This window comes from Photobacterium sp. 2_MG-2023 (genome assembly GCF_030547675.1).
GTDB classification, from domain to species: domain Bacteria; phylum Pseudomonadota; class Gammaproteobacteria; order Enterobacterales; family Vibrionaceae; genus Photobacterium; species Photobacterium arenosum.
Genome location: NZ_JAUOQQ010000007.1, coordinates 1 through 115,343 on the forward strand (window position 1 = coordinate 1; position 115,343 = coordinate 115,343).

The 115,343-nt window shown below is 49.8% G+C and carries 103 protein-coding genes and 1 tRNA gene (1 of these 104 running past the window's edge); 68 read left to right on the plus strand and 36 right to left on the minus strand.

Annotated elements, in window-relative coordinates:
* The first annotated feature begins 137 nt into the window (after positions 1 to 137).
* On the plus strand, positions 138 to 878 hold the full coding sequence (locus Q4491_RS07510; RefSeq protein WP_303456110.1) for a DUF2971 domain-containing protein: 741 nt from the start codon (positions 138 to 140) through the stop codon (positions 876 to 878).
* A 109-nt stretch (positions 879 to 987) separates the two neighbouring features.
* The gene (locus Q4491_RS07515) at positions 988 to 1,722 is read left to right on the plus strand and encodes a hypothetical protein (RefSeq protein WP_303456112.1); all 735 of its coding nucleotides are present in this window, start codon (positions 988 to 990) and stop codon (positions 1,720 to 1,722) included.
* 655 nt (positions 1,723 to 2,377) lie between these two features.
* On the opposite strand, the gene fdhD is transcribed toward Q4491_RS07515, so the two are convergent.
* Positions 2,378 to 3,223 carry a formate dehydrogenase accessory sulfurtransferase FdhD gene (gene fdhD, locus Q4491_RS07520; protein ID WP_303456114.1) on the minus strand — a complete coding sequence of 282 codons (846 nt, stop codon included), beginning with the start codon at positions 3,221 to 3,223 and terminating at the stop codon, positions 2,378 to 2,380.
* Positions 3,224 to 3,432: 209 nt separating this feature from the next.
* Positions 3,433 to 4,023: a molybdenum cofactor guanylyltransferase MobA gene (mobA, locus tag Q4491_RS07525; RefSeq protein WP_218384017.1), complete on the minus strand. Its 591-nt coding sequence runs from the start codon at positions 4,021 to 4,023 to the stop codon at positions 3,433 to 3,435.
* A 623-nt stretch (positions 4,024 to 4,646) separates the two neighbouring features.
* Here mobA and Q4491_RS07530 point away from each other — a divergent pair.
* Positions 4,647 to 5,399, plus strand: a complete 753-nt coding sequence (locus tag Q4491_RS07530) for a hypothetical protein (RefSeq protein WP_218384006.1) — start codon at positions 4,647 to 4,649, stop codon at positions 5,397 to 5,399.
* Between the two features lie 77 nt (positions 5,400 to 5,476).
* On the opposite strand, the gene Q4491_RS07535 is transcribed toward Q4491_RS07530, so the two are convergent.
* The 3 genes from Q4491_RS07535 to Q4491_RS07545 all read right to left on the minus strand — a co-directional run bounded on the left by Q4491_RS07535 (position 5,477) and on the right by Q4491_RS07545 (position 9,911).
* Positions 5,477 to 5,689: a hypothetical protein gene (locus tag Q4491_RS07535; RefSeq protein WP_192014932.1), complete on the minus strand. Its 213-nt coding sequence runs from the start codon at positions 5,687 to 5,689 to the stop codon at positions 5,477 to 5,479.
* A 306-nt stretch (positions 5,690 to 5,995) separates the two neighbouring features.
* The gene (gene katG, locus Q4491_RS07540) at positions 5,996 to 8,206 is read right to left on the minus strand and encodes a catalase/peroxidase HPI (RefSeq protein ID WP_303456119.1); all 2,211 of its coding nucleotides are present in this window, start codon (positions 8,204 to 8,206) and stop codon (positions 5,996 to 5,998) included.
* A gap of 289 nt (positions 8,207 to 8,495) precedes the next feature.
* Positions 8,496 to 9,911, minus strand: coding sequence for a PLP-dependent aminotransferase family protein (locus tag Q4491_RS07545; RefSeq protein WP_192014934.1), 1,416 nt, complete (start codon positions 9,909 to 9,911; stop codon positions 8,496 to 8,498).
* A gap of 150 nt (positions 9,912 to 10,061) precedes the next feature.
* Here Q4491_RS07545 and Q4491_RS07550 point away from each other — a divergent pair, with 150 nt between their 5' ends.
* The 3 genes from Q4491_RS07550 to Q4491_RS07560 are packed head-to-tail and all read left to right on the plus strand — an operon-like array spanning position 10,062 to position 12,620.
* Positions 10,062 to 11,429: a cytochrome ubiquinol oxidase subunit I gene (locus tag Q4491_RS07550; protein WP_303456120.1), complete on the plus strand. Its 1,368-nt coding sequence runs from the start codon at positions 10,062 to 10,064 to the stop codon at positions 11,427 to 11,429.
* A 39-nt stretch (positions 11,430 to 11,468) separates the two neighbouring features.
* On the plus strand, positions 11,469 to 12,476 hold the full coding sequence (gene cydB, locus Q4491_RS07555; protein ID WP_303456121.1) for a cytochrome d ubiquinol oxidase subunit II: 1,008 nt from the start codon (positions 11,469 to 11,471) through the stop codon (positions 12,474 to 12,476).
* Positions 12,477 to 12,488: 12 nt separating this feature from the next.
* Complete coding sequence (locus Q4491_RS07560) at positions 12,489 to 12,620, plus strand: DUF2474 domain-containing protein (RefSeq protein ID WP_218383989.1); 132 nt, start codon at positions 12,489 to 12,491, stop codon at positions 12,618 to 12,620.
* Positions 12,621 to 12,923: 303 nt separating this feature from the next.
* Here Q4491_RS07560 and Q4491_RS07565 read toward each other — a convergent pair whose 3' ends face one another.
* Positions 12,924 to 13,100, minus strand: coding sequence for a hypothetical protein (locus Q4491_RS07565; RefSeq protein ID WP_192014938.1), 177 nt, complete (start codon positions 13,098 to 13,100; stop codon positions 12,924 to 12,926).
* A 161-nt stretch (positions 13,101 to 13,261) separates the two neighbouring features.
* Between Q4491_RS07565 and Q4491_RS07570 the strand changes: the two genes are divergently transcribed.
* The 6 genes from Q4491_RS07570 to Q4491_RS07595 all read left to right on the plus strand — a co-directional run bounded on the left by Q4491_RS07570 (position 13,262) and on the right by Q4491_RS07595 (position 17,031).
* Complete coding sequence (locus tag Q4491_RS07570; protein WP_303456123.1) at positions 13,262 to 13,429, plus strand: hypothetical protein; 168 nt, start codon at positions 13,262 to 13,264, stop codon at positions 13,427 to 13,429.
* 49 nt (positions 13,430 to 13,478) lie between these two features.
* Positions 13,479 to 13,802 carry a hypothetical protein gene (locus Q4491_RS07575; RefSeq protein ID WP_303456124.1) on the plus strand — a complete coding sequence of 108 codons (324 nt, stop codon included), beginning with the start codon at positions 13,479 to 13,481 and terminating at the stop codon, positions 13,800 to 13,802.
* Between the two features lie 317 nt (positions 13,803 to 14,119).
* A complete protein-coding gene (locus Q4491_RS07580) occupies positions 14,120 to 14,377 on the plus strand; it encodes a DUF333 domain-containing protein (RefSeq protein WP_192014941.1) in 258 nt (85 codons plus the stop codon).
* 161 nt (positions 14,378 to 14,538) lie between these two features.
* The gene (locus tag Q4491_RS07585) at positions 14,539 to 15,069 is read left to right on the plus strand and encodes a cytochrome b (protein ID WP_303456126.1); all 531 of its coding nucleotides are present in this window, start codon (positions 14,539 to 14,541) and stop codon (positions 15,067 to 15,069) included.
* Positions 15,070 to 15,376: 307 nt separating this feature from the next.
* Positions 15,377 to 16,075, plus strand: a complete 699-nt coding sequence (gene aqpZ / locus Q4491_RS07590) for an aquaporin Z (RefSeq protein WP_218383975.1) — start codon at positions 15,377 to 15,379, stop codon at positions 16,073 to 16,075.
* 194 nt (positions 16,076 to 16,269) lie between these two features.
* The gene (locus tag Q4491_RS07595; RefSeq protein WP_237794226.1) at positions 16,270 to 17,031 is read left to right on the plus strand and encodes a metallophosphoesterase; all 762 of its coding nucleotides are present in this window, start codon (positions 16,270 to 16,272) and stop codon (positions 17,029 to 17,031) included.
* Between the two features lie 20 nt (positions 17,032 to 17,051).
* Here Q4491_RS07595 and Q4491_RS07600 read toward each other — a convergent pair whose 3' ends face one another.
* Complete coding sequence (locus tag Q4491_RS07600) at positions 17,052 to 18,383, minus strand: DUF2252 family protein (protein ID WP_303456130.1); 1,332 nt, start codon at positions 18,381 to 18,383, stop codon at positions 17,052 to 17,054.
* A gap of 236 nt (positions 18,384 to 18,619) precedes the next feature.
* On the minus strand, positions 18,620 to 19,555 hold the full coding sequence (locus Q4491_RS07605) for a DMT family transporter (protein ID WP_255557886.1): 936 nt from the start codon (positions 19,553 to 19,555) through the stop codon (positions 18,620 to 18,622).
* A gap of 468 nt (positions 19,556 to 20,023) precedes the next feature.
* Here Q4491_RS07605 and adhP point away from each other — a divergent pair, with 468 nt between their 5' ends.
* From adhP to Q4491_RS07665, 12 genes are all read left to right on the plus strand, one after another.
* The gene (adhP, locus tag Q4491_RS07610) at positions 20,024 to 21,037 is read left to right on the plus strand and encodes an alcohol dehydrogenase AdhP (RefSeq protein ID WP_303456134.1); all 1,014 of its coding nucleotides are present in this window, start codon (positions 20,024 to 20,026) and stop codon (positions 21,035 to 21,037) included.
* A 160-nt stretch (positions 21,038 to 21,197) separates the two neighbouring features.
* Entirely contained in the window at positions 21,198 to 21,770 is a 573-nt protein-coding gene (yeiP, locus tag Q4491_RS07615; RefSeq protein WP_192014948.1) for an elongation factor P-like protein YeiP, read from the plus strand.
* Positions 21,771 to 21,956: 186 nt separating this feature from the next.
* Complete coding sequence (locus tag Q4491_RS07620; protein ID WP_192014949.1) at positions 21,957 to 22,454, plus strand: hypothetical protein; 498 nt, start codon at positions 21,957 to 21,959, stop codon at positions 22,452 to 22,454.
* A gap of 346 nt (positions 22,455 to 22,800) precedes the next feature.
* A complete protein-coding gene (locus tag Q4491_RS07625) occupies positions 22,801 to 23,598 on the plus strand; it encodes a transporter substrate-binding domain-containing protein (protein WP_303456137.1) in 798 nt (265 codons plus the stop codon).
* 79 nt (positions 23,599 to 23,677) lie between these two features.
* Positions 23,678 to 24,625 (plus strand): amino acid ABC transporter permease, encoded by a 948-nt coding sequence (locus Q4491_RS07630; RefSeq protein WP_192014951.1) that lies wholly within the window; start codon positions 23,678 to 23,680, stop codon positions 24,623 to 24,625.
* Positions 24,626 to 24,644: 19 nt separating this feature from the next.
* Positions 24,645 to 25,370, plus strand: a complete 726-nt coding sequence (locus Q4491_RS07635) for an amino acid ABC transporter ATP-binding protein (RefSeq protein WP_192015060.1) — start codon at positions 24,645 to 24,647, stop codon at positions 25,368 to 25,370.
* Between the two features lie 271 nt (positions 25,371 to 25,641).
* Positions 25,642 to 27,828, plus strand: a complete 2,187-nt coding sequence (locus tag Q4491_RS07640; RefSeq protein WP_303456139.1) for a methyl-accepting chemotaxis protein — start codon at positions 25,642 to 25,644, stop codon at positions 27,826 to 27,828.
* Between the two features lie 77 nt (positions 27,829 to 27,905).
* Positions 27,906 to 28,646, plus strand: coding sequence for a 5-oxoprolinase subunit PxpA (locus Q4491_RS07645; protein ID WP_192014953.1), 741 nt, complete (start codon positions 27,906 to 27,908; stop codon positions 28,644 to 28,646).
* Positions 28,643 to 29,341, plus strand: coding sequence for a 5-oxoprolinase subunit PxpB (pxpB, locus tag Q4491_RS07650; protein WP_303456141.1), 699 nt, complete (start codon positions 28,643 to 28,645; stop codon positions 29,339 to 29,341). The genes Q4491_RS07645 and pxpB overlap by 4 nt, the downstream gene beginning before the upstream one ends.
* Positions 29,323 to 30,249: a biotin-dependent carboxyltransferase family protein gene (locus Q4491_RS07655; RefSeq protein WP_303456143.1), complete on the plus strand. Its 927-nt coding sequence runs from the start codon at positions 29,323 to 29,325 to the stop codon at positions 30,247 to 30,249. Before pxpB ends, Q4491_RS07655 begins: the two co-directional genes overlap by 19 nt.
* A gap of 52 nt (positions 30,250 to 30,301) precedes the next feature.
* Positions 30,302 to 30,862 carry a gamma-glutamylcyclotransferase family protein gene (locus tag Q4491_RS07660; RefSeq protein WP_192014956.1) on the plus strand — a complete coding sequence of 187 codons (561 nt, stop codon included), beginning with the start codon at positions 30,302 to 30,304 and terminating at the stop codon, positions 30,860 to 30,862.
* Complete coding sequence (locus Q4491_RS07665) at positions 30,855 to 31,106, plus strand: hypothetical protein (protein ID WP_192014957.1); 252 nt, start codon at positions 30,855 to 30,857, stop codon at positions 31,104 to 31,106. The genes Q4491_RS07660 and Q4491_RS07665 overlap by 8 nt, the downstream gene beginning before the upstream one ends.
* 14 nt (positions 31,107 to 31,120) lie before the next feature.
* Here the strand turns inward: Q4491_RS07665 and Q4491_RS07670 are convergent, their stop codons facing one another.
* Entirely contained in the window at positions 31,121 to 31,903 is a 783-nt protein-coding gene (locus Q4491_RS07670) for a DUF3108 domain-containing protein (protein ID WP_237794217.1), read from the minus strand.
* 476 nt (positions 31,904 to 32,379) lie between these two features.
* On the opposite strand from Q4491_RS07670, the gene Q4491_RS07675 reads away from it, so the two are divergent.
* Positions 32,380 to 32,598, plus strand: a complete 219-nt coding sequence (locus Q4491_RS07675; RefSeq protein ID WP_218383953.1) for a hypothetical protein — start codon at positions 32,380 to 32,382, stop codon at positions 32,596 to 32,598.
* A gap of 173 nt (positions 32,599 to 32,771) precedes the next feature.
* Entirely contained in the window at positions 32,772 to 33,248 is a 477-nt protein-coding gene (locus Q4491_RS07680) for a DUF2947 domain-containing protein (protein WP_192014959.1), read from the plus strand.
* A gap of 100 nt (positions 33,249 to 33,348) precedes the next feature.
* Here the strand turns inward: Q4491_RS07680 and Q4491_RS07685 are convergent, their stop codons facing one another.
* Positions 33,349 to 34,140, minus strand: coding sequence for a pirin family protein (locus Q4491_RS07685; RefSeq protein ID WP_218383951.1), 792 nt, complete (start codon positions 34,138 to 34,140; stop codon positions 33,349 to 33,351).
* A gap of 176 nt (positions 34,141 to 34,316) precedes the next feature.
* Positions 34,317 to 35,975: a VRR-NUC domain-containing protein gene (locus Q4491_RS07690; RefSeq protein ID WP_303456150.1), complete on the minus strand. Its 1,659-nt coding sequence runs from the start codon at positions 35,973 to 35,975 to the stop codon at positions 34,317 to 34,319.
* Between the two features lie 183 nt (positions 35,976 to 36,158).
* On the opposite strand from Q4491_RS07690, the gene Q4491_RS07695 reads away from it, so the two are divergent.
* Together Q4491_RS07695 and Q4491_RS07700 are read left to right on the plus strand one after the other, a co-directional pair.
* Entirely contained in the window at positions 36,159 to 37,673 is a 1,515-nt protein-coding gene (locus Q4491_RS07695) for a bifunctional NUDIX hydrolase/phosphatase PAP2 family protein (protein ID WP_303456152.1), read from the plus strand.
* A 187-nt stretch (positions 37,674 to 37,860) separates the two neighbouring features.
* Positions 37,861 to 40,920 carry an FAD-binding and (Fe-S)-binding domain-containing protein gene (locus tag Q4491_RS07700; protein WP_303456154.1) on the plus strand — a complete coding sequence of 1,020 codons (3,060 nt, stop codon included), beginning with the start codon at positions 37,861 to 37,863 and terminating at the stop codon, positions 40,918 to 40,920.
* Between the two features lie 59 nt (positions 40,921 to 40,979).
* Here Q4491_RS07700 and Q4491_RS07705 read toward each other — a convergent pair whose 3' ends face one another.
* Entirely contained in the window at positions 40,980 to 41,828 is an 849-nt protein-coding gene (locus tag Q4491_RS07705; RefSeq protein WP_303456156.1) for a UDP-2,3-diacylglucosamine diphosphatase, read from the minus strand.
* A 225-nt stretch (positions 41,829 to 42,053) separates the two neighbouring features.
* On the opposite strand from Q4491_RS07705, the gene Q4491_RS07710 reads away from it, so the two are divergent.
* The 6 genes from Q4491_RS07710 (at position 42,054) to Q4491_RS07735 (ending at position 48,316) form a co-directional block, all read left to right on the plus strand.
* Entirely contained in the window at positions 42,054 to 43,910 is a 1,857-nt protein-coding gene (locus Q4491_RS07710) for a diguanylate cyclase (RefSeq protein WP_303456158.1), read from the plus strand.
* Positions 43,911 to 44,013: 103 nt separating this feature from the next.
* Positions 44,014 to 44,169 carry a hypothetical protein gene (locus Q4491_RS07715; protein WP_237794206.1) on the plus strand — a complete coding sequence of 52 codons (156 nt, stop codon included), beginning with the start codon at positions 44,014 to 44,016 and terminating at the stop codon, positions 44,167 to 44,169.
* Between the two features lie 343 nt (positions 44,170 to 44,512).
* Entirely contained in the window at positions 44,513 to 45,049 is a 537-nt protein-coding gene (gene ectA / locus Q4491_RS07720; protein WP_192014967.1) for a diaminobutyrate acetyltransferase, read from the plus strand.
* 23 nt (positions 45,050 to 45,072) lie between these two features.
* Positions 45,073 to 46,338 carry a diaminobutyrate--2-oxoglutarate transaminase gene (gene ectB, locus Q4491_RS07725; RefSeq protein ID WP_218383931.1) on the plus strand — a complete coding sequence of 422 codons (1,266 nt, stop codon included), beginning with the start codon at positions 45,073 to 45,075 and terminating at the stop codon, positions 46,336 to 46,338.
* 11 nt (positions 46,339 to 46,349) lie between these two features.
* Entirely contained in the window at positions 46,350 to 46,745 is a 396-nt protein-coding gene (locus tag Q4491_RS07730) for an ectoine synthase (RefSeq protein ID WP_027252509.1), read from the plus strand.
* 137 nt (positions 46,746 to 46,882) lie between these two features.
* Positions 46,883 to 48,316 (plus strand): aspartate kinase, encoded by a 1,434-nt coding sequence (locus Q4491_RS07735; protein ID WP_192014969.1) that lies wholly within the window; start codon positions 46,883 to 46,885, stop codon positions 48,314 to 48,316.
* Positions 48,317 to 48,408: 92 nt separating this feature from the next.
* Here the strand turns inward: Q4491_RS07735 and Q4491_RS07740 are convergent, their stop codons facing one another.
* On the minus strand, positions 48,409 to 50,691 hold the full coding sequence (locus Q4491_RS07740; protein WP_218383929.1) for a YgiQ family radical SAM protein: 2,283 nt from the start codon (positions 50,689 to 50,691) through the stop codon (positions 48,409 to 48,411).
* Positions 50,692 to 50,997: 306 nt separating this feature from the next.
* Here Q4491_RS07740 and Q4491_RS07745 point away from each other — a divergent pair, with 306 nt between their 5' ends.
* Positions 50,998 to 51,585, plus strand: a complete 588-nt coding sequence (locus tag Q4491_RS07745; RefSeq protein ID WP_303456163.1) for a LemA family protein — start codon at positions 50,998 to 51,000, stop codon at positions 51,583 to 51,585.
* A complete protein-coding gene (locus Q4491_RS07750; protein ID WP_303456165.1) occupies positions 51,582 to 52,550 on the plus strand; it encodes a DUF3137 domain-containing protein in 969 nt (322 codons plus the stop codon). Before Q4491_RS07745 ends, Q4491_RS07750 begins: the two co-directional genes overlap by 4 nt.
* Before the next feature lie 246 nt (positions 52,551 to 52,796).
* Here the strand turns inward: Q4491_RS07750 and Q4491_RS07755 are convergent, their stop codons facing one another.
* The 6 genes from Q4491_RS07755 to queE all read right to left on the minus strand — a co-directional run bounded on the left by Q4491_RS07755 (position 52,797) and on the right by queE (position 61,750).
* On the minus strand, positions 52,797 to 53,408 hold the full coding sequence (locus Q4491_RS07755) for a LysE family translocator (protein WP_303456167.1): 612 nt from the start codon (positions 53,406 to 53,408) through the stop codon (positions 52,797 to 52,799).
* 22 nt (positions 53,409 to 53,430) lie between these two features.
* The gene (locus Q4491_RS07760; protein ID WP_192014973.1) at positions 53,431 to 54,258 is read right to left on the minus strand and encodes an AraC family transcriptional regulator; all 828 of its coding nucleotides are present in this window, start codon (positions 54,256 to 54,258) and stop codon (positions 53,431 to 53,433) included.
* A 166-nt stretch (positions 54,259 to 54,424) separates the two neighbouring features.
* On the minus strand, positions 54,425 to 55,969 hold the full coding sequence (locus tag Q4491_RS07765; protein ID WP_218383925.1) for a PAS domain-containing methyl-accepting chemotaxis protein: 1,545 nt from the start codon (positions 55,967 to 55,969) through the stop codon (positions 54,425 to 54,427).
* A 436-nt stretch (positions 55,970 to 56,405) separates the two neighbouring features.
* Positions 56,406 to 57,806: an asparagine--tRNA ligase gene (gene asnS, locus Q4491_RS07770; RefSeq protein WP_303456170.1), complete on the minus strand. Its 1,401-nt coding sequence runs from the start codon at positions 57,804 to 57,806 to the stop codon at positions 56,406 to 56,408.
* 207 nt (positions 57,807 to 58,013) lie between these two features.
* Positions 58,014 to 60,875 (minus strand): hypothetical protein, encoded by a 2,862-nt coding sequence (locus tag Q4491_RS07775; RefSeq protein ID WP_303456172.1) that lies wholly within the window; start codon positions 60,873 to 60,875, stop codon positions 58,014 to 58,016.
* 206 nt (positions 60,876 to 61,081) lie between these two features.
* Positions 61,082 to 61,750, minus strand: a complete 669-nt coding sequence (gene queE / locus Q4491_RS07780; protein WP_218383922.1) for a 7-carboxy-7-deazaguanine synthase QueE — start codon at positions 61,748 to 61,750, stop codon at positions 61,082 to 61,084.
* Positions 61,751 to 62,032: 282 nt separating this feature from the next.
* Here queE and Q4491_RS07785 point away from each other — a divergent pair, with 282 nt between their 5' ends.
* Together Q4491_RS07785 and Q4491_RS07790 are read left to right on the plus strand one after the other, a co-directional pair.
* On the plus strand, positions 62,033 to 63,250 hold the full coding sequence (locus Q4491_RS07785) for an ROK family protein (RefSeq protein WP_237794195.1): 1,218 nt from the start codon (positions 62,033 to 62,035) through the stop codon (positions 63,248 to 63,250).
* A gap of 119 nt (positions 63,251 to 63,369) precedes the next feature.
* Positions 63,370 to 63,735: a thiol-disulfide oxidoreductase DCC family protein gene (locus tag Q4491_RS07790; RefSeq protein WP_237794194.1), complete on the plus strand. Its 366-nt coding sequence runs from the start codon at positions 63,370 to 63,372 to the stop codon at positions 63,733 to 63,735.
* Positions 63,736 to 63,744: 9 nt separating this feature from the next.
* Here the strand turns inward: Q4491_RS07790 and Q4491_RS07795 are convergent, their stop codons facing one another.
* Together Q4491_RS07795 and bioA are read right to left on the minus strand one after the other, a co-directional pair.
* Positions 63,745 to 64,314, minus strand: a complete 570-nt coding sequence (locus Q4491_RS07795) for an LON peptidase substrate-binding domain-containing protein (protein ID WP_192015062.1) — start codon at positions 64,312 to 64,314, stop codon at positions 63,745 to 63,747.
* 127 nt (positions 64,315 to 64,441) lie between these two features.
* Complete coding sequence (bioA, locus tag Q4491_RS07800; RefSeq protein WP_303456341.1) at positions 64,442 to 65,701, minus strand: adenosylmethionine--8-amino-7-oxononanoate transaminase; 1,260 nt, start codon at positions 65,699 to 65,701, stop codon at positions 64,442 to 64,444.
* A 191-nt stretch (positions 65,702 to 65,892) separates the two neighbouring features.
* On the opposite strand from bioA, the gene bioB reads away from it, so the two are divergent.
* The 4 genes from bioB to bioD are packed head-to-tail and all read left to right on the plus strand — an operon-like array spanning position 65,893 to position 69,597.
* Positions 65,893 to 66,945, plus strand: a complete 1,053-nt coding sequence (gene bioB / locus Q4491_RS07805) for a biotin synthase BioB (protein WP_218383918.1) — start codon at positions 65,893 to 65,895, stop codon at positions 66,943 to 66,945.
* Complete coding sequence (gene bioF, locus Q4491_RS07810; RefSeq protein WP_303456174.1) at positions 66,932 to 68,131, plus strand: 8-amino-7-oxononanoate synthase; 1,200 nt, start codon at positions 66,932 to 66,934, stop codon at positions 68,129 to 68,131. The genes bioB and bioF overlap by 14 nt, the downstream gene beginning before the upstream one ends.
* Positions 68,132 to 68,147: 16 nt before the next feature.
* Positions 68,148 to 68,927, plus strand: coding sequence for a malonyl-ACP O-methyltransferase BioC (gene bioC / locus Q4491_RS07815; RefSeq protein ID WP_225445053.1), 780 nt, complete (start codon positions 68,148 to 68,150; stop codon positions 68,925 to 68,927).
* Positions 68,920 to 69,597 carry a dethiobiotin synthase gene (gene bioD / locus Q4491_RS07820; protein WP_192014983.1) on the plus strand — a complete coding sequence of 226 codons (678 nt, stop codon included), beginning with the start codon at positions 68,920 to 68,922 and terminating at the stop codon, positions 69,595 to 69,597. The genes bioC and bioD overlap by 8 nt, the downstream gene beginning before the upstream one ends.
* A gap of 79 nt (positions 69,598 to 69,676) precedes the next feature.
* On the opposite strand, the gene Q4491_RS07825 is transcribed toward bioD, so the two are convergent.
* Entirely contained in the window at positions 69,677 to 70,339 is a 663-nt protein-coding gene (locus Q4491_RS07825; protein WP_218383912.1) for a hypothetical protein, read from the minus strand.
* A gap of 146 nt (positions 70,340 to 70,485) precedes the next feature.
* Entirely contained in the window at positions 70,486 to 70,641 is a 156-nt protein-coding gene (locus Q4491_RS07830) for a hypothetical protein (protein WP_192014985.1), read from the minus strand.
* 278 nt (positions 70,642 to 70,919) lie between these two features.
* Between Q4491_RS07830 and htpX the strand changes: the two genes are divergently transcribed.
* Positions 70,920 to 71,798: a protease HtpX gene (gene htpX / locus Q4491_RS07835; RefSeq protein ID WP_192014986.1), complete on the plus strand. Its 879-nt coding sequence runs from the start codon at positions 70,920 to 70,922 to the stop codon at positions 71,796 to 71,798.
* Positions 71,799 to 71,842: 44 nt separating this feature from the next.
* On the opposite strand, the gene Q4491_RS07840 is transcribed toward htpX, so the two are convergent.
* Together Q4491_RS07840 and Q4491_RS07845 are read right to left on the minus strand one after the other, a co-directional pair.
* Positions 71,843 to 72,973, minus strand: a complete 1,131-nt coding sequence (locus Q4491_RS07840) for a PQQ-dependent sugar dehydrogenase (RefSeq protein WP_303456175.1) — start codon at positions 72,971 to 72,973, stop codon at positions 71,843 to 71,845.
* Between the two features lie 47 nt (positions 72,974 to 73,020).
* On the minus strand, positions 73,021 to 74,484 hold the full coding sequence (locus Q4491_RS07845; RefSeq protein ID WP_303456176.1) for a PLP-dependent aminotransferase family protein: 1,464 nt from the start codon (positions 74,482 to 74,484) through the stop codon (positions 73,021 to 73,023).
* A gap of 127 nt (positions 74,485 to 74,611) precedes the next feature.
* Here Q4491_RS07845 and Q4491_RS07850 point away from each other — a divergent pair, with 127 nt between their 5' ends.
* Both Q4491_RS07850 and Q4491_RS07855 read left to right on the plus strand, forming a co-directional pair.
* Complete coding sequence (locus Q4491_RS07850; RefSeq protein WP_303456344.1) at positions 74,612 to 75,490, plus strand: DMT family transporter; 879 nt, start codon at positions 74,612 to 74,614, stop codon at positions 75,488 to 75,490.
* A 138-nt stretch (positions 75,491 to 75,628) separates the two neighbouring features.
* Positions 75,629 to 75,719, plus strand: a tRNA-Ser gene (locus Q4491_RS07855).
* 23 nt (positions 75,720 to 75,742) lie between these two features.
* Here Q4491_RS07855 and Q4491_RS07860 read toward each other — a convergent pair.
* The gene (locus Q4491_RS07860) at positions 75,743 to 76,690 is read right to left on the minus strand and encodes a LysR family transcriptional regulator (protein WP_303456177.1); all 948 of its coding nucleotides are present in this window, start codon (positions 76,688 to 76,690) and stop codon (positions 75,743 to 75,745) included.
* A gap of 150 nt (positions 76,691 to 76,840) precedes the next feature.
* On the opposite strand from Q4491_RS07860, the gene hutH reads away from it, so the two are divergent.
* The 7 genes from hutH to Q4491_RS07895 all read left to right on the plus strand — a co-directional run bounded on the left by hutH (position 76,841) and on the right by Q4491_RS07895 (position 87,196).
* Positions 76,841 to 78,331 carry a histidine ammonia-lyase gene (hutH, locus tag Q4491_RS07865; protein WP_192014990.1) on the plus strand — a complete coding sequence of 497 codons (1,491 nt, stop codon included), beginning with the start codon at positions 76,841 to 76,843 and terminating at the stop codon, positions 78,329 to 78,331.
* A 15-nt stretch (positions 78,332 to 78,346) separates the two neighbouring features.
* Complete coding sequence (locus Q4491_RS07870) at positions 78,347 to 80,359, plus strand: urocanate hydratase (protein ID WP_303456178.1); 2,013 nt, start codon at positions 78,347 to 78,349, stop codon at positions 80,357 to 80,359.
* A gap of 826 nt (positions 80,360 to 81,185) precedes the next feature.
* Positions 81,186 to 82,541: a hypothetical protein gene (locus Q4491_RS07875; protein WP_303456179.1), complete on the plus strand. Its 1,356-nt coding sequence runs from the start codon at positions 81,186 to 81,188 to the stop codon at positions 82,539 to 82,541.
* A gap of 223 nt (positions 82,542 to 82,764) precedes the next feature.
* Positions 82,765 to 83,247, plus strand: a complete 483-nt coding sequence (gene slyA / locus Q4491_RS07880) for a transcriptional regulator SlyA (RefSeq protein ID WP_192014993.1) — start codon at positions 82,765 to 82,767, stop codon at positions 83,245 to 83,247.
* 6 nt (positions 83,248 to 83,253) lie between these two features.
* On the plus strand, positions 83,254 to 84,312 hold the full coding sequence (locus tag Q4491_RS07885) for an HlyD family secretion protein (RefSeq protein WP_303456184.1): 1,059 nt from the start codon (positions 83,254 to 83,256) through the stop codon (positions 84,310 to 84,312).
* A gap of 12 nt (positions 84,313 to 84,324) precedes the next feature.
* Positions 84,325 to 85,365, plus strand: a complete 1,041-nt coding sequence (locus tag Q4491_RS07890; protein ID WP_303456187.1) for a DUF2955 domain-containing protein — start codon at positions 84,325 to 84,327, stop codon at positions 85,363 to 85,365.
* A gap of 214 nt (positions 85,366 to 85,579) precedes the next feature.
* Positions 85,580 to 87,196: a methyl-accepting chemotaxis protein gene (locus Q4491_RS07895; protein WP_303456189.1), complete on the plus strand. Its 1,617-nt coding sequence runs from the start codon at positions 85,580 to 85,582 to the stop codon at positions 87,194 to 87,196.
* 51 nt (positions 87,197 to 87,247) lie between these two features.
* Here the strand turns inward: Q4491_RS07895 and Q4491_RS07900 are convergent, their stop codons facing one another.
* A complete protein-coding gene (locus Q4491_RS07900; protein ID WP_303456191.1) occupies positions 87,248 to 88,837 on the minus strand; it encodes a cyclic diguanylate phosphodiesterase in 1,590 nt (529 codons plus the stop codon).
* 213 nt (positions 88,838 to 89,050) lie between these two features.
* Positions 89,051 to 90,508, minus strand: coding sequence for a diguanylate cyclase (locus Q4491_RS07905; protein WP_303456194.1), 1,458 nt, complete (start codon positions 90,506 to 90,508; stop codon positions 89,051 to 89,053).
* 371 nt (positions 90,509 to 90,879) lie between these two features.
* Here Q4491_RS07905 and Q4491_RS07910 point away from each other — a divergent pair, with 371 nt between their 5' ends.
* The 4 genes from Q4491_RS07910 (at position 90,880) to Q4491_RS07925 (ending at position 94,708) form a co-directional block, all read left to right on the plus strand.
* Entirely contained in the window at positions 90,880 to 91,398 is a 519-nt protein-coding gene (locus Q4491_RS07910) for a GNAT family N-acetyltransferase (protein WP_303456196.1), read from the plus strand.
* A 43-nt stretch (positions 91,399 to 91,441) separates the two neighbouring features.
* On the plus strand, positions 91,442 to 92,032 hold the full coding sequence (locus Q4491_RS07915; protein ID WP_303456198.1) for a GNAT family N-acetyltransferase: 591 nt from the start codon (positions 91,442 to 91,444) through the stop codon (positions 92,030 to 92,032).
* A 172-nt stretch (positions 92,033 to 92,204) separates the two neighbouring features.
* The gene (locus Q4491_RS07920; RefSeq protein WP_303456200.1) at positions 92,205 to 94,544 is read left to right on the plus strand and encodes a membrane-bound PQQ-dependent dehydrogenase, glucose/quinate/shikimate family; all 2,340 of its coding nucleotides are present in this window, start codon (positions 92,205 to 92,207) and stop codon (positions 94,542 to 94,544) included.
* 8 nt (positions 94,545 to 94,552) lie between these two features.
* Positions 94,553 to 94,708, plus strand: coding sequence for a hypothetical protein (locus Q4491_RS07925; RefSeq protein WP_192015002.1), 156 nt, complete (start codon positions 94,553 to 94,555; stop codon positions 94,706 to 94,708).
* Here the strand turns inward: Q4491_RS07925 and Q4491_RS07930 are convergent.
* The gene (locus Q4491_RS07930; protein ID WP_303456202.1) at positions 94,705 to 95,388 is read right to left on the minus strand and encodes a hypothetical protein; all 684 of its coding nucleotides are present in this window, start codon (positions 95,386 to 95,388) and stop codon (positions 94,705 to 94,707) included. The genes Q4491_RS07925 and Q4491_RS07930 overlap by 4 nt on opposite strands.
* 384 nt (positions 95,389 to 95,772) lie before the next feature.
* On the opposite strand from Q4491_RS07930, the gene Q4491_RS07935 reads away from it, so the two are divergent.
* The 5 genes from Q4491_RS07935 (at position 95,773) to Q4491_RS07955 (ending at position 100,034) form a co-directional block, all read left to right on the plus strand.
* Positions 95,773 to 96,291, plus strand: a complete 519-nt coding sequence (locus tag Q4491_RS07935; protein ID WP_303456204.1) for a GAF domain-containing protein — start codon at positions 95,773 to 95,775, stop codon at positions 96,289 to 96,291.
* A gap of 19 nt (positions 96,292 to 96,310) precedes the next feature.
* The gene (locus Q4491_RS07940; RefSeq protein ID WP_303456206.1) at positions 96,311 to 97,258 is read left to right on the plus strand and encodes an alpha/beta hydrolase; all 948 of its coding nucleotides are present in this window, start codon (positions 96,311 to 96,313) and stop codon (positions 97,256 to 97,258) included.
* A 40-nt stretch (positions 97,259 to 97,298) separates the two neighbouring features.
* Positions 97,299 to 97,733: a DUF2214 family protein gene (locus Q4491_RS07945; protein WP_192015006.1), complete on the plus strand. Its 435-nt coding sequence runs from the start codon at positions 97,299 to 97,301 to the stop codon at positions 97,731 to 97,733.
* A gap of 176 nt (positions 97,734 to 97,909) precedes the next feature.
* Complete coding sequence (locus tag Q4491_RS07950) at positions 97,910 to 99,280, plus strand: glutamine synthetase family protein (RefSeq protein ID WP_303456209.1); 1,371 nt, start codon at positions 97,910 to 97,912, stop codon at positions 99,278 to 99,280.
* A gap of 31 nt (positions 99,281 to 99,311) precedes the next feature.
* Positions 99,312 to 100,034 (plus strand): gamma-glutamyl-gamma-aminobutyrate hydrolase family protein, encoded by a 723-nt coding sequence (locus Q4491_RS07955; RefSeq protein ID WP_303456211.1) that lies wholly within the window; start codon positions 99,312 to 99,314, stop codon positions 100,032 to 100,034.
* 83 nt (positions 100,035 to 100,117) lie between these two features.
* Here Q4491_RS07955 and Q4491_RS07960 read toward each other — a convergent pair whose 3' ends face one another.
* Positions 100,118 to 101,314 (minus strand): MFS transporter, encoded by a 1,197-nt coding sequence (locus Q4491_RS07960; RefSeq protein WP_303456213.1) that lies wholly within the window; start codon positions 101,312 to 101,314, stop codon positions 100,118 to 100,120.
* A gap of 155 nt (positions 101,315 to 101,469) precedes the next feature.
* On the opposite strand from Q4491_RS07960, the gene Q4491_RS07965 reads away from it, so the two are divergent.
* On the plus strand, positions 101,470 to 102,030 hold the full coding sequence (locus tag Q4491_RS07965; protein ID WP_303456215.1) for a TetR/AcrR family transcriptional regulator: 561 nt from the start codon (positions 101,470 to 101,472) through the stop codon (positions 102,028 to 102,030).
* Positions 102,031 to 102,226: 196 nt separating this feature from the next.
* The gene (locus Q4491_RS07970) at positions 102,227 to 102,838 is read left to right on the plus strand and encodes a TetR/AcrR family transcriptional regulator (RefSeq protein ID WP_192015016.1); all 612 of its coding nucleotides are present in this window, start codon (positions 102,227 to 102,229) and stop codon (positions 102,836 to 102,838) included.
* A gap of 161 nt (positions 102,839 to 102,999) precedes the next feature.
* Here the strand turns inward: Q4491_RS07970 and Q4491_RS07975 are convergent, their stop codons facing one another.
* The 4 genes from Q4491_RS07975 to uraH all read right to left on the minus strand — a co-directional run bounded on the left by Q4491_RS07975 (position 103,000) and on the right by uraH (position 108,047).
* On the minus strand, positions 103,000 to 104,370 hold the full coding sequence (locus Q4491_RS07975) for an 8-oxoguanine deaminase (protein ID WP_303456217.1): 1,371 nt from the start codon (positions 104,368 to 104,370) through the stop codon (positions 103,000 to 103,002).
* A 104-nt stretch (positions 104,371 to 104,474) separates the two neighbouring features.
* Complete coding sequence (locus Q4491_RS07980) at positions 104,475 to 105,869, minus strand: nucleobase:cation symporter-2 family protein (RefSeq protein WP_192015018.1); 1,395 nt, start codon at positions 105,867 to 105,869, stop codon at positions 104,475 to 104,477.
* A 195-nt stretch (positions 105,870 to 106,064) separates the two neighbouring features.
* Positions 106,065 to 107,411 (minus strand): NCS2 family permease, encoded by a 1,347-nt coding sequence (locus Q4491_RS07985; RefSeq protein WP_192015019.1) that lies wholly within the window; start codon positions 107,409 to 107,411, stop codon positions 106,065 to 106,067.
* A 282-nt stretch (positions 107,412 to 107,693) separates the two neighbouring features.
* On the minus strand, positions 107,694 to 108,047 hold the full coding sequence (gene uraH / locus Q4491_RS07990) for a hydroxyisourate hydrolase (RefSeq protein WP_192015020.1): 354 nt from the start codon (positions 108,045 to 108,047) through the stop codon (positions 107,694 to 107,696).
* 396 nt (positions 108,048 to 108,443) lie between these two features.
* Between uraH and puuE the strand changes: the two genes are divergently transcribed.
* Genes puuE through Q4491_RS08010 form a run of 4 tightly spaced genes read left to right on the plus strand, consistent with a single transcriptional unit; the run spans position 108,444 to position 111,757 of the window.
* On the plus strand, positions 108,444 to 109,367 hold the full coding sequence (gene puuE / locus Q4491_RS07995) for an allantoinase PuuE (protein ID WP_218386379.1): 924 nt from the start codon (positions 108,444 to 108,446) through the stop codon (positions 109,365 to 109,367).
* Between the two features lie 2 nt (positions 109,368 to 109,369).
* A complete protein-coding gene (gene uraD / locus Q4491_RS08000) occupies positions 109,370 to 109,885 on the plus strand; it encodes a 2-oxo-4-hydroxy-4-carboxy-5-ureidoimidazoline decarboxylase (RefSeq protein ID WP_120511855.1) in 516 nt (171 codons plus the stop codon).
* 20 nt (positions 109,886 to 109,905) lie between these two features.
* Positions 109,906 to 110,451 (plus strand): ureidoglycolate lyase, encoded by a 546-nt coding sequence (locus tag Q4491_RS08005; protein WP_046219225.1) that lies wholly within the window; start codon positions 109,906 to 109,908, stop codon positions 110,449 to 110,451.
* A 46-nt stretch (positions 110,452 to 110,497) separates the two neighbouring features.
* Positions 110,498 to 111,757, plus strand: coding sequence for a urate hydroxylase PuuD (locus Q4491_RS08010; RefSeq protein ID WP_192015022.1), 1,260 nt, complete (start codon positions 110,498 to 110,500; stop codon positions 111,755 to 111,757).
* Positions 111,758 to 111,995: 238 nt separating this feature from the next.
* Here Q4491_RS08010 and nsrR read toward each other — a convergent pair whose 3' ends face one another.
* Positions 111,996 to 112,424 (minus strand): nitric oxide-sensing transcriptional repressor NsrR, encoded by a 429-nt coding sequence (nsrR, locus tag Q4491_RS08015; protein ID WP_192015023.1) that lies wholly within the window; start codon positions 112,422 to 112,424, stop codon positions 111,996 to 111,998.
* 114 nt (positions 112,425 to 112,538) lie between these two features.
* Here nsrR and hmpA point away from each other — a divergent pair, with 114 nt between their 5' ends.
* The gene (gene hmpA / locus Q4491_RS08020) at positions 112,539 to 113,711 is read left to right on the plus strand and encodes an NO-inducible flavohemoprotein (RefSeq protein ID WP_303456229.1); all 1,173 of its coding nucleotides are present in this window, start codon (positions 112,539 to 112,541) and stop codon (positions 113,709 to 113,711) included.
* A gap of 879 nt (positions 113,712 to 114,590) precedes the next feature.
* Here hmpA and Q4491_RS08025 read toward each other — a convergent pair.
* On the minus strand, positions 114,591 to 115,343 hold the 3' portion of the coding sequence (locus Q4491_RS08025; protein ID WP_303456231.1) for a DUF4225 domain-containing protein. It continues 36 nt past the right edge of the window; 753 of the gene's 789 nt are visible here — the last part of the coding sequence; the start codon falls outside the window, past its right edge; it ends in the stop codon at positions 114,591 to 114,593.

The window sequence follows — 115,343 nt, forward strand, 5'->3', positions numbered from 1 at the left end:
TGAGGTTTTGCCCGGACTGCAGCGCTTTGGCGAATGCCTGGATATCAATTTCGTATTTATCAGCCATGATGTGTCTCCCCCCGTTTTTAGGAAGTGTAGGAAAAGACACAAAACTTTGAACACTACCCATTCGTTACTTGAACGACTCTCAAGAGTTACATGACGGTATAGCTTTTTTAATAGAGGGATTGAAAGCGCCATCTCCTGATGTTTTTGCTAATTCTGAGTATTACGAAAAGGCTAGAGAGTACATACTTGAGTCACTTACAGGCCTAAAGACATATGGTGTTTCAGAAGATCCTTTGTTTTTATTTTCACTAAGTTCTGAACCAGACTGCCTAAGCCAATGGCGGGCCTATGGATCGTATGCAATAGAATTCGATAAGGAGATACTGACTTCTGAAGTGTCAAAGTTGTTCGATTGCCTATATATCGATGCGCAAAAAAATGAAAAAGCTAGGCTGCATGCCAGAGATGCTATAACAGCCGTTAGCAATGACATGGCCGAAAATAGTGGCTGTCTTGGTGTGGATGCGTTAGACGCTGTAATATCTCTCAGTTATGATGCGGCGACATTTAAAAACAGAGGATTTTCTGAAGAAAAGGAGTCAAGGATCGTACTGCCTTCGAATGATTCTGAATACCCAAGCAATGTCAAATATCGTCCGAGGGGTGATGTTTTAATTCCGTACATCGAAGTACCAATTACACTTGATTGCATCAAATCAGTTACAGTGGGTCCTGTGCAGAATCAAAAGATGTCGTTTGCATCCATGTCAGAATTTGTACACAGCATAGAAAAGATCTGGCAGGTCGACTCAGGAAATATTGAATATGAACTCACAGTTAATAAATCAGAGATTCCGTTCCGTGTGTGAGCCTTATAACAAGTTGCTACACGCGGAAAAATTACTCGCTACGCTCCTAATTTTCCGGTGAGCAAAGCGTTATAGGGCTAAACGTCACCATTCATATTCGAGTGATTTAATGATTCTACCTTTAATTAATAATTTTGTTCCGTCATATGAGAAGTGGTCAACGAGACAGCCGACCCAACAAGAAAGCCTGGACTGCTATCAGAAAAATGGATATTTCCTTCCATTTGTAAATGATAAGCTTGAGGAGAGAGTTTCAAGTCCCTTTGAAGCTGCTTGCTATATGGCTAGAAAAGGCGCCGACAGTGCTCTTGAAAACTATATCGATGAGCAGTTAGACAATAGTTCTGAGTATAAAATTTGGAGGCAGTGTATGCCTTCGAAAACTCCAGATGCAATAAGGAAGTTTCAACAAGAGTACCCTAACTACGACCAGTTCGAGGTAGACTTAGAAATCAATAAAAATGCCAATATCCTTTCTGATGGGCAATTTCTTTTTCATGGTGGTCTATGGCCTAGCAGCACAGCCCGCGTAAAATTAAACAAACCATTTTCTACCAGCTTTTGCCCGCAAGTAGCGTTAAGAAATGCTGAGTGGCGAGGAAAGGCATACGATGCCGGACAGATAGATTTGTTTGTATTGCGGGCGGTGAGAGCTAAGACCAATGTTTTTGTTTACCGCCGAAAAGGCACTAGGATGGGTAATGAAAAAGAAGTTTTGTTTTCTTCTGGTGCGGAACTAACTCTTGTCAATAGAACCTTGATTAGTGAGGATTGCTTGGCTGCTAAATACCAATGTCCTGATAAGAGAATTCCCATATATGTCATCGAAGTTGAAATATCTTAATATACATCGCCCTATAACAAGCGGCTCAAATTCGCTCCGTTCCACTCCGCCGGACGCTCACTGCGTTCGCTCCGTTTAGCCGAGCGTTAACTCATAGAAATTTTAATCTGAAACTGACGAGTTAACATTAGAGTATTCCACTCCCACAGGGAAAAATTCAGGACGAATTTTCAGGTTGTCGGCGCCGGGAGCGCCTACAACCGGCCCGGACAACACCAGCGAAATCAAAGGCTTTTCTGGGCACTCTTTGAGCCAGCAAAGAGTGTCTGGCGCGCATCAGTTCATGCCAAATAAACCACCGGACTTAAGCGCGACATACCAGCAAACTCAAACACAGCAACTTGTAACGGTACTCGCTGTATGAATTACCGCCTGCGCGGTAATGACGGAAGTGATGTCATTGATGCATGACTGAAATCGTTTCTGCACAACAACAATAGTTGAACCCAAGAAACCCACCCCCACAGGGAAAAATTCAGGACGAATTTTTAGGTTGTCGGCGCCGGGAGCGCCTACAACCGGCCCGGACAACACCAGCGAAATCAAAGGCTTTTCTGGGCACTCTTTGAGCCAGCAAAGAGTGTCTGGCGCGCATCAGTTCATGCCAAATAAACCACCGGACTCAAGCGCGACATACCTCATACCCGAAAATAGTTCACACCCCACCACTATATAACCTCGGCGCACTGCGGTGCGGCACATGGATTAAATTCAGGTTATTGTGTCGCGCCCAGCGCACTGTCATGGCTGTGGGCGCGGACAGGGTCACCAGCGTGCTGATCTTGGCCCGGACAGCTTTCTGAATCAGTTCCAGGCTGCAGCGGCTGGTCATCACGGCGAAGCCGGACTGCGGATTGATGCGGGCTGTGGCCATGGCGCCGATCAGTTTGTCCAGCGCGTTGTGGCGGCCGATATCTTCCCGGCACAGCTGAATATTCCCCCCGGCATCGACATACAGCGCAGCGTGCAGGGCGCCGCTGCTGCGGGCCACTTCCTGTGCCTCGGTGATACGCTCTCGCAGGTTGTGCAGCAGGCTGGCTTGCGGGGGCGGAACCGGTGTCAGCGGGGTTAAGGGCGGCAGTGCCTGTTCAATGGCTTCCACACCACAAATGCCACAGCCGCTGGTGCCCGCCAGTTGACGGCGGTGATTTTTCAGAGACCAGAAAGCGCGGTTTGAAATCTTGACTTCGGCATGGTGGGAATCGCAGCCGGCGGTGAGGGTGATGTCGTAGATTTCGCTCACCGAGCGAACAATATCGTTACTCAGGCTGAAGCCTTTGACGAAATCTTCAATATTGCCCGGTGTCACCATCATCACGGCCTGGCTGATACCGTTATAACTGATAGACAGCGCAGTTTCGCTGGCTAACACGGCACTGTGTGCAATTGGGGTGTCAGGCGCAATGTCATCGTGCAGCTCAATATAACGGAATGCATCAGGCGCAGGCGGTGCCGCATTCACATCTGCGATTTCAGATTGTTTGTTATCAATATCATTCATCTTATTGCCTGACGTCGGTTTTAAACCCTGATACAGACAGGCTACTCAACAGCCCGGCGGAAGTCCAATGGCTTGTTTTGAAGGACCGATAAGGCCCGTCTGTTGCCTTCTATTGTTTGTGCCGCCTGACTCTGGTTGCGTTATAAGTCACACCCTTAGGTTGGTGTTATTTGGGAAACTGCGTGTGTCTGAATTAAAAACGGCATCTATCAATAATGGTGTAAATCAAGTAATTGCTGCGGAGTATTGATGTTTTGCAGCCGGGGATCGTTCAGCGCGCAGTCTACTGCCACGGTATCATGGCGGGTCAGGATCGCCATCAGACTGCGCTCGCCCGACTGCCAGGCCTGTTGCAATACGGGGAGCAGAGGCTTGGGGATCAGGCTGAACATTGGCTGCCACTGTTGGCCCTGCCGAACCATGACGGGACGCGGTGTATCGGCTGAGGCGGCATCCAGCATCTGGCTGACGAGGGACTGGTCTATCATGGGCGCATCGCAGGGAAACAGCAGCAGCCAGTCGTGTTTTGCCGCAGTCAGTCCTTTCAGTATGCCGGTTAACGGGCCGGGAAAGCCGCTGACATCGTCAGTCAGTATATGGTCACAGTAAGTGGCATACTGCTCGGTATTGCGGTTGCAGGAGATCAGAAGGTCATCTGTCAGCGGTCTGACAACGTCAAACAGGCTGGCAATTAACGGCCTGCCGCGAAAGGAAACCAACCCCTTGTCTTTGCCTCCCATTCGGGAGCCTTGCCCGCCGGCAAGAAGGAGTACGGAAAAGCAAAGGGGAGTCGGTTTCATCGTGATAACAGCCAGGTAAAATATACCCCTAAAAAATATACTGTTTTTGTGTGCCAGTCCAATAAAGCAGACTGATGAATTGATAGACAGGGCTTATCAGGCGGGCTGCCGTCGTGAATGACTGGCAGCCCGTTTTACTGAGGTGTCACGAGAGGCTTATTTTCAGTGTAGTACGAATTCCCGTGACGCCAACGGTGGCGGTAAATCTGTGTAGCCCAGTGCATCTGAATACTATGCTTTTCATTTGAAAGTAACAGGATGTGAAATACTTCCTGCATTGTTTCTGTCTTGGTCGATCCCGTTTGTCAGTCCTTCATACTATCAATGAGACGCTGCACTGCTATCGCCATAATCTTTGATGAATATCATTTTAATGACAGATGCCTGTGTATTCTGTTGTGATTTTTATTTTGTTTGCTTGATGCTAGTACCTGTTGCTCACAATAGGTTTTCGATGCTGAATTATTAATTGTTACTTTGAAAAATCATTTTGATTTTGCTGTTATTAAAAATTTACTTTTTATTTCAAGGTTGTGCAATGATGTTTGTGTCATTAGGTGTGGTTGAACTAATCTCAGATGGCAGTATGGAAGTAATGATGACTTTTAATATGGAGAACACCTATGGCTGCAATTATCCATGAGATTAAGCAAGATTTTATACCTGATGTGACTGAAGGCTCTGCGGTTACCGTGAACTTTGTCGTTGATTCGAATAATGAGCCAGAAATACCTGGCGCAAGAATTGAAGCTGCATTAACAGGCAATGCGCGTGTTACACATATGTCGTATCCTGGTTCTGGATCTGAATTATTTATTTCTGCCGATGGGAAAACAGCTTCTGTTACAAGTACGGCTGAACAGAGTGCTGGTTGGACAAGGAACAGGACAATTTCACTACTTGTGGATGATATACCACCAGGTGAAGAAGAGTTTATTGTCGGGCAGGTAAACTATTATAACCATGAAGGAATAAAGGGGCCAGGATTCGATATTACACTTAAACGTTCAGCTTCTGGTCTGCAACCAATATTAAGTCGAGCAGAATTCAAATCATATTGGCAGGACTGGGAATCACAAGGTTACATCTATAGCTATGAAATATTGCTGAAAGCCTCATCTGATCCTATTACACATTGGAAAGTCTCGTTTTCCGACTTGCCTCCAGGAACAACCATTGCGAGTGTTACATGGCCGGAGGTTGTGCTTGATGGTTCAGAAGGTGTGGTTGAACTAAAAACGCCTAAGGATGGGAACTACCTTATCAACCCGGATACAGAGTTACCCGTTGCGATTCAGTTGCTGTACCCAGCTCAAGAAGGTGAACAGGAAAAGTTCAAGAAGCTCTATAACTTACAAGGTTATGACCTCAGCTAGCAGGGGGGTATAACGTCATGGGCTGTATCAGGAATACAGCCCATTGATGATGTTCAGCGGGTTGTTTTTCATGAAAACTAATCAGATAAATATTGCTGTTTGTATTTAGACGCTTTGGCAAAAAAGGGCAAGGTACTGCCAATTAAAATAATCACCCCAGCCAGTTCAATGGTTTCATATTCAATCAGTATGAAAGCGGAAATTAAAAATGTCAGGGTGAGAGATGAAATGAGAAATATATGAAAGTAAGGGTGTCTTTTAGAAAATTTCGCATATCCTACAATCATCATAAGCCTCTTCTATCGTTTAAATTACAGAAAATGCATGTGTCAAAGCATTAGCCCTATAGTCAGCGTGATATTTTTCAGTCTTATTCTCTGAAGTATATGACAGGTTCATTGGGATTTCTGACTTTCTGCCTAACGGGTAAAGCCGGGAGGATACGCTTGCTGGTATTGCAACTGATTTGCAATTGCAACGTTTGCCGGGGAATGCTTGAGAAAATGACTGAAAAGAGAAGACGTTTATCTGAGAATGATGTTAAATCTTTGAAGATATAACATCCCCTCCCGGGATCGGGAGGGGGTGGTCAGGGTTTATTTCAGATCAAATCGATCGGCGTTCATGACTTTGGTCCAGGCGCTGACAAAGTCGTTTACGAACTTCTCTTTGCCATCGCTGCCGCCATACACTTCCGAGATGGCACGCAGTTGCGAGTTGGCACCAAACACCAGATCGACGCGGGTTGCGGTCCATTTCACCTGGCCTGTTTTCCGGTCACGGCCTTCGAATTCATCTGCGGCTTCTGTGGTGGGTTGCCACTCTGTGTTCATATCCAGCAGATTGACAAAGAAGTCGTTTGTCAGCACGCCCGGTTTGTCGGTGAATACACCGTGTTTCGAACCACCGAAGTTGGCATTCAGCGCACGCATACCCCCGAGCAGCACTGTCATTTCCGGTGCCGTCAGGGTGAGCAGCTGGGCACGGTCCAGCAGCATTTCTTCGGCCGAAACTGTGTATTTGGTTTTCATGTAGTTACGGAAACCATCAGCGACAGGCTCGAGCACATCGAACGATTCTGCATCCGTCTGATCATCGGTGGCATCGGTACGGCCTGGTGAGAAGGGCACACTCACGCTGATACCTGCGTCTTTTGCGGCTTTCTCAACAGCAGCATCGCCACCAAGGACTATCAGATCAGCCAGTGACACAGCCTTGTTACCTGACTGTGCTGAGTTGAAGTCTTTCTGAATCCCTTCAAAGGTGCTCAGGATTTTCTTCAATTGTCCGGGTTGGTTCACTTCCCAGCCGTTTTGCGGTGACAGACGAATACGGGCACCATTTGCGCCACCACGGCAGTCAGAACCGCGGAATGTGGCGGCTGATGACCAGGCGGTGTAAACCAGTTCTGTCACACTCAAGCCAGAGTTGAGAATGGTTTGCTTCAGTGCAGAAACGTCACTGTCGTTGATAAGATCGTGATCGACGGCGGGTACCGGATCTTGCCAGATCAGCTCTTCTGCGGGCACTTCAGGGCCAAGATAGCGCGCTTTAGGGCCCATATCGCGGTGAGTCAGCTTGAACCAGGCCCGGGCAAAGGCATCGGCAAATTCCTCAGGATTGGCACGGAAGTGCTCTGAAATCTTGCGATATTCAGGATCTTCGCGCATCGACATATCCGCTGTTGTCATCATGATATTGACGCGTTGTGAAGCATCTTCCGGATCGGGTGCCTGGTTTTTATCCGTGACGTTTTTCACTTTCCATTGGTTGGCACCAGCCGGGCTTTTTGTCAGTTCCCACTCATTACCCAGCAGCATTTCGAAGTAGGTGTTGTCCCATTTGGTTGGTGTCGGTGTCCAGGCACCTTCCAGGCCGCTGGTAATGGAATCACGGCCCCTGCCTCTACCATGTGTGTTTTTCCAGCCGAGGCCCATCTGCTCAATAGGAGCTGCCTCAGGATCAGGACCAACCAGCGCCGCATCGCCGGCACCATGGCATTTACCAAAGGTGTGACCACCTGCCGTCAGCGCGACGGTTTCATAATCGTTCATCGCCATTCGGGCGAACGTTTCGCGGACATCACGACCGGATCCCAATGGGTCAGGGTTGCCGTCCGGTCCTTCCGGGTTAACGTAGATCAGGCCCATTTGCACGGCGGCCAACGGGTTTTCTAGATCACGCTCACCGCTGTAACGTTTGTTATCGAGCCAGACGTCTTCAGCGCCCCAGTAGATGTCTTCTTCCGGCTCCCAGATATCCGTTCGTCCGCCACCAAAACCAAAGGTTTTGAATCCCATGGATTCAAGGGCAACGTTGCCGGTAAGAATAAAGAGATCTGCCCAGGAGAGTTTGTTGCCGTATTTTTGTTTTACCGGCCACAGTAAGCGGCGGGCTTTATCCAGGTTGCCGTTATCCGGCCAGCTGTTTAATGGCGCGAAACGCTGATTACCGGTTGATGCACCGCCACGGCCGTCGCCGGTACGATAGGTGCCTGCTGCGTGCCAGGCCATACGTATCATGAGCGGGCCATAGTGACCGTAGTCTGCCGGCCACCAATCCTGCGAGTCGGTCAACACGTTCTCAATATCTTGCTTAACGGCTTTCAGGTCGAGTTTTTTGAATTCTTCTGCATAGTTGAAGCCTTCACCCAGAGGGTTTGACTTTTTATCGTTCTGATGGAGGATTTTGAGGTTCAGCTGATTCGGCCACCAATCTTCGTTCCTTGTCCCCGCGCCGCGAAGGTTGGTATTGCTGCCATGCATTACTGGGCATCCACCCGTAGTGGTACCTTTGCCGTTGCTCATACATTGCTCCTTGAGAATTAGTGTAGGGTGTGGTGTGTCTCAGTTACACACTTGAATATAGACCGACTGGCAATCGGATAAAGACGTTTTTATCAATGACAACAATCGGTTTTTTCAATAAAGGGCAGAGGTTTGTGCCAAGCGGGGTGGTGCCTATCGCTGGCGCAGGAAATCCATGCTGTCATTCACCTAAGAATTTGAGTGATGGAATATTTCCCGGTAACGTGACGCTGTGAAATCTTCATCAATGCGTCAGATAATCAAAGCAGGGGAAGCGCCATCCTGCTATTTATTGTTGTTCCAGGTGTTGATTAATGATTTCCGCCAGCCGTCGAATGGCATCTGTGTGACTTTCATCCAGCTCAAAAGAAGTATTCAGCCTCAGGCAGTGGTTAAATTGTTTGCCGGGAGAAAACATCTTGCCCGGTGCGATCGTAATGTTTTCTGCCAGTGCCTGAGTGTAAATTGCCATCGTATCTGAGGTGACAGGTAATCGCAGCCAAACGAAATAACTGCCTTCCGCAGGCTCGATTTCGACGTCAGGGGGAAGCATTTGTGTCAGTAGCCTGCACATGGCTTTTTTACGTTTGTCTAGGGTTCGCCTCAGCTGTCTCAGATGGTGCTCGTAGTTTCGGGTACTGAGGTAATCAACCAGTGCGAGCTGAATGGGTACGCTGGTGGTCAGGGTACTCATCAGTTGAAGTTTTTGAATGTCTGTGGCCCGCTTCCCGGCGGCCACCCAGCCGATTCTGAAACCGGCGACCAATGACTTAGAAAAGGATGAGCACAGCATCACATTCCCACTGGCATCAAACGCTTTGGCCGGGAGTGGTTGTTCATTGCCTGCGTAGAGTTCGCTGTATACGTCATCTTCGATAAGTGCAACCTGGTATTTGTTCAGCAGCGATATTAACTGCCGCTTTTTTGGCTCTGTCAGCGTGAATCCGAGCGGGTTTTGGTGGTTGGTCATCAGCCAGCAGGCCTTGACCGAATGTGACTGAAACGCGCGTTCAAGCGAGGTTAAATCAAGGCCGGTCTTGGGATCTGTTCTCACCGACAGCGCTTTCAGCCCGAGACGTTCCAGCGACTGAAGCGCACCGTAAAATGTCGGAGATTCCACCACCACCCAATCGCCGGGGCGGGTTACTGCCTGCAGGCTCAGGTTCAGGGCTTCAAGCGCACCCGCGGTAATCACGATTTCATCGGGGGCGATACTGATGCCTTTTGCGGCGTAGCGCTGAGCAATCATAGCGCGCAGTGTGTCATTGCCCGGCGGCAAGTTATCCAGTGCATTGGAAACCGGTATGCTGCGGGCGGCATGCATCAGGGATTTATTTACCTGATGCCGTGGATACAGATTGGGGTCCGGGTAGGCAAACGCAAAGTTGATCATATACGGCTTTCTGCAGGCTTGCAGAACATCGAAAATGAAACTGTTGATGTCGACAGCTTCGGCGGTTTCGACTGCTGCGTTGTGTGACTGGGGGCTGATTCGGATGCTTTCGGCCACCGTATAACCGGAACGGGGGTGCGCAACCAGCCAGCCCTGAGATTCCAGCTGCTGATAAGCATGCATGACGGTCATCAGACTCATACCAGAGTGCGCTGCCTGCTTCCGGAGCGATGGCATTTTTTCACCGGCACGCCAGATACCAGATTCAATTTGTTGGCGGATTTGAGATGCCAACTGTTCATACTTCGCCAATCTTAACCTCAGATCCCGTGGTTGAATTTACTGAAAATATAACAATTGTTTAATAAAACTGTTATAGGTTTTAAGTCTGGTTCTGTATCTTTTTTTTCAGTCGGGTTCTTTCAATATAAGCGTGCTTTTCAATGACTCAATAGGAAGCTTATGTTTGGACTCGATGCTTTCATGCTCGCGCGAATACAGTTCGCATTTACTGTCTCTTTTCACATCATATTCCCGGCCATCACCATTGGATTGGCAAGCTATCTGGCGGTTCTGGAAGGTCTCTGGTTGAAAACCCGTCAGCCAGATTACAAAGCGCTGTACCACTTTTGGTCAAAAATTTTTGCCGTGAACTTCGGTATGGGTGTGGTTTCCGGGTTAGTCATGGCTTACCAGTTTGGCACAAACTGGAGTGGTTTTTCTGAGTTTGCCGGCAGCATTACCGGGCCGTTACTGACCTACGAGGTGCTGACCGCATTTTTTCTGGAGGCCGGATTTCTGGGCGTCATGCTTTTTGGCTGGAAGCGCGTCGGGGATAATCTGCACTTTTTTGCGACCTGCATGGTGGCGCTCGGCACCATTATTTCGACGTTCTGGATTCTGGCGTCGAACAGCTGGATGCATACGCCGCAGGGCCACGAAATCATTGACGGGCAAGTGGTGCCTGTTGACTGGTTTGCGGTGATCTTTAACCCGTCATTTCCGTATCGGCTGATGCATATGGGCGTAGCGGCTTTCCTGAGCTGTGCCCTGTTTGTCGGCGCGTCTGCGGCATGGCATCTGCTGAAGGGCAACCAAAGCAGTGCGGTGCGGACTATGTTTTCCATGTCGATGTGGATGTTGGTTTTCGTGGCCCCCATTCAAGCATTTATCGGCGATCTGCATGGACTGAATACCCTGAAGTATCAGCCGGCCAAAATCGCTGCAATTGAAGGACACTGGGATAACAGCGCCGGAGAACCGACACCGCTGATTCTGTTCGGCTGGCCGAACATGGAGACAGAGCGCACCGATTATGCGATTGAAATTCCGGCCATGGCGAGCCTGATTTTGAAGCACAGCCTGACCGAACCCATTCCGGCGTTAAAGGATTTCCCGGCAGATGAACGTCCGTACTCACCGTTAATCTTTTGGTCATTTCGCATCATGGTGGCATTGGGGCTGCTGATGATTGGGCAGGGGCTGGTCAGTGTGTGGCTGCGCAAGAAAAACAGACTGTATCAGCATAAAGGATTCCTGACGTTTTCTCTCTGGATGGGGCCAGCCGGGCTGGTTGCCATCCTGGCAGGCTGGATCACCACGGAAGTAGGGCGTCAGCCTTGGGTGGTTCACGGGCTGCTGAGAACGGATGCTGCAGTGTCTGCTCATGGCGACTTGCATATGAGTATCAGCCTGCTGACGTTCTTCGTGGTGTACAGCCTGGTATTCGGATTTGGTTATTACTATATGGTTCATCAGATTCAGAAAGGGCCGCAGCCGGGTGATGAAGACATCGCCCATGATCTGCCGACAGTTTCCGGTCGGATTTAATCCATGAATGTTGAATGATTAACAAGGAGAGACACGGCGATGGGCGTGGATTTATCGGTATTGTGGTTTGGCATCATTGTGTTTGCCACACTGATGTATATCACTATGGATGGCTTTGATCTGGGGATCGGTATTTTGATGCCCCTGGTCAAAAGTGATGAACAAAAAGATGTCATGGTCAATTCAGTGGCACCAGTCTGGGATGGTAATGAAACTTGGCTGGTACTGGGAGGAGCCAGTTTATTCGGGGCTTTTCCGCTGGCTTATGCGGTGATTATTGATGCCCTGACAGTCCCGTTAACTGTGATGCTGATTGCACTGATTTTCAGAGGAGTGGCGTTTGAGTTCCGCTTTAAAGCATTGCCTTCGCATCAGGTTTTTTGGGATAAAGCCTTCATGGTGGGATCGCTGGTTGCTACTTTTTGCCAGGGAATCGTGGTTGGTGCAGTGATTGAAGGGTTTCCGGTTGAAGGCAGGCAATTTGCAGGTGGCGCATTTGACTGGCTGGCACCGTTTCCGTTGTTTTGCGGTTTGGGGCTGGTCATTGCGTACGCATTACTGGGATGTACCTGGCTGACCATGAAAACAGAAGGAGAACTGCAAGCGACTATGTACCAGCTGGCACCAAAAATTTTGTTGCAACTGCTGGCGGTTATTGGGGTTGTCAGTGTGTGGACGCCTTTGGCGTACCCGGAAATTGCTGCCCGATGGTTCAGTTTGCCGAATTTAATTTACTTTGCCCCAGTGCCGCTGCTGACCGTGTTACTGGCATTACTGTTAGTGATTTCAGTGAAAAAACGCAGGGAAATTCAGCCATTTGTGGCTGCACTTGGCATCATTTTTCTGGGATTCAGCGGGCTTGGAATCAGCTTGTGGCCGAATATTATTCCGCCGGACGTGTCAATCTGGCAGGCAGCAGCCCCGCCTCAGAGCCAAGGATTTATGCTGGTGGGCGCTTTGTTCATTATTCCCTTTATTCTGTTGTATACCTTCTGGAGCTACACCGTGTTCAGCGGCAAAGTGGATCCGCAGGAAAGCTATCACTGACAGGAGGTGAGGATGAAGATGATGACGGATACTCTGAAACAGTATGGGTGGATGGTGCTGATCTGGAGCATCAGTGTGGCAGCTTTAACCTGCATTTCCTGGTTATTTCGTGCACTGATGACAGCAGCGGGTTTAACTGTTTAAACCAATCAAAACCCGAATCATTTAAAAATCCGATGACGCGCCGTCATCGGATTTTTTTCGCTGAAAAATCAGGCTTTTTTCAGTTTTTTCTTCAGTTTCTTAAGTTTACCTTCGTGCTTGGCGACTTTCGCTTTGCGCACTTTGATTTCTTTTTGCAGTTTTTTTGCTTTTTTGGTCACTTTTGCCATTTTCATTCTCCGGTTTCATTAACGTTTGAGGAAAAATGGCTGACATGAAAGGAACAGCTTTCACCTAACCTATCAACCTGGCCGTTCTGGCCGCATGCATGTGGTAAGCCGCAGGTCACTGTGGTTGTGCGTTTTCTTTCACAAACTGACGGATGAACCGACGCACTTCACGTGCGGCGCTGGTATCCATTTCTTCGCATAAAACAACAAAGGCATCACGTTCTTCACCATTAATTCTGATGATTAACTGACTGTCTTTCTTCATTGCTTTTGATTTCTTGCGACTAACCATGACGGCTCACTATTACACACACATATACAATGTATATACATTCGATAGCGTTTTGGCAAATCGGTGATCTGAAATCTGCGTTAAGGCGCGAAAAACCGGGTATTACATATGTTGCATGACATTGTCGCCTACTCATTGACGATCCAGTCAGGCAGGTAAAATTGAACGCTTATCAAACCACAGGCATTGTGTTGGTGGGGTTCATCAACACCTTATGCATGTTGTTTGTGGCAGAGACCAAGGTAAACCCTGTGATCATGATGGTTGCCATTTTATGTATGCTGGGTGTATCCGGTAAGGCACGGGATCTTGAAAGTGAAGCGCTGTAAGCATTGCGCAAAGCGTCGGCATCAACACTAAACAACGCAAGAGATAATAATGGCATTAACAATAATAGCGCTGTGTCTGGTGACATTTTATTTTTACTTCAACAAAGAGGATGTCATTTATTTTGACGCATTGCTTTCTGTGCTGGTGATGATTGTTTATATCACGGCTTATATTTATTTTTCTGCGAACTTCCCCCTGCATATCAAGCGCGCAGGTTTGATTTGTGAGCTGCTCCCTGCCGCTTCGCTCTGTGCCATTTTATTTCCTGACTGGAGTACCCGCTTCTCGCCCGAAGTGACGGTCAGGTTGGGGTGGGCTGGTTTGTTATTGTCATGCATTATTCTGGCATTACTGGTCATTTTTATTGCTTGAGTAGGCGGTATGCGACCGGGCGTTGGTTTTCAGTCTGATTGTGACTGAATGCTGAATGTTGCATTCAAGCCTGAGGTTTTTTCTGGTCTATTAGGTGGAGGTTTTTCATTCTCACGACGCTTTATTTATTGCTTTTGGTTGCGGTAAACAGTGATAAGATACTTTCACTCAGTAAATGTAGGGATTTACGTTTAGCCGGAGGAGCTTATTTATCGGACAAGCGTTTTAACAAACCTTTTTACAAGAGCAAGACATGATATGGCTTATTGTCTTTATACTGGTTGCCATAATAAAAGCGTATCAATTGGGAGATGAGAATGAATAAAGCGTATGTATTCGTTTCAATGGCTGCAGCCACTTTGCTGTTCGGATGTGTGAGTCAGCCAGAGAGCGAGCCGGTGGGATCCGCCAACCCGGCTGCCGTGTATTGTGTTCAGAAGGGCGGGAAGCTGGATATGGTGACTGAAGATGGTAAGCGAGTGACTTATTGTATTCTGTCTGACGGGCGTCGCGTTGAGCAATGGCAATATTTCCGTGATAACCATCCTCAGGTTGCAGAAGCCGAGGCAATGTAACTTTGTATCAGGGCCACGTTTCAGCGTGGCTTTTTTCACTGTCTGCCGGTAATTCCTTCTGCCTTGTTTACGTAAGTAAATGTAAATATGCCACTTTCACGGGATATTTTCCTGCAGATCAGCGTCTAACGTGCTTATTAGGAAGCAATAAGGATAATGTTATGTCAGTTCTGGATAATGCTCAGCGCTATGGTGTGATAAGTCGGTTTTTACATTGGGGGGTGGCACTGCTACTGCTTTGGCAGTTTTTGTCGGCAGTAACGCACGCATTACTTGAAGACTCGTGGCTGGATGAACTGATGTGGGCAACGCATAAGCCACTGGGTTTTCTGTTGTTCATTATCATTGCTTTACGCCTTGTGTGGGCGGTTCTTAATCTGTCGCGCCGTCCGGCCTCCATCAACCGTGTCGCTGCACTGGGCCATAAAGCCTTATATGCGCTGATGATTGTCATCCCCACTCTGGCTCTGATCCGGCAGTATGGTTCTGGCCGTGCTTTTTCACCCTTCGGAATACCGTTAATGGACGGGTTTGACAGCGCAAAAATTGAGTGGATGGTTGGGCTGGGCAATTTGCTGCACGGAGAGCTGGCCTGGCTGCTTTTGGCCTTTACTCTTGGCCATATTGTGATGGCGTTCTGGCACCGTATCCGTAAAAGCCATGAGGATGTACTGGCACGTATGTGGCGTTAATTGTGTATGTTGCTGAAAATAGCCTGCTGATCACTTGACGGCAGGCTATTTTTCAGCGTGATAATGTCCTGGTGAATAACCTTATCAAGTAAGATCCTGACTTAATATTGATAACTAAGATCATTGAGTCCTCTTTTTCCTGCACTCTTATATACTTAACCTTAAACAGAATCTGCACGTGATTAATCGGCAGCCGGTAGTCATCCAGTTTGCAGTGTTTTATGCCGCTTACAGCCCATGCTGTGTTATCTGTTTTTACACCTGCATAAACTTCAGAAATCGTAAATAAAGAAGAAGGATACAGGATATGAATAAGTATTTGGCTGAGTTTGTCGGTACCTTTTGGCTGGTGCTTGGCGGCTGCGGAAGCGCTGTTCTGGCAGCTGCATTTCCAGAAGTCGGTATTGGTTTACTGGGTGTTTCTCTGGCATTTGGTTTAACGGTGCTGACCATGGCATTTGCGATTGGTCATATATCAGGCTGCCATCTTAATCCGGCTGTGTCTGTCGGATTATGGGCTGGGGGGCGTTTTCCTGCCACTGAACTATTACCTTATATTGTGGCTCAGGTTTTGGGGGGCTTGGTGGCAGGTGGGGTGCTATATGTGATTGCCTCTGGTCAGGCCGGTTTTGATGTATCTGCCGGTTTCGCATCAAACGGTTATGGTGATCATTCACCCGGGCAATATTCTTTGCTAGCTGCACTGGTTTGTGAAGTGGTGATGACCATGATGTTTCTGATTGTCATTATGGGAGCGACGGATTCACGTGCACCGGCCGGTTTTGCTCCCATTGCGATTGGACTGTGCCTGACTTTGATTCATCTTATTTCTATTCCTGTGACTAACACCTCGGTGAATCCTGCGCGAAGTACTGGGGTTGCTGTCTATGTGGGTGATTGGGCGATAGCGCAACTTTGGCTCTTTTGGCTGGCACCTATCGTTGGAGCCGTAATTGGTGCAACTATTTATAAAGTGATTGCACGGGAAGGGGAGCAGACTCAGTAAGTTGTCTGACCACTCTTTGCATTCAGGTGTTGACCGTTATGCTGGCAGGCTGTCTTGATCATGCTGAGCCGGAAAAACGAGAAAAGTAACGATTTGGCATGGGAGCAAAGAAAAGACAAAGCAAGCACTATGCCCGGCAACATTGTCCCTTGCTAAACTTAAGTTAAGAACAGGCAATGATTCCGGGCGGTTCCATGAACGAATACCTTCAGCTCGACCCCCATTACGACATTTATTTTCTGTCTGATCCGCACGGACAGAATGCTTTGCTGCAAGATGTACTCAAGGAGGTGGGGTTTCGTTACCCGCTTGATGGTGAAATCCGGGATCGGCTGTTTATTCTGGGCGATATGATAGATAGAGGCCCGGATTCTATGGCGTTATTAAAAACCGTGCAGGATTGCCCGGCGATGTATGCCATTCAGGGAAACCATGAACAAATGGCGTTCAATGCCCTGGAGAATAATGCCGACAGATCTTTATGGATCATGAATGGCGGCCGCTGGCATGAAGATGTTGCCATTGCTGAGGTCAGAAAAATGCTGAATTTTGCGGCAAGTTTACCACTTTGTTATACCCTTCAGATCAACGGCCACCGAATTGGCCTGGTGCATGCCGCAGTGCCAGCACCCTATGACTGGCAACAGTTCACTCAGTGCTGTAACGAGCATACTCTGAGCAAAGAAGATCAACATTTTGCAGTCTGGGACCGGGCTGTTTTCACGCAGGATGAACATAGTGTCGTATCTCATATAGATGCGGTGTTGATGGGGCACAATATAGTGTCAGGCCTGAAACCTAAGGTCAGCGGTAACCGGGTTTATATTGATGGCGCTATGTCAATGGGAGACAGAGGACTGCTACTGAAATACCGTCGGGGAGGTGAAGTGCTGGGGCTGTTTCAGGTATTCTCTTTTCTGCGAGAGCAGGCTACAGACTCATTGGTGTGGGTTTGATTTGTGAGTGATGATGGTGTTTATTTTTCGAGCAACGCACAATGGATTTTATAATCCTCAATAACCTGCTCACTGTATTGCTGGCAGGCGGTGATTAATGCGTCCACGTTACCGGGCAGGCTTTCGCTCATGAATTGTTCGAAACGCACTGAGCGCCTGTCGCCGCGTGAATGGGCCAGCGCCAATGCCTCGCCGCAGGCGGAGGCATACTGGCAAAAGGCGGAGCAGGGATCTTTGTCATTTAAGACCAGATCTTCGGGTTTGACCGACAAACGCGCATGGTGTCGTGAACGGACCAGCCAGTGTTTACCCCGCCAGATAACCTCGTCCAGTATGAGATCAGGCCGACGTTGCATAAAACGCTGGCAGTCAGCGGTCAGATGCGCCGGATTGAGCGAGTTGACGGGACTGACCTCAGGGAACGCGAATATGGGGGCAGCCTGGCGTTGCTGCTTCACTTCAACAATATGACACAGGGGTAAGTCATCGATACTCCTGACGTCGTTCGGGCCAACCAGAAAATAATAACGCCCGACATTGTTGGAGCCAGTTCCGGCATCAAGACGGATCACTATATCCAGCACCTCATCATCCAGATAAGGCCGGAATGTTGTCTCCGCCTCCTCATAGTCAGCAGCATCAATGCGCTGGTATTTTAACGGCTTGTCAGCAAAGCGAAGCCTGCCATCTTCAAAAGTGGTGGATTTGGCTAACTGGCTTTTACTCAGAAAGTCTTTCCCGCCTGCGGCTCGCTTAGTGGCTTTGCGGCAATATTTATTAAGTACATGATCATCATCGAATTTTTTCAGGACATTGTATCTGGCATCATTATCCTCAATGACAAGCTGCAATGTTTTTAAGTAAGCCGACAGGAAGGCTTCACAAGCTTGATGGATGTCGTCTTTATTGACTGCGTTTAAATCGTCGTCGATAGCCAGTTCTTCTGTGAGATATCGTCCTTCTAATAACCCACAGCCGAAATCGCTGGCCAGTGCCAGGCTGGTCAGGTAGCGGGCCAGATCCCAGACACCATACCCGACACAGGCATCATCAAAATCGTCAGGAGAAAAGATAACCTGATCACCTTGTGATCCTTCTTCGGTCAGAAAGCCAAAGTTAGTCAGGTGGCAGTCACCCATGATGAAAGTCTGGCCGGGTTTAGCCAGCAATAAGTCGGGCAGTACCAACACCCCCTGAGCAAGATCGGCATAAAACAGCTGTGCAGTGCCGCGGAAGAACTGGAACGGGCTCCAGGCCATTTTCTGGTGTTTGTTGAGCACAATAGCGCTGTTGGGGACTACGCCATCAATAAGACAGATTTGTTGGCACAGGAACTCGTGTCGGGTTGTCATAAACTTCTTCTGGATTAGCGTCTATACCATTACCAGTATTGTTGATGCTCAAAAGAAATCTAGCTGAGGGGACACATTTGCGCTTAATAAGCCGATGCCGATGCATTTTGTTGCGCTGAGACTGAGTCCGCAGCGGGTCTGTTAACAGACACCCGGCTGCCGGAATATCAGTTTGCATTCTTTGATATGAAAATACCGCCCGAGTCATTCAGGCGGTATTTTTCGATTACTTGAGATTATTTTGCCAGCGCTTCTTGTTCGGGTTTGGCAACCACTGCATTTGTGCTGGGCGAGCCGCGGCGGATCATGACCGTCATTGATAGCAGGACAGTGACCACGCCATAGCTGACTTCTTCCCACGGAACCAGGCTGCCGGTGAATCGGTTAACCAGTAGTACCAGCACAGGGATCAGATAGGTATAGGCCGATACCTGTTCGGGAGCCAGCGCAACGCTGCCTTGCTGGAACAGGAAGAAACTGATAGCTGTTGCGAACACCGCTAGATACCCGATACCCAGCCAGATATCAGCAGGAATTTGTGTCCATTGCACTTGCACCAGTTGCGGCGCAGTGGCGACGGTCAGCAAGCCTGTTGCACAGATCAGTGTCCAGCAGGTCAGGTGAACGAAAGATTCGCCTCTGTAGCACTTTTTGACAATGATCGGATTGAGCGCCATCCCCAGACAGCCCAGCAGATAAATTTTGTTAGAGGCTGTCATCGCGATAGAACCGGCAGCGCTCAGATCGCCACGGAAAATAATCAGACCGGCACCCAGCATACCGCCCAGCAAAGCCAGCGTGACAGACATTGAGGTACTGCGCTTGAACACGAACGCAGCCAGAATGGCGCTCATTAGCGGCACAGTCGTATACAGGGCGCTGGCGTCGAGCGGACTGGTGTCGCGCAGAGCAATAAACATGGCAACAAAATAGCCCAGTGGCGGCAAGCTGATCAGCGTGTATCGGCCCAAATCTTTCGCGGAGGGGATACGGAACTGTCCTTTAGCGACCAGAAACCCGACAAACAGCAGGCTGGCCAGCAGGTAACGTACCCAAGTCACCACAAGTGGATCCATGGAAGCCATAATATAGCTGCCAATCGGGAATGACAGGCTAATCAGCACAGTGAAGAAAAATAACTTCAGATGTGAAATTTGGTTCAATGACAACATTCAACTTCTCTATGACTAAGATTAACTCGAAAACCAGAGTATTTAACCAAAACCTGACCTACAAGACAAGAAAATTTGACCCGAAAGTTAAACAAAAAACTGGCAATATGAGTTGCCGGCTGTGATCTCTGTCATTCAGTTTGTTGTAAATTTACAACGTAATGACTGAAAGCAGGGGGTTAGCGGGGTTGGTATAGCGGGATGAAACCCACGTGCAAGCTTGGGTTTTGTTCTGATAAACAGACCAAAAACCTGATGATGTTGCGGTATCGCGTTGAAACACTTTTGTCATCAGCTGGAATAAAGTAAACCGCGGTTCAGGGCTCATTAGCTGGTGTCAGCATTCACACTTTTGTCCTCCTGGGCAACAAAACATTATTCAATTAGATGAATATTGATCCAGATCTATAAACTGGGTGAATTTTTCACCAACAATGGCTGCTTAACCACTCATAAGGAGTCGCAGTCATGAAAGCCGCTGTTGTGAATGAATTCAAAGGGAAACTGGAAATCAAAGATATTCCCCTGCCTGCTGTCAAACCCCGTGACATACTGGTGAAAATTCATGCCTGTGGGGTGTGTCATACCGATTTACATGCCTGTCACGGCGACTGGCCGGTGAAACCCAAAATGCCTCTGGTGCCGGGCCATGAAGGGGTCGGCGAAGTTGTCCAGGTGGGCAGCGAAATTCATCATCTCAAGATAGGTGATCGGGTGGGTGTGCCCTGGCTGTATTCGGCGTGCGGTCATTGTGAGTATTGTTTATCTGGCCGTGAAACCTTATGCCTCGATCAGCAAAATGCCGGCTATTCTGTCGACGGTGGCTATGCAGAGTACTGCCTGGCTCATGGTGAGTATGTGGTGAAAATTCCGGACGGGTTGTCTTATGTCGATGCCGCGCCTTTGTTCTGCGCGGGAGTGACCACTTACAAAGCGCTGAAAGTGACAGAGGTCAAACCTGGCCAGTGGGTTGCTATTATAGGTGTAGGTGGTTTAGGTCACCTGGCGGTTCAGTATGCCAAAGCCATGGGAATGAACGTCATCGCGGTGGATACCGGCGCCGAGAAAATGGCGCTGGCGAAAGAACTGGGTGCTGTGCACTGTATCGATTTTATGCAAGAAAAACCGTCCGAAGCGATTCACCGACTGGTGGGAGGCGCGCATGGTGTTGTGTGTACGGCAGTGTCCAAGCCTGCGTTTGAAGAAGCTTACCGTTCGGTGCGCCGCGGTGGCAGCTGTGTGCTGGTGGGCCTGCCGCCTGAAGACATGCCGATACCTATCTTTGATACCGTACTGAATGGCATTAAAGTGATTGGCTCTATTGTCGGCACGCGTCAGGACTTACAGGAATGCCTGCAATTTGCCGCGGAAGGCAAGGTGAAAGCCATTACTGAAGTGAAGGCGCTGGAAGACATTAACGAGATTTTTGACGACATGGTGAAAGGCGAAATCACAGGCCGGATTGTGATGAATCTGGCGTAAGCGCTCAGCAATAACAGGGTTAACCGGCCGCTTTGCTTTCCCCTCAGGCAAAGCGGCTATTTTTCTTTGAAAAGCTCCTCTTTTTTCTGCGTTGCCTACTTGTCTTCATGCCGTTTCGTGCTATTTTCTCGCGACAAATGTCTATCTGGAGTTTATGACTATGCCAAAGGCAAGTGATATTAAAAAGTCTGCAGCTATTGAACACGAAGGTAAGGTGTACTTTGTTAAAGACATTAGCAAGTTAACACCGAGTGGCCGCGCAGGTAGCAGCCTTTACCGTATGCGTATGTATGATGTGGCAACTAACGCGAAAGCGGATGTGAGCTTCAAAGCCGATGACATCATCACACTGGCAGACTTTAGTCGCCATGCCGCGTCTTTCTCTTACATTGACGGTGAAGAGTATATCTTCATGGACAATGAGGATTACACCCCGTATCACTTCCACAAAGATGTGATTGAAGAAGAGTTGCTGTTCATTACTGAAGACATTCAGGGACTGCATGTGTTGGTGGTCAATGGCGCGCCGGTTGCGCTGGAATTGCCGTCTACAGTCGATTTGGAAATTGTAGAAACCGACCCTTCAATCAAAGGAGCTTCTGCCAGCGCCCGGACAAAACCTGCTGTGCTGAGCACTGGCTTATCGGTTCAGGTGCCAGAGTATATTGCTACCGGTGATCGCATTCGTGTGAATACACTGGAACACAAATATATGAACCGTGTAGAGAAGTAAGTTTCTCTGCATTGTTGGAAAAAGCCGCAGCAAGAGGTGCTCCCTGAATGTCGGACACTGTTGTTATGCGGCTTTTTTTGAACAACCTCCCAGCATACCTGCTTTTATTTGCACTGCTTTTAACTATCGTTAAGATATGCAACACACTTTTATCTGCTGACCCGGCTTCTGTTGGGAAGAGTTAATATGAAAAAGACCCTGTCCAGCCTCATTACTTTATTTATGCTTCAGGGTTGTGCCGGCTATGTAGGAGGCGACCTGGAAGATGTCGTTGTTGATACCTATATTGATCAATGCCGGTATACGCCGGCCTATTATGAAATGAAAGTGTATACCGACGCAGTCAATGACTACGCTGATGAAAATATTTCCGGTATTATTTCGACTTATACCTTAGGATTATTTCCGACCTACTGGCTGTCTGAAGTGCGCAGTAAAGTCACGATTGAAGGTGAGGGTAAAGAGGTTTATACCAGAGAAGATGTCAGTCGTATTCATACATTCTATGGTATTTTATGGCTGCTGTTTTTAAGTGACGACAGTGTGAATGCGCTGAGGGCGGATGAAGGTTCGGGTCTGCGTGTTATTGAAGGCATACAGGACAGAGCTGTAGCTAAAACGCTGAATGAAATGCCTGACAGTATTGATATTAATGAACTGTGTGTCACATATCTGGATTTATAATATTCTTATTTATGTGTCTGCCGTATCGTTAGGTTTTCCTGTCATCTGTGGTGTTAAATTTGTTAATAATGAGCCCACTGTCAAATAATCAACTAAAATATCATCCATTGTGATTGGCTGTGACTTCCGCGATCTGTGCTGCCTTTCCAGATTTCAGTCGTGACTTAGTGCTGATTAATGCCATTTTTGCGTTTGTTTATGCCATAAAGTGGCAGAAGCCTGATATTTACCCTGATTGTTTTCTGTTCAATCTCAATTGAGTTTGCAAGATTTAATTTGCTATAACCATCCTCGTATTAGTTCGATACATCAGCATTTTGATAACGATAAGGATACAAGGATGTCTATGCGTAAATTCGTAAGCGGTATTATGGCAGCTTGTGCATTGTTAGGCACGTCAGTGTCTGCCACTGCTGGCCCGGTAATGGACGATATTGTGAAAACCGGCGAACTTCGCGTGTGTTTTGACGCAGGTTATATGCCGTTTGAAATGAAAAGCAAAAACGGCTCTTTTGTTGGTTTTGATATTGATATCGGTAAAATGATGGCCCGCCAGATGGGGGTGAAATATGTGCCGGTCAACACAGCCTGGGACGGTATTATCCCCACTCTTCTGACCGGTAAGTGTCACATCATTAATGCGGGTATGACCATTAACGCGCAACGTAATATGCGCGTAAACTTCGCAGAACCCTACATCATTGTGGGTCAGACTATTCTGCTCAATCCTGAGCTTGAAGGTAAGATCAAGAGTTATAAAGACCTGAACGACAGCAAGTACACCATTGCGACTAAGCTTGGCACTACAGGTGAGCAAGCGATCAAGCGTATGATCAGCAAAGCTAAGCTCAATGTGTTTGAAACCCAGTCTGATGCTGTGCTGGAAGTGGCAAACGGCAAAGCGGATGCCTTTATTTACGACATGCCGTTTAACGCCATTTATGCCTCGCAGAACTCAGGCAAAGTGGTTCACCTTGAGCAGCCATTCACCTATGAGCCATTAGGCTGGGCAGTCGCTCAGGGCGATATGGACATGCTGAACTTCCTTAATAACTTCCTGCGCCAGATCAAAGGCGACGGAACCTATGAGCGAATCTACGACAAGTGGTTTAAAGACAACAGCTGGCTGAGCCAGGTGCAATAAAACCTGATAACGGCTGGCCGCTGGGCCAGCCGTGCGTTCCCGCTGTTTTCTCATTCCGACACGCCTAAGGAAGAAGTATATGATTAGGACGTCTAACCGGTGGCTCTGGCAAACTGTATTTGTCGTCATCCTGGCGCTGCTGATGACGGGGCTGTATCAGGCTTCGCAAAGCATCAATTACAACTGGCAATGGCACCGTGTTTTGCCATTCATCGTGGATACCACCCCTAAAGAGTTCAGGGCGCAGGGGGATGGTACCGTTCAAATTAACGCTGATAACTCAATTATCATCAACCTTGACTACAGTAATGTGCCTCAGCAGATCCCAGCTTATGATGCCCGCCTGGTACAACAGGGCGATCTGGTTTTTGAAGGTGATGTGATTGCCAGCAGCGATCAGTGGACCATTGGTCCTGTCACTCTTGGCTTGTGGGTGACCCTCAAAATCTCGGTGCTCTCACTGTTCTTCGCCATTATTCTGGGCCTGATGGCCGGATTGATGCGGATATCGCATAATCCTGTAACCAAAAATCTGGCTTTCCTGTACGTCGAAATTATCCGCGGCACACCGTTACTGGTGCAAATTTTCATCGTGTACTTTTTCCTGGGTACGATTTTCGATCTGGAACGTTTTACCGCGGGTGTGGTGGCGCTGTCCATTTTCACCGGCGCTTACATTGCGGAAATTATCCGGGCCGGTATTCAATCGATTCCGCCGGGGCAGATGGAAGCAGCCCGCTCTCTGGGCATGAGTTACCCCAAGGCAATGATGTATGTCATCCTGCCGCAGGCCTTTAAACGCACTTTGCCACCAATGGCGGGTCAGTTAATTACGCTGATCAAAGATTCATCGCTGGTGTCTGTTATTTCTATCACCGATTTGACCAAGGCCGGCCGCGAGGTCATCAGCGGCAGTTTCGCCACGTTTGAGGTGTGGTTTGTGGTGGCAGGACTGTATTTGCTCCTGACGACCAGCCTGTCGTGGGCCGTGCAGCGAATTGAGAAGAGGTTGGCGAGCAGTGACTAATACATATCAGGGCGATGACATGATAGTCGCCGACAAGGTCAATAAAATTTACCCCAACCTGTGCCATGCACTGAAAGATGTCAGTGCAACGGTGAAACGTGGCGAGGTGGTGGTCATCATCGGGCCGTCTGGCTCGGGTAAATCCACCTTTCTGCGCACGCTGAACCAGCTGGAAGTGATTACCTCAGGTCAGATTCAGATTGATGGCATGAACATGTACGCCAAAAGCACCAATATCAATGAGTTGCGTGCGAACGTTGGCATGGTATTCCAGTCGTTTAATCTGTTTCCCCATAAAACGGTAAAAGGCAATGTGATGCTGGCACCGCAGAAAGTCAGGGGGCGCACGAAAGCGGATGTAGAGCCGGAAGCCGAAAAACTGCTCAGGCGGGTCGGTCTGGCGGATAAAATGAATGTCTATCCGTCGCAGTTATCCGGTGGTCAGCAACAACGCGTCGCTATTGCCCGGGCTCTGGCTATGCGGCCGGACGTGATGCTGTTCGACGAACCCACCTCTGCGCTCGATCCTGAAATGGTCGGCGAGGTGCTGGATGTGATGAAGGATCTGGCCGCAGAAGGCATGACCATGGTAGTGGTGACGCACGAGATGGGCTTTGCCCGTGAAGTGGCTGATCGGGTGCTGTTTATGGAAGACGGTGAGTTGCTGGTCAGTGACTCGCCCGAGAACATTTTTGATTCACCCAAGCATCCGCGGCTGGCGCAATTTCTGTCAAAAATTCTCTAGCAGTCACACGTTTCTCTTAACCTGTGTAAGACCCAAGGCAGACTCAGTGAGTCTGCCTTTTCCTTTCCCCCATAAAATCATTGTATTGCACCCTAAGGATGCACAGCTGTTCTTGTTGAACTGTATTGGTGCATTGTTCGTGCAAATATCGAGCAATTCCCCCTCTGTAACAATCAATTTCAGTGGCACTGAAATTGCAGTCTGTTGATATAAACAACAATAAGTTACGACAGACACGACACAAAAAGACAAGATGCAGGGAGTTTGCACAATGGATTTGTCCGCTCAGGAAAAACGTTGGTTACCCGTTTGGGGGCGTTCGGGAAAACTGGCAATGCGACGGGCTTGCTGGCTCAACCGCAAGCGTCAGGATGATTTGCAACAAACCTTTACCAGTGCGGCACAGACTCGGGTGAGAATTTTAGAAACCTGGGTGGAGAACCAATGGCTGTTCTTACAGGATGCGGCCTTGTATCTGGCCACCAAACCCGAGGATGAACGTGATGACGCGTTGCGCAGGCTTAAAGGACGGGCGGCGCACTTTTCTGAGTTGTTTATCACTGACAGTCATGGCCTGGTCAGCACCTCGACCCATCAGGGCCACAAAGGGCAAACACTGGTGGCGCAGAAGGCGCTGCAGAACGGGCTCAGGGCGCGTTTTCTGCATGGCCCTTATGTTGATCCAGTGACAGAGCGGCTGGGTCGCACCACCTCTTCTTTTCATGACGCAGTGACCCTGATGTTCTATCAGCCGGTAACTGTCACGCTGGCAGACGGTACCACACAGGTTCAGGGGTGCTTGTGTGCCAGGCTGCCTAATGATGTCATCAGTGATTTAATTCAGCGCGAAGCCGGACACATCTATCCTGAATCGGGCGATAACTATATTTTCATGGTGGAGTCTGCGTTTGATCCGCAACTGCTGCCGGGTACGGCTCTGTCACGCTCACGTTTTGAAGACGATACCTTCTCCCACGGCGAAAACCTGAAATCCGGTATTCATACCCAGTACGGCACGGTCAGGGTAAACCGGCATACTGAGTTTGAGATCCGCTTTACCGATCCGGCCACCGGAGAGCTGCATCCGGGGGTCAGGGAGACAATCCGGCACGGACAAAATCTGTTCGTGTCCTATCCCGGCTATTCAGACTATCGCCACATTCCAGTGATTGGCAAAGGGGGGACTTTTCAACTGCCGGGCTCGCCGGATCGCTGGGGCATGATGTGTGAAGCCGATCTGGAGGAAGTGTATCGTCACCGATCTTTGCATTACCGGCTCAGCAACACCTTTTTCATGTGCAGCGCGGCCGCGATTTTCTTCCCTATGCTGATGAGCGTGACTCAGGGGCTGGGTCCCTTGGCTCAGGCGGGCCTGGGAATACTGACCGCTTTGCTGAGCTTAATGGTGTTTCGTTTAACGGCTTCTGGCCCGCTGGTGAAGCAGATGCAGGAAATGACCTCAGTAATTCAGGCGCTTGCGGAAGGCGACGGAAATCTTCAGCAGCGATTGAATGCCGAACGCTTTAAACCCGATGAAACCGGTGAGATGGGGCGCTGGATCAACAGTTTCATCGACAATCTGGATGGGGTGATCAGTGAAATGATACACGCGGCAAACGAAGTCCGGGAAGTCAGTGAGTCCATGCTTCGCCGTTGTGAACGGATGGACGGCGCGGCGAATGACACCTCAAGCGCGATTGCAGCGATGCTGAATCTTGCCGGTAGCCAGCAGAGCGATATCAGCTCTGCATCTGTGTCGGCGCATCAGATGCAGGATGTCATGCACCTGGTGGTGGTGGAAGCGGAGCAGGAGTACCAGCAGGCGTTAGCCAATACCAACAATATCAAAGGTGTTGTCGAGCGTTCAGCACAGAGTGTGAATGGGGTAAACAACGAAATGAGTCAGATTGGCGATATCGTAAAGCTGATCACCGACATCACGGCGCAGACCAATCTGCTGGCTCTGAATGCGGCGATTGAAGCGGCAAGGGCCGGCGATCATGGCCGCGGCTTCTCTGTGGTGGCGGATGAAGTGCGCCAGCTGGCAAGCCGCACGTCAGAGGCGGCCAACCATATTGGTTCGTTAATGGAGAAACTGCGTCTTGAATCGGCTGTGGCCGTGCAATCGATGGAACAGGGTATCCGGGATGTGGAGCAGAACACAGTCGTGATTGATGCCGGAGAGCGTAACCAGCAGATGCGGCAGGCGGTTGAAGCCATGTTTGAGGTGATCAATCAGCTGGCAGGCAACAGCGAGCGCCATCACGACACAGCGCAGGCCGCTCAGCATTCCACTGAGCTGCTGACCCGCTCATCACAACAGCTCAGTCGCCGCACTGTGCTGGTTCAGAATGCCATTTCCCGGTTGCGCCAGATGGCGGACAGGTTCGAAGTCAGTTCAGGCTCTGATGTCAGTCATGTGCCTGATCGGTTGCCGGGTCACAGAACAAATGGGTGAATGGCGGTGAATCTTTGACAAACTCGTTATAATTTAATCAGGTAGGATGATGACATGAACGAGTGCTAAGGATTCGCATGAAACTGAACTGTGATATGGGTGAAAGTTACGGAAGCTGGCAAATGGGCGATGACAAGGCGGTCATGCCCTGGGTGGATATGGCAAACATTGCCTGCGGCTTCCACGCTTCTGATCCGGATATTATGTCTGACACCGTGGCCTGTGCGGTGGAACATCAGGTGACGGTAGGTGCGCACCCCGGTTACGACGATAAACCGGGTTTTGGCCGGCGCAGTATTCCGCACAGCCCGGCGGCCATCACTCACCTGGTGGCCTACCAGACCGGCGCCCTTGACGCTGTTTGCCAGTTGCATGGCAGCAGCGTGTCTTATGTCAAACCGCATGGCGCGCTTTATCACGACATGATGGCCAAACCTGAGGTGCTGAACGCCATTTTGCAGGCGCTCGCTGCCATGAACCGCCAGCGGTCATCACCGCTGAGCCTGATGGTGCTGGCCAGGGCTGATAACAGCGAGACAAAAACCGCCGCGCAGGCATTCGGTGTGCCCTTGCTGTTCGAAGCCTTTGCCGACCGGGCATACGATGAAGCAGGCAATCTGGTCGCGCGCAGCCAGCCGGGGGCCGTGCATCATGACCCGGCCAGAATTCAGCAGCAGGCCATGGAGCTGGCTTCAGGCACAGTGACCACACACAGCGGGACGATTCTTGCTCTGCATGCCGATACCCTGTGCGTACACGGGGATAACCCGGAATCAATTGCTACCATCGCTGACATCAGAAAGGCGATGGCGTTATGATTCGTTTTGATTCAGTGTCCGAAACCTGCCTCATGGTCCATCTGGCTGATGAGATAGATCTGAGCCTTACCCCTTTGATAGGAAGGCTGGTCAGCCAGATCCAGGCTGATTTTCCGCACCAGCTGATTGAAATTGTGCCTTCTTACACCTCTATCCTGATTCATTTTCACCCGGATCAGATTACCGAGCGGTTGCTCAGAGAGCGTATCAGCCTCTGCCACAGCCAGTGGCAGGATACACCTGTGTCGGCTGTGGGGAAGGTGATCGAACTGCCGGTTTATTATCATCCCGATGTCGGGCCAGATCTCATTCCTCTGGCAGAAGCCAAGGGGCTGAGTGTGGAGCAGGTGATTGCGCTGCACAGCCAGCAAATCTACACCGTGTGTGCTATCGGTTTTGCGCCGGGATTTGCGTTTCTGGCCAGTGTTGATGAAGCCATTGCTATGCCGCGTCATGCCGATCCCAGATTAAGCCTTGCACCGGGCAGTGTCGGGATAGCCGATCGTCAGACGGCCGTTTATCCGGCGCAGTCACCCGGCGGCTGGCAAATCATTGGTAACTGCCCCAAGTCATTATTCGACCCTGAACGGGAGCCGATGACGCCTTTCACTGTCGGGGATCAGGTACGCTTTCAGCCCGTCGATCGCTCAACCTTTAAGTCGCTGGGAGGTGAAATATGGCCACACTGGAAGTAATACGGCCAGGTACGCTGACACTGGTTCAGGATACGGGACGTCTGGGCGTTGCCAGTCATGGCCTGAGCCAGGGAGGTGCTGTCGATATGCATGCCTACTGCTGGGCCAATTACATGCTGGGTAATCCGATGGATTGTGCGCAGCTGGAGATCACTCTGGGTCAGGCCAGCTTTAAGGCCCATGCCGATATTGAATGTGCCCTGACGGGGGCGGACATGCAGGCCAGTCTGGATGGTGAATCGGTTTATACCTGGAAGACTTTTATGATGCGAAAAGGGCAGACGCTGCAGCTTGGTTATGCCCGTTCAGGGCTGCGTGCGTATCTGGCTGTTCAAGGAGGCATTCACACGCCAAGCGTGCTCGGCAGCCGCTCAACTGTTGTGCGTAATCAGATAGGCGGCGTGGAAGGGCGTCCGCTACAAAAAGGCGACAAGCTACCGATTCAGGCCAGCTTAGTGCGCCACAGTCCGCGCTATGTTCCGCCTCGTTTCATTCCCGATTATGACAAGCCGATTGAACTTCATCTGCTGGCTTCGTCTCAGTGGGATTATTTCTCACCCGAGGCCCGGAACCAGTTTTTCGATAACCATTACCACGTGAAGCCCGAGAGCGACCGGATGGGATGCCGTCTGGAAGGCAATGCCATACTCGGTGGCCCGCCGGGTATTGTTTCGGAAGGCATTGCGCTGGGGGCGGTGCAGATCCCGCCCAATGGTCAGCCGATTGTGCTGCTCAACGACCGGCAGACGTTAGGCGGTTACCCTAAGCTCGGCTGTGTTGCCAGGATCGATCTTTCTCGTCTGGCACAGGCGCGTCCCGGAAAAGACATCCGATTTATTCGTGGCGATTTGGTATCATTGCGAAAAGCCTGGCAGCGCTTCTCACACTTTTTCGGGTTGCCATATTAGGCAACCCAGACTGGCCAGGTCGTTAATCCGGTGAATTTCGAGGGAGGAAACCATGTTTATCTTCGGCTACGGTAGCTTAATCAATCGCGCGTCTCGCCAGCTGACCGGGCAGACAGGACAGGCTGTCCCGGCTGTGGTAGAGGGCTTGCAGCGACATTGGGGCAAAGTCGATGGCAGTTATGCCATTTCGCCTTTGGTCGCGTCGCTGGGCGAAGGCCGATGTAACGGCGTGCTGCTGAAAGTGGAAGATAACACACTGGCGCATTTCGACCGCCGGGAGCGGGGTTATTCTCGTGTGGAAGTGGATCCGTCACTGATCACTCACAATGGCATTCTGCAATTTGATGCGCCTGTCTGGGTGTATGTGAAAGCCAATCCAGCGCCTCCCTGTGCGAATCAACCTATTATGCAGACCTACGTCGACACAGTGCTGGCGGGGTGCCTGAGCATTTCCGATGCGTTCGCAAAGACGTTTATTGAAACCACGTTCGGCTGGCATCATCCGCTGGAAAACGACCGTGAATCGCCGAAATACGGCAATCTGGCCGGGGTGGAAGATGTGCATATTCCCGTGATTGACCGTTTGATCTCTCCGGCGCGGATTCATGGCTAAGCCCAGTAAGAAAGGGCCGGACACCACAGTTGAGATTTTCTGCAGCCAGTGCCGTACGCGTCTGTTTAAGTACCGCAAAGGGGGAAAGGGGGCACTGGTGAAGTGTTTCAAAGAAAGAATCGTGAAAGATTATACGCTTTTACCCTGCCAGTGCCCGAATTGTGAGCAAGTGTTTGCCCGCGATACCCTGATACGAGGCACGCCTGCCTTTAAAATGATTGGCGGTAAAGCGTTCCAGAAATAGCCGCGGCACGCCGGCTATTTCTGATCAGTGACTGTGTTGACTGTCATCTCATCAAGATTGTTGCTGAAATAACTTTGCGGGCAGACTTCCCGTTTCGTGCGCAGTACGGCTTTTAAATCGAGAATTTTGCGCTTATAAGTGCCGCGAACCAGTTGATAGTCCAGCTCGGGTGAGAACCAGAATTTGACTTCCCGGTCGGGCTTTTTGATTTGCTCAACCCGTATGGTCTCGACACTGCCGTAATTGGTTTGTAGTTTTTCTTTACCTGCGACTCTGAAAAAGTAGTGATTCACTTCGTCTGACTCCTGCATCTTGAAATCAAAAGTCTGTTTGCCCTGAATCAGGTTCAGCCGCATCTGGCTGGCAACGGCTTCTATATCCAGCAACGGCAGGTCATTACTGTTAAAGCTGAGTTTCTCACCATCAGTGATAATGTCTGAGCGGGTGCCATCCTGATTGAAGCTGCCGCGTGTCTCGCCATCAAGTAATCCTGTGATATTCCTATGAAAAGATTGTGTGAGAAACGAGTTTTTAACGTCGGACCAGACTACACGGGTTTGCTGCTGGTAATGGGTTTTCGCCACTATGGCTGACAGACGGCTGGTGGACTGGATATCAACGCGTTGATTGTCTTGCCAGCTTAACTTGCGCTCGAAATAACCGATTTTATGGCTACCGTAGAAGAGATCGTAGGTCAGCGTTTTCACGCACTGATGCCACTCAACGGGCGGGGAAGCCATAAGGTTAGAAGATGCCAGGCAAAGCGGCAGCAATGCAGACAGAGTAAGTCTTTTCACGAAACCTCCCCAGTGGTACCTAGCCCAATAATAAGGCCTATTTAAGCGTAACCAATATGTCTGGTTATGTTAATTGAACTGTGCAAGCAATCCACAGATGAGACACTTATTTTTAGCCGTTGCGCCGGTGACTGCTACCGGTGTGCGGTATGTGGCTGGTTTTCCGGTAAAGCATGCCTGATAAAGTGTCTTCGCAGCATATCTGATTTATGAAGTTTTTATGTCATTTCTCAGTCAGTAAATTCAGTGGCTTAGCGTAAATGTTAAGTGTAGCTGGCAAGATAACAACCGGTATGGCTGCATAATTGGTTGATCTCTGGTGAGTCATGTCGCCTGCCTTAGCAAAGCAATGTGACATCCTGGTGTCGGAAATTTGACGCTTTTAGGATGGGAACCTATGTTTTATGGGCCCTTGAGGTACAAAGCTTGTAAAAAGTGAGCATTATTAAGGTTCAACCCATGAGCAGGAGGACAGGATGAAAAAGGCAAATGGTGTCTATCGGCTGCAAATAATAAAGGAGGTCGCGATAAGAAAGCAGCTTGAAGGCAGCAGTGATCCAATGGCAAACCATATCCACCAGTTACTGGAATCCAGGTCGGCGGATCCTCATAGCGAAGAGACGCACTTGTTCAGTGGTAATCATTATGATGATCAGGCGGGTGGCTGGGTCAGTAATTTCTGGAACGCCAAGTAACCGGAATGAATGAGTGACGTGACCGGGTCAGGCCTGCTGGGATCTGACCCTTGTCGGCTCCGGGATCGACCCGGAGGTAACTACCTATAATATTTCTCATTGATAGCCTGGTTCTGGCATCAAAGCCTTATCTGCGGTACATTTCCCGGTCTCACTTTATTCTGAATCAGATAATGCATTACATCGACATTAACACTTATTCCCGTAAATGGATTTTCACTCATGCTTCTATGCCAGTTCCGGCTGAGGATCTGGTACAGATTAAGCCTTTGTCCCAGGCCAGATCGGCCACATTATGGCGCGAGCATATCAGCAGCCAGAGCCCGGACTCGGATCACTTCGGCAAGGGTGACTGGGCCGGCGAGGATAAAAACTGGACAGAGACTGTCGAGTGGCAAGCCGCGTGGGATGACGATGAACCGGCATTACCTGAGGTATTAGCAGACTTCCTTGATTGGGAAGACAACACCCCCGTCTATTTTTGTTATGAAAAATATAACCTGATTGAGACAAGCTGGGGGGTGTTTAAGCGTAACTGGAAAAACTTCCTGTTTTTTGATGATGGCCCCTTACTGATCGCCAGAAAGAAAACCCAGGCAGTGTGGTTCCATTCAAACGGCACCTGCAAGATAGGTCACAGAAGCGCTTAAATAACAACGCACAGTTAGCAACACCTGACGATGAGTCACACATAATCGAAGAAGGGGCGGGCTGTATCAGCGGAGCAGGCAGTAAACACTTTCGGCCTGCTCAGGAACTGATTTCAGAGCCGACTTTACCGCCCATCAGTTTGGCGATCTTGTCACAGGCCAGATGCATATTTTCCTGGTTGGAATGCACCGAAGCCCCGGAGCTGAGCAAAGGTTGTTTGAGCGGCTGGCCTAACACCAGAAATAAGCGGGCTCCTTTCTGGCTGGTTTTGATATGTATGGGTAAAGCGGACGGTTTCAGTATTCCCATTTGCTGCGGATAAAGCTGGTTTGCCCCTATGTATACCGATCCTGAGCGCAGATAGACAAAACCAGCGACCAACTTTTCATCCGGCTCCCAGTACCAGCCGCCGTAAGGCGAAATCATAATATCCAGGTAAGTCACAGGTATGCTGGACGCTATGGGGCTGATGGCCTCTTTGTACTGGCCGATCAGCACCTTGGTTGTTGCATCCGTTTCTTCTACCAGTGGCAGGTTCTGGGTGCAAGCATACTGGCTGGAGGCATCGGCCATTTCCTGCTCCCCGGCTGGTAAGGCAGTCCAGAGTGCGAAGGATTCAGCACGGCCGCCGAGAGGCTGCATGGTATCTTTGTGAACGACACCGTTACCGGATGTCATGATTTGAAGATCGCCTGTTTGCATTGTCACAGTGCAGCCGCAGGAATCGATATGATGCAGGGTGCCCGTTACCGGGTAACTGAACGCTTCAATGCCGGAATGGCCGTGATAGTCGAGCCCGGTTTCCTGCTTGATGCCATTGGCGTCAAAATGATCCCAGAGCACGAAAGGGTTAAGTTCAGCAAGATTATCGCGGTAAATGTAAGCAGTCATGGGCCCGGATTTCCGACCGTAGCGGACTTTATTGATTGTTCTCGTCGCTTGCATGATCGCCACCCACTTTTCTGTACTTCTTGTGATTAGAGCTTAGCTTATACTCTCAGTAAACGACTATTTGAACCCTTTTGTTTTCTAAAAATTGACGTCATTTTTACCATCCTTGATTCAGTTCACATTTGCCAGACAACATGGTTCACTCTGGCATCCAGTCCCAGTTGCTGAAACAGCCGCAGCCAGCGCTTCTGATTGGCCTGCAGGGTATCACCCGGCCCTTTCACTTCGACCCACTGAATATGCCCGCTTTTGAACATTACCAAGTCAGGCTGGCCGCTGCGATTATGGCGTGGATCGAACAACAGGCGTGACAGCATGGCATACAGTTGCTCGCCGTTTAAGCAAGATACCGTCTCCTCAACCAGCGCTGGCGTCAGAATAGCCCAGTTCACCCAGTCGTTAGTGATTCCTTGTTTTTGCTGATAAACAGCCAGCCAGTGGTTCCAGCTTTCTGTGCGGATAGCATTGAGGCGGGCTGTGAGCATGTCACGCCGGCGCTCTGAAAATTCACTGTGGTACATATCGCGGGGCGCCCGCTGGAAGGGGTTAAGAAAGGCCCCGGAAACAGAGGCAAAAATAATGTCCCAGAATGCCAGGCCAAATAACCCGCATATCAGGGCATTTTCGGTGTAGTGAACACGCCATCCCGCTTGCCGGTAATGGTTAGCAACGGCTAACTCGACACGTTCTCCACTGGCAGGCAGTGTGAGTGTCTCCAGCGTAAACGTGTCTTTGAGCGCCTGTGCTACCGGCAGGTTTAGCGTACGGCTGAGTTTATGCGCCAGGCGTTGTCCGACTTCGGCTTCTTCTTCATTAAAGGGCGCTGACAACATCTGCCGGCAGATGGCCAAAGCGGTTGAGTGGCGCTGCAGTTTTTCCAGTATCCGCACCCGGCGTTCGCGGCTGGGCGGTAGCGCACTGTGATTAAACAGAAACAACGCCAGATCATATTCGCCCAGGCGCTCAAGATCCCGGGCAACCCGGTTGAACAATCGTTGCCGTCGCCGTTCCAGCGGCGGCCATGTGCAGGGGCCGGGCAGGCGACCGGCAAATTGCCTCACTGCCTGGGCCCTTTTGCTGAGTGAAAGCTGTTCGTATTCGGCCGCTAAGGCTTCAAGGGACAGCCATTCCAGTATGTGCTGTCGCTGCTGAAACAGGCGGGTTGTCGGGTCGACCTGATAATTTTCAAAGATATGCAGGCCTAAATCAGTCAGCACAAACTGGCTTAAATCCTGATACTGGTTGCCGAAAAACAACAGTAAGAAGATTGTCAGGTGCGCCTGATGTTCAACATGTATGATGGGTTCGTTGAATGCCGATATGGCCGGTGACGTGGCGAGTATGGCTGCGGTGAGATCCGCTTTTCTGGCCTGCTTTAACGCTTGGTCATTTGTGCGCGCATCAGGGGAGTGTTTCTCTCTATAGATCTTAAGCAGTTCTGGTTTGGTGAATAAATCCAAGATCTCATCCACCGGCCAGTTTGCTTCATTGCAGGTAAGAAATTTGTTGCTCAGAAGCTCCTCAATGGCGTTTTCTGTATGCCGGATTTCAGGGTAGCTGAGTTTGCTGACGCGAAAGTATCTGCCCTTGCGGGACAACATTCGGATGTACAACTGTTTGGCATCGGGCGTAAGCCGGGAGTAAGTATTTAGCCACCAGTGCTCGCTATGGCTCAATAGATCATGATATTGCTGCCGGACACTGCGCAGCAGGAAATCAAAGTTGTGGCGGTAATAATCCGGCGCCAGCACTGTTGGTGTATTTTGAGTCATCATTGTCTTAACGGCTTATTGGATGCGCTGTATTGTGGGAATTTCTCACGTTGCGGTAAAGCTCTGATACCAGAAACAATAAAATGAAATTAACATAACATGATCATTTATGGCATTTTAATGGTCGCATATACTCCGTATTGATAAACTTGCCACAGGTAATAGTTTAAAAATGAAAGGTTTTCAGTGATCAGACAGCGTGCCCTTTTTCCGTCTGCTTTTATCATGCTCGCTTTTACCGTGTTCGCTTCTCTGTTTGCTGTTCTTTCGTGGAATGTGCATGCCGAAGAAGTGAACAACCAGCGCGTTGTTTCCGTTGAACCGCACGACGAACAGCCTGCCAGTCTTGTTGGGGCAGCCTGTGTTATCCGGCATGGTAAGCAGATGGTCATGGTGTCTGAGGTCATTACTCAGAAGTTATCCATTCCGGGCGGCTATATTGACAGTCAGGATACTGCCAGTGAGGCGGCCAGAAGAGAGGCACTGGAAGAAACCGGATTAGATGTCGACGTGATAAAGCTTTTGCAGTTCAGGGGCAGAGCGGCGATATTTGCTTGCGTAACGACACAACCGATTCTGGTTGCTGAGCAAGAGGAAAGCGATCAGCGCCAGCAGATTGCAGCCTGGCAAGCGGTGGACTTCAGCCGGGAAGTGAAAGCTGTATACCTGATGTCACCGCTGTCTTTAGCATCTGCTGAATATCGCTACCCCGAAGATACTGCCCACTTATATCAGTGGATGATGGAAACGCCAGAGAGCGAGGTGGTTTTTTATACCGATATCAGTGACCGGGCAAGCGCATTTCATCAGGCTGAACTGATTGTGATCAAGGCCTTTAAGGACTGGGGTAACGCCCTGCCGGATGTCGCAAAATCTGTGCTGGACAGCCTGATGTGGCTGCTGAATCTTTCCGGCGAATACTGGTTTGTGTTCTTGCTAATTGCTGTTATTGCTTCCTTATTCGGACCTACTGCAATGTTGCAGTTGCTTGCCGCCACCGTGATTACCATCCTGGTCTCAACCTGCCTGAAACAAGTTTTCAATCTGCCGCGTCCGTTTTATCTGGTGCCGGCTCTGCAAAACGGCAATGCCTACGGGTTCAGTTTTCCGAGCGGGCATACCCTGTTAGCCACTGTTATCTGGGGAATGTTCTGGATGAAACTGTGCGCAGGAAAATCACGGTTCCGCGCCGGGGCGGGCTTGTTGGTGGTTAGCGCTCTGATCCTGGGTCAGGCGCTGGCCCGTGTTTGGTTTGGCGTGCACTTTATTTCCGATACGGTAGCGGCAATAGTCATCGGCATTCTGCTGCTGATCCTGTTCTCCCGGCTGATCACCCCGACCGCCATACGGGGAAAGTCGGTGTGGCTGGGGATTACTGTCCTCACCGGTGTGGCGGCCGGCTTAACCTTGCAGCCGGCGCACACCTATCTGTTTGCCATCTCACTGGGGGTGTTTCTCAGTCTGGATGTGTTACCTAAAAGAAGCCTGACACTGTCTGTGCACCGGCATATTGCGGTGGCTTTAGTGCTGTTGGCAGGGTCTGGCGCGTTCGCTTACTTCTCTGCTGTGATGGTCAATGCCTGTACTGTCAGCCTTATTATTCTGGGGCTGCGTGCAGCCGGCGCATTTTTGCTGGCGGTCTGGCTGGTGGCGGGTTCGTCATTGATGCTGAAGTTATTGGCTGAGCCGGAAACGGCTTAAAGACGCTGCCCCGGCAAGCTTACGGATAAAGCAAACAGAAACCTGTCAGTAAGCTGTGTCTGGCACTTTGTTTCATGACTTGAGTGCGGTAAAGTGAGCGCAAACGATTATATCAAACAGGCATAATTGTCTGGATTAATATGGAGCCAGTGAAAGCAGGATAGCCTAAAACTGGACAAGGAGAGCAATGTTACCCGCACTGACGTTTGAGAACAGTATCGATGACATCGTACTGTCGTATCTGGATGCGCTGGAAAACGCAGGATTTTCTGGCGATGTTGAACGCACCTATGCCAGCCGTCTGGCTGTCGCAACCGATAATAGTATTTATCAGCAATTACCTCAGGCTGTCGTCTTTCCTAAATCTGTGGATGATTTGGTGCTGGTCGGAAAAGTGGGCCAGCAGCCCGCTTTTCAGCAGGTCAGTTTTTCTCCACGCGGAGGCGGCACCGGGACTAACGGTCAGTCGCTGACACCGGGTATCGTCGTCGACCTTTCACGCCACATGAACCAGATTCTTGAGATCAATCCGCAGGAAGGCTGGGTCAGAGTGCAGACCGGGGTGATCAAAGACCAGCTCAATGATGCACTTCGTCCTCATGGTTTCTTTTTCTCCCCCGATTTGTCCACCAGTAACCGGGCGACCATTGGCGGCATGGTCAATACGGATGCGTCCGGTCAGGGATCGCTGCAATACGGTAAAACCTCAGATCACGTTCTGGCACTGAAAGCGGTACTGGTGGATGGCTCAGTGCTGGATACCGAGCCTTTGACGCAAGACGGGCTGGCCCGGATCGAACAGCAGAAAGGTCAGGTTGCTGAAGCCATTGGTGTGGCGGCGAGAGTGTGCCGTGAAAAACGTCAGCAAATTCTGGATAAATTCCCGCCGCTGAACCGTTTTCTGACCGGTTACGATCTGAAAAATGTGTTCAACGACGCACTGACTCATTTTGACCCGGCGCGCTTGCTGTGTGGTGCCGAGGGTTCTCTGGCCTTTATTGCCGAAGCCAAACTCAATATCACCCCTATCCCTAAAGCCCGGGCACTGGTGAATATTAAGTACGACAGCTTTGATGCGGCGCTGCGTAATGCGCCTGTGATGGTGGAAGCCCAGGCACTGTCCGTCGAAACTGTGGATTCAAAAGTCCTTAACCTCGCTCGCCAGGATATTGTCTGGCACACCGTCAGTGATTTGATCACCGATGTGCCGGGTAAGGACATGCAGGGCATCAATATTGTTGAATTTGCCGGTAATGATGTTGATTTGGTCAAGCGCCAGGTACAGCAACTGGGTGAGCGCCTGAACAGTTTAATTGGTCAGCAGGGGATTATTGGTTTTCAGGTGTGTGACGACCTGGACAGCATCAACAAGATCTACAACATGCGCAAAAAAGCCGTGGGTCTGTTAGGGGCTGCCAAAGGCTGGCAGAAACCGATTCCCTTTGCCGAAGATACCTGTGTCCCACCGGAAAATCTGGCTGACTTCATTGTTGAGTTCCGCCAGTTACTGGATGAGAAACAGCTGCATTACGGCATGTTCGGTCATGTCGATGCCGGTGTACTGCATGTGCGTCCGGCGCTGGACATGTGCGATCCGGCGCAAGAAAAAATGATGAAGGAAATCTCCGATCAGGTGGTGGCGCTGGTTGCAAAATACGGCGGTCTGATGTGGGGTGAGCACGGTAAAGGCTACCGTTCGGAATACGGACCTGAGTTTTTCGGTGAAGAGCTGTTTACCGAACTGCGCCGTATAAAAGCAGCTTTTGATCCACACAACAGGCTGAACCCGGGCAAGATCTGCACCCCACTAGACAGCGATGCTGAACTGGTGACAGTGGATGGCTTAAAGCGTGGTTATTTTGACCGCCAGATCCCGGTGAAAGTCAGAGACAGCTTCAAGCAGGCGATGGAATGTAACGGCAACGGCTTGTGTTTTAACTACGACACCAGCTCACCCATGTGCCCGTCGATGAAAGTCAGTGCCGATCGCCGTCACTCGCCGAAAGGGCGGGCCGGACTGGTTCGTGAATGGCTGCGTTTGCTGGCCGATCAGGGTGTGGACCCGGTCAGGCTGGAACAGAATCTGATGGAAAAGTCGCCGACGGTGAAGCAAATCATCGATCGCTTCCGCAATACCTTCGGATCTCAGCGTAAAGCGTACGATTATTCGCACGAAGTGATGGAAGCCATGAACGGCTGTCTGGCGTGTAAAGCCTGTGCCAGTCAGTGCCCGATCAAGGTGGATGTGCCGAGTTTCCGCTCGCGTTTCATTAACATGTACTACAGCCGTTACCAGCGTCCTGCCAAAGACTATCTGGTTGGCTATGTAGAAAGTTATCTGCCGGTTATGGCCAAAGCCCCGTCACTGGTCAATGCCGTAATGCGGCCCGGCTGGTCAAAATCTTTGACGGCGAAAGTGCTCGGCTATGTGGATATGCCTGAACTGTCGGTGCCGACGCTGATGCAGGGACTGGCGGGCAGCCATGCAACCCGGTTTGATCTGCAGTGGCTGCAGGCTTTGTCTCAAGAAGAGCGGCAGCAGTATGTGCTGATTGTGCAGGACCCGTTCACCAGCTACTACGATGCGGAAGTGGTGCGTGACTTTGTCCATCTGATTGAAAAGCTCGGTAAGAAACCTATGCTGGTGCCGTTTAAGCCCAATGGCAAGGCGCAGCATGTCAAAGGTTTCCTGCGTCAGTTTGCCAAAACAGCGAAAAACACCGCCGACTTCCTCAATCAGCTTGATGAGCTGGGTATGCCTATGGTTGGTGTCGACCCGGCTTTGGTGCTCTGTTATCGCGATGAATACAATGAAATGCTGGGTGATAAGCGCGGTGATTTCAAAGTAATGACAGCCCATGAATGGCTGACGCCATTGCTGAGTGAAATAACCTCGTTTGCGCCCCGTACTGACAGTGAGTGGTATTTATTCGCCCACTGTACCGAGAAAACCAAGATGCCAAACGCTGAGAAAGAGTGGGCGGTCATTTTCCGTCACTTCGGTGCCAGCATGAAAGCTGTATCTGTCGGCTGTTGCGGCATGGCGGGCACTTTTGGTCACGAGAAAGATAAGCTGGAGACGTCCAAAGGGGTGTTTAATCTCAGCTGGCAGCCGAATCTGGCACAGTTGGATGGCGACCGTTGCATGGCAACCGGTTATTCGTGCCGAACTCAGGTAAAGCGTTTTGAGCATATTAAGATGAAGCACCCGGTTCAGGTGTTATTACGTTTGGTGAGTACAGCCTGATAGCAGGCTGTCTGTAACAAACACGGTTACGGCGGAGTGCTCAGGCCTCCGCCGTTTTTTCAGGCCACTTTTTCTTTCTGCTTCTCTTTTTGTTTCTCTGTGTCTTTGTCAAACAGGCTGGTGATCTGAGGGTTGACCTTAAACCGTTCCGTGCTGTCGAGGCATTTTGCCTGTTCCGTCCACTGAATCAGTTCGATCACGCCGTCATGGTGCTCGGCCAGAAACGTGCAGTTTTCAATCCAATCCCCATCATTCAGGTATACGATGCCATCCTGCTCGGTAATTTCCGGATGATGTATGTGGCCGCAGACAATGGCATCGACGTCTTTGTGTTTGGCCATAGTGACAGCGGCATGGCGAAATCTGGCAATCGCCAGGTTGGCCTTTTCGACTTTGCTTTTCAGGTAACTGGCCAGAGACCAGTATGGTTGCCGGGTTAAGCGGCGGTAGCTGTTTAACCAGCGATTTAAGAATAGAAGGAAATCGTAACCGGCATCGCCCAGTAAGGAGGTCAGTTTGCTGTGGCAAACCATGCTGTCGAATTCATCGCCATGAAGAGCCAGAATGCGGTTGCCGTTTGCGCTGGTGTGGATGTAGCGGTGTGCCAGTTCAACATTGCCAAGATTAAACTGAATAAACTTGCGGATGGCTTCGTCGTGGTTGCCCGGAATATAGATGATCCGGCATCCCTGATCCGCTCGCTCCAGTAACAGGCGGACAGCTTTGGTGTGGCTTTCCGGCCAGTGAAACCGCGATTTCAGCGACCAGAGGTCAACGATGTCACCAACCAGTATCAGGGTGTCGGCCTGATAGCGGGATAAGAAATCCAACAGATAGTCGACTTTACAATCCCTGTTCCCTAAGTGTATGTCTGATAACCAGAGTGTACGGTAGGTGTGGTTTCCCATAGTCGATTCAACCCTTATATCAAGGTATCAGTGTCAGAAATAAGACTAATTTTTTTATATGACATTCGGGTGTCGTATCAGTGACTCCTTCATTGCATTGGGACGGTTGTAAAGTGTTACTACCAGTGGCTATTTGTCAATTAGGTTGCGACAGGCATCCGGCGATTAAGATATAATCATCAACTTTCAGATTTTGACCGATGTTTTATTCAAAAGATATTTTAGATGAATTTTAAGCCTAAGTATTTGATTAAAATGGTTCTTCCATTGCTTGTTCTACTGGTGTCAGCACTGGTGTATTTAGGCTATTCAGATTATCGTTCTATTCGGGAAAGTGCATACTCACAGGCGCGGGCTAATTTGAACGTGGCGAAAGGGTATTTAGACCTGAATTACATTGCGGTAACAAATCAGTTATTTTTATTATCAGAGATCCTGAAAGGGTCAGGTAATATCCCGGCATTTCTTGATGCGGCTAACTATGTGGTTAACAACCAGAATAAATTTCTGGAAGTCGGATTACTGGTAGATTCAGACTATTACGGGACAGACGGATTTCGCTTGTCGGGGATTGATGTGCGGGTAAATCGACGGCCCTGGTATTCTGAAAGCCAGAAAATCGGTGATCTTTTTCTGTCTGATTTTTATCACAGTAACAGCACCAAAAAGTGGTGTGTTGCCCTGGTGAAAAAACTGGCGATACCCGGAAAAAAAAACGTCAGGATCATTATTGAGCTTGATGCCGGTGCGATGTCCGATGATCTTTCCGATCTGAAAACGATGACGAAGGGTTATGTTTATGCGATTGAGCCGCAGACGAGAAGAGTTGTTATTCACCCCGATAAAGCACGATTAGGCGTAGACTCTGTCAGTATAAACCCCGAATTACTGACAACAATCATGGCTGGCAATGGTAACGGTAATATCCCTTCTTACGAATATGATAATCAATATAAATTCAGTGTTTACGATGCCAACAATAATTTTAACTGGGTGTTATTATCTGGCACCAGCAACAGTGAAATTGCGTCCAATGCTTTGAAAGTGGGCGCTGTGGGCGGCACTTTTCTGGTCGTCGTATTTTTTATTTTACTGGCAGGCTACCTGCATACTCGCGTTCATCAGGTGGGTGGTCAGTTAATTGAAGCGCAGGAATTCGATGAACTGCACGAGCAACTGTCTGCGTTATTAAACGATACTATGGGCAGTAGCCGGGTGTATCTTTTCGTAATGAATGCCAATGAAGGGGTGCTGGAAGAGGCCTATCACAACTTACGGGTAAATGTGCCGGCAGATTTACTTTGCCGTATTGCTGGCTGTCAGCAGCTTGGTCGATTCTGCAAGCCCGAGCAGGATGATATTGTCCGCCTTATTGCGCCAAGCGAGCCCTGTATACGGCTGCCTTTAGTCAACAGCGCAAGACAGAATGATTACCAGCGCCCGGCAAGTCAGCTGATCGGTGTGCTGTATATATGCCAGCCCGGTGCGGCTTACCCATTTTTCGCCAAAATGATTGCCAACTACACGCTCAGCGCTTTGAATCAGATACTATTGACTCAGCACATTCGCAGTGAAGATCAGATGACGGGGCTGAAAAATAAGAACAGTCTTCGTCAGCATATGGATCAGAAACTGATGGACAGTGCCGCCGGCTACTTTCTGGCCATGATTGATGTAGACGACTTTAAGTCGGTCAATGATACCTACGGTCATTTGCTTGGCGACGAAGTCATTCTGAACATAGCGAGTTTGATGGAATACAGTTTTCCGGCACAAGCCGTCCTGTGTCGGTACGGTGGGGAAGAGTTTGCGGTGTTAATGGAAGCACCAGACACAGAGACAGCCCTGAAGACATTGGATGATTTCCGTGCAAAAGTAGAGGCCAGCCGTATTGATATTGATGAAGACACATCTTGCGCCATTACCGTCAGCATTGGTGTTGCTCCTTTACACAAGGGAATGGAATCGACTATCTCGTCTGCAGACAGGGCGCTGTATCAGGCGAAATCGCAGGGTAAGAACCAGGTGCTCAGCGCAGAAATGTGTTCAATCGGTACAGAAACGGAAGCGGCAACAGTCTGATTCTGTAATTGGTGCTAAGTTGAAGAGTTGGCAGTGAATTTCACAGACGGACATATCCTTGATATAACAATCAGGCGATTAACAGACATCAACAGGGGGAGGCATGCTTAAACTTGTAGTGATAATCCTGCTGATTGCAGCGGCGGTAGCCATGGCTCGATTTTTGGACGAGCGAAATCAGAAAAAACTGTATATTGGTATGCTGATCTGTGCCGTCATTGCTATTGCGGTTTTTATGGCAACGGAACTTGCCCGGTAATGTCTGGTAATTAACGGATTCTTTATTTTTTTCCTTCTCAACGTCAAGTCGCTGAGTCAGACGGCAGCGGCTTGAATCGTCCTTATCTTCTTTTCCCACCACTGAATTGAACATTTCTTGTCAGCAGATCTCACTTATCGTGGCTTGATGTCGCTTTAATGACAGCAATATGATTAGTTCTGTAATTATTAGCTTTGTAATCATTTTATGGTATTAACTTGATATATATCAATGATTTATGGATATAATCAGTAATTTGTTATTAATGTTGGGGTTGATTTTATCATTCGAGTCCCTATAATTGTTTTTGAATTCATTAGAGCACTAAACAATGTGGCGACCAATGATTACAATGGCACCATGGGCAATAGACCCAGAAACATCGACTAAGACTCAGGAAGAGTTTGTTTTTCGAAAACCGGAACGAACAGATGGTAATCGAGTGCATTCACTGATCGAATCTTGTCCCCCATTAGACACCAACTCCTCTTACTGCAATTTCCTGCAGACCACTCACTTCAAAGACACATGTATTGTTGCTGAATCAGACGGTGAGATGGCAGGGTTTGTCTCGGCTTACAGAGTCCCTGAGAAGGAAAACACTCTGTTTATATGGCAGGTTGCTGTTGGCGAGAAGGCGCGTGGTAAAGGGCTCGCTTTCAAGATGATTCAACAACTGCTGGCGCGTGATGATCTCAGCGATATTCGCTGTATCGAAACGACCATCACCCGCCTCAATAAAGCCTCTTGGGCGTTGTTTAAGAAGGTGGATCAGGCGAACGGTAACTTAGGTGAAGTCTCGCTGTTCCTCGATGAAGAGAAGCATTTCGACGGTGAACACGACTCGGAATATCTCTATCGCATTCCACTTAAACAATAAATCACGACAAAACAGGATAAGTCATGAATATCTTTAATGCGCAGGAATCAAATGTTCAATGTTACGCCAAAAACTTCCCGGTGGTGTTCTCATCCGCAAAGGGCTGCTGGTTGAACACCAGCGAAGGCGAGCGTTACCTGGATTTCCTGGCAGGCGCTGGTGCGTTGAACTATGGCCATAATAACCCGGTGCTGAAAAAAGCACTGATGGATTACATCGATCAAGATGGCCTGACGCACGGTTTGGATATGCATTCCGAAGCAAAAGCGACATTTCTTGAAAACCTGAAGAATTACATCCTGACCCCTCGTGGTCTGGACTACAAAGTACAGTTCACTGGTCCAACCGGTACTAACGCCGTTGAAGCGGCACTGAAACTGGCGCGTAAAGTCAAAGGACGCCAGAACATTGTTGCCTTCACGAACGGCTTCCACGGTGTGTCTTACGGTGCACTGGCGGCTACCGGTAACCAGCATCACCGTGGTGGTGCGGGTATGGCACTGAGCGGTGTAACCCGCCTGCCATATGAAGGTTACGCCGACCTGGACGGTCTGGCACTGTTTGAAGTTATGCTGACTGATAACTCCAGCGGCCTGGATAAACCGGCTGCTGTCATCCTCGAAACCGTACAAGGTGAGGGTGGTCTGAACGTGGCTTCCGACGAGTGGTTACAGCGCCTGAGCGCTATCTGTAAACGTCACGACATTCTGCTGATTGTCGACGACATTCAGGCAGGTTGTGGCCGTACCGGTACTTTCTTCAGCTTTGAGCCGTCCGGTATCAAACCGGATATGGTGACCCTGTCTAAATCTATCGGTGGTTACGGTTTGCCGATGGCGGTGGTACTGCTGAAACCGGAGCTGGATAAGTGGTTGCCGGGCGAGCACAACGGTACGTTCCGTGGTAACAACCACGCGTTCGTGACAGCCGCTGTTGCTATTGAAGCCTACTGGCACAACGACGAGTTTGAGCAGCACATCAACGCACGCGCTGCCCAGCTGAACGTTACATTACAAAAAGTACTCAAGCAGTACCCGGCAGTATTTGAAAAAATCAAAGGCCGCGGTCTGATGCAGGGTATTGCCTGTCACGATGGTGAATTTGCGGGTGCAATCGGTAAGCTGTGTTTTGCAAACGGCATGATTATCGAAACCGCCGGTCCGGATGATGAAGTGCTGAAGTTCTTTTGCCCGCTGACTATCAGTGAAGCGGAACTGGAAAAAGGCCTGCACATCTTTGAAAAAGCGGTGGCTGAGTATGCAAAATCCAGCATGAAGAAAGCGTCTTAAGGAGAATAAGAATGATTGTACGCACCCTTGAAGAGTGCCAGAACAGCGAACGCCGGGTAGTGGCTGAAAACGGTAACTGGGAAAGTGTCCGCATGCTGCTGCGTGATGACAACATGGGCTTTTCGTTCCACATCACCACTATCTTTGCCAATACCGATACCCATATTCATTACAAGAACCATCTGGAGTCTGTGTATTGCGTGTCGGGTGAAGGGGAAATCCAGACCACAGCCGATGGCAAGACTTACGAGATCAAGCCTGGCACCCTGTATGTGCTGGACAAGCATGATGAACACCAACTGCGTGCCAATAAAGGTGTCGATATGGTGATGGCTTGTGTGTTTAACCCGCCACTGACGGGCATGGAAGTCCACGACAAAGACGGTGTTTACCCAGCAGCCGAATAATCGCAGCTGTATTGACGCAAGTGATTAACCCTCCTTGCGATATCAACCTGAGGGTTACCGGAAGGCGGTGCAAACCGCCTTTCAAAACCATCAGGCTAAGCGCTCTCGCTTAGCTGATGAAAATAAAAGGAGTTACCATGACTCATACCGTTGAAAAGATTGGCGGTACTTCCATGTCTGCGTTCGATGCGGTAATGGACAATATCCTGCTCTATCCAGACAATCCTTATCAACGTATGTTTGTTGTTTCGGCCTATGGCGGTATCACTGACGCACTGTTGGAATGCAAGCGAACCGGTGAGCCGGGTATCTTCCGCTACATTGCAGAACGCAATGATGTGTGGCGTGAGAAATTGAAAGCACTGGAGCAGCGTATGCTGCTGATTAACGACACTATGTTTCCTGAGTTGTTCTGTCGTAACCGTGCCGATAATTTTGTCAAAGAGCGTATTGCTAACGCTATTACCTGTATCGAAAATATTCTGGAAACCTGTCAGTACGGACAGTTTTCTCTGACCAGTTATCTGCCTCAAATCCGCGAGTTTCTGTCTTCTATTGGTGAAGCGCATTCTGCCTTTAATACCACGCTGATGCTGAATAACCTGGGTATTAACTCTCGCTTTGTTGATTTGTCGGGCTGGGGCGCTGAGAACAATGTCCAGGGCGATCTGGATGCGGTGATTCTGGATGCGATCAAAGATATCGATCTGAGCAAAGAACTGCCAATCGTCACCGGCTATGTCTACTGTGATGAAGGTTTGATGAAGACTTATGATCGCGGTTACAGTGAGATGACATTCAGTCGTCTGGCGGTATTGAGCAAGGCCAGCCGCGCAGTGATCCATAAAGAGTATCACCTGAGCAGCGCTGACCCCCGTATCGTTGGTCCTGAGCATGTTCGCCCGATTGGAAAAAGTAACTATGACGTTGCTGACCAGCTGGCTAACCTGGGTATGGAAGCGATTCACCCTAACGCCGCTTCAGGACTTCGTCGTGCCGGTATTGAGCTGGCGGTAAAAAATACCTTTGAACCAGAACATCCGGGCACCCTAATTTCTCAGCATTACCAGCCTAATACGGGTAAAGCCGAGATTATTGCCGGCCGGGATAAGGTCTTTGCGCTGCATTTATTTGATCAGGCTATGGTCGGCCAGGTGGAAGACGTCAGCTATGAGCTGATGGAAATCATCCGCGAAGAGAACGTTCAGCTGATCAGTAAAGAGATGAACGCCAACTCTGTGACTTACTATCTGGACGGCAGTACATCGAGCCAGAACAAGGTGCTGTCCAAAGCAGAGAAGCGTTATCCGAAGGCGAAGATTACCGGAAAAATGGTGGCGCTGATTTCGGTTATTGGTTCGGCTATCGATACCAATAAAACCATGAGTCAGGGTGTATTGTCCCTGCTGGATAAAGATATCAGTCCTAAAGCTGCTCACGCTTCCCTGCGTAACGTTGATGTGCAGTTTGTGGTGAAAGACAGTGATTATCACGGCGCAATTTGTGCTTTGCATGAGAGCTTTATGAGTGAAGGCTCGGCAGCAGTCTCGACAGAGAAAGTCGTCGCTTAACAGTCAGTCACTGTTAGTTCCCCCTGAAATGAAAAAGGCAAGAGCATCGCTCTTGCCTTTTTGATCATTATTTAAAGCGGCTGGGTTCAGTATCAGGCCCGTGCGCCACGTTTTGCTGACGGTTTACCGCGAGTCTGAGGCTTACCCGGCGATGACGGACGTTTGCCTGCGCTTTGTGGTTTGCCGTTGCCCTGAGCGTTGCTGCCAGCCTGGGTTTTCGGTTTACCCGGACCCTGACGCTTTGCCGTTCCGTCTTTACGGATATCCGGCTGATTCGGGTGCTTAGTGGCAAAGCGCTTGGCACCGTGCCGGCTTGAACCGCGACGGGTTGCCGGTGTCAGGGCTGCGTCGCTGCCTTCAGCGGGCACCAGACAGTCGGCGCGGTCGCCGATCAGGTGTTTTTTACCCATGCTGATCAAGGCTTCACGGATCAGCGGCCAGTTAGCCGGATCATGGTAACGCAGCAAGGCTTTATGCAGACGACGCTGACGCTCGCCTTTGGCTACAAACAGATCTTCCCGTTGTTTGTACTTAACGCGTTTCAGCGGGTTCGTTTCCGAGTGATACATGGCCGTGGCATTACACATAGGCGACGGGTAGAAGTTCTGTACCTGATCGCACTGGTAATCATTTTTCTTGAGCCACAATGCCAGATGCAGCATGTCGTCATCGGTTGAACCCGGATGGGCCGAAATAAAGTACGGGATCAGATACTGCTTCTTGCCGGCTTCGGCGCTGTATTTTTCAAACAGCTCCTTGAAGCGGTCATAGGTGCCCATGCCCGGTTTCATCATCAGATCCAGCGTGCCTTTTTCAGTATGCTCAGGCGCGATTTTCAGATAACCACCCACATGGTGTGTCACCAGCTCTTTGATGTATTCCGGTGATTCGATAGCCAGATCGTAACGCACACCCGAGGCGATCATCACTTTCTTGATCCCTTTCACTTCCCGGGCTTTGCGGTACAGATCTATGGTGTGTTTGTGGTCAGTATCCAGCTTCTCACAGATTTTCGGGAAAATGCACGACGGACGACGGCAGTTTTTCTCGGCGCGGGGATCGGAACAACCCAAACGGTACATGTTCGCCGTCGGGCCACCCAAATCGGAAATGGTGCCGGTAAAGCCGGGCACTTTGTCGCGGATGTCTTCCAGTTCCTGCAAAATCGACTCGTGAGAGCGGTTTTGAATAATCCGGCCTTCGTGCTCGGTAATCGAGCAGAAAGAGCAGCCACCAAAACAGCCTCGCATGATGTTGACACTGGTCTTGATCATGTCATAAGCCGGGATCTTGGCTTTTCCGTAGGAAGGGTGCGGTACCCGTGCGTACGACAGGCCAAACACAAAATCCATTTCTTCAGTGGTGAGCGGGATAGGCGGCTTATTGACCCATAATTCACGGTCACCGTGCAGCTGAATCAGTGCGCGGGCAGAATAAGGGTTCGCTTCCAGGTGCATCACACGGCTGGCATGGGCGTACAAAATGCGGTCGTTGCGCAGTTTCTCGAAAGAAGGCAAACGCACGGCGCTGGTAAAAGCGTCGTGGCGGGAAGGCTGAATCTGCACCGTCTGAGCTTTAACCGGCTCAGCATCGGCTTTGGATTTATTGGTCTCGCAGACTTCTTCGGTGGCGTACGGATTAGGCATCACCATAGATTTGCCCGGCTTATCGATGCGGGTGGAATCGATAATTTTATAATGGGCAGGGGCTTCTTTCAGGATCACCGCCGTACCGGCGATGTCTGTCATGGTGCTGATGTCTTCGCCGCTGGCAATGCGGTGCGACACTTCCACCAGTGCACGTTCGGCATTACCGAACAGCAGGATGTCCGCTTTGGCATCAAACAGCACGGAACGGCGCACTTTATCAGACCAGTAATCATAATGCGCCAGACGGCGCAGGCTGGCTTCAATACCACCCAGTACAATCGGGGTATCTTTATAGGCTTCACGGCAACGCTGCGAATACACCAGCACGGCGCGGTCAGGACGCTTACCGCCAACATTGTCCGGGGTATAGGCGTCATCATGGCGCAGCTTGCGATCCGCCGTATAGCGGTTGATCATCGAGTCCATGTTACCGGCCGTAATACCAAAGTACAGGTTCGGCTGACCCAGCGCCATGAAGGCATCTTTATTGTTCCACTCGGGCTGAGCGATAATCCCGACACGGAACCCCTGAGCTTCCAGTACCCGACCGATCACCGCCATGCCAAAGCTCGGGTGATCGACATACGCATCACCGGTCACAATGATAATGTCACAGCTATCCCAGCCTAACGCGTCCATTTCTTCACGCGTTGTCGGCAGAAACGGCGCTGTTCCATAGCACTCGGCCCAGTATTTCGGATACTCGTTAATCTTCTTTAAATTCATGCGTTTACTGTTGCTCGCTCAATGTAGGGCATTTGGGGCAGATATAAAAAACGTACGATTTTACCATGTTCCCGCAGTAATACATCATTTTCTGAGAACAGCATGCTGCAGCGTGAACAGAGCGAGGGATTGTGACTTACTGCCCAGTGGCATTAAAACCGTCACTTTTACTGTTATTTCAGGAATTTTGTCAGTGCCAATGTCATCCGGTCATGTTGTACCCTCCTGTGTCTCAAGGCCTCAACCGTTTTTCCAGTCAGGGACTCTGAAAAACTGTCCGGTTGATCATGATTGTAGGAGAAGATAATGATGGGAATGTGGTTTGCTGTCGGATTCATTGTGGTTGTGCTCTTTCTTGGAGTGGCTATTTACAATGGTCTGATCGCTCGTAAGAATCAGGTTGATAATGCTGATTCGACAATTGATGTGATGTTAAAGAAGCGCTTTGATTTGCTTCCGAATATGGTGGAAACGATCAAAGCTTACATGTCTCATGAAAGAGAAGTGCTGAACGAACTGACAGAACTTCGGACCAGGTTTCAGAGCGATATGGTAACTGGAGAAAAAAAACCTGAACTCGACCGGCGTCTGAATCAGGTATTTTCTCATTTTAACATCATGGTGGAAGCTTACCCGGACTTGAAAGCCAGCAACAATTTCAGCCAACTACAACGAAGCATTAACGAGACTGAAGAGCAGATTGCAGCAGCGCGGCGTGCTTACAATGCTGCGGTGACTGATCTGAATAACGGTATTGAAATGTTTCCGTCTAATATATTTGCTCGCAGAATGGGGCTTACGCAAAGAATTCTTTTTGATATTCCAGAAGCACAGACACAACTTCCTGATATAGCCGAATTATTTGAGAATCGTGCAAATAAGGATGCCCGATGAATATTGATGATCTGAAAAGTGTCTTTGAAAAGGATTTACAACCACAGCTCGCAGTGATTGAACAAGAGCGTTGTGATGTGGTTGTCACACGGGATATGTGTGTCTTTGTCGGCGTATTGGCAGTGATCATTGGTACCATTGTACTTTTTGGAACCTATATTGACCCGAATATCATCATGGTGTGTGTTGGTATCATTCTGGCTATATTAGGTTTAATTTATCAAATGAAGTGGAATGAGTATCGCGTTGTTTATAAGCAGAAAGTAATTTCCAGAATCATTCAAAGTATTGATGATTCGCTTGAGTATAACCCGACAGGCAGTATTGAACGGGAGGTTTATGACAGAAGTGGTCTTTCTCCAGGTGGATATAGTCAGTTTGAGGGCGAAGACTTTATCAGTGGGAAAATAGGGCAGACTGCAATAGAAATGTCGGAAATTCACACCAAATATAAAGTCAAAAGGAGAACTGCCGGCGGAAAAACAAAAACATACATGCAGACTAGATTCCGAGGCATGGTCATCATCGCAGATTGTAATAAGCATTTTAATAGTCAGACTTTTGTCTCAATTGACAAAGGTAAAGATGATTCGTTTCTTGAGAATATCAAACAGGGTTTTGTGGGTACGCCCCACAACTTGGTTCGGCTGGAAGATCCAGAGTTTGAGCGATATTTCGATGTCCATAGCACCAATCAGGTCGAAGCAAGATATCTACTGACTCCTGCTTTCATGCAGCGGGTTGTGGCATTTCGTGAAAACACAGGCAAGTACTTGGCACTGTCTTTTGTTGAAGGAAAGTTATTCATCTCAGTTTCTGGCGGCGATATGAAATATTTTGAACCTAAGCTATCGGATTCGGCAACTGATTTTAATACCGTAAAAGATATCTTCTCTGAGTTAAAGCTATTGATGGGGTTGATAGATGCTTTGGATTTAAATACACGTATTTGGTCTAAAGCATAAGTTGTATTAGTTCTGACTAGATCTGACACTTCAATTTTAAATGGAGAGAGTTACCCACTTTGATTAAAGGTGCTGAATCCGTAATCAAAGACAATAAGAGGTAACTCTCATCCATCATAGTTGCAATCCAATCATTAAATACAAAACTGACCTTTTCAATTTTTCAGAAGAAATCGGCAACAACAATGGCTAGTTTAGTATCGAATTTCATTAATTTTTCAACTCGCATTTAAAGGATGAATGAATTTAAAGGTGCTTGAATAAATCAATGTAAATATGTGTATAGGCCATTTTCATCGCAACATAAGCTAATAAAAAAGCCATGAATAATTGGAAATATCTGAAAAGATCTGTGCTGCTGATACGCTTTCCTATCAGTTTCCCGGTGAGTGAATAACTTAAGGGCGCACCGAAAGCGAACACAGATAATGCAATAGAAATAACCAATGCCTTTAATCCGACAATATTCAGTGCCGGAAACTGAATGGTCACAATGGGCAGACAGGCAATAAAACCTTTCGGGTTCAGTAACTGAAGCATCAGCCCATCCCGGAATGTCAGATCAGGCAAGGCAGCGGATGTATTATCCGGTTCTCGTCCTGATGTGAACAACTTCCAGGAGAGAAAAAGCATATAAGTACAGCCCAGAATACTGATATATGGAATAATGGTTTCATGAACAACCGAGTGACTGAGAAAGCTCAATGAAAGGAAAAGAATTAACATGGCGAAACTCACGCCCATGAAAAAACCTGTATTCTTATTTGTTTTATTATTCAGTCCTGTATTAAAGCTGAGCAGATTTACAGGACCAGGTGAATACATTATTGAAAATGCATATAGCCAGATCTCAAGCATATTTTTATCCAGTTGAAAGTTGTTAGCGTGTTATTTGTAATTGATATTGTTTGGGTGTCATGCCGTAACTGCGTTTGAATCGGCGGTTTAAATGGCTGATATCAGAAAATCCGCAATCTGTTGCGACATCAATCACGGACTCGCCCGTCTCCAGTGCTTTTCGTGCATTGTTAATCCGGCAATTAATTACGTATTGATGGGGTGTAATCCCAAACTGGGAGCGAAACAGCCGTATAAAATGGTACTTCGACATAGTGGCCGCGCTGGCAATATCATCGATGGAAATGTTCTGGTTCAGATGCGCATGTATATACTCTTTCGCCCGCAGTAACAGTGTGTCGATACGATTCGTGGGTGGCTGTTCATTCAGCTGTCCGCCTCGGCGTACCAGCGAATGTGAAAGCTGAAACAGTCCCGATTCCAGTTCTATGTTTGTGGTGGCCGGATTTTCCATCAGCGCAGAGAGCTTCAGCGTCTGCTGACGCAAAATCATATCGTCAAGTAAGGTACCGCTGATTCTGGGAAGTTGCCCCTGACGTACACCTAAGGCTCTGAACTGGGGAATAAATACCTCCGGATGTATGTATAACATCCGGTACTCAAGCTCCTGAGTATCGCCGGAACAGCCGTCATGGACGTCTTCCGGGTTAAATATCAGCACCCCGCCAGGCGGACTGCGATGAAAAGCCCGTTGGCAAAAGAAATCCTGCCGTCCTTTGAGGGTCACACCAATGGCATATTCTTCGTGAGCGTGTTTGTCATAGGAAAAGTCACTCATTGTGGCATGAAGCAGGGTAACGCCAGCCAGATGAGGGCTGGTAATAAATTGAAAGCTATTGTCCGGTTTCATTCCTGTCCTCCTGAGTGATGGCATAAAGACAGGTTAAACAAAATGTGTACTGATTGCTTGGACAATATTGCTCATCTCAATCGCAACCATAAAAAAGGCCGCATCGCGGCCTTGGGGGGTTACGGGCAGTGGTCGGGTATAGCACTGCTTTTTCAGGGGGAAAGGGTTAACCGAAGGATTTACTCAAGCCTTCCAGAAACGTCACTTTCTCGCGCATTTGGTTTGCGGCCTGTTCCATGCGCGACATCATCACAAGGTTTTCAGACGAGGAGGTGGAAATCTGATGGACGTTGTTACTGATCTCCTGGGCCACAGTGCCTTGTTCCTCCGCCGCTGCGGCAATTTGCGTTGAAATATCAGCAATTTCATCCACCATGGACACCACTTCCAGAATACTGGCTGCCGTATCATTGGTATGGGCGACACATTGCTGAGTTTTCTCAATACTCTCGGAAGAGGTTGCCTGCCACTGGTTCAGGGTAGCGTTGATGTTGACAATGCTGGTTTGAATATTTTCTGTCGCACCGTGGGTACGCTGAGACAAAGCGCGCACTTCGTCTGCCACGACCGCAAACCCCCGCCCTTGTTCGCCAGCCCGTGCCGCTTCGATAGCAGCGTTCAGTGCCAGCAGGTTGGTTTGCTCTGCAATGCCCTGAATTTCCATCATCATGGTTTCAATCTGTTCCGACACCTTCACCAGTGACTGGGCGGTTTGTGCCGCGTTTTCGGTGTCTTTGGCCAGGTCATTGATGTTGTTTTGCGTGAGTTGCAACACTTTGGTGGTGTTAGCGCATTTTTGCTGCGCGGTGAGCACTTTGTCTGTCGTTAACTGAGTATTCTGTGCAATTTCCGTGGCAACAGCCGACATTTGGGTAATGGATGTGGCGATATGCTGGGTATCTTTGTCCTGATTGGAGATCGAGTCTCGGGTGGATAGAGTGACACTGGTGAGTTCATCTGTGACTTCGCGAATGGTCAGCGCCGCATCATCCACCCGGCCCAGCACGGTTTTCAGCCGGGCATCGTTTAATTTCAGATGGAAATCGGCAATGGATGTCATGTCATCACCGCTGTAGACAATCCGGGTGAGGGCATCATAGTTATTCGACAACTGCTGAAAAAAACGGGGTACAGCAAATAGTTCACCCCGACAAAGGATCGCAATGAAGATCAATGGAACAGCAGCGGATAGGAATTCGAACTGAGGGATATAAAAGTGCGTAAATGCCACGCACAGCACGGTGAGCAGGGCAGACAACCCCAGCTTGGCCCAGCTGGACAGACGGAATCCATAAGGATTTTTGTCATTGTTCAGTTGCTGATAGACATGCGTAGCTGTGTTGACCATGTCCTGAGTAGGCTTGCGGCGTACGGACTGATAGCCAGAAACCCGATTGTTTTGGTATAGCGGGGTGACGTAAGCATCCACCCAGTAATGACTGCCGTCTTTGCAGCGGTTTTTAACAATGCCCCGCCAGGGTTTTTCTGCTTTCAGGTGGCTCCACAGGTCACCAAAGGCCGCCCTGGGCATGTCCGGGTGGCGAATAATATTGTGGTGTTGCCCGACGAGCTCGTCAAAACTGTAGCCACTGACTTCTACAAATTCGTCATTGGCATAGGTAATGACACCTTGCAGATCTGTTGTTGTCACTAATTGAGCATTAGGATCAAGCACCACTTCCCGGTCATTAACCTGGCGATTTTTACGCATGAGTTGTCCCTCTTCGTAACGCAATAGATGGCAGCATTGTTGAACTGTTAGCAGTTCTTTTAATTATGTGACACGTCTGACTCAACTCTAGATGAGGGGTATTTAACCGCACAAGGCAAATACCGGGGATTTGAAATTCCTCAAAGAATGCAAATTTAGTGGCAGAAAAAGTAAGCAAAGCTGAAATCAGCGATTATTATTTATGCCCACAGAGTATATTTTACGCTTAATAAGTCAGATGGATTGGGTGACATAATTCCATATAAAGAGTGCGTCAATTCTGGGTGAACATTTAATGGATAGTCTGCCATCACGCGATAACAGCCAGTATTTGTCTGAATATTGTCTTAAGTGGCGAAGGTGTGGTCGATCAGGCAAGAAAAAACCCTGCGAGCGAAAGCTGGCAGGGTTTGATATCAGCCGAATAAATGACTGATTAGAAGTTCGCGGAACGCGGTGTACGTGGGAATGGAATTACGTCACGAACGTTAGCCACACCGGTTACGTAAGAAACCAGACGCTCAAAGCCCAGGCCGAAACCGGCATGTGGTACAGTGCCGTAACGGCGCAGATCGCGGTACCAGTTCATATCTTCCGGGTCGATGTTCATTGCACGCATGCGCTGATCGAGAATGTCCAGGCGCTCTTCACGCTGTGCACCACCGATGATTTCACCAATGCCAGGTGCCAGAACATCCATGGCCGCTACTGTTTTGCCATCATCGTTCATACGCATGTAGAAGGCTTTGATGTCTTTCGGGTAGTTCTTCACGATAACAGGCGCGTTAAAGTGCTCTTCCGCCAGATAACGCTCGTGCTCAGAAGACAGGTCGATACCCCACTCAACGTCGAACTCGAACTGACGGCCGGACGCTCTCAGGATCTCAATGGCATCTGTGTAGTCAACCTGAGCGAAATCAGAATCTACAAATTTCTCCAGACGGGTGATTGCTTCTTTGTTGATGCGCTGTGCGAAGAATTCCAGATCATCGCGGCGCTCAGCCAGCACGGCTTTGAACACATACTTCAGCATGTCTTCTGCCAGTTTAGCGACATCGTTCAGATCCGCGAATGCCACTTCTGGTTCAACCATCCAGAATTCAGCCAGGTGACGGCTGGTGTTGGAGTTTTCAGCACGGAAAGTCGGGCCGAAAGTGTACACTTTGCTCAGAGCACAGGCGTAGGCTTCAGCGTTCAGCTGGCCGGAAACCGTCAGGAAAGTCTCTTTGCCGAAGAAATCTTCGTTGAAATCGACATTGCCTTGTTCGGTACGTGGCAAGTTTTCCAGATCCAGCGTAGACACGCGGAACATCTCACCGGCACCTTCTGCGTCAGCGGCAGTGATCAGCGGTGCAGAGACCCAGAAGTAACCCTGCTCGTGATAGAAGCGGTGAATGGCCTGAGACAGACAGTTACGCACACGGGCAACCGCGCCAATCACATTGGTACGCGGACGCAGGTGGGCCACTTCACGCAGGTACTCAATCGAGTGGCGTGTTTTCGCCATTGGGTAGGTGTCTGGGTCATCTACCCAGCCAACCACTTTGACGTCAGTCGCTGCCAGTTCGAAGTCCTGACCCTGAGCCGGAGATGCAACCACTTTACCCGTTACTTCCACCGAACAGCCAGTTGTCAGCTTCAGGACTTCTTCCTGGTAATTATTCAGTGCATTCGGGACCACGGCCTGAATCGGGTCGAAACAAGAGCCGTCATAGATGGCAAGGAAAGAGATTCCGGCTTTGGAATCCCGACGTGAACGGATCCAACCGCGTACAGTGATTTCACTGTCTACCGCAATCTTACCGCTCAGTACGTCTGAAACAGGCGCGTAAGTCATGATGTCATTATTCTCCGTTTAGGCACGACTGAGTGCTGTGCTTAATTTACTGTCCAAAACAGCAATATTACCTGTCTTGACACAAGCATCAAGCCTTGATGCGTTACCTGATGGGAAATAATCACATTGTGTCGTGTTTTGTGTTGATTAAATAATCGCTGAGGCAACTCTGACGGCCGGTTTAAGACCGCCAGAGTGATTTTTAACCTAAGGCGCGGGTGTCGCCGGCGGTGTTAAGTCGCATGTTTGTTCGTCCCTTAATATGGTGCCGGGGTACGGGCTGTCAGGAAGCGGGGCTTCTGTGGGGGACTGCACCGTAAAGGCCGGCACATTCGCTGCCGGGATCAGCGCAACCAGATCGCTCCACATCTCGCCGTCGTCTGCACCCAGAGCCGGTGTCGCACTCTGCCAGCGGGTGAAATGATTGAAGCCTTTGACCGTGAATGCCAGACCATCGGTATCTGAGACTTTTATCCACTCTTTGAAGTTGCCGGTCGGGAATTTTTTCGCGCCATTGCTGAAGGTTTCATCAATCTGCGCCTGAGACATGGCATTTTCGTAATACAGAGTGCCATCCGCTTCGAGTTTCCAGCGGATCGGGATGTCAAAGCCACAGCCGTCGCTGTCTTTGTAGCGACCGGTATTAAAGCCGCTCTGGCTGTCTGCCTGCGCATTTAATACCAAATGACGGGAGGTATCGCTGAACGTCAGGGCTTTACCTGCCAGCATGTTCTGGGTGAAGCGGGGGGTTCTCCCTTCCCAGCTGACGGTACAGCTGGCTGCCTGGCTGGTGAAGGCAGCCTTGGTTTTTGCTGTTGCAGGCATCTGGCTGCCACTGTTCCAGCCAGAATCGTTGGCGGTGCAGGCAACCAGAGTGTCGGGGGTATATTGCTTGGTCATCAGGTTATCAATGACGCTGTTATTGGCCCCGCCTAAGTCACTCTGACTGTAATATTTGACGGCCAGAATCGGACGATCCTGGTATTTCTTGTGGGTGAGCGCCCATAACTGGTAATCGCTGAAGGTATCATTGCTGTTTTCAGTCAGGCGCAGGAAACCCTTGTCATTCAACAGCCAGCTACGATTGCTGCTGCCCGGTTGCAAAACGGTGTTGAGGTAATACTCCCAGGTGTTGTCGCTTTTCAGGATCAGGGTTTCCAGCTCGCCCAGCGAGCTCGGGTCAGTGGAGATTTGTACCAGATGCTGATCAACCAGGCTGTTGACACTGTCTGTGACGAAACGCTCATCGCCGCCACATTCGGTCACAGAATTGAGGAACTGATCTTCAGTGGCAGGGGAGGTATTGCCAAAGCTGCAGTCGCCAAAAGCAGGCAGATTGTCACGGGAAGTCACCGCATAGATCTCGTCTTTGGCGGCGTTATTAAAGCCGGCAAAGTGGTAGTCGGTGTCTTTCAGAATGGCCTCGCCCTGATGGACCGCCCCTTGTTCGACGACCAAAAATAAGTAGGGCGTATCAAAGGGGTAATGGTTGGCAAGTTGTTTGACAACATCAGGTACGGCGAACTGGAACATCTCTTTGCCCAGGGTCGACACCGCACCCCAGATACCGGTTTCAACTACAATCCAGTCATCACCGCCGACATTGACCCAGTAGTTGGCCTGATGCGTGCCGTTAAGTACCAACTCCACCACGACGTTATCGGTCAGATGGTAACCGTTGACCTGCTCAATACTGCCAGCGCCTTCTACCGATACTATATCCTCAAGGGCTGTGTAGGGGACGGTCGGGTTGTCTCTGGGCGCCACAGTACACTCGTCGCCACCGACCTGTGTGTTACACAGCAGCATACGGGTAGCCACCGGATTCCAGGTGAAATAGTAGCCTTTGGCAGCCTCGCCAAAGGTGGTGTCGGCGGGCACGTAGCGGGTCATGAAGTGGTTTTCTTTGGTGGTGAGAAAATCATGCATTTTCAGGCCCGCCAGTGAATAGCTGTTGACCCGCATGGTGATGTTGCGGCCATCGGCTTCTTCGAGTCCGGCATCTGTCATGCTGGCGGTGCTGCTGGACGAAATCAGCACCTTGAAATACTCGTACAGATCTTTCCATCCGCTGGAGGTCAGGATCTGGCCTTTAATCGCGTCTTCTTTGCTGTCGAACTGAACCAACCCTTGTTCGCTGAGGTAGGTGAAATCTTCCGTCAATGTGATATCACTGTCGCCATTTTTGGTCCAGCGCCAGTCGATCTGACGGGTTTCATTGTCAGCGGTATCCGGGCTGCTGTAGTCCATCATATCGGCTTCTAGCGTGCTGCCGGTGTTTGAGCTGTGGCTGGCCAGTCGCCAGAAACCCGAGTTGAAGATGGTGGCTATCTCGTCTTTTTGTGCCGTCAGCTCAGTGTATTTGCGGGTCATGATGCCTTCAAGGATGTCGTTGACTATGCTGAGCGACATCAGATTGCTCAGGCTGACGCCATTGAGCCCCAGTTTGGGGATCAGGGTGACACTCAGTTCATCAGCCAGCTCATTAACGAAATCGCCGGCATCCCGGACATCGATATTACTGGGGTCACTGACAGTTTCACCAAATATGCCCCAATGGCCGTCTGTGGCGACGCGTTTTATCAACGCACGGTAGGCGAGTGTGGTTTTCAGGGACAGGGCGATCTCGGTGTCCGTTAACGGTGTCATGAAGAGATTGGTCGGTAAGTCGTCGCCGATGGCAAATTGCGGCACGCCATTGAGATCCAGCACCAGCACGCCATGCAGCAGCAGTGGCACCTGAGCTTCAATACTGTAGTTACCGTCTGTCATCGCAAAACTGGTGATGTCACCCTGACCCATCACTTTGCCCTGCTGATTGATAAACAGTACAGCAAAGTTGTCCTGATACAGATCCGGTGTGGCCGCATAAGCCTGGCTGACAGGACTCCAGCTCAGCCTTTGCTGTGCTGTCATCAACCCGGCAGGCAAGTCGACAGTGACGGTAAATTTGGTTTTGACGGGTGGCAGCTCAGCAGGTTGAATGCCTGCATCATCTCCGCCGCCACCGCACGCAGAAAGCAGTCCAGCCAGAAACAGGCTCAGACCAAGTCTCAGATAGGTGCGCATAACATTTCCCCTGAATACTCAATGCAGCACGTGTTATACCAATCTCATGGCCGATCATAGGCGGCTGGATTGGTTTCGGTGTTTGGGCTGAGTATAGGTAAACGGCGGGCAGGGGAATGTAAAACTCTATGGGTCGTCTCATCTGTTGAGACAGCATCTAAGAATTGAGACGACCGAAAACAGGTGGGGCTGAGGTGTCAGCTTAATCAGGCAATCGACAGGTATTTATGTGTCTGGATAGACAGGCGCCAGTTCCGGGCAATACAGGTTTGAATGCAAAGTTCGGTAGCTCTGGTTTTCTGGCTGATGGGCTGCAGGGCGATGGTAACCTTGTCCTGCAGCGGCACGCCGGCTAACAGCGCATCTAACTGGTCGATATCCTTTTGCGTCCCGACAGGGTGCTTGATTTCATTAGCGCGTGACAGTGCGCCGGGCAGGACCGGCAGCTTGCCTTTCATGTTAATTTTCGGCGAGACAGTCACCCAGGTCTTGTCTGTGGCCAGCACCTCGTAAGTGCCACTGGTTTCAATCTGGCAGCCAAAGCCGTTGGCTTCCAGCTGTTCAGTCAGCGGGCGTAAGTCATACAGACAAGGTTCGCCACCGGTAATTACGACATGACGAGCTGTGTATCCCTGCTCAATCAGTAGGTTGACAATGCCGCCGGCATCCAGAGACGTCCAGCTTGGCGAGTCGCCCTGCTTGGTAAGCATAGCGCTGACGTTAACTTCGTCCTGAGGCTCGGCACTCCAGGTTTGTTTTGTGTCGCACCAGGCACAGCCGACAGGGCAGACTTGCAGACGGACAAAAATAGCCGGCACGCCTGTGAAAACACCTTCACCCTGGATGGTTTCAAAGATTTCATTGATTTTGTACACGGCTGACCTCAAAACAATCAATCAAGTTAACGTGAAAAAGGGTGTTTTGGTACCCTGAACCTCAAAGGGCGCGTATTATGTCAGAACCCTGCGTCATTGTCTCTAGAGCCACATATCTTTCAATCATGCTGCTTGTTTGTCCGGCCCGGTAATGCGAAGACCAAAAGGGACAGGCTGGTCGTGACTGGGTTCACGTCCTTGGCACAAGGGGCTTCACAATTACTTCGCAAAGTAAAAAAATTCAATTTCTTGCGTATTCGTTAACCTTTGAGGATCCAGAGCATGTATGTCGCTCAACCCGGTCATATCGATCATATCAAAAGAAACAATGCCGGAAGCGTCTACAAACTTATCGATCAGTATGGGCCTATTTCCCGTATCGAGCTGTCGAAAAAGAGCCAGTTAGCGCCAGCCAGTATTACCAAAATCACCCGTGAGCTGTTTGACGGGCATCTGATCAAAGAAGCTGAAATTCAGGAATCAGGCAATCGCGGCCGTCCGGCCATTGGCTTAGTACCCGATAATGATGGCTGGCAATTTTTAGGTATTCGTCTTGGCCGGGGTTACCTGACCATTGCCTTGCATGAGCAGGGTGGCGACATACTGTTCGAGGAGCGTCAGGATATCGAAGAACTGGCGCAAAATGATGTGTTGCAAAAGCTGCTCGGTGAAATTGAAAGCTTTTTTGCCCGCCACGCCAAGCAGCTGGATCGCATTACCGCCATTGCCGTTTCCTTACCGGGCTTGGTGAATTCCGATAAAGGCATGGTGCTGCAAATGCCACACTATGAAGTGAAAGATTTACCTTTAGGGCCGGCAATTCATGAAGCAACGGGCCTGCCGGTTTTTATCGGCAACGATACCCGTTCCTGGGCGTTGGCCGAGCAATTGTTCGGCAATGCCAAAGATGTGGCGAATTCTATTCTGATCTCCATTCATCATGGGGTGGGTGCAGGCATCATTCTGGATAACAAAGTGTTACAGGGCCGGATTGGCAACATCGGCGAGCTGGGCCATATTCAGATCCAACCTGATGGTCTTCCCTGTTATTGCGGCAATAAAGGATGCCTGGAAACGGTAGCCAGTTTACAGGCCGTCAGGCAGCAGGTGAAATCCCGCCTGGCCTTGGGGGAAGGGTCATCATTGTACGGCAAAGAACTGACTATCGAAACCATTTGCGAGGCTGCCGTGCAGGGCGATCCGCTGGCATATCAGGTGATCACTGAGCTGGGCTTCCACTTAGGCCGGGCCATTGCCATTATGGTTAATCTGTTCAACCCTGAGAAGGTGCTGATCGGCGGCGAATTCAATCAGGCCAAATCGGTGTTGTATCCCGCCATTATTGAGTGTGTAAAGAGCCAGTCTTTGCCTGTGTACAATCAGGATCTGCGTATTGAAGAAACCAGTTTTTATACCCAGGCGACCATGCCTGCCGCCGCGCTGGTGAAGCAGGCCATGTATGATGGCCATCTGCTGGTGAAGCTGACTGAAGAAGGCTAGCCGCTTTCAGATGCAACTTTGGTAAAACGCAGCAAACTACCCGTTCGCTGCGTTTTTTATGCCTATTACCCGTTATCAGCCAGACTTAAAGTAAGCGTCCGGCAATCAGGAGAACCTTCATGAAAACAAGCAAAATCACTGTGTTTTATGACGGAGCCTGCCCGACCTGTGTCCGCGACCGGAAATGGTATGAATCCTGGCTGGGTCAGCATCCGCATCTGGTGGAATGGTACGACATTACCGGTAAAGATGAAGAGTTGGCCGCGATGGGCATTGTGCCCGACGAAGCGCTGAGAGAGCTGCACGTTCAGGACAACAACGGGGCGGTTCACAAGGAAATGGATGCCTATATACTGCTGCTTAAACAAATCTGGTGGATGCGGCCTGTGGCCTGGCTGATGGGGCTTTCCGGCATCCGGCAGGTGTTATCTGCCGTTTATCGCCGTATGGTTGATCAGCGGTTAGCCCGCGAGGGGCGAGGTTAAACGGCGGCGCTATATATCGTCGTGCCTGAGCTCTTCATCTATCACATTGTGCAGGAAAGACAGCGCTGCACGATGGTCATTCCGGCTCATAAACCATTGTTTTTGATTAGTTTCTAATGGCAAGATTTCAAGCCATCGCTGGCAGACCCAGGCCATGTCAGTAAAGTCGGGATCCGGGTAATTCGCGGCGTAATCGGGATATTCATCAAACAAGGCTTCCAGGCTATTGGCAATGGGTTTGTCGATGAAGCGGGTGGAACTGGGTGTCCAGTTTTTTATCGCACTGACCTCGCCAAATCTCAGGCCGTCTTTTTCCTGCCAGTGATTGTTGATAACGAATTTTTCTATACCCCGTATAGTGATGCCCAGTAATCCGTCAGGTAATTGTTCAAAATCTGTGATTTCGACCCGGGTGCCGAAATGACACAGAGAATCACCATCTTTCATGCACAAGCCAAAACCATCGCCTGATGACATCGCCAATGTCACTAAGCGGGTATAGCGGGGCTCAAAAATTCTCAGTTTACTAACGCCTCCCGGCAACACATAGAGTCTGAGCGGGAAAAGGGGTAACTGCATCATACTTGGCCTTCTGACAGCATGTTTGTAAAAGGCCGCTAAATGGTGCGGTGTATATGACGGCCTTACAATGACTCTTACATAGAGTATATCTGGTCAAACATGAGGATCTGTCTGTTTTTCGATATTAGTGCAATGATTGTAAAATGGCGAAAATCAGTTTGTTAAGCTGATGATTATTAATGATAAATGGCGGCATGATGTAGATAAGTTTACCGAATGGACGAATCCAGACACCATTGTCTACAAAACTTTGCTGTATCGTGACCATGTCCACAGGTTCATACAACTCCACCACACCAATTGCACCGAGCCAGCGAATGGCTTTCACTTTGTCAGACTGAGCGACCACGGGCAGTAATTCGGCCAGTTGCGCTTCAATCTGGCTGACCTGCTGCTGCCATTCACCTGTTTCCAGCAAAGACAGACTGGCATTGGCCACGGCGCAGGCCAGCGGATTGCCCATGAAAGTTGGGCCGTGCATAAAGCAGCCTGCAGCACCGCTGCACACTGTGTCGGCAAGGTGCTTGGTGGTCAGGGTTGCAGCCAGGGTCATATAGCCGCCGGTCAATGCTTTACCGACACACATGATATCCGGGCTGATGCCGGCATGTTCACAGGCGAAGAGTTTGCCTGTCCGGCCAAACCCAGTCGCAATCTCATCGACAATCAGCAGCACACCATAGACATCGCACAATTCTCGCACACGACGAAGAAAAGCAGGGTGGTAGATACGCATTCCTCCTGCGCCCTGAACGACAGGTTCCAGGATGACAGCGGCAATGTCCTGATGATGATCATCGAGTTTGGCAGCGAAGTCTGCAATATCACTCTCATCCCACTCGTCATGAAATCCGAGCGTGGGCGAATCTGCAAAAAGATGCTCTGGCAGAAATCCTTTATACAGGCTGTGCATTGAGTTATCGGGATCAGTGACCGACATAGCGGCAAAGGTATCACCGTGATAACCATGCCGCAGTGTCAGGAATTTTGCCCGTGGTTCACCTTTTGCGTGCCAGTACTGAAGCGCCATCTTCAAAGCCACTTCCACCGACACTGAACCGGAATCTGCCAGGAATACCTGCTGCAGAGGCTCAGGCGTCATGGCAATCAGTTTGCGGCACAATTCAACCGCAGGCTGGTGGGTAAGGCCGCCGAACATGACATGCGACATCCTGCCCAGCTGATCCTGTGCGGCCTGATTCAGTACCGGGTGATTGTAACCGTGAATCGCCGACCACCAGGAAGACATACCATCAATCAGTTCCCGGCCATCTTCCAGATACAGGGTCACGCCATCAGCATGAGTCACTGGGTAGCAGGGTAGGGGGTTAATGGTGGAGGTGTACGGGTGCCAGACATGCTGACGATCGTAGTCCAAATCCACCTGTGAAGCCGTGAAGTGGTTGGAGGAGTTCTTTTTGATGGTGATATTTTGCACAGATGTAAACCCTGTATTTTCTTTGTGGTTGACAGTGTACTTACTGAAAGTAGACTTGCAAGTATTCAAACCCGTGGAATTGTTACGGTTATCGTGATCAATCTGCGGGTAATAAGAACAAATAAAGAGGTTTACACGTGGAAGTGAGACACGATTGGAGCGTTGCAGAAGTTCAGGCGCTGTTTGAAAAACCCTTCATGGATCTGGTGTTTGAAGCGCAGCAAGTTCACCGTCAGTATCATGAACCCAACAAGGTTCAGGTCAGCACCCTGCTGTCGATCAAAACCGGCGCCTGCCCGGAAGACTGTAAATACTGCCCGCAGAGTGCCCACTACCGCACCGACGTTGACCGTGAACGCCTGATGGAAGTTGAGCGGGTGCTGGATGCGGCAGAAAAAGCCAAAAGCTCGGGTGCGACACGTTTCTGTATGGGCGCAGCCTGGAAAAACCCCAAAGAGCGCGACATGCCGTACCTGCTGGAAATGGTACGCGGTGTGAAGTCTATGGGGCTGGAAACCTGTATGACGCTGGGCATGATTACCGGCGATCAGGCCAGCACGCTGGCCGATGCCGGTCTGGATTACTATAACCACAATCTGGATACCTCGCCTGAGTATTACGGCAATATCATTACCACCCGTACTTATCAGGATCGTCTGGATACGCTGTCACATGTGCGTGATGCCGGTATGAAGATTTGCTCCGGAGGGATTATAGGAATGGGCGAAAGTGCGCGTGACAGGGCAGGCCTGCTGGTTGAGCTGGCGAACCTGCCGGTGCACCCGGAAAGCGTACCTATCAATATGCTGGTGAAAGTTAAAGGGACGCCGCTTGATAGCGTGGATGATGTCGATCCGCTGGACTTTGTCCGCATCATCGCGGTTGCCCGCATTATGATGCCGGCTTCCGCTGTTCGCTTGTCGGCTGGTCGTGAGGGAATGAGTGAAGAAACTCAGACACTGTGCTTTATGGCGGGCGCTAACTCTGTGTTCTACGGATGCAAGCTGCTGACCACACCTAACCCGGAAGAAGACAAAGACATGCAGTTGTTTAACAAGCTGGGTATTAACCGGCAGGAAAAAGCCGCTAAGCCGGATGAGTATCAGGAACATGAACTGCTTGGTCAGGTAGCACAGCGTGTGGCTGCCCGCCCGGCAGAGGATGACTTGTTCTACGATGCCTCTCTTTAATTCCCGGATATCACAGTCCCTGAGTCAGCGACAGACTCAGGGACTGTATCGTCAGAGAAAGCCACTCAGCAGGCAGCCATCCTGCGTGCAGTTTGCCGGTAAACAACAAGCGCATATTAACTTTTCCAGCAACGATTATCTGGGACTGGCTCAGTGCCCGGAATTGATCGCGGCCTGGCAGCAGGGGTTGTCTGTTTATGGCGCAGGCAGTGGCGGTTCACCTTTGGTGACCGGGCATCAGGTACCGCATGCAGAGCTTGAGCAGCGGCTGGCGGATTGGCTGGGGTACGACAGAGCCTTGTTATTCAGTACCGGATTCAGTGCCAATCAGGCGGTGCTGTTTGCCTTACTCGGCAAATCAGACCGGCTGATCCAGGACAAGCTGAATCATGCCTCTTTGATGGAAGCGGGCCTTTTATCACCGGCGCTCATGCGCCGCTTTGCTCACAACGATCTCAATGCCTTGGATGCATTATTAAAAGCCGGGTCAGGCGATTGTGCCGCTACTCTGGTGGTAACGGAAGGCGTGTTCAGCATGGATGGTGATCAGGCGCCGCTGGCGGCGATCTCAGCCCTGTGCAGTGCTTCACAAAGCTGGCTGATGGTTGATGATGCCCATGGTTGCGGGGTGCTGGGGGAAGGCGGCCGGGGCAGTGCAGCGCTGGCGGGGATCAAGCCTGAGATCAGCATTGTCACGTTTGGCAAAGCCTTCGGCATACAGGGCGCGGCGGTGTTGTGCAGCGATGAGGTCGCAGAATATCTGATTCAGTTTGCGCGGCATTATATCTACTCGACGGCGATGCCGCCAGCACAGGCACATGCACTGTGTACCGCTTGCGATCTGGTCCAGAGTGGAGACTGGCGCAGGGAGAAGCTGGCAGCATTAGGACATATTCTGGCAGACGAACTATTGCCGGAAGTGGGTCTGGTTGCGACAGAAACGCCGATCAAACCTGTATTGCTGGGCAGCAGTGAACTGGCAATAAACCTGTCTGCAGCTCTGGCTGAAAAAGGCATTTGGGTGTCGGCTATCCGACCGCCCACAGTGCCGGTCAATCAGGCCAGATTACGTATTACCCTGTCTGCCAGCCATACAGAGAAACAAGTCAAAGCGTTGGCAACATCGTTGAATGCGTCTTTTGAAGAGGTACAGGATGCAGGAAATCAGTCCGGCAGTGGCTGTTAGGCCACGGAATCAGAACTTGTCTGATTCAGACAAGCAGGCGATTGCCGCCAGTTTTGGTAAAGCCGCAAAACAATATGATCAATCGGCGGCTTTTCAGCGACAGGTGGGACACCAATTGCTGGATACATTACCCAGCCTGCCGGAAGGCAGCCACTGGCTGGATACCGGATGCGGAACCGGGTATTTCACCCGCCAGCTGCAGGCCATGCACTACCAGACCACAGCCATTGATTTGTCAGAACAAATGCTGGCGCAGGCCAAAGCTCGCTGTGATGGCGCAGGCGTGTTTTGTGTCGCTGATGCCGAATCGCTGCCATTTCCGGACAACCACTTTGATGCGGCTTTTTCCAGTCTTGCTCTGCAATGGTGCTCAGATCTTGCCGTTCCGCTGCGGGAGTTGCAGCGGGTTGTCAAACCGGGCGGGGTGATTGGAATCACCACGCTGGCAGAAGGCACATTGTTTGAGCTTGAGCGCGCGTGGCAATCGGTTGATACGCAGCGGCATGTCAATCAGTTTGACTCTGTCACTCAGCTTTCACAGGCCGTGGCAGAGGCGGGGCTGAATGCGGCAGAGTTATCGGTTAAGCCAGTGGTTATGCATTATGAGCGTGCACTGGATTTAATGAAGGATCTTAAGGGGATAGGTGCCACTCACCTGTCGGAGCAGCGTCGGCAAGGGATGTTCGGCCGGACGGCGCTGAACCGGATCGAAAATGCCTATGCGTGTTTTCGCGACAGTACGGGTCAATTACCCGCAACGTATCAAGTTTGTTTTGGAGTGTTCACGAATGTCTAACGCATTTTTTGTTACAGGAACGGATACCGATGCAGGAAAAACGGTAGTTACCCGTACTTTAATTGAATCCTGTGTTCGCTCTGGGCAAAGAACAGCAGGGTTTAAACCGATTGCATCAGGCAGTACGCTGACCGCTTATGGTATGCGCAATTCTGATGCACTGTTTTTACAAGCCGCTTCCCAGCCAGAATTGCAGTATGAAGAAGTTAACCCTTATACGTTTGAGCCGCCCATCGCGCCTCATATTGCAGCAAAGCAGGCAGGTATTAGCATAGATCCTGCCAGATTGTCTGAAGGTTTATCAAAGCTGAAGCAAAAAAGTGATGTGGTGTTTGTTGAAGGTGCCGGCGGGTGGCGTGTTCCTCTTTCCGACACAATGAAACTGTCTGACTGGGTAAAGCAGGAAGAAATGGCAGTCATATTAGTGGTGGGGGTGAAACTGGGTTGCCTGAATCATGCGATGCTGACCGCTGAAGCGATTCAAAATGATGGCCTGACGCTGGCCGGTTGGGTGGCAAACCTTGTTGATCCGGATACCCATTGTTATGAGGATAACCTGAAGTATCTTGAATCTTACCTGCCCGCCCCAAAGTTAGGTGAAATCCCCTATTTGCCCGGTATTGCCAAGCGGGACTTAACGGCCTACCTGAATATGGATCTTTTGGTTTAAACCGTTTTTTTCCATTTTATCGCACGGTACATAACACGACAACGCCGCCAGTAAGGCGGCGCTGTTGCATTTCATGCTGTTAATAGCGTTGTTTTTTGTTGACCAGGCCCGGCAAACAATACCAGATAGCCGCAGCCAGGATTAAACTGTAACCCAGCAGCTCGACCCCTTCTTCAGCCAGGTTTTTTACTTCTCGCATATAGTTATCCTGCATCGCGGTTTGCCAGATCTCTCCCATGCCAAACAGGCGTGAGAACACCAGCAGGGTAGCCAGACCGCCCAGCATCAGACCGAAACTGGCGTGTTTGCTGTATCGACTGAGTGGCTGTTGTGTTGTCGGCAGATGTTTACGGGCATATGCCATCCCCAGCACCGCAACCACGGCAGCCGGGAATTTCCAGAAACCGTGCCGGATAAGGTCCAGCAGCCCATCCAGCTCCCGGATAAGCAGCACCATAAAAAACGTGGAAACCAGAACAGCAAAGCCTTTTTGTGCTGGCTGCTTCATGGCCAGGCCAAAAAAGAGTGCGCTGGTCAAAAACAGATAAAGTTCCTGAGTATATTCCACGAGAGAGTTTTCGCCGAGATTGCCACTCAGTTGCAGCACTTCGATTTTTATGATGAGTGCTGCAATTGCCGCGATAACGGCAACAGCCATAAACATAGCAACGGGAATGAGCAGAGTGCGCACGTCTTCGCGCGAAGTGGCGCTATCCATAGTGTGTGAATAGAGCTTTTTCATAATTTACCTGTACAGTGTTCAGAATGATTTTTGGGACTAGTATCACATAAACATTCTGAATGAGAACTTGCGTAAGGACATTATGACGCAAAAATGACAAAGCCTCCGAAAAGGAGGCTTTGAGTCCAGCATTTGGTACAAGGAAATCAGTTATCGCTGAGTAAAGGCATCTGCTCAATGGCTTCAGTTGGCTGAGTCGTGATTGGGTCAATCCCCAGCTCTGCGCAGGCTTCTTCAGCCGTCATGCCAAGATGGCAGCGCAGGATATCAATTGCGACTTGGTAGTTTTCTTGGTCAGCCATCTTGCCTCCTTGTTAGATACTGTGAATTCGAATACGCAACGACAATAGAGAATGGCGGCATCTTATACAATACGACCAAAGTCTAAGACCCTGCTGATCGGGCAAACCATGATTTCTGTCTCAGAAGCGGATATCTCTTACCAAAAGTAACAATTTCCTGCTTCCGCTTGTTTTTAGATTGAACGACCATACTATAAGTACCATCTTATTGATGCGCCAGCCATTAGGAAGGCGCAGAAGCATTTGACACCCAGACCTTTGTTGGAGAAAAGAAAGGTATGAAGCGAATTGGCTTGTTCCTGGCAACCAACCTTGCCGTAATGCTGGTATTCAGCATTGTGCTCAATATTATCTATGCCGTTACTGATTTACAGCCAGGCAGTTTAAATGGCCTGTTGGTTATGGCAGTGCTGTTTGGTTTTGGCGGCTCTTTGATTTCCCTCTTCATGTCTAAGTCCATGGCGCTCAGGTCTGTGGGTGGTATGGTGATTGAACATCCGCGTAATGAAACAGAACACTGGCTGATGGAAACGGTTGCACGCCAGGCGAAGCAGTCTGGTATCGGTATGCCGACTGTGGCTGTTTATGATTCACCGGATATCAATGCGTTCGCAACAGGTGCCAAGCGTGATGAATCTTTGGTGGCAGTGTCTACCGGGTTGTTACACAGCATGACCCGCGATGAAGCGGAGGCCGTGCTGGCACACGAAGTCAGCCATATTGCCAATGGTGATATGGTGACTATGACCTTGCTACAGGGGGTGGTGAACACCTTTGTGATTTTTGTCTCCCGTATTATTGCGGGTGCTGTCAGTGGTGTCAGTAACAACAACGAAGAAGGCGAGGGCGGCAGTTTTATGACCTACTTCATTGTTTCCACCATTATGGAATTACTGTTCGGTTTCCTGGCCAGTATTATTACCATGTGGTACAGCCGTCACCGTGAATTCAAAGCCGATGCAGGCTCTGCACATCTGGTTGGTAAAGAGAAGATGATTGCTGCGTTGGAGCGCCTGAAAGTCAGTCAGGAATCTCACCTTGAAGGTTCAATGATGGCGTTCGGCATCAACGGCAAGAAAACCTTGTCTGAACTCTTCATGACACATCCACCGCTGGAAAAACGTATTGATGCGTTGCGTCGTGGTGAGCACCTGTAATCCACTCAGACTAACGACAGCCCCCGTACTATGCGGGGGCTGTTTCATTTGGGCACAATGCGGTACAGGTTGCCGTTGTCAGTACCGAAATAGATAATCCCTTCTGCACTTTGCGCCAGTGAGCGCACTCTTTCATTCAAGTCTTCAAACAGCCTTTCTTCTTTGACAGGATTTCCCTGCGCATTAAGGGCGACACGATTCAGGTGCTGTAACACCAGTGCGCCGGCAAACAGATTACCCTGCCAGGCCGGAAAAGCGCTGCCCTGATAAATCATCAGGCTGCCGGGGGCAATGGAGGGGACATAGACTTTTTTCGGTGACTCAATACCGGCTTTTTCTTTGGACTCACCGACATCCAGCGGCCCCCAGTACTCTTTACCGTGTGAGGTAACTGGCCAGCCGTAATTGCGCCCCGGCAGGATCAGGTTGATTTCATCCCCACCGCGCGGGCCATGTTCAATTTCCCATAACCTGTCTGTCTTTGTATCAAATGCGATGCCTTGCGGGTTGCGGTGACCATAGCTCCAGATCTCTGCCGATGCACCAGACTGACCATAAAAGGGGTTGTCTTTCGGCACTGTGCCATCGAGATTCAAACGTAATATTGAGGCGGCGTGATTGCTCAGATCCTGCCCGTTCGGGCGATTTCCTCTGTCACCGACAGAGAAAAACACATGGCCTTTCATATCAAACGCTATCCGGCTGCCATAGTGTTTGCTGGCCTCACTGTGCGAACGGGAAACCAGCAAATCCTGCCAGTTGGTGAGCGTCTGGCCTGATAATTTGGCTCTTGCCAGTGTGGTGGCGCTGCCGTTTTTAACCGGTTTGCTGTAGGTAAAATAGATCCAGTCATTTGCCGAGGGGTTGGGGGATACAGTGACATCCAGCAAACCTCCCTGGCCCCGGGCATAAATGTCGGGCAGGCCATTCAGGGTTCTTTGCTGTCCTGAGCGGGTATCGACCAGTACCGCCTTTCCCTGACGCAGCGTAATGAGCAGTGTTGTTGGGTCAACAAAGGTCATTCCCCACGGTACTGACAGGCCGTCAGCCACTTTTTCAAGCTGATAAGCCATGCCTTCACTGGAACCGGTACTGACAATGCCAGGCGCGGATGTCACTGAAAAAGACAATGCGTTTAACAATGCACCGATGAAGGCAAGGTGTCGGAATCTCATGGTATCTTCCTTAATAAAATGATCTTTTCAGTAAGCCTAGTCGATGCTTACTCTGTGTTATCAATCAGTGGTCTGATATGTTCGGCAATGAGCTGTGCCAGCTTTTTCACGCCTGAGTTCCAGTGCGAATTATCTTCGAATGCCGCATAGCTGAGCCGGAGACAATGGCGATACTGATCCTGAGTGCAAAACATGTTGCCGGGTAACAGGCTGATCCCGGCCGCCAGTGCCTGCTGATAAAGCTGATAGCTGTCGGCCTGCTCGGGCAGCGTCAGCCAGCAGAGAAAACTGCCATCGGGCAGGTGTAAATGATACTGGCCAGCCATCCAGGGATAGCTGTCGAGCGCAGAGCAAAGACGCTGACTGAATGCACGTTGATTACGCTGGTAATAGCGTCTGACTTTATTGAGGTGAGTGCGGTATTTGCCGGTCTTTAAAAACTCAGCCACTGCCGACTGCATCAGATTAAGGCTGCCCATGTTGTCTGCGAGCAGGCGTTTCTCAATCAGCGGCTGATACTGTCCGGCCAGCATCCAGCCAATACGCAAACGAGAATCCAGCGTTTTAGATAACGAATTGCAATAGATCACCCTGTTATCGGTATCCAGACTGTAAAGTGCGGGCGGGCGTTTGCCGTAACCCAGATCACCAAACACATCATCTTCAATAACGGGGATACCTGCGGTGATGCTGAGAAAGCGCTCGCGCTCACCCCGTGGCATCACAGCGCCGGTTGGATTATTGAAGCTCGGGTTGATCAGAATCGCCGCGACGGGCCACTGCGCCAGAGCGAGTGACAGGTGCGTTAAATCCATCCCGCTCTGCGGGTGAGAGGGGATCTCCACCACTTTCAGGCCAAGTGATTCCAGCAGCAGCAGATTGCCGAAATAGCAGGGGGAATCAACGATGACGGTATCGCCGGGTTGGGTCAGCACCTGCAATGCCATGCTGATCCCTTGCTGTGCGCCGTGGGTGATCAGAATGTCATCGGGCGAGGTCGAAATGTCCAGCCACTGGTTAACAGTGACCAGCTGCTTTCGTAATTGCTCATCACCTGGCGGGAGCAAATAATGGCTCGGCAGATGAGTCTGGTAACGGCTATGGCGGCCAATTTCAGCATACAGCGAGGTAATGGCCGGAAATTGCGTATTCGGGTGCGCGCTGCCGGTTGGCAGCAAAGACGATGACGGGGACTGTTGCAATATAGTTCGGCTTAATGTCAGTAAATCGACAAAGCCGGGGGCCTGCATCGTCAGAGGGGCAGACCGTCCGGCAGTGATAACCCGGTAGCCAGAGCGGGGATGCGCTTCAATTTTCTGAGCCGCTTCAAGTTCCTGATACGCACGTATAACCGTGTTTTTGCTTACCGTGAGCTGTTCACTTAACTGGCGAATCGAAGGGAGTTTATCACCAGCCTGATACACACCGCGCTCCATACGCAGTGCCAGCTCCCGGATCACTTGCCGGTATTTGGCCTCTGTACTTGGCTGATCATGCTGTGCTTGTGTCATCTGTACCCTAAAGAAATCATAAAACTGTCACTTTCGACTTTTTCTGTACCCATCTACAGTAGTGGAAAATCGTGATAATCACCAGAAGGACGTCTCAGTGGCTCGGTTTATTCCTTTCATATTTGTGATGCTGTGGAGCACGGGTTTCATTGGTGCCCGTTTTGGTCTGCCGTATGCGGAACCTGCAACGTTTCTTTTTATACGCATGGCATTCAATATTCTGATTTTTATGGTGTTGTTGTACTTACTTAACGGGCAGCTCCCGACAGGTCGCGCACGGCTGCACAGCATGGTCGCGGGTGTACTGATTCATGGTTTTTATCTGGGCGGCACCTATTACGGTATTTACCTTGGTATGCCAGCGGGCCTGTGCGCCTTATTGGTTGGATTACAACCTGTACTGACGGCACTCTTGTTAGTCGCAATGGGGCAGGAGCGTCTGGCACTATCACAGTGGCTGGGGCTGCTGGTGGGACTGATGGGCATTACTTTGGTACTGCAGGGCAATATGAGCTGGCAGCAGGAAGATCATAAAATAGCCGCCTATTTGTGTGCCGCGACCGCTTTGCTCGGTATTACGCTCGGTACACTGTATCAAAAGCGTTTCTGCCAGCAGGTTGATCTGGTCGGTGGATCGGTTTACCAATACCTGACGGCTGCGCTCTTGTTCGCACCTGTGATGATGACGATGGAAACTATGCAGGTGGAATGGAATCTGACATTCACCCTGACTCTGGCCTGGCTGGTACTTGGGGTGTCTGTGACCGCAGTCTGGCTGTTGCTGTATATGGTGAGACACGGGGAAGCCTCGAAAGTCGCCTCAACTTTCTATCTGGTGCCGCCGGTGACAGCGCTGCAAGCCTGGCTGGCATTTAATGAAACCTTCGATGCGATGAGTGCCGTCGGTTTTATGCTGGCTGCGATGGCGGTTTATCTGGTGATGCGAAAACCCAAGACGGTGCAAACGCAGGAAAAGTCATTGGCATCTGTGCAACAGGAAAGCTAAAGGGGCAACAGAAAAGCTAAAGGGCTGAAAAATCAGCCAAAGCGAAAATGAATGTGTCAGATTGGCGATCAAGTGTGCATTTGATTCTTTGGGGTATTTACAACATGGGATCGGCTGGGTATCATGCGCACCACTTACGGAGAGATGGCTGAGTGGTTGAAAGCACCGGTCTTGAAAACCGGCATACGTTAATAGCGTATCTAGGGTTCAAATCCCTATCTCTCCGCCACATTTGAAGAAACCGCTGCCAGTTCAGCGGTTTTTTTTCGCCTGAACCTTGGCAACACTGGCATTGGATGATGGGGCAAGGCTATGACAACGCTTAATCTCTTTAATCAGTGCCTTGGCCAGTGGCGACGCTGAGTTGTTTTTTAACGTGATCAGCATGACCGGGATTTGGTAAGTATATTTCTCGGGCAAGATAGGTTTAATCAGTCCCTTGCTGACCCAGTTGCTGGCGTAGTGCTCGGGCAGGTAGCCGATAAAGGCACCGGATAAAATCAAATGCGCAATCCCCTCATCGTGATAGGCGATGGCCGTATTCTGATAATTCAGTGCGTCGTTGCGAGTTTCCTTATCCCGCATATAGTTACTGGTGATCACTTCTGCTTGTTGTAACAGCGTGTCGATTTCCGATGGGTGGCAATCGAACAGCGGATGGCCTTTGCCGCAATACAGATAGTTCGTTTCATTATGCAGAGGGAAATAGTCGAGTCCTCTGAGCGGATGACGACTAACGCCGATTCCCACCAGCGAGCGCCCATTCACCACGGATGTTTCTACTTCGCGCGCTTCGCATACATTGATGTCGAACTGTAAGTTATTACTTCTGCTTTTTAACCCCGAAATAACCTGTGCCACATGGCAGCGCGGATCGTTGACTAAGGTATCGATCATGGCAATCGTGACCCGGCCGGACAGTTCGTTTTTAGAACTCGCCACTGTGGCGGCAAAGGCTTCGCATTGCTGGAGTAACTCCAGCGAGGCTTGATAGGTCACGCGGCCGGCCTCTGTGACCTCAAAGCCGCTTCGGCCGCGTTTGCAAAGCGTAATCCCAAGACGCACTTCCAGGTCGGATAAGTGAGAACTGATGGTGGATCGACCAATGTTTAAGCGCGATTCTGCCGCCGACAGACCGCCACACTCAACGATAGCAACGAATATTCTCAGCATACGTAAATCAACATCTTGAATCTGCATAGGGACTCTCTGTCAGCTTGTGTTTTTTGTTCGATAAAACCGGAATGAACTACGAACATTATGCTTTTATAAAACATACAGGGCAAGCTAACATCATTTTATAGAAGCAATCTGATACAGAGATATCAGTCAGTCAGGAGAACAAACAAGATGTTTAGATATGGTGTTGATCAACTCAATCTGGATATTGTCAACGGCATAGCGGATGGCAGTATCAAAGCGGAACTCTGTGAAGAAGCGCTCGATAAAATCAATGCAAGCCGTCGTAATGTGGACATCATTGCCGCCTCAGACAAGGCGGTGTACGGCATCAATACCGGATTCGGCCCGCTGTGTGATACCCAAATCTCACCGGAAGAAACGCATCTGTTACAAAAAAACCTCCTGATTACCCATGCGGTCGGTGTGGGTGAGCCAATTGCTAAACCTATCTCAAAACTGATGCTGATCACCAAGATACATGCCTTAAGTCAGGGTTACTCAGGTATTCGTTTGGAAGTTGTTCAGCGTATGCTGGCGTTTCTCGAACACGATCTGATCCCTGTTGTGCCGGAGCAAGGCTCTGTTGGCGCGTCGGGTGACCTGGCACCGCTTTCTCACCTGTTTTTACCCCTCATTGGCGAAGGTGAATTCTGGCAAGGCGACAACACAGTGCCAGCCGCGCAAGCGCTGCGTGAATACGGCTTAGCGCCGCTTGAGCTGCATGCAAAAGAAGGTCTGGCGCTGATCAACGGCACACAGTTTATTCTGTCTCATGCTATTACCGCACTCACGAAAATGCGTTATCTGCTTGACTTGGCAGATCTTTCCGGTGCGATGAGTATTGAAGGGATGCAGGGCAGTGGTTCGCCATTCAGAGAAGAGCTGCACCTGACGCGTGCCTTTGCCGGCAATATTGAAGTCGCCGCCCGGATGAGACGTTTCTTCAAAGGCTCACAAAACATGGCCTCGCATGCTGATTGTGTTCGCGTGCAAGACCCTTATTCCCTGCGCTGTATTCCGCAGGTGCATGGTGCTTCGCGCAATGCCTACAATCACTTGAAAGAACTGGCTGAAATTGAAATGAACTCAGTGACTGATAACCCGATTGTTATCAGCTCCGAAGAAGCCATTTCCGGCGGTAGTTTCCATGGGCAACCGCTGGCCATGGTGCTGGATTATGCCTCTATTGCTGCCGCGGAACTGGGTAATATTGCAGACCGTCGCTGCTACCTGTTGCTTGAAGGCTTGCACGGTTTGCCGCGTCTTTTGACGGCATCTGGTGGCCTGAACTCGGGCATGATGATCCCGCAATACGTGACAGCGGCTCTGGTCACTGAAAACAAATCACTCTGTTTTCCTCCGTCTGCTGACAGCGTGCCGACCTCTATGGGTCAGGAAGATCATGTTTCTATGGGCAGTATCTCGGGCAGAAAGCTGAATCAGATTTTAGGCAACCTGGAAAAGATCTTAGCTATCGAACTGATGTATGCGGCACAAGCGATTGAATTCAGACGTCCGAACCGCTGTTCAGATGTGATTGAAGAAAACTACCGAATTATTCGTGAGAAAGTGGCCAAGCTGGAAGAAGACCGCCTGCTGAAGCCAGACATTGACGCCATGATCGCATTGGTGAAAACACAAGCGTTTAATGTGAACTGAAGGGAGCCTGTAAGGATGGACACTGTATTCAATTTTCAAGAACAAATTCGACAAGGGATCCCTAGCGTACTGCCGGAGGCTAAACCGTATCCGGCCGGTGTTAACCGTGCGCCTAAACGCAAAGACATCCTGACGCCGGAAGAAAAGCAATTGGCCATTCGCAATGCCTTGCGTTACTTCCCGAATGAATGGCATCAGGCACTGGCTGCTGAGTTTGCTCAGGAACTGAAAGATTTTGGCCGCATTTACATGTACCGCTTCAAGCCTAACTATGATCTGAAAGCGCGCTCTATTTCAGACTATCCGGCGAAATGCGAGCAGGCAGCCGCCATCATGCTGATGATCGACAACAACCTGGATCCGGCTGTAGCGCAGCACCCTGAAGAGCTCATCACTTACGGTGGTAACGGTGCGGTATTCCAGAACTGGGCCCAATACCTGCTGACCATGAAATACCTAAGTGAGATGGAAAGCGATCAGACGCTCCATTTGTACTCTGGTCATCCTATGGGTCTGTTCCCGTCGTCGGAAGAGGCACCGCGCGTTGTGGTGACCAACGGTATGATGATCCCGAACTACTCCAAGCCAGATGACTGGGAAAAGTTCAACGCATTAGGTGTGACGCAATACGGCCAGATGACAGCGGGTTCGTTTATGTATATTGGCCCGCAGGGCATCGTACACGGCACCACCATTACTGTCATGAACGCCTTCCGCAAAGTGCTTGAAAAAGGTCAAAGCCCGAAAGGGAAGATCTTCCTGACAGCGGGTCTTGGCGGCATGAGCGGTGCACAACCAAAAGCCGGTAATATCGCTGACTGTATTACGGTATGTGCCGAAGTGAACCCGAAAGCGGCGATTAAACGCCACGAACAAGGCTGGGTGGATGAGCTGATCGACAATATGGATGCGTTAGTCGAACGTGTTCGTGAAGCACAAGCCAACGACGAAGTCGTCTCGATTGCCTTTATCGGCAACGTGGTGGATGTGTGGGAAACCTTCTACGAGAAGGACATTTTTATCCACCTGGGTTCGGATCAGACCTCACTGCACAACCCTTGGTCAGGCGGTTACTACCCGGTTGACATCAGCTATGACGAATCGAACCGTCTTATCCGTGAAGAGCCAGAGCTGTTCAAGGTAAAAGTACAAGACACACTGAAGCGTCATGCGGATGCGGTAAACAAACATACAGCCCGCGGCACTTACTTCTTTGACTACGGTAATGCTTTCTTGCTTGAAGCGTCGCGTGCGGGTGGCGATGTGATGGCTGAAAACGGCATCGACTTTAAATACCCGTCATACGTACAGGACATTCTGGGTCCTATGTGTTTTGACTACGGTTTTGGCCCGTTCCGTTGGGTCTGTACTTCAGGCAAGCCGGAAGATCTGGACAGAACCGATGCGATTGCCGCTGAGGTGCTGAGCAAGATTATGGCCGAGTCGCCAGAAGAAATTCAGCAGCAGATGCAAGACAACATCACTTGGATCAAAGATGCGAAGCAAAACAAGCTGGTCGTCGGTTCACAAGCGCGTATTCTGTACGCTGATTCACAAGGTCGTATGGAAATTGCCAAAGCGTTTAACGATGCGATCCATCGCGGTGAAATCGGTCCTGTCGTACTGGGCCGCGACCACCACGACGTCAGTGGTACGGATTCACCATTCCGTGAAACGTCGAACATCTATGATGGCAGCCGCTTTACAGCTGATATGGCCATTCACAACGTGATCGGCGATGGCTTCCGCGGCGCGACTTGGGTCTCTATCCATAACGGTGGCGGTGTAGGCTGGGGTGAAGTGATCAACGGCGGTTTCGGCATGTTGCTTGATGGCAGTGAAAGTGCCGAGCGCAGGCTGAAGTCTATGTTGCTGTTCGATGTTAATAACGGTATTGCACGTCGCAGCTGGGCACGTAATAAAGAAGCGAACTTTGCCATTCAGCGTGAAATGGCAAGAACGCCTAAGCTAAAAGTGACGTTAGCGAATCAGGTTGACGATGACATTATCAATAATCTGACATTCTGAGTAACCTGCCAATCATTGTTTTCTGAAAGCCTCGTTATGACGAGGCTTTTTCTTTTGAGTTCAGAGTTGTGTTACGAGATCTAAACCTCCCCCCCTACCTTGTTCTGGCTCTGTCGCCCGACATATATCAGGCATCCAATCTTAACCATTCATTCGAAGCTGTGTTTCAACGCTGGTAATTCTTCCCGGTTATTTTAACCGAAGCCACTTTTCAGTTAACGGTTAACCAGACTACGAACATGATTACGCTGGATGAAATATTTATTCATGAATGGGTTTAACTGCCAGATAACTCAGTTTCTTATTATTTATTCATGTAAAAGCACCAATGCATTCCTTTTGTGAATAGTTGTGGTTTGTTGTTTTTATTTTGGTATTCATGAAGTTCTTGTTTATCTCAAATTGGCATCATTAATTTGTGTGATAATAATCACAATAATATCAATTAACAGGCGCTATTAGTGAGTGGCTCGATTTTTTTGTTTTATGTCAGGGGGTTGTCAATTTAATTGTGTTGATAACAATCCTTAATTAGCGTTCTTTTACATTTTTTGTCATCATAATTGCCAGATTTGTTTTTAACATATCAATAGTGAAATATCTTGAGCCATTGTTGATATGTATATTAATTTACTTTGTTGAAGCTCTGAATGGTCGAATGCTTCATTTTGGTTTTCGTTTGTGGGGATTAATGCTTTTGAAATGAATGTTTAATATATTAATTAGAGCGAATCGTTGAGTGTCTCAGTTTTCCTGCCTGTATTTGGATCCGCGAAAACAAAATACTATAAAAGCAAAAAAACACATATGCAGAGGGACAACAACAATGAAAAGAAAACTATTAAGCTTGTCGATTGTGGCAGCACTGGGTTTTGCGATCAGTGCTTGTGGCGGTGGCAGTAGTTCTAGTAACGAAACAGCCAACAACAATTCATCCGGTGGTGATCAAAATCAATCCGGTGATGTATCAACCGGTCGTTTGATTGACGCTGCGGTCCAAGGCATGGACTATGTTACCGCCACCCAGAGCGGAACCACCAATGCCAATGGCGAATTCAGCTATAAGCCGGGTGAAAAAGTCACCTTCAAAATGGGGGGCCACAGTTTTACCTCTGTTGATGCCGGGAATGTGATTACCCCATTGGACTTAGCTGGCACTGATGATATCAACAATAACGCTGTGGTGAACATTGTCCGCCTGCTGATGACTCTGGATACTGACGGCGATCCTTCAAATGGCATTGCTATTAACGAAACAGTGAAAAACACCGCATCTCAAATTAACTTCAATGTTGCGCCCGCTGATTTTGGTAATGAATCCAATGTCACAGCGCTTCTGTCTCAGGCAGGTAAATCTGCCAGCGACCTGCCAGATGAGGCTGAAGCAAAAGCCCACTTTGAAGAAAGCCTGAGCACAACAACGGCTGATTTAAAAGGTATGTTTAGCTTAGGTTGGGAAGTGGGTGAGGATTCTGAATATGCAGGTATTGTGAACATTTTCCCTAATGGCCACTTTTTGGTTGTGGAATATGAATATGAAGTTGAAGACCAAGATGAAGATTTGTGGCAAGGTTTCCAATATGGCAGCTTTAAGCTGAAAGGTACGGATTTAGTAGGGAAAAAGATCAGCTGGTCTAAAGATAACGACAACAACGGTATTGCAGATGACCATTTTGATGGCGGTCTGGCCAGTGATGACATCATCACCAATTTTGTCGTCAGCGATGCTTCACTTTCTCTGACCTGGACTGATCCAACACCGTCTGATGATGAAGACGCTTCCGGTGACGAAGTTTTCCCTCGAGTGGCAACCTCCAATACTATTGTGGGAAGCTGGGAACTTAAAGAAGAGCCAGCCGAAGAAGGTAATAATTCAGGACATGTCATTTTCAACTTCCGTGATGACGGTAAGTTTTTCTTGGTTCAACTGGCCGATAGCGAAGTGCCAGAAGGTGAGGACGGTGATATTGGGATTGAGTACGGTACTTATTCACATATGAATAACGTTGATCTGACTCTAGACCTGATTTTTGACGGTTCAGGGCCATCTCTCCTGCATGACAATGGAGTTCAATCCATGATTCATTCTGTGACCGTATCAGAAGATGGGAAGACGTTGACGCTCGATATAACCGATAGTCTCAATGAAAGATATGATGTCGAATTTAACCGCCTGCTGTAAGTATCATTGATCCACAACGCCAGAATGTGAGCTCTCTCATTCTGGCGTTATTGTTTTCAGAACCCCCCGACCTTGTCTGATTTCGCTCCAGTTTCCCCTCGAACAGCGCATGCTGCGTCAAAATGCTTGTACAGGCATGGTGTGAGATAAATCACGAAACATTTACTTAGCCTGCTAACTATATTATATTGCTTAGCAGGCTAAGTAATTTTGGTGAAGCACCATGATTCAAGATATCAATATACTGCGTGATCTGCCGTTAGCTGAGCAGCTCAGCCGTGTTTCGCGTTTGTGGAAGATGGTGGCAGACCGCGAACTGGCCCCTTTGGGCCTCACTCATCCGCGCTGGACGGCTTTGTGGAAACTGCAGCGGTTGGGCGATCACGTCAGTCAGAAAACATTGGCAGAAGCGCTGGAGATCGAACTGGCCTCGCTGATGCGCACCCTGAAACAGCTTGAAGAACAGTCGCTGATTACACGCCGTTGCTGCGACAGTGATAAGCGCGCCCGAATTGTCAGCCTGACGGATGAAGGACGACAACTGCTCACCCACATGGAAGCACGCATCATGCAGGTGCGCAAACAGCTGCTATCGCATATTAACGATCAGGAATTACAGAAGCTGGGCTTAATTCTGGAGCAGATTGCCCACAATGCGCTGGATTCTCTGAATAAAGAACACAATAACGATTCTAAGGAGACATAAACTTCTATGACACCTGATCAAAAGTTTGCCCGCTGGATTAAATACGCCTGTTTCGCATTTGTGTTGGTCTTTGCCTATTTTTTGATGGCCGACTTGGCTATGCCTTTGACCCCACAAGCGATGGCGACACGGGTTGTTACCAAAGTCGCTCCCAGAGTGAATGGCCCGATCACCGAAATACATGTGCATAATAATCAGGCCGTCCATCAGGGCGACGTGTTGTTTGTTATCGATCCGGCCCCGTATAAGCTGGCCGTCGAACAAGCGCGTCTGAATCTGGAAAAAGTGATCCAGAATAACAGCCAGCTGGATGCCTCTATCCTGGCCGCAAAGGCAGAAGTCGCGGCGAATGAAGCCATTTTGCAACAAAAAACACGCGAAGCGCAGCGACTGAGCACACTGTTTCATCGCAACGGGACATCACAACAACTGCGTGATGATGCTCAGAGTGCTGCCATCGCAGCCAAAGCGAATTTGTCTGCCTCGAAAGCGCGCTTAAAAGAGCAGGAAGTCAGCCGGGGCGAAATCAGCGATAAAAACCTGAGCATTCGTGTGGCGAAAAATCAGCTACAACAGGCAGAACTGAATCTGTCTTATACCCGTGTAGAAGCCAAACGTGACGGCGTAATTACCAATCTCCAGCTGGAGCAAGGCGCTTACGCGGCAGCCGGTAATCCGCTGGTGGCACTGGTATCAACGGATGTCGATATCATTGCCGATTTCCGGGAAAAGAGCCTGCGACATTTCAGTAACGATAGTCAGGCGCTGGTTGCTTTCGACAGTCAGCCAGGGCAGGTCTTTAGTGCACATATCAGCAGTTTGGATGCGGGTGTCAGTGCCGGACAGTTTGATGCGAATGGCCGTCTTGCCACGCCTACAGAGTCTAACCGATGGGTGCGGGATGCCCAGCGAATGCGTCTTCATCTGAACATTGATGGGGAATCGCCGCAACAGTTACCCGCAGGTGCGCGTGCGACGGTACAGCTGGTTCCGGACAGTGGCCTGTTCGCCTGGATGGCTCATGCTCAGATTAAGTTCCTTAGTGCGCTGCACTACATCTACTAAGCCGGAGGTGCCATGAAGTTATGGGATCATCCGATGTCGGAAAACGATGTCCGCCAGTGCCTGAGAATTGCAACCGGTGCCACGCTCGGCTTTACGATCAGTAAAATTTTCGGCTGGAACTACGGCGTTTTTTTTACTGTTACCCCCATGCTGTTGCTGGGAATGGTGCCTGTGATGAGTGCGCATGCCGCGCGTCAGCTGCTGGCTGCGGCGATAGTGTGCGGGTTGGAAGTGGGGATACTAGGCGGATTCTTTGGCGGACATCCGGGCATGATGACCCTGATTGCTTTCGTGCTTTTTCTGTACAAATTTGCCTGTATGTCCAAAGGAACACTCTTTCTGTTCGGGGCGAACAGCGTGCTCAGCCTGAGCATTATGCTGCACTTTGCCAGTTACCCGAGTTCAGATTTGAATGATCTTATCTTCAGCAACCTGCTGGCCAATGTGCTGTCGGTGGTGATTGCTTACCTGATGACGTTTTTGATCCCTGATGCCGAACCTCGTCAGCCACCTGCACGTCCCAGTGAACCGAAGGCTTCTCACCGAATGCGCCATGAAGCACTGATGGGCGCCAGTATTGCAACACTGTCGTTTCTGGTTTTTCAGATCTTTGATCTGAATGACTCGATGTCAGCGCAGGCGACCACCTTGTTACTGCTTTTTCCTATGCACTGGAATGGCGCTTTGGGTTATGCCCGTAAACGGGCGATGGGCACTATCATGGGAGTCGCCTTTGGTATGGCAGGGCAGTTGTTATTGTACGACTGGTCCGGAATGCTGGTATTGATCATTCCATTGCTGTGGATAGGCGCTATGTTGTTCAGCTATATGCATGTTAAGGAATCCAGCGGCTCAGGCGCCGGCTTTGGCGGACTGACAACCCTTGGCATTTTATACGGGCAATACCTGACCCCGGGTAATGATCTGGTGTTCAGTGCTCTTTACCGGGTCAGCAGTATCTTCTTCGCCATAGTTGCCACCTTACTGGTGACATACCTGATCCACCGTTTTCTGAACAGCTTCGAGGCGACACGATTCAGCCCGGCTCAGTAGCCGGGGCTTGTGTTGCACTGAGGTTGATATCGACAGATTTCCATATAGTCAGTAATAGGACATTGAGCGAGTTGTATATGATGTGTATCACATATCATTAGGTTAAATACCTGTCAGACATAGAGTTTCAACTTTCTTTGATTTCAGATAACTCTTCCCCGGATTCCCTGCTGCAAAATACGTGCTTTGTTGCTTATTTTGGCAGGGACATCACGTGAAACTTGGAAATATATCAATAAAAATAAAGCTGCAACTGCTGGTGGCAATAGCCGCCGGGATTATTGTATCTGTCTGTATTTATAATCTGGCGCAGCAGCGCAGCGCTTCATTCAGCGAGCGTGAAGATAAGCTGCGCGCACAAGTTGAAACCGCGCAAAGTATCATTCAGTTTTTTGCCGCTCAGACGGCAGATTTAGGTGCAGAGCAGGCGAAAAATATGGCACTGCAGGCCATTGAGCAGCTCAGGTATGATGGTGATAACTATTTCTGGATTACCAACCCAAGGCAACAAGTCATCATCCACCCGTTAAAGCCGGAATTGGACGGCGCTGATGCTTCTGCGATCCGCGATGGTTCTGGCAAGTATCACTGGCGTGAAATGGCGAGTATCGCGTCGGCAACAGGCCAGGGGTTTCTGGATTATACCTGGCGGGCACCGGATGGTCGGCTGCACGAAAAAATATCTTATGTGATGTATTTTCCTGAGTGGGACTGGATAGTCGGCTCGGGCGTACTGGTGTCGGATATAGACGATGTCTTCTACAGTGATCTGGCGAAGGCATCGGTTTTTGCTGCCGCTGCGGTGATCATTCTGGCATTGTTCGGGTACTTGCTGGCACACGATATTGTCACACCGCTCACTGCGCTGGTCGAAAAAGTTCATGTGATTGCAGACGGTGATCTGAAAGTCAGGCTGAATAAAAAGCGTAAGGATGAAATTGGTGAAATGGGGCGGGAAGTCGACCGCATGCTGGATAAACTGCAGGCGGCACTCAAAGTGGCCAGTCAGTCTGCGGAGCAATCACGTGAAATGGCTGGCCGAATTGCCAGTGCCAGTGAAGAGACGGCAACCAGCGTCGAATCTCAGCACGTACAGCTTGAGCAACTGTCGGCGGCGATGAATGAAATGTCGGCAACCATTAACGATGTCGCCCAAAATGCAGAAAGTACCTCCGAGGCCACTGTTAACGTTGCTGAGCAGGCTTCGCAAAGTAGTGTCAGCATGAAAGCCACCAGCGATAATATTCAGTCGGTGGCTGAAAACATCACCCAGGCAGACAGCTTCGTCAATGAGCTGTTACAGGGGGTAAAGGATATTCATGCTGTGGTGAACGTGATTCAGGATGTCTCGGAGCAGACCAATCTGCTGGCATTGAATGCCGCCATTGAAGCGGCCAGAGCCGGTGAGATGGGACGCGGATTTGCCGTGGTTGCCGATGAAGTCAGAAATCTTGCCAGTCGCACTCAGCAGTCGACATCAGAGGTCAAGGCCAGTATCGACAGACTGACCAGTATTGCTGAGCAATCGAGCAAAACCATGCAATCGAGTCATTTTCAGGCGGCAAGCTGTGTCGATGTTGCGCTGGAAACCCGGATCACCTTTGAAAATATGGTGTCAGACTTGAACCAAACCACTGACAGAGTGGTGCTGATAGCGGCCGCGGCGGAACAACAAGGCATAGTCGCCAATGAAATGAATGAAAATGTCAGCAGCATTCACCTGTCTGCTAACGTGATGAAAGAATCATCCATGAACCTTGCTCAGGAAAGTCAGGCAATGGCGCAAGTCTCTGAATTACTTAACCAGCACCTGGCCTATTTTAAGGTGTAGTGTTTACTTGATGATAATAAACAGCAGGGAGTTTGCTCCCTGCTTGATTCGTTAGCCATTCAGTGAAAGATCAGCGGATAAGCGTGCCTGTCTGTCGCTTTGCTGCTGCATTTTCTCTATGAAAACCGCTGGAGGAATGGGTTTATCGTAGAAATAGCCCTGGAAAAACTGAATGTTGCGCAGCTTGAGATAGGCTTCCTGTGTCGCGTTTTCCACCCCTTCTGCAACGACATCTATGTTCAGTCTGTTGGCCAGATCAACCACGTTATCTACGATATGGCTCGGCATGTCTACGGAACCAATCAGGTGGGTAAAGCTCTTATCAATTTTAATAATGTCGATGTTGAACTGGTTGATATACGCCAGCGATGAATGACCGGTGCCGAAATCATCCAGCGCAATTTGAACCCCCAGGTTATGCAGCTTCTCAAACAGGAGGGCAGCATTCCCTGTATCTTCAATGAACTCCCGCTCTGTCAGTTCAGCGACCAGTTTTACCTTTCCTTCCGGAAAGGCAGACATGAAACTCAGGCAGTCATTATAGAAAAGCAGATCATTACACTGGCCTGGGCTGATATTAATGGCCAGGTGAAAGCCGTCGGGCAGATAGTGTTGATTCTGAAGTAAATAAGATTTCACGCTGGTCAGCATCTGAGTCGTCATGATTGTAATCAGGCCGGTGTCCTCTGCCAGAGGGATAAATAAGTCTGGCATGATGAACCCCTGGTTCGGGTGGTGCCAACGCATTAATATTTCCGCACCGCAAATCCTGCCTTGATGGTTCACTATAGGTTGCAGGTAAGGCAGAAACTCATTGTCTTCTACGGCCCGCCGTAATTCCTCTTGGGGTGAGCGCGGGCGCTTGAGCTGGCGGTAGCCATTGATGCTGATGATAATGGCAATGATGATGCACAGATATATGGGAATGTATAAATGCGACAGCATGTAATCCAGATACATTTGCTGGCTTATCCGAGATGAAATGGTGAACTCATCATCCCGGGAATTCAGGGCGATTAATGTGCCGTTTTTTGTCTCAGAGTAAAAAGTGTTGTATGTCACTCTCTGCTGGTTATTTAACGTAATTGTTAACGGAATTTTCTGTCCAATAGTCTTGAGTGTTTTTTTTATATAATGGACATCAATACTTGCGATTGCATACCTGTCACCAGCTTTTGAGCTGAGAAAAAGAATGTTTTCATTTGGATTGAAATAATTATGCGTGGCCAGAAACAGCCGGTTGTCGATTGAGATGTGGGTGTTAGCATTCTTTTTCAATGTCCTGCTGAACAGTGATGAACAGTAAACGTAATCATCTTTGACTAAGTTAATGGTGCGAATATTAGGGCTGAGCACGGAAATGCGCTTTAGCTCTTCCGCGGTTGCAGGGGTACAGGCGGCACCGAGCAATGGAGTAGCCTTATTAACAGCAATATGGGCTTCATCCATGGTGTTTTGCAGAAGCGCACTCGCAATGTTGGATTTTTCGTTTACAAGGCTTTCCAGACTCCCCCTGGCATGTAGGTAAATACCGCCCAAGCCGAAAGCTAAGACGCTGAGTCCCAGTAACACTGCCAGCAGAAAATGTTTATACCGAATGGCAAAACGAATAATGAACCAGCTTTTACAGGTTAAAGTCATGTGAATACTAATAAAGGAGAAGTAAGCATGGTTACTCCGTGATTGTTATGTTTTTTGCACTTATTATGACTTTCATTAATACGGCAGCGCGAATGCTACAGTATTCTGGTTGTATTTTAAACACTGGTCACATTTTTATTGTATCGGTTGTTGATATACATCAATGAACAGGGTGCTTTTACAGTTGAACCTTTCGGGTGCAGCGAAGTACGGTCAGACTTTTTCAGCGGAAATCTGCTGTTGCGCCAATGCAAACTGACACTGATTTTTGCCATTTTTCTTCGCGCAGTACATGGCCTGGTCAGCATGTTTCAGCAGAGATTCGCGGGTCGTGCCGTGTGACGGATACATTGACACGCCTATACTGACGCCGAGATGGAGTGGGTTATCTGTCAGCATGAAAGGACGGCTGAACATGGTGAGTATTTTGTCTGCCAGCATTGTGGTTGTATCCGTCGATGCGATATTTTCCAGTATCAGTATAAATTCATCGCCACCAATTCTGGCCACTGTATCGGTTTCTCTCAGTGAGTTTACCAGTCTGATCGATACGGCTTTCAGCAGTTTGTCTCCGGCATCATGCCCGAAGGTATCATTCACGTCTTTAAATCCGTCCAGATCGACAAACATTAAAGCCATATTGGTATTGCTGCGTTGGCAACGCAGGATGGCACTGTCAATTTTTTCCTGAGCGTAGCGAAGGGTGGGCAGATTGGTCAGCGCATCGTGATTGGCCATGTGTCTCAGCCTTGCTTCAGTCTGGCTGTGTTTTTTGATCTCATCCTGCAATCGGGTTATCCAGAATCCAAGCACAAGAATGATCACCAGTGAGACTGCAGACCAGCGATAAATATCTGTGAAATTATGACGTTCTGTAATAGTGAACTGTGTCCATTTTCGGGAAATCTCTCGGTGTTCTTCAGGGGTAATAGATTGCACTGCCATGTTCAGTAACCTTAGCAACTCGGGCTTATCCAGCCTGACCCCGACAGCAACAGGCAGCGAAAAGTCGAGCTTGGCAATGATCTTTTTACGAAAGACATCTTCTTTCAGTTCATCTATCAGTGAATCTAACGGGGCAACAAAGGCGTACACTTCCCCGGCATTTAACAGGTGCATGGCTTGCAAAGGGGTGGCGGCATAGACTTGCTGAATCTCCGGGTGGGTGTGTTGCAATCTGGTCATTACAGCGGTGTGTTTTGGCCCGGCAATGGATTGTCCGGCCAGTTCATCCAACGAGGTCAGCATGGGTTTATCAGCCTTGGCAACCAGCACGTTGTGAATCTGATAGTAAGGTGAGGTAAACGACAGGTATTTTTCCCGCTCTGGGGTTTGGCTGATAGCCGGAATAAAATCGCAGTGGCCGAGTTGCAGGGCGGTTAAGGACTCACTCCAACTGCTCGTGAAATAGGGATGAAAAGTGACGCCCAGATAACGCTCAATAAGGTGCAGATAATCGGCAAAAATGCCTTTGTGCTGCTCTTGCTCCTGGTAATCGTACGGACGCCAGGCAGGATTGAAGCAATAGGACACTTTCTGTGAAATCAGTTCAGTTGCCCATGGTTCGTGATCTGCCAAAGGTTGTCTCAATGGATCCTGATGAGAGGCATACGTGATTACCGGTGCAAATCCTGCCAACAATACAAAAAGCTTGAGAAACTGATTTCTCATTGCTCCTCCCTGAGAACGGCAATCCATACCACTGTTTTAGAGAAAATGAATGTAACGATTTGTTTGATTTTTGACCAGCCTCCCACAAGTCTAATTCAGTGAAAAAAATAAGCAGGTTGAAATGACAAAAAATTAATCTTCTGCACAAAGTTTGATTCTTAACGCTTATTGATTAACAGGTAAATTCAGAGAGATCATCGCATTAAGTGAAATAGGCATTGTATTGAAAGAGTGAATTTCATTAATGAATATTTTTGTGCAACCTGGTTTTATGCAGTCGCGTTTTGTGCATCTGGGTTTTTGTGCGTCTGTGTTTCTGGTGTAAGGTAGCGGGCTGATGAAAAAGCTGACGAATAATGACTGGAGTAAGCATGATAATCAGAAAAGTGGCATTAAATGATGCTGAAAGGCTGGTGGCTTTGTTTCATTTGCTCGATACAGAGACAGATTTCATGCTGTTTGAACCCGGAGAGCGTCAGCTGACGATAGAGCAGCAAAGAGAGCAATTGCCGGAATGGGTGGATTCCAATCAGCAAACGATGTTCGTTGCAGAAAACGAGGCTGGAGAAGTGATCGGCTTTATTGTCGGGGTGGGCGGCAAAATGAACCGTATCAGGCATTCTCTTTACTGCGCCATTGGCATTCAAAAAAGTGCTCAGGGTAAGGGTGTCGGCCGGCAACTGATGGCGTCTTTAGAAACGTGGGCATGTCATCATGCTTTTCACCGTATTGAGCTGACGGTGATGGCACATAATGCACCAGCTCGTCATCTATACAAGGCTGCCGGATTTGACGAAGAAGGGATCAAGCGAGACGCCATGCGAGTGAATGGTAAGTATGTGGATGAAATTTATATGGCTAAGTTGCTGAACGCGAGTTCACAGCAGTGATCACATGGCTGTGATCGCCAAACAAAACCCAGGTAGATAACCAATGATTGAAAAATTAAAGAGAGACATTTGTCAGTTGCAGACCGAAAGACTCATCATCCGGCAATGGAAAGAAGATGACAACGTACCGTTTGCTGCCATGTGTGCAGACCCGAATGTGATGAGGTATTTCCCCGCAACCCTGAGTGAAGATGAAAGCGTTCAGCTTGCACACAAAGCGACATCATTGATTCAGAAAAACGGGTGGGGTTTTTGGGCAGTAGAAAGAAAGGATACCGGTCAGTTTATTGGCCTTGCGGGTTTGCATTATCAGGACCTTGATATACCCGATACCCCCTTTATTGAAATTGGCTGGCGACTGGCCGCCGATCAATGGGGGAAAGGGTTCGCACCTGAAGCAGCACAACGTGCTTTGAGTTATGCGTTTGATGAGCTGCAGGCACCTGCTGTTTATGCGTTTACTACCTTAGCCAATCAGCCTTCCCGGCGTGTGATGCAGAAGCTGGGCATGTCGGATTGTCAGAAAAACTTTATGCATCCTAAATTGCCGCATGATCACTCACTGGCTGAACATTGTTTGTACCGGATAACACGGCAAGAGTGGCTGATGTTGAATACGCCAGACAGACTGTGAATGTACCTGCCTTGCCTGGCAGTATTGAGCGATATTTTCTTAGTCACATCTGATTGAATTTCAGTACTTCTTTTCCACATAGTCTACGCTTTTTTAGGTACGGTCAGCTTGTCAGTGACCCGTTATGTTTACCGTCCGAATTGGCCGAATAACACTAAGAAGGAAGAGGCGCATGGGATTCATCGCATTTCTGTATTTCCTCATCGGGCTGGTGCTGTTTGGAGGAGGTCTGTGGCTGATCTCTCTGGGGGGGAGCTGGTATTTTGCCATCGCTGGCGTGGTGTTTTTGCTGGTTGCAGCCAAAATCAGAACCAAGCGGGGTAACGCGCAGATCCTGTACGGTTTATTTTTGCTGGCATCGTTGATCTGGTCATTGTGGGAGTCTGGTTATGACTGGTGGCCACTGGCCAGCAGGATGGGATTACTGCTGGTTTTAGGTATACCGCTGCTGTTTTCTTTCCGTCTGATGGGGCGAACCAGAATCAGCCGTCTGACCGCGTACTGGTGGTTAGTCGCGCTGGTGACGCTGGGCAGCATGTTTAACGACACCCACAAGCTGGAAGGTCAGTTAAACACATCCACTATTGTCCAGACACCGAAGCTGGGGCAGGTACCTGAAGGGGATTGGTACAGCTACGGCCGCAGCAATTTTGGGCAGCGTTACTCGCCGCTGGAGGCTATTACTCCGCAGAATGTGGGTAAGTTAGAGCAAGCCTGGCAGTACCAAACCGATGATGTGAAAAGAAAAGGGGATATCGGGGAATTTACTTATGAGGCTACGCCGCTGAAAATCGGCAATACCTTGTATTTGTGCACACCCCACAACTGGCTGGTGGCACTGGATGCCGACAGCGGCCAGCAGCGCTGGGTGTATAACGCGAAAGTCGGCGAGGACAACCAGCGCCAGCACCAGACTTGCCGCGGGGTGTCTTATCTCGCGCCTCAGGCAGGTGAACCGGCCATGATTTCGCAGCCCGGTTCCGGTGCGGCGGAAACATTAGCCAGTGTTGATTGCGATGCGCAGATCTTTTTGCCGACCTCAAATGCCAGGCTGATTGCGCTGGATCCGGCCACCGGTGCACGCTGTAAAAATTTCGCTGAAGACGGAGTGCTGGACTTACTGCACAATATGCCCTTCCCCAAATCCGGTTATTATTATTCCACCTCTCCGCCTGTGGTGGCGAAAGGGGTCGTGGTCGTGGCCGGTTCCGTCAATGACAACTATGACATCAACTCGCCATCCGGTGTTATCCGTGCCTACGATGTCAAAACCGGAGCCTTGAAGTGGAATTGGGATTCGGCCAATCCAACCGATACCCAGCCGATTGCCAAAGATAAACTGTATGCGACCAGTTCGCCGAACAGTTGGTCTGTCGCCAGTGCAGACGAAGCGCTGGGCTTGATATATATCCCTATGGGCAACCGAACCCCGGATCAGCTGGGCATGTTCCGCACCCCGGAGGAAGAAAAATACGCTTCTTCGGTCGTGGCATTGCGCCTGGATAATGGTCAGCCAGTCTGGGTACAGCAGTTTGTTCATCATGATTTGTGGGACATGGATACCCCCGCGCAACCGAGCCTGTTAGATATTCAGACCGACAGTGGTCTGCTGCCTGGGCTGGTTGTGCCGACGAAACAAGGCGATGTCTATGTACTGAACCGGGCGACTGGCGAGCCGATCCATCCGATTACCGAAGTGGCAGCACCTCAGGAAACAATAGATGGCGATTTTGCCTCTCCGACCCAGCCTGAATCAGCACTGAATTTTAATCCGCCGCCGCTGGAAGAGAAAGACATGTGGGGCGCTACGCTGATTGATCAGCTCTACTGCCGTATTCAGTTTCGCCAGCTGCGTTATGAAGGCCGCTATACCCCGCCATCAGAACAGGGAACTATCGTCTTTCCCGGTAATTTCGGTGTCTTTAACTGGGGCGGGATCGCCGTGGATCCAGAGCGGCAGGTGATGTTCGGTATGCCGCTTTATCTGGCTTTTACTTCTACCTTAATTAAGAAAGACAGCAGTGCGTCACTGGGTGAGGTCAACGTAGGGGAACATGGTGTGAATGCCAACCAAGGTGCTGATTACGCCGTGAGCCTCAAACCTTTCTTATCACCGCTGGGCGTGCCTTGTCAGCAACCGCCCTGGGGTTATGTGGCCGGTGCTGATCTGAGTCAGGGCAACGTTGTTTACAAGCACAGAAACGGGACAATTCGCGATCTGACTCCCTTGCCGCTGCCCATCGAAATGGGCGTCCCCGGCATAGGCGGGCCGATCATTACCAAAGGCGGCGTTGTCTTTATGGCAGCCGCAGTCGATAACTATCTGCGTGCTTATGATCTCAGCGACGGTGAAGAAATATGGAAAGCCCGCCTGCCTGCCGGCGGACAAGCCACACCTATGACTTACCTCAATAGCCAGGGCGAGCAGATGGTGGTGATTGTGGCCGGGGGACATGGCTCAATCGGCACAACGCTTGGGGACTATATTGTTGCCTTTAAGCTGAAAAAATAGCCTGAGCCATGATGTCTTTGGTGGTGACTGGCACGGAATTCTTCGGTGCTCTGGCGGCATTCAGTGCCAGTCTGTTTTGCGGCGCGGCTTGCTATATCAGCCTTGTTGAGCATCCCGCCAGACTGGAATGCGGTGCGGAACTGGCGGCGACTGAATTGAGCTAGCCGGTAGAGACCACTTCCCACGTACCGTCCGGCAGTTTGCAGGCGGTGCCGACAGCGGTTTCTGTTGTCTCGTTCACTGTGACCAATTGCTGAAACTCTCTGCAATAGCGGCCACTGGTGGTTGTACCTTCCCGCGTTGCTTTCACCGAGCCAGAAGCGGCGCCGTCCTGCCATTGTACAGTGCGGCCCACTGGTGATGTGGTAGCCGTTATCTGCGCTTGTTCATGACGCCGTTGCTGGTGTTCATTGAGCTGGTTTAGCAGTTCGAAGTGAATAGCGGTGAAACCCAGCCAGTTGATGGCTTCCTGATTCGTTCGATATTGTCCGTAGCCATCATACCAACTGCCGTAAGGTCGGGTGACCCGAATGCTGTTAACCACAAAGTAACGATCCGGTGGGACTGCAGCATTGCTCTTGTTCTGTTTGGCCAGATAGTCGTCGATGTCAACATAGTGACGGCTGTCCATCACGCCATTTTTTAATTCTTCTCTGGTGATTCGCCCTGTGCGCTTTTCGATATTCACCTGTGGTGAGTAGATGGGTTGCTGGCCGCTGAGCAGCGCCAGTTTCTTGCCGGCTGAAAATGCAGTATCGGTGGCGTGAGCGCCGGACGCCGCTAAAATCAGGGAGGACAGCAGTAAGGATGAGCCTGACAACATAAGAGAGACTGTTCGATGCATTGTCGAGTACTCCATATCTAAGGGCTGTACATTGAGTAACCAAATGCCTCCTGCCTGTTATGTCTATACTCCCTTACGCCTTCAGTATAGGCAGCCTATTCATAGGCTTGTGGATTCCATGTCCTGGGTCTAAAAATCGATACATCTTCAGGCAGAATGGTCAGCAAAGGCTATCCTTGACGATATCAGTGACAATGAACTCTGATGCTTCCGGTGGTAAATGCTCTCTGTTCATGCATTAATAATTTATGCATAACGAGTTGCTTATCTGTCTTTACGCAGGTTGTCTGTTTTTACGCAGACAATACGTTGTTCTGACTCAGTACGGTTGAGTTATTAGCCATATCCACTGTGTCTGATGCAGCGAACAAAACAAGGGAATGTATGCACACTGAATATTCTGAAAGCGAAAATGTGATTCGCCGTTTAAATGAAATTGCCCAGCTTTACGATAAAGGCTTTGATGCCCAGATGAATGCGCTCATTCAGCTGGGACTGGAGCGCTTCAATCTGGACATCGGTATCCTGGCGCAGGTGGAAGGTGATACTTACACCATACGCCATTGTATTTGCCCGGAACACATGCCTCTTATGCCCGGCAATCAATTTGAATTTGGTATGACGTACTGCGCAGTCACTTGCGAATCAAACGGTGTCGTTGCCGTTGAGCATGTCGGTAACAGCGATATACTGGGGAGCCATCCAGCCTACCGGCACTTTGGGCTTGAATCCTATATTGCTATTCCTATCCATGTGGGTGGAGTGACCTGGGGAACACTGAACTTTTCCAGTCCGGCCCCTTATCCCCGCACATTCAAAGACATAGATACCGATACTCTGCAACTGATGGCGAGCTGGATAGAAACCGAGCTGGTACGGCGAATGCAGGAAAATGAACGGTAAGGAGTCCGTCGGCTAAGTCATGGTAAAACTGGATAATGGATTGAAAATCTGGCTGGATGCCTACAATCAGGGGCTGGCGCAACTGATGCAATCTGGCTACGTTGCCACGGTTGAAGCCGTACGGGACGGACTGTCGACCCTGACGGCAACTTGTGTGACTGATTCGCCCCACATAGCCAGAGTACTCGACACCTGTGTCACTGAGCACACACAGGTTGTTCCTGTCCGTATTTATCATCCAGCACCTGACAGGCCGTTGCCTGTTATTGTTTTTCTGCACGGCGGTGGCCACATGGCAGGCAGTGTGGCTGTGTACGATGCTATCTGCCGGAAACTGTCAAAAGCCACGCAACACATAGTGGTGTCGATTGATTACCGTTTGGCGCCCGAGTGGCCCTATCCCAACGGATTATCGGATGCCCGCATTGTTATCGGTCAACTCTGGCCTTTGCTTGAACAGCATCAGTTAGCGTATTTACCGACACTGTCACTGGTGGGGGATTCAGGGGGCGGCGCGATGGCGGCCACACTGAGTGCTGACTATCAGGACCATCCCGACGTTAGCATAGATAATCAGGTGCTGATTTATCCCAGCCTGGATTACACCATGAGCCAGCCTTCGGTCACCGCAAACGGCAAAGGGCTGTTTCTCCAGCAGGATAAAATGCAGTGGTATTTTGATCATTATTTTCAGCATGGCGAGGACAGGCAGGCCGCTTCCCCGTTGTTTATGGCTAAGAGCGCCCAGCTGCCCCGAACGCTGATGATCACGGCTGAATTCTGCCCCTTAAGGGACGAAGGTGTGGCTTATGTACAGCAATTGTCAGCGCTGGGAATCCCTACCGAACATTTTCATCTTGATGACATGATCCACGCGTACCTTAATCTTGAATCGTTAGTGCCGATTCAGTGTCGCGCCACCTATCAGAAAATTGCAGATTTTTTAACAACATCGGGCGATAATTAACTCTTTGCACCTTTGTTACTTTGCACAATAAGGACCCTGTATGTTCGAAATCGTGATCCGCTATTTCCACTTTATCGGTATTTTTGCACTCTTCTCCGTGCTGGTGGTCGAGCATATGTTGATCAAACGTCGCCTGACAGCTGAGGAAATGCATCGTCTGGCAAGGCTGGATGCTGTCTATGGCATTTCAGCCGTTGTTGTGCTTTTGGCCGGGCTGGCAATGTGGTTTCTGGTGGGCAAACCTGCCGATTTTTACACCGCGAATCCGGTCTTTCATGCCAAAGTGACCTTGTTTTTGATAGTGGCTGCTTTGTCGGTTTTTCCAACTGTTTTCTTTTACAGACACAGACGCACAACCCGCGAAACCATTCCGGTGCCGCCTGCCATTGTTATTCTTATCCGTCTGGAGTTATTACTGCTGCTTGTGATTCCCTTATTGGCTGTACTGATGGCTAGAGGTGTCGGGCTTGGCTGATGCTTGCGGGATACAGCCTGACGACAGCGCGCGACGCGCCGATATTGATCCAGATCTCCCTCTTAAAACTGCCTGAAACTCAGTATGTTGCAAAATCGCATCTAAGCTTAATGTAAGAGCGAACTGTAGCTGTTGTGCGGTGCTGCTCTGCGGGTTGAGCAAAAGGGGTGAGGCTGATGATGGAAGCGCGAGCAGTAAAATCCGTGGCCGATGCAAAAGCGATTGTCGAAGAGCGTGGCCTGACCCATGTTAAGGTCGGCCTGTTCGATAATGACGGCATCATGCGCGGCAAATATATGTCCAAAGCCAAGTTTTTTGCATCACTGGAGAAGGGTTTTTCTTTTTGCGACGTGGTGCTGGGCTGGGATGCGAAAGATCAGCTCTATGACAATACCCGGTATACGGGCTGGCATACCGGGTATCCGGATGCCCCCGTGCGAATCTTGCCGCATACCTGCCGTAATGTGCTGGACGAAGAGGGCATGCTGCTCTTTATTGCTGAATTTACCGGTGTGGCTGAAGCTGTGTGTCCACGCGGGGTGTTACGCCGAGTGTTGGCAAAAGCGGAGGCGCTGGGGTTCGAGGTTCAGGCCGCGCTGGAATATGAATTCTTTTTATTTCGCGAAACACCGCATTCTGCACGGGAGAAAGGCTTCCGCAATCTGCAAACTGTCACGCCGGACTGGTTTGGCTATTCCATGATCCGCAACTCGGTATACAGCGAGCTGTATCACGACATTCTGGCGATGGGCCAGATTATGGATTTCCCCATTGAGGGTATTCATTCAGAAACCGGACCGGGTGTGATTGAAGCAGCGATTACTGTTGATCAGGCGGAAGCGGCAGCAGACAAAGCCGCGCTGTTCAAAACCTACATGAAAGTGCTGGCGCAGCGCCGGAATTTGCTGGCAACCTTCATGGCGAAATGGTCCATGGACTATCCCGGCCAAAGCGGCCACATCCATATTTCCCTCCAGCATAAAAACGGTCAATCTGCTTTTTATGGTGCCAGCCAAACTCATGGCATGAGCACAATCCAACGGCAGTTTCTGGCGGGCCAGCAACGTTTGATGCCCGAATTCTTGTGCATGATTGCCCCAACGATCAACAGTTATACCCGTATGGTGCCCGGCTTCTGGGCGCCGACGCACGCGACATGGGGCATTGAAAACCGCACAACGGCGCTGCGGGTAATACCGGGGAACGAGACATCCCAGCGCATCGAATACCGGCTTGGCGCAGCAGATGCCAACCCTTACCTGGCACTGGCGGCGGCTGTAGCGTCAGGCTTGTACGGCATCATGAATCAATGGCAGCCATTGGATGCGGTAACTGGTAATGCCTATGATCAGCCACAGCCTGCCGAACTGGCGCTGCCAGCCACGTTGTGGGAGGCCGCGCAGCGTTTCAGGGCCTCCGATGCGGCCCGTTCCCTGCTGGGAGAGGCGTTTGTAGAGCATTTTGCCGCAACTCGCGAGTGGGAAGAGCGCGAGTTCAGAAAGCAGGTAACAGACTGGGAGCTTGCCCGGTATTTCGAAATCATTTAAGTCGCGATGGTACAGACAGGGAGAGATGACAATGCGATTAGGTGTGCTCTTGTGTGATGATGTGGCGCCTGAGCTTCAGGCCACTCACGGTAACTATCGGGATATGTTTTCCGCTCTGTTTCATGAATATTCAAAACAAATCACTCTGGTGTTCTACCGTGTGATTGACGGTGAATACCCCAAAGATGTTGATGAGTGCGATGCTTATATTACCTCTGGTAGTCAATTCGGCGCTAATGACGGCTTTGTCTGGATCGGACACTTGATGGCATTCATTGAAAGGCTGTATGAAGAGAAAAAGCCCTTTGTGGGTATCTGTTTTGGTCATCAACTGATGGCAAAGGCGCTGGGTGGCGAAGTGGTGACATCCGGCAGAGGCTGGGGGCTAGGTGTCAACGGCTATGCGGTGAAGAAAAAAGCCGGCTGGATGAAAGGTGCCGGGCCAACAGTTTCTCTTGTGGTCAGCCATCAGGATCAGATCAGTCGGTTGCCTGCAGATGCCCGAGTACTGGCAGGCAGTGATTTCTGTCCTTTTGCCATGATCCAGATAAAGACTTACTTTCTGGGTATACAGGGACATCCTGAGTTCACGAAAGCTTATGTGAAAGATCTGATGACAGCCCGGCAGCAGATTTACGCCGCAGAAGCCTATGAAAAAGGTATCGACTCGCTATCGCAACCGGCGGATGACAAACGGGTGGTGTCCTGGATTGTCAGTTTTCTCGATACCGCTCTGGCTAAACGCCGGACATAAAGTCAGAGGAAAAAGAGCAAACTCAGAGTATGAGCCTGCTCTTTTTTCCCGATATATGCCAACGCGTCTCTTCCCGTTACCGGTCAGGCCGCTTGCAGTGCCATACGTTGTTGCAGTAAACGGTAACAATACACGCTTGCCAGCAGAACCCCGCCGCCCGCCACAATAGTGACGGCGAACCCGGCGCGAATCCCCATTTCATCAATCACCCAGCCAGTTAATGCTGCACCAGCGGCAATGCCTATGCCCAGTCCTGTGATCATCCAGGTAAACCCTTCTGTCAGCTTTGACTCAGGCACAATCTTTTCCACAAGGCCCATAGTCACAATCATGGTGGGTGCGAAGAAAATGCCCGCGACGAAAACGGAGACGGATAGCGTCAGTACATCGTATACCACCAGCAGCGGGAGTGTGGCTGTCGCAGTGGCGATGGAAGCCAGTAACAACTGTTTTGGCAGAGCGAGGTTCAGGCGTAGTGCGCCAAACACCAGACCAGAAATACAGGACCCCGCGGCGTAGGCCGACAGGACAAAACTGGCTGCCACAGGCACGCCTTGCTGCTTGGCAAACGCGACACTGAGCACATCCACCGTACCGACTATGGTGCCCAGAGCGATCAGAGTCAGCAGCAGCATTTTCATGGTGACAGGTTCAAGTGCAGATCCCTGCTGATGTTCAGTTTGCTCTGATACCGGCGGTTCGGTTCTTTTCTGCAAACTGAATAATGCTATGCCAACCGCCAGCATTAGCGCTGCCGCGAACGGCCCGGCGATGGGCGACACAGCCACGCTGAGACCGACGGCGATAGGAGGCCCAACGATGAAACAGACTTCATCCAGCACAGACTCCAGTGAGTAAGCGGTGTGCAGGGCAGGCTGGCCTTTGTAGATGTGTGTCCAGCGCGCTCTGACCATGGCGGGCATGCTGGGCATAAACCCGCCCAACGCCGCAAACAGAAACAGTGTCCAGTCAGGTGCAGCCAGATGAACGCAGGCTAAAAGCAGCAGCATACCCAGCACACTGATTGCCGTCGCAAAGGGCAAGATGCGGCCCTGACCATAGCGGTCTGTCAGGCGGGAAATCTGAGGAGCAATCAAGGCTGTTGAGAGTGTGAAGGTGGCAGCCACCGCACCAGCCAGCCAATAAGAACCATGAATCTGGGAAATCATAGTAATTATCCCGATGCCCGCCATTGAAATGGGCAGGCGGGCAATCAGCCCCGACAGGGAAAAAGCCAATGTTCCCGGGGCGTGAAACAGTTCCTTGTATGGGTTCGCCATGAATATCTCCAGTCAGTCATTAAGAATATGCCCATGCGCACTTATAGCGGATGGGATGCATAAGAAACTAATTGACATACGCGGTGTATGTCAACTATAAATGAACCTGTTTTCATATTTTCGGGGCCAAAACTAGCATGAACAGAGCAATCACGATGGAACAGACAAGGCTTGCCTTGCTGCAGCATGCCCGTACGCTGTTTGGTACCGTTGGCTTTGCCGACACCGTAATGGATGAGCTGACTGGCCGAGCGGGCTTGACCCGTGGTGCGTTGTATCATCACTTCGGCAGTAAGAAAGGCCTGTTTCTTGCCGTGTACCAACAGCTGGATCAGGAGATGGATAACAGACTGCAGGCGATATCAGCCAGCGCCCCGGACAGCTGGAGCGCTTTTTCAGGGCGCTGTCATGCCTACCTGAAGATGGCGACTGAGCCGGATATTCAGCGGATTATGATCAGGGACGCGTCATCGGTGCTCGAGAGCGAGCAGATCCAGGCTGTCCGTATGAGCTGCATTGAAGCGATTGCCGGGTTACTGGCGCAATTAATCGAGGACAAAATCATCCCCGACACCTCACCGGTTATGCTTGCCAGGCTGATCAACGGGGCATTGCTGGACACAGCGCGTTATATCGCAGGCAGCGAAGACAGTGTGATGGCATTGAGTGAAGCGGCACAATCGCTGGATCTCATGCTAAACGGCTTGAGGCGTTAAAGGAGTATCTGTTGTCTGCTCCCGTTGCCAGGTTACTTCCCGGTTGGGGCAGTAACTGGATGCAAAAAATTTGCAGCGCTGCAGAAAACAGAGAAACCACCGGAGATATCAGGCAAATACCTTTGTCAGACTTTGATTCGCGGGTCAGTTCGACTAGTATGAGGCGTTGCATCGGTTGGAGGGATGAAGTCAGGTTATGTCACGTATTCGAGAAAAAAATCAGGAAGTTATTATCAAGTTTGCGGGCCGCTTGTTTGCGGAGCAGGGTTTCGCGGCAACCAAAGTGGCCGATATTGCCAAGCTGGCCGACGTCCCAAAGCCGAACGTGTATTACTATTTCAAGACCAAAGAAAACCTCTATCGTGCAGTGCTGGAAAGTGTGACTCAGCCATTGCTGGAAGCCTCCAGCCCGATTGAGCAGCTGGATGATCCGGCTCAGGCACTCACCTCTTATATTCAGACCAAACTGCGGATTTCCCGTGATCACCCATTCGCCTCCAAAGTGTTCGCCAACGAAGTGATGTCGGGCGCACCTTATTTGCCGTCAGATATTGGCGATGAGCTGCTGGCCCAGTCAAGAATGATCATTACCAAGCTGGAACGCTGGATTGAGAAGGGGATGATGGCGCGAGTGTCGCCGCAGCATCTGATGTTTACTATCTGGGCATCGACCCAGACTTATGCCGATTTCAGCTGGCAGATTTGCAATGTACTGGAAAAAGAAGCACTGGATGATCAGGATTTTGCCGATGCTGCAGAATTTCTGACGCAACTGGTGATTCGCGGTTGTCAGATAAAATCAGCCTGATGCCGATAAACATCAAGTCGCCGAGACACTTGAATCGCCAATACATTTGAAATCGCCGATACACTTTAAATCAATAAAAAAGCGCTTCCGCCCAACGAGGTAAAGAGCGAAAGCGCTTGGATGTTATTTATCCTGAACAAAGCGGTTGTGAGTGATTTCGTTTACCGGCGTTGCTGGAATCGCTCGACCAGACGTTTTGCTGCTGCCTGATGACGGCTCAGCAGTGCCGGTAAATCGACCCCGATCACCATGCCATCATGGACGCGCCATTGGCCTGCCACCATCACTCTGTCTGCCTGGTGCGCGCCACAGAGCACCAGTGCAGCCAGTGGGTCATGCGCGCCAGAGAAGCGGATATCATCAAGGCGGAACATGGCGATGTCTGCCTGTTTACCCACCTCCAGAGTACCAAAGTCTTCACGACCCATAGCGCGTGCTGACCCTGATGTTGCCCAGCGCAAAGCATCGAAATGGGTGACAGCTGCTGAGCCATAACGTAAGCGCTGGATGTAAAGACCCATACGTACTTCGTTGACCAGGTTAGAGCCGTCGTTCGACGCTGAGCCATCAACACCCAGGCCTACTTTGACGCCCGCTGCTTCCAGCTCTTTGTTGCGGCAGATACCGGAAGCCAGCATCATGTTTGATGACGGGCAGTGACATATCCCGACTTCGGCCTGTCCTAAACGGCGGATCTCTTCTTCGTTGAAGTGAATACCGTGTGCCAGCCAGGTGCGGTGATTCAGCCAGCCGGTTTCTTCCAGGTAATCAACCGGGCGCAGACCGAAACGCTCCAGACAGAAGTTTTCTTCATCAATGGTTTCACACAAATGGGTGTGTACCATGACATTTTCACGTTCTGCCAGGCGGGCGGTTTCTTTCATCAGATCGGTTGTGACGGAGAAAGGCGAACAGGGTGCCAGTGCTATCTGGGTCATCGCACCATCACCACGCTGGTGGTACTGACGGATCAGACGCATGCTGTCATCGAGTATGGTGTCTTCTTTCTGGATGGTATGACGGGGCGGCAGGCCACCTTCGTCTTCGCCCAGACTCATTGAACCACGGGTAAAAATAGAACGGATACCCAGTTTCTGTGCTGTCTCTACCTGGATATCAATGGCATGTTCCAGCCCGCGGGGGATCAGATAATGGTGATCCGATGCGGTTGTACAGCCGGACATCATCAGCTCAACCAATGCCAGCTCAGTGGCGACCTGCATCATTTCTTCATCAAGACCGGCCCAGACCGGGTACAAGGTTTTGAGCCAGTGGAACAGCTCTTTGTTCAGGGCATCCGGATAGGCGCGGGTCAGGGTCTGATAGAAATGGTGATGGGCATTGACCAGACCGGGCGTGATGACATGTTCACTGGCATCGATCACCTGATCGGGTCTGTTGGCTGGTTGAGCACCAAGAGGAACCAGCTCAATCACCTTAGTGCCTTGAATCACTACGCCGCCGCGTGCATCCAAATCTGTGTTTGAGCCAGTGTAAATGGCTAAAGGGTTTTTCAGCCAGATGGTTACCATTTTGTTTTCCTTAGCCTTCTCTGCCGTTGCCGAGGAGAAGGTCTTATGGGGTGGGGATCATAACGATCCCCGGGTTAAAGTTAATGTGTTATTTGTCTCTCTGTTCAGGATTGTTTTGCTGTTTCAATGTGTTGCTTCTTTTCCGCAGTTTCAGAGGTTTGAACCGGGAGTTCACTCTCTGCCTCTTCGTCTGTGGTTTCCTCGATGCTGTCGCTGACTGCGTTCTCAGGCAGGATCTGGTTTAGCAGTACAGTAACGATTGTGCCGGTAGTAATGCCTGAGTGGAACAGGTTAGCCAGATCGTGTGGCAGGTGCTGAACCAGGCGCGGTTCGATAGTCACTGCCAGACCAGAAGCCAGACCGACGCAGATCACCAGTGCGTTACGCTTGGTGTCAGCCGCTTTGATCAGCATGCGAATACCTGCATAGGCGATCATACCGAACATGATGAAACCGACACCGCCCAAAACAGGCTTGGGAATGGTCACGGCCAGTGCGGCCAGTTTAGGGAACAGGCCACCCAGAATCAGCAAGCCGCCGGTTGTTGCCACAACATAGCGGCTGGCAACGCCTGTGATACCCACGATACCCACGTTCTGACTGAAAGAAGCCAGAGGCATTGCGGTCAGGAAGGCTGCCAGTGTACTGCCCAGACCGTCACCCAGCAGACCGCGTTTCAGATCGTTACCAGACAGCTTGACTTTACAGTTGTTCGCCAGGGCCATGAAATCCCCTGTTGCTTCGGCAATCACGACTATGTATACCAGGCTCATGCTGATGATAGCCGACAGGCTGAAGCTCATACCGTATTCCATGATGGCTGGGCTGCCCACCCACTCAGCGCGTGCAATCTGGTCAAGGTCAACCATGCCCATTGACAGGGCCACCAGATAACCGCCGGCCAGGCCAATTACAATGGCAGAAGCGGCGACGGCACCACGGCAGTAAATAGACACCACGATAACGATTGCCAGCGAGATAAATGCCAGGAACAGTTTTGGCATGGTGGCAAATTGCTCGCTGGTATTGGGTGCGTCTCCCACCCAGTTCATGGCAACGGGGAGGATGGTCAGGCCGATTAGCGTCACCACCACACCGCTGACCACATTAGGGAACAGCTTGCGAATTTTATCCATGAAAAAGCTGGCTGCCACGACCACGAAAGAGCCGATAAGGGCTGCCCCCATGATACCGCCAACACCGTCAGCGTTACCTATGCTGATGGCAACACCCAGAAAACCGAAACTCGATCCCATGACAACGGGAAGACGGATACCGACAGGGCCAAGGCCAAGACACTGTGCAATGGTGACAATACCGGATGCGAGCAGAGCGGCGTTGATCAGTGTGACGACCTCATCGGTCGGCAGGCCAATAGAGGTACCGACAATCAATGGCACAGCGACAATGCCGCCGATGGAAGCCAGCATATGCTGGATAGCTAAGAGCAGGGTGATGCTGTGTGGTGGTCTCTGGTTTAGCGTATAGAGAAGTTTCATCGTTAGTTCTCCACAATTCATCCGATGAATTGGCTGCGTAGGGTTATAGGTTGTGTTCGCGTCTTTGGTTTTATTAAATTAGGTTTTTTAAGTGTGCAGTGACCTGCCTCTGCCGTACGACAGAGGTAGGTGTGCATCAAATGTTACTTTTCTAATTATGACTTTTAGATTGGTACTGCATGTGTCTGTTTGTGATCAGAGGTACACCAGTTTGGCGACAAAAATCGCGGTCAGTATGTACATGCTGATTGAGACATCTTTGGTTTTGCCTGTGGCGACTTTGAGCACTGTGTAGGTGATGAAACCCAGTGCGATACCGTTGGCGATGGAGAAAGTCAGCGGCATCATCAGCGCTGTGATAGCAGCGGGTGCAGCGTCGGTGAAATCGTTCCATTTCACGTGCTGCATACTGCTCATCATGACGAAGGCAACGTAAATCAGCGCGCCGGCAGTGGCGTAAGCCGGGATCATGCCAGCCAGCGGCGAGAAGAAGATTGCCGCGATAAACAGCAGACCGATCACTATGGCTGACAGTCCGGTACGGCCACCGGCAGCGACACCCGCTGCACTTTCTACATAACTGGTGACAGGCGGACAACCCACACAGGCACCTGCCACGCTGGCGATACTGTCAGCTTTCAGGGCTTTGCTCAGACCTTCAATTTTTCCGGTTTCTTTGTTTCTCAGGTTTGCCCGTTCAGCCACACCCATCAGGGTACCGGCAGTATCGAACATGTTCACAAACAGGAAAGCCAGGATCACGCTGATCATAGAAATGTTCAGGGCGCCGGCAATGTCCATGGCGAACAGGGTCGGAGCCAGACTTGGGGGAGTAGAGATCACCCCGTTGTAGTGGACCAGACCCAGCAGAATACCGATCAGGGTGACACTGAACATACCAATCAGCACGGCACCGAAGACTTTACGCTCACTCAGTACAGCAATGATCAGAAAGCAGATGGCGGCCAGCAGCGCCTGTGGCTGGGTAAAGTCACCCAAACTGACCAGGGTGGCAGGGCTGTCAACTACGATACCGGCGGTTTTCAGGCCGATCAGTCCCAGAAACAGACCCACACCGGCTGTCATGGAAAAACGCAGGCTTTCAGGGATACTTTCGATGATCCATTCGCGGACTTTGTAAAAACTCATCGCAACGAAAAGGATACCGGAAATGAAAACCGCCCCTAAGGCAACTTGCCAGCTGTAGCCCATTTCTCCCACAACAGTGAAAGAGAAAAAGGCGTTCAGCCCCATGCCCGGAGCCAGACCGACAGGCCAGTTTGCAAACAGGCCCATCAGCAAAGTGCCTATTGCAGCACCAATACAGGTTGCAACAAAAATTGCTTCGGCATCCATGCCTGAGGCCGACATGATCTGTGGGTTAACGAAAATGATATAAGCCATGGTGGCAAAAGTTGTAATCCCACCTACGATCTCATTTTTCACGCTGGTGCCGTGAGCTCTGAGTTTAAACAGGCGCTCTAACAGTGAAGCTGAACCAGCTTCAGAACGACCGAGCGTTTCTGTTTTAGAGTTGTTCATGACGACGCTTCCTTTTTTTGCCCGAATGACGATGTGTGCTGGTTGTTTTTTAATGTTTCCAACTTCACCTGCCAGACAGGACTTCCCTCTATGTTTCAGGCCGTCACTTGCTGAAAACCCTGCCGGCCTGATAGCTGCCGGAGACTGCATGGTTTTTGAAGTGATAACTACTTAGCCTGCACTCATTGTATACAATCTTCAAACTCTCTTGCGCGGTGCCCTGACCTGCATCTGACCTCAGGCCAGGGACCCCCCATTGTTCTGCTTGTGTTCCGTTTTGGATCAGCTGCCCCGGTATGTGGAGAAGCTGTAAGGCGACACCAGCAGTGGCACATGATAGTGGCTGCCTGTATCTGCGATACCGAAACGGATGACTACATCGTCCAGAAAGGGAACTGAAGGCAGTTCTACGCCTCTCTGGCGGAAGTAATGGGCAGTTTCGAATACCAGCTCATATTTGCCGGTCTGAAACTCGTTTCCTTCCAGCAAAGGCTGGTCAGTTCTGCCATCAGAATTGGTATGAGTGGTTTTAACCAGAACGAAGTCTGTGCCCTCTTGACGATAAAGCGACACTTTAATCTCCGCTCCAGGTAAGCCTGAGGCTGTGTCAAGCACGTGAGTTGTCAGTTTTCCCATGGATAACCTCGCGCGTTGCGCTCCTTAAGTTGTACAGAAAATAGATTACTTCTTGCATACTAATTGTATGCCTTCTGATGTGTGATCCGTAATCAGTTCGCCACATTGTATTTAACTATGTACACAACTTTACCGATTAGTAAAGGCTTGTGTAACCGAAATGTTAACCCAAAAGTTAAGGTATGTAACCCTTTGTTGTACCTGACTGTTAGCTAACGTATTGATATTAAAGTAGGCAATATAGGGATAACAAGCAGTTAACTTTTTTTGATGAATATTAAAAAATGTTGCGCACATTTTATTTACAAAAATTCTGGATATTGTATACAATCACTGTTATAAATTGATTATCAGATGGTCAGTGTGTTGACCAATTAGGATTTAAAGGAGTCATGTGTGAGTAATGAGTATCCACGCAATCTGATCGGCTATGGTGCAGTACCCCCGCACCCACGTTGGCCAAATGACGCTCGCGTTGCTGTCTCTTTTGTTCTCAACTACGAAGAAGGTGGGGAACGTTGCATTCTTCATGGTGATAGCGAGTCGGAAGCATTTTTGTCTGAGATCCCAGCGGCACAGCCATTTCCGGGTCAGCGTCATATCAGCATGGAATCGATTTATGAATACGGCAGCCGTGCTGGCGTATGGCGCATCCTGCGCTTGTTTAAAGAATACGATGTGCCGCTGACTGTGTTCGGTGTCGCTATGGCACTGGAGCGTCACCCGGATGTAGCGAAAGCGTTTGTCGAAGCCGGCCACGAGATCTGCAGTCATGGTTATCGCTGGATTGATTATCAGCACATTGATGAGTCAGAAGAACGCGATCACATGATGAAAGCGATTGAGATCATCAAAAATCTGACTGGTGAGCGTCCGTACGGCTGGTACACAGGCCGCACCGGCCCGAATACCCGCCGCATTGTGGCGGAAGAGGGCGGTTTTATGTACGACTCTGATGCCTACGATGACGATCTGCCTTACTGGCACGAAGAGGGCCCGAAACCGCAACTGGTGATTCCGTACACTCTGGATACCAATGACATGCGTTTTGCCACAGTACAGGGCTTTAATGCAGGTGATCAATTCTTCAATTATTTAAAAGACACCTTTGACACCCTGTATGAAGAAGGTGCTACAGCACCCAAAATGATGTCAGTGGGTTTGCATTGCCGCCTGATTGGCCGTCCCGGACGTATCGCTGCACTGCGCCGCTTCCTGGATTATGTGAGCCAGCACGACAAGGTCTGGCTGTGCCGCCGAATTGATATTGCCAAGCACTGGCACGAACATCACCCGCACCCAAGTATGAAGGAGTATTAATGATGGCACGTTTTACGTCTTGCCAACCGAGCCAAATGAGCAGGGAAGAGTTTGTCTCTCAATTTGCAGATGTGTATGAACACAGCCCCTGGGTGGCGGAAAAAGTTTACGACAATGGTCTCAGCGATGCTGATGATGACATCAGCACCCTGCATGCACGCATGGCAGATACTTTGCTGTCAGCCAGCAAAGAAGAACAGTTAGCCCTGATTAATGCGCACCCGGATTTAGCCGGAAAAGCAGCAGTGAACGGTGAACTGACCGAAGCGTCCACCGCCGAGCAGGCTGGCGCAGGGATTAGCCAGTGTTCACCAGAAGAATTCGAGAAGTTCAATCGTTATAACGATAGCTACAAAGCACGTTTTCAGTTTCCCTTTATCATGGCGGTGAAAGGGGCCAATCGTTATCAAATCCTTGAATCGTTCGAGGCGCGATTAGGCAATGAAATTGAGGCTGAGTTCGATAAGGCGTTGGAAGAGATCAATAAGATCGCTTTGTTCCGCCTGCAGACAATGTAATCAGGACAGGAATAGTCACCATGAGCACACCAGTGAGACAACTGACGATTGAGCCACTTACCCGCGAAGCATTTGCCCCTTTTGGTGATGTTATTGATAAAGAAGTAAGTGACTACTTTATGATCAATAACGGGTCAACCCGACGTTACCATGCCATGGCCAATGTGGATGTGCAGGAAGAGGGTGGTTCAGCCATCATCAGTATCTTTGAAGCCCAGCCTTTGAGTTATCCTTTACAGATAGCCATGATGGAGAGGCATCCTCTGGGATCTCAGGCTTTTATTCCTTTGCTTGGAAATCCGTACCTGATCCTGGTGGCCCCGGCAGGGGATACACCGGACCCCGCTCAGCTTAAGGCGTTTTACAGTAACGGACGTCAGGGCGTGAATTATGGCAAAGGGGTCTGGCACCACCCGGTTCTGGCTCTGCGCAAGGACGATCAATTTCTGGTTGTCGATCGTGCCGGGCCTGGCAACAACTGCGATGAAGTGTACTTTTCTGACGATGTTCGTATCGAATTATCACTGAGCAGTTTGGAGCAGGAAGCATTAACCGTCGCACTTTGATAAGCCCAAGGCAATTAAAGTTCGCATAACATAACAGGAGTTCGTTATGGATCCACATATGACGGAATGGCTGAATCTGGCAATTCGCTGGGTTCACATGATTGTAGGTATCGCCTGGATTGGTGCCTCATTCTACTTTGTCTGGTTGGAAAACAACCTGAACCGTGTCAATCCGAAAACTGGCTTGTCTGGTGACCTCTGGGCCATTCACGGTGGTGGTATCTACCACCTGGAAAAATACAAACTGGCACCGCCAAGCATGCCTGAAAACCTGCACTGGTTTAAGTGGGAAGCTTATTTCACTTGGATCACAGGTGTTCTGCTGCTGGGTGTGGTGTATTACCTCAATGCGGATATCTATCTGGTCGCGCCGGGATCAGGCCTGAGTGCCACGGCTTCAGTTGCACTGGGTGTGGGCTCTCTGGCAGCTGGCTGGATTATTTACAGCCTGCTGTGTGATTCAGCACTGGGCAAGAAGCCGATGCTGCTGGGTATTATCCTGTTCTTCGGTTTAGTGGCTGCAGCCTATGGCCTGAGCCAGGTGTTCAGCGGGCGTGGTGCTTACATCCATGTTGGTGCGATCATCGGTACTATCATGGTTGGTAACGTATTCTTCGTTATCATGCCGGCTCAGCGTGGTCTGGTAAAAGCCATTGAAGAGAATCGCGAACCGGACCCTGTACTGCCGGCAAAAGGTCTGCTGCGTTCACGTCATAACAACTACCTGACGTTGCCAGTGCTGTTCATCATGATCAGTAACCATTTCCCGAGCACCTATGGCTCAGAATATAACTGGTTGATCCTGGCTGGCCTGGCGGTCTTCAGTATCCTGGTACGCCACTACTTCAACACCCGTCATGGCAGCCAGAAGTTTGCCTGGACAATGCCGGTGGCAGCACTGGGTATGATCGCACTGGCATTTGTGACTTCGCCTTATGCAAGCAAAATGGGTGAAACCTCTGCACCTGCTGCGTCTGCACCTGCTGTAAAAGCAGAGTCAGCGACAGCTCAGGCGGAAACCGACTCGGCACAGCCTGCCAGCAGCGGAGTGAGCTTTGCTCAGGTGAATGAAGTCATTCAGATTCGTTGTTCAGTGTGTCATTCAGCACAACCGACGCACGCTGCGTTCTCGACAGCGCCTGCGGGTGTGATACTGGATACACCGGAAGAAATTAAAGTGAATGCCCCCCGCATTGTTGCGCAGTCGGTACAAACGAAAGTGATGCCGCTGGGTAACCTGACTCAGATGACCGATGATGAGCGTAAGCTGATCGGTACCTGGGTTGAACAGGGCGCGCATCTTTAATCACCCCGGGGGCGAAAGCCCCCACTTTATAGTCCGTTAGCCCAGACATATCCGGTGTTCCAGCTTGGAAACAAGTACGCGAAGTCCATAAACTAGATGGCAATCTGATGGGGTAAGCGTGTTGTGTGGCTCAGGCTGAATCCTGGGTAAGAAGGGCAGATAATCTCCTTTACATATCAATCCATAATATGTGACCAGCCTCATACGTGTTGTATCGGGGCTTTTTTTTGTCTGAGCTTTACGCCGGTCTCGTCAGCAAAATCAGCAATTCATCGTTATTTGCCAGCAGATCGGTGATTGTGCACTGGTCTAACTCCGCCAGAAAGGCGTCTTTGGCTTTTGCCAGATAGGATTTCAGACGGCAGGCTGGAGTGATATGGCAGAACTCGGGGGCGCAATTCACCACTTGCAGCGGTTCCAGATCCCGAACCACCTGACCCACAATGATGTCACTCGCTGGCATCGCCAGACATATCCCGCCATTTTTTCCGCGAACGGTTTTCACATAGCCTAGCTGACCCAGTTTATTGATGATTTTCACCATATGGTTTCTGGACACAGCGAACGTGTCACTGACGTGGCTGATACTGGTGAGTTCCCCGTCTGGCAAGGCACCCAGCAGGATCAAAGCTCTCAATCCGTAGTCAGTAAAGTTGGTCAGTTGCACATTTTTTCCTCTTTCAACACTAGCGGCAAGTGTAATTCCTTTATTGACTGAAAGATATATTTAAGATACAACTTTAAAACATGCATTATAAATACATCTTTAAAGGAAGCCGCTATGCTGAGTCAGAACACCATTGATATCGTTAAATCCACAGCACCGCTTTTAGCCGAAATCGGCCCAAAACTCACCGCACATTTTTATGATCGTATGTTCAGTCATCACCCTGAACTGAAAGATATTTTTAATCTGACGCACCAGGACAGCGGCCGTCAGCGCGAAGCTTTGTTTAACGCGGTGTACGGCTATGCTGCGAATATCGATAATCTTGAAGTGCTGTTGCCCATGGTGGAGAAAATTGCTCAGAAACATGCCAGCTTCAGCATTACGGCAGAGCAGTACGCGATTGTGGGTGAGCACTTGCTAGGCACCATTGATGAATTGTTCGCACCGGGCCAGGCGGTGCTGGATGCGTGGGCTGAAGCATACGGTTTGTTGTCTACAGTGTTTATTGACCGAGAAGAGGCTATTTACCAGGAAAATGAGGCAAAAACCGGTGGCTGGCGCGGCACGCGGGAATTTGAACTGGTGGAAAAAAAACCAGAAAGCGATGTGATAACCAGTTTTGTGTTTATGCCGACAGATGACCAGCCTGTCGCGACTTATCAACCGGGGCAGTACATTGGCATTTATCTGAAGGCGGATAGTTTTGACAATCAGGAGATACGCCAGTACAGCCTTTCCGGTGCCCCTAATGGTGAGACCTACAGAATTTCAGTCAAACGTGAGGATCTGGGTACTGTGTCATCTTATCTTCACCAGCATCTGAACGTGGGTGATAAAGTTCAGTTGGCAGCACCATCCGGTGACTTTTTCTTCCGTTCTGAAGTTACTCAGCCTGTCGCTCTGATTTCGGCAGGTGTTGGTCTTACACCTATGCTGGCGATGCTGGAAAGCATCAAAGACAGCCACCAGGCACCGGTTCACTGGTTGCATGCCGCTGAAAACCACCGTCAGCATGCGTTTGGCAGTCATGTAGCAGAGATTGCAAACACAGCGGAGGGGGTTAGCAGCCATGTCTGGTATCGCGAGCCTCAGGGAGCCACCGCAGACTTTGAAGGATTTTTGGATTTGAGCAAACTGGATACGGTGGTTGACTGGCAAAACACCACTTTCTATTTCTGCGGCCCGGTGGGTTTCATGCAGCATGTGGCCAAGCAGCTTAAAGAAAAAGGCGTGAGTGAATCGCAGATGCACTACGAGTGCTTCGGACCGCATAAGGTGTTGTGAGTTTTATCTGATTTGGCAGGGAATAGCCCTGCCATTTTTATTATCTACTGTCATCAAAGTTGCATATCGGTCGTCTTTTAAAATAAAAAAGCATCACATGAGAAATAAAAAAGAAGAGAGCGAGTATTCGAATCCAACCAGTGACGATGAATGTAGAATCAAAGTCAGGGTAGAATAAATATTCGTTCACATGGCTATCAAAAAATATTGAGTAATGCTGAGGCCAAAGATTAGTGCCGTTATAAAAATAAATGTAAAGCCACACTTTTTTATATTTATGGTGTTTTTTATCAATTTAAGCCCTACAGTTAAACCTGTAATACATTATAACAATGTAGAGTATGAAATAGATATTCATTTTTTTGCTTTATTTGTTAAATATGGATTAACTGCGTCAGTAATCGTAACACCATTGGCTATACCTTCAAAAGTGAGCGCGCCAATACCCATTGTTCGCTAAACTTTTTTCAAATCTTGAGCAATAGTTCTGAAAAGAATCAGTTGTCGGGCATTCGGAGTATTGGCGGTATGAACAGTTTTTATTTTAATTTCGATTAGGAAACAAAAGACCCTTTGAAATTCTAAACCACCGTCCTACTTTCGAGGGGGGTATTGTTGCAGTGTTAATGATTAAAAAAAATAAAGCGCTTGCTTGAATCCAACCATTAATTTTAAATGATGTATCTGACAAGGAAAAAAACCAGTAAGACAACACTTTGTTATCAAAGAATATTGAATACTGTTGTGCATTGAAAAAAACATAAACAATAGCCCAAAGAATGAAGTAAGGTGCTTTGTTGTTTTTTGTATAAGACAATGATGCCTTATGTGTTAAATATACTCCCAAAATGCTCATAAAAAAGTAAATTAACATTGTCATTATTTATTCTCGTTTATATACGGTTGGATTGCGTCAGATGCAGTGATTGTGTTGCTTGTTATTTCAAATCCTAGTGCAGAGCTAGACATTGTTTTCCATCCCTTACTGTAATCTTGTTTTGTATAATAAAAAAGTTTGAATTGTTTGGTATTTGGGATATTCGAATTAATGGCAGGTTTAATTGTGTTTTTTAAGCCATAAGCACTGGTTGCCAAGTCAACCGCAGCATAGGCCAGGTTTCCCTCATCTTCTGAATATCCCATGCGTTTTGCTGTCTTTTGGTATTGTGTTTTCAACCAGCCAGTGCCGTCCCCGTATTTTCCGGTATATTGGTTATTCCAGTTCTGATCAAGGTTTCCTGTAATGTTATACGAGTTCTCATAAATGTTATTACCTCCGTGAGCCATCATAGGAACTCCGACGCTGGAACACCATGATGCCCCGGTAAAAGAGAATACTGAGCTGGTTATACACAGGCCATAACCTGCAGTCAGCTGGCCAATCCCAGCAATTAGTCCTATACCGTATTTTCCAATTTCAATTGTCTGATCAATCAGACTCTGCCTTTCTTGTCTGACATACCGGGCAACCTGATTTTTGGAGAGAATACCATTTTCATAGTCATCAACCAAACACTTGCCCAGCCATAAATACTCAGAACGGAACTGGTGTTGGATCATGGGGTTATTCAGGTGGGTTAAGCTGATCGAATTCGCCTGCCGAAGCAGGCCTCTGACAGCCAGCTTAACCTC

What these genes read in the sequence shown, in the direction of transcription:
- Q4491_RS07530 (WP_218384006.1), top strand. Translation starts at nt 4,647, where the DNA reads ATGGCTGCAATTATCCATGAGATTAAGCAAGATTTTATACCTGATGTG.
- Q4491_RS07675 (WP_218383953.1), top strand. Translation starts at nt 32,380, where the DNA reads ATGAAAAAGGCAAATGGTGTCTATCGGCTGCAAATAATAAAGGAGGTC.
- Q4491_RS07905 (WP_303456194.1), bottom strand. Translation starts at nt 90,508, where the DNA reads ATGAGAAATCAGTTTCTCAAGCTTTTTGTATTGTTGGCAGGATTTGCA.
- Q4491_RS07685 (WP_218383951.1), bottom strand. Translation starts at nt 34,140, where the DNA reads ATGACTGCTTACATTTACCGCGATAATCTTGCTGAACTTAACCCTTTC.
- Q4491_RS07875 (WP_303456179.1), top strand. Translation starts at nt 81,186, where the DNA reads ATGAAAAGAAAACTATTAAGCTTGTCGATTGTGGCAGCACTGGGTTTT.
- yeiP (WP_192014948.1), top strand. Translation starts at nt 21,198, where the DNA reads ATGCCAAAGGCAAGTGATATTAAAAAGTCTGCAGCTATTGAACACGAA.
- Q4491_RS07605 (WP_255557886.1), bottom strand. Translation starts at nt 19,555, where the DNA reads ATGTTGTCATTGAACCAAATTTCACATCTGAAGTTATTTTTCTTCACT.
- Q4491_RS07935 (WP_303456204.1), top strand. Translation starts at nt 95,773, where the DNA reads ATGCACACTGAATATTCTGAAAGCGAAAATGTGATTCGCCGTTTAAAT.
- Q4491_RS07930 (WP_303456202.1), bottom strand. Translation starts at nt 95,388, where the DNA reads ATGCATCGAACAGTCTCTCTTATGTTGTCAGGCTCATCCTTACTGCTG.
- Q4491_RS07620 (WP_192014949.1), top strand. Translation starts at nt 21,957, where the DNA reads ATGAAAAAGACCCTGTCCAGCCTCATTACTTTATTTATGCTTCAGGGT.
- Q4491_RS07550 (WP_303456120.1), top strand. Translation starts at nt 10,062, where the DNA reads ATGTTTGGACTCGATGCTTTCATGCTCGCGCGAATACAGTTCGCATTT.
- Q4491_RS07680 (WP_192014959.1), top strand. Translation starts at nt 32,772, where the DNA reads ATGCATTACATCGACATTAACACTTATTCCCGTAAATGGATTTTCACT.
- Q4491_RS07700 (WP_303456154.1), top strand. Translation starts at nt 37,861, where the DNA reads ATGTTACCCGCACTGACGTTTGAGAACAGTATCGATGACATCGTACTG.
- katG (WP_303456119.1), bottom strand. Translation starts at nt 8,206, where the DNA reads ATGAGCAACGGCAAAGGTACCACTACGGGTGGATGCCCAGTAATGCAT.
- Q4491_RS07980 (WP_192015018.1), bottom strand. Translation starts at nt 105,869, where the DNA reads ATGAAACTTCTCTATACGCTAAACCAGAGACCACCACACAGCATCACC.
- Q4491_RS07655 (WP_303456143.1), top strand. Translation starts at nt 29,323, where the DNA reads ATGGCCACACTGGAAGTAATACGGCCAGGTACGCTGACACTGGTTCAG.
- ectB (WP_218383931.1), top strand. Translation starts at nt 45,073, where the DNA reads ATGAATATCTTTAATGCGCAGGAATCAAATGTTCAATGTTACGCCAAA.
- Q4491_RS07825 (WP_218383912.1), bottom strand. Translation starts at nt 70,339, where the DNA reads ATGAAAAAGCTCTATTCACACACTATGGATAGCGCCACTTCGCGCGAA.
- Q4491_RS08005 (WP_046219225.1), top strand. Translation starts at nt 109,906, where the DNA reads ATGAGCACACCAGTGAGACAACTGACGATTGAGCCACTTACCCGCGAA.
- Q4491_RS07925 (WP_192015002.1), top strand. Translation starts at nt 94,553, where the DNA reads ATGATGTCTTTGGTGGTGACTGGCACGGAATTCTTCGGTGCTCTGGCG.
- Q4491_RS07635 (WP_192015060.1), top strand. Translation starts at nt 24,645, where the DNA reads ATGATAGTCGCCGACAAGGTCAATAAAATTTACCCCAACCTGTGCCAT.
- hmpA (WP_303456229.1), top strand. Translation starts at nt 112,539, where the DNA reads ATGCTGAGTCAGAACACCATTGATATCGTTAAATCCACAGCACCGCTT.
- Q4491_RS07600 (WP_303456130.1), bottom strand. Translation starts at nt 18,383, where the DNA reads ATGACAACCCGACACGAGTTCCTGTGCCAACAAATCTGTCTTATTGAT.
- adhP (WP_303456134.1), top strand. Translation starts at nt 20,024, where the DNA reads ATGAAAGCCGCTGTTGTGAATGAATTCAAAGGGAAACTGGAAATCAAA.
- Q4491_RS07840 (WP_303456175.1), bottom strand. Translation starts at nt 72,973, where the DNA reads ATGAGATTCCGACACCTTGCCTTCATCGGTGCATTGTTAAACGCATTG.
- Q4491_RS07730 (WP_027252509.1), top strand. Translation starts at nt 46,350, where the DNA reads ATGATTGTACGCACCCTTGAAGAGTGCCAGAACAGCGAACGCCGGGTA.
- Q4491_RS07750 (WP_303456165.1), top strand. Translation starts at nt 51,582, where the DNA reads ATGAATATTGATGATCTGAAAAGTGTCTTTGAAAAGGATTTACAACCA.
- bioD (WP_192014983.1), top strand. Translation starts at nt 68,920, where the DNA reads ATGTCTAACGCATTTTTTGTTACAGGAACGGATACCGATGCAGGAAAA.
- ectA (WP_192014967.1), top strand. Translation starts at nt 44,513, where the DNA reads ATGATTACAATGGCACCATGGGCAATAGACCCAGAAACATCGACTAAG.
- Q4491_RS07870 (WP_303456178.1), top strand. Translation starts at nt 78,347, where the DNA reads ATGGACACTGTATTCAATTTTCAAGAACAAATTCGACAAGGGATCCCT.
- Q4491_RS07515 (WP_303456112.1), top strand. Translation starts at nt 988, where the DNA reads ATGATTCTACCTTTAATTAATAATTTTGTTCCGTCATATGAGAAGTGG.
- Q4491_RS07625 (WP_303456137.1), top strand. Translation starts at nt 22,801, where the DNA reads ATGCGTAAATTCGTAAGCGGTATTATGGCAGCTTGTGCATTGTTAGGC.
- Q4491_RS07735 (WP_192014969.1), top strand. Translation starts at nt 46,883, where the DNA reads ATGACTCATACCGTTGAAAAGATTGGCGGTACTTCCATGTCTGCGTTC.
- Q4491_RS07890 (WP_303456187.1), top strand. Translation starts at nt 84,325, where the DNA reads ATGAAGTTATGGGATCATCCGATGTCGGAAAACGATGTCCGCCAGTGC.
- Q4491_RS07715 (WP_237794206.1), top strand. Translation starts at nt 44,014, where the DNA reads ATGCTTAAACTTGTAGTGATAATCCTGCTGATTGCAGCGGCGGTAGCC.
- fdhD (WP_303456114.1), bottom strand. Translation starts at nt 3,223, where the DNA reads ATGAATGATATTGATAACAAACAATCTGAAATCGCAGATGTGAATGCG.
- Q4491_RS07845 (WP_303456176.1), bottom strand. Translation starts at nt 74,484, where the DNA reads ATGACACAAGCACAGCATGATCAGCCAAGTACAGAGGCCAAATACCGG.
- Q4491_RS07970 (WP_192015016.1), top strand. Translation starts at nt 102,227, where the DNA reads ATGTCACGTATTCGAGAAAAAAATCAGGAAGTTATTATCAAGTTTGCG.
- hutH (WP_192014990.1), top strand. Translation starts at nt 76,841, where the DNA reads ATGTTTAGATATGGTGTTGATCAACTCAATCTGGATATTGTCAACGGC.
- aqpZ (WP_218383975.1), top strand. Translation starts at nt 15,377, where the DNA reads ATGAATAAGTATTTGGCTGAGTTTGTCGGTACCTTTTGGCTGGTGCTT.
- Q4491_RS07760 (WP_192014973.1), bottom strand. Translation starts at nt 54,258, where the DNA reads ATGAAACCGGACAATAGCTTTCAATTTATTACCAGCCCTCATCTGGCT.
- Q4491_RS07690 (WP_303456150.1), bottom strand. Translation starts at nt 35,975, where the DNA reads ATGATGACTCAAAATACACCAACAGTGCTGGCGCCGGATTATTACCGC.
- Q4491_RS07535 (WP_192014932.1), bottom strand. Translation starts at nt 5,689, where the DNA reads ATGATGATTGTAGGATATGCGAAATTTTCTAAAAGACACCCTTACTTT.
- Q4491_RS07790 (WP_237794194.1), top strand. Translation starts at nt 63,370, where the DNA reads ATGAAAACAAGCAAAATCACTGTGTTTTATGACGGAGCCTGCCCGACC.
- Q4491_RS07795 (WP_192015062.1), bottom strand. Translation starts at nt 64,314, where the DNA reads ATGCAGTTACCCCTTTTCCCGCTCAGACTCTATGTGTTGCCGGGAGGC.
- bioF (WP_303456174.1), top strand. Translation starts at nt 66,932, where the DNA reads ATGCCTCTCTTTAATTCCCGGATATCACAGTCCCTGAGTCAGCGACAG.
- Q4491_RS07640 (WP_303456139.1), top strand. Translation starts at nt 25,642, where the DNA reads ATGGATTTGTCCGCTCAGGAAAAACGTTGGTTACCCGTTTGGGGGCGT.
- Q4491_RS07630 (WP_192014951.1), top strand. Translation starts at nt 23,678, where the DNA reads ATGATTAGGACGTCTAACCGGTGGCTCTGGCAAACTGTATTTGTCGTC.
- Q4491_RS07940 (WP_303456206.1), top strand. Translation starts at nt 96,311, where the DNA reads ATGGTAAAACTGGATAATGGATTGAAAATCTGGCTGGATGCCTACAAT.
- Q4491_RS07665 (WP_192014957.1), top strand. Translation starts at nt 30,855, where the DNA reads ATGGCTAAGCCCAGTAAGAAAGGGCCGGACACCACAGTTGAGATTTTC.
- Q4491_RS07775 (WP_303456172.1), bottom strand. Translation starts at nt 60,875, where the DNA reads ATGCGCACCTATCTGAGACTTGGTCTGAGCCTGTTTCTGGCTGGACTG.
- uraD (WP_120511855.1), top strand. Translation starts at nt 109,370, where the DNA reads ATGGCACGTTTTACGTCTTGCCAACCGAGCCAAATGAGCAGGGAAGAG.
- Q4491_RS07985 (WP_192015019.1), bottom strand. Translation starts at nt 107,411, where the DNA reads ATGAACAACTCTAAAACAGAAACGCTCGGTCGTTCTGAAGCTGGTTCA.
- Q4491_RS07910 (WP_303456196.1), top strand. Translation starts at nt 90,880, where the DNA reads ATGATAATCAGAAAAGTGGCATTAAATGATGCTGAAAGGCTGGTGGCT.
- Q4491_RS07765 (WP_218383925.1), bottom strand. Translation starts at nt 55,969, where the DNA reads ATGCGTAAAAATCGCCAGGTTAATGACCGGGAAGTGGTGCTTGATCCT.
- Q4491_RS07565 (WP_192014938.1), bottom strand. Translation starts at nt 13,100, where the DNA reads ATGGTTAGTCGCAAGAAATCAAAAGCAATGAAGAAAGACAGTCAGTTA.
- Q4491_RS07705 (WP_303456156.1), bottom strand. Translation starts at nt 41,828, where the DNA reads ATGGGAAACCACACCTACCGTACACTCTGGTTATCAGACATACACTTA.
- Q4491_RS07755 (WP_303456167.1), bottom strand. Translation starts at nt 53,408, where the DNA reads ATGCTTGAGATCTGGCTATATGCATTTTCAATAATGTATTCACCTGGT.
- asnS (WP_303456170.1), bottom strand. Translation starts at nt 57,806, where the DNA reads ATGACTTACGCGCCTGTTTCAGACGTACTGAGCGGTAAGATTGCGGTA.
- Q4491_RS07975 (WP_303456217.1), bottom strand. Translation starts at nt 104,370, where the DNA reads ATGGTAACCATCTGGCTGAAAAACCCTTTAGCCATTTACACTGGCTCA.
- uraH (WP_192015020.1), bottom strand. Translation starts at nt 108,047, where the DNA reads ATGGGAAAACTGACAACTCACGTGCTTGACACAGCCTCAGGCTTACCT.
- Q4491_RS07785 (WP_237794195.1), top strand. Translation starts at nt 62,033, where the DNA reads ATGTATGTCGCTCAACCCGGTCATATCGATCATATCAAAAGAAACAAT.
- mobA (WP_218384017.1), bottom strand. Translation starts at nt 4,023, where the DNA reads ATGAAACCGACTCCCCTTTGCTTTTCCGTACTCCTTCTTGCCGGCGGG.
- htpX (WP_192014986.1), top strand. Translation starts at nt 70,920, where the DNA reads ATGAAGCGAATTGGCTTGTTCCTGGCAACCAACCTTGCCGTAATGCTG.
- Q4491_RS07645 (WP_192014953.1), top strand. Translation starts at nt 27,906, where the DNA reads ATGAAACTGAACTGTGATATGGGTGAAAGTTACGGAAGCTGGCAAATG.
- Q4491_RS07950 (WP_303456209.1), top strand. Translation starts at nt 97,910, where the DNA reads ATGATGGAAGCGCGAGCAGTAAAATCCGTGGCCGATGCAAAAGCGATT.
- cydB (WP_303456121.1), top strand. Translation starts at nt 11,469, where the DNA reads ATGGGCGTGGATTTATCGGTATTGTGGTTTGGCATCATTGTGTTTGCC.
- pxpB (WP_303456141.1), top strand. Translation starts at nt 28,643, where the DNA reads ATGATTCGTTTTGATTCAGTGTCCGAAACCTGCCTCATGGTCCATCTG.
- Q4491_RS07955 (WP_303456211.1), top strand. Translation starts at nt 99,312, where the DNA reads ATGCGATTAGGTGTGCTCTTGTGTGATGATGTGGCGCCTGAGCTTCAG.
- Q4491_RS07660 (WP_192014956.1), top strand. Translation starts at nt 30,302, where the DNA reads ATGTTTATCTTCGGCTACGGTAGCTTAATCAATCGCGCGTCTCGCCAG.
- Q4491_RS07575 (WP_303456124.1), top strand. Translation starts at nt 13,479, where the DNA reads ATGGCATTAACAATAATAGCGCTGTGTCTGGTGACATTTTATTTTTAC.
- Q4491_RS07560 (WP_218383989.1), top strand. Translation starts at nt 12,489, where the DNA reads ATGAAGATGATGACGGATACTCTGAAACAGTATGGGTGGATGGTGCTG.
- Q4491_RS07595 (WP_237794226.1), top strand. Translation starts at nt 16,270, where the DNA reads ATGAACGAATACCTTCAGCTCGACCCCCATTACGACATTTATTTTCTG.
- Q4491_RS07740 (WP_218383929.1), bottom strand. Translation starts at nt 50,691, where the DNA reads ATGAATTTAAAGAAGATTAACGAGTATCCGAAATACTGGGCCGAGTGC.
- Q4491_RS07960 (WP_303456213.1), bottom strand. Translation starts at nt 101,314, where the DNA reads ATGGCGAACCCATACAAGGAACTGTTTCACGCCCCGGGAACATTGGCT.
- Q4491_RS07885 (WP_303456184.1), top strand. Translation starts at nt 83,254, where the DNA reads ATGACACCTGATCAAAAGTTTGCCCGCTGGATTAAATACGCCTGTTTC.
- Q4491_RS07900 (WP_303456191.1), bottom strand. Translation starts at nt 88,837, where the DNA reads ATGACTTTAACCTGTAAAAGCTGGTTCATTATTCGTTTTGCCATTCGG.
- Q4491_RS07945 (WP_192015006.1), top strand. Translation starts at nt 97,299, where the DNA reads ATGTTCGAAATCGTGATCCGCTATTTCCACTTTATCGGTATTTTTGCA.
- Q4491_RS07860 (WP_303456177.1), bottom strand. Translation starts at nt 76,690, where the DNA reads ATGCAGATTCAAGATGTTGATTTACGTATGCTGAGAATATTCGTTGCT.
- Q4491_RS07745 (WP_303456163.1), top strand. Translation starts at nt 50,998, where the DNA reads ATGATGGGAATGTGGTTTGCTGTCGGATTCATTGTGGTTGTGCTCTTT.
- Q4491_RS07850 (WP_303456344.1), top strand. Translation starts at nt 74,612, where the DNA reads ATGCTGTGGAGCACGGGTTTCATTGGTGCCCGTTTTGGTCTGCCGTAT.
- Q4491_RS07915 (WP_303456198.1), top strand. Translation starts at nt 91,442, where the DNA reads ATGATTGAAAAATTAAAGAGAGACATTTGTCAGTTGCAGACCGAAAGA.
- Q4491_RS07585 (WP_303456126.1), top strand. Translation starts at nt 14,539, where the DNA reads ATGTCAGTTCTGGATAATGCTCAGCGCTATGGTGTGATAAGTCGGTTT.
- Q4491_RS07830 (WP_192014985.1), bottom strand. Translation starts at nt 70,641, where the DNA reads ATGGCTGACCAAGAAAACTACCAAGTCGCAATTGATATCCTGCGCTGC.
- Q4491_RS07710 (WP_303456158.1), top strand. Translation starts at nt 42,054, where the DNA reads ATGAATTTTAAGCCTAAGTATTTGATTAAAATGGTTCTTCCATTGCTT.
- Q4491_RS08010 (WP_192015022.1), top strand. Translation starts at nt 110,498, where the DNA reads ATGGATCCACATATGACGGAATGGCTGAATCTGGCAATTCGCTGGGTT.
- slyA (WP_192014993.1), top strand. Translation starts at nt 82,765, where the DNA reads ATGATTCAAGATATCAATATACTGCGTGATCTGCCGTTAGCTGAGCAG.
- Q4491_RS07965 (WP_303456215.1), top strand. Translation starts at nt 101,470, where the DNA reads ATGGAACAGACAAGGCTTGCCTTGCTGCAGCATGCCCGTACGCTGTTT.
- Q4491_RS07920 (WP_303456200.1), top strand. Translation starts at nt 92,205, where the DNA reads ATGGGATTCATCGCATTTCTGTATTTCCTCATCGGGCTGGTGCTGTTT.
- Q4491_RS07580 (WP_192014941.1), top strand. Translation starts at nt 14,120, where the DNA reads ATGAATAAAGCGTATGTATTCGTTTCAATGGCTGCAGCCACTTTGCTG.